The following is a 115,343-nucleotide window of genomic DNA, read 5'->3' as shown; positions in this document are numbered from 1 at the left end:
CAGGCGCTCGAAGAGGGGACCGAGATCTCCACCCGCTCCCTCGCCCAGGCGCTGCAGAAACGGCGCTCCGTCACCACCTCCCGCCCCAGTCCCCAGGTGTTCGCCCAGACCTACCGCGAAGTCGCCGAGACCGGCGTGAGCGGCATCGTCTCCCTGCACCTTTCCGCCGAGCTGTCCGGCACCTACGACGCGGCGGTCCTCGCGGCGCGCGAGGCCCCGGTGCCCGTGCGGGTGGTGGACACCGGCATGGTCGCCATGGCGCTCGGTTTCTGCGCGCTCACCGCGGCCCGGACCGCGGAGGCGGGCGGCACGATGGACGAGGCCGTCACGGCCGCCGAGAAACGGGCCGCCGACACCTCCGCCGTCTTCTACGTCGACACCCTCGACTATCTGCGCCGCGGCGGCCGCATCGGCGCCGCGCAGAAGCTGCTGGGGTCCGCGCTCGCCGTCAAGCCCCTCCTCCAGCTGGGTAACGGCCGTATCGAGCCGCTGGAGAAGGTGCGTACGGCGTCCAGGGCGATCGCGCGCCTGGAGGAACTCACCGCGGAACGGGCGGGCAACGCGGAGGTCGACATCGCCGTCCACCATCTCGCCGCCGCCGACCGCGCCGCCGCACTCGCCGACCGGCTACGGGCCCGCATCCCGGGCCTGGCCGACCTGCACGTCAGCGAGGTGGGAGCGGTGATCGGGGCGCATACCGGGCCGGGGCTGCTCGGGGCGGTCGTTTCGCCCCGCTGAGGCCGGGGGCGGGACCGTCGGCCTGTCGGTTTCACTCGTGTGGGTGGCGGAGTTATCCACAACCGGGCGGTAGCGCACGGGAATTCACCAAGATCATCGTGTTGCGGCGAAGTCCTCCATCCTCGTCGCATGGCACTTCGATCTCGTTCCCGCATCGCGACCCCGACCAGCGGCCCCGGCCGTGGCCCGGCCTCCGACGGCCGCGTCCGGCACCGCCGGACCACCGGGCACCGTCACCTCACCGAGCACCGCCCTCCCGCCGAGGGCCACCGGGCCCGTCGTCGCCCGTCCGCGCCGGGGGAGGAGCTGCGCCGCCGGGCGGAACTCCTCTTCGGCGAACGAGCGGTGCAGTGGCGGGAGTCCGGGAACGCGCCGCCGGATCCGGACGGATCCGCGAGCACGCCCGTCGCGCCGGGGCGGGGGACGCGGAGGGCGGGGGTGGCACCGGGGGCGGTGACGACGCTCACCACGGCCGTGCCGGAGCAGGACACGGCCCCGGTGCGCTCACCGGCCGGCCCGGTCCCGCAGCCTTGGCCGTCGGACGCTTTGCCGGGGGCCGGAAGGGACGCTGTCGAGCAGCCGCGGACCGCTGTCGAGCAGCCGCGGACCGATGCCGTGCGGCCGCGGACCGGTGCCGCGCAGTCGGCGGAACCGGAGGTGCCGAGAGGGCCGCGGGCGCCGGCGGCCGCGGGCTGGCGGGAGCGTGCCGGGCTGGTGCTGCGGGAGCGGATGCCGGTGTGGCTCCAGGCGCGGTACGGCGTGGAGCGGCGGGCCGTCGTGGCGCTGACCGTGGTGCTCGTCGTCGCGGCCGGCTTCGCGGTGCAGCACTTCTGGTCGGGCCGGACCCGGTCCGTGAGCGCGCCGCAAGTGGTCCGCTCCCAGGCGTCGTTCGCCAAGAAGGACGAGCAGGCGGCGACCGCGGTGGCCGCGGTCCCGTCGGCGACTCCCCGCGCGGAGATCGTCGTGGACGTCAGCGGCAAGGTTCGCGCACCCGGCATCCTGCGGCTGCCGGCCGGTGCCCGGGTGGCCGACGCGCTGCGCGCCGCGGGCGGGGTCCGGCCGGGCGTGAGCACGGAGGGGCTCAACCGTGCCCGCTTCCTGGTCGACGGCGAGCAGGTCGTGGTCGGAGCCCCCGCCGGAGCCGTCGCGCCGGCCGGGCCCGCGGCCGGACGGCTCTCCGGCGCCACCGGCACGGGCCCGGCCGCGCCGGTCTCCCTCAACACCGCCACCGCGGAACAGCTCGACACCCTCCCCGGGGTCGGTCCGGTGCTGGCCCAGCACATCATCGACTACCGCACCCGGCAGGGCGGGTTCCGCTCGGTGGACGAACTGCGCGAGGTCAACGGCATCGGGGACAGCCGGTTCACCGACCTGCGCGACTTGGTACGGCCGTGAACCGCGCGCTCACCGTGGCCGGCCCGCACCCCGGGGCCGAGCGGAGCACGGCCGCGCAGGCCGACCGGGACGGCCCCCCGGACCTGCGCCTGGTGCCGCCCGCGCTCGCGGCCTGGGGCACGGCGGCCCTGACCCTGGACGCACCGGCGCCCTGGACCGCCGCAACCGCCGTCGTCTGTCTGCTCGGCGGTGTCCTGCTGCTGTCGGTGCGGCGACCGGAACGGACCGGTCGGGCCGGGGGGACCAGAGGGACCGGGCAGGCTGGGCCGGCCGGTCGGGCGCGGGGCCGGTTTCGCTGGGCGCGGGCCACCGTCGCCGCGGTGCTGCTCTGTTCCGCCGCGGCGGCCGCCTCCGCCGGACTGCACGGAGCCGATGTCCGGCGGGGACCGGTGCCCGAGCTGGCCCGGCGGTTCGCGACCGTCACCGCCGAGGTCGAGGTGACCGGTGACCCCTGGCTGAGCCGGCCACGGGTGCGCGGCGACCGCGTGGCACCGGTGGCGGTGCTGGCGCGGGCGGAAGTGCGGGGCGTGGAGGCGTCCGACGGACAGCGGGCGCGGACCCGTACGCCCGTGCTGCTGATCGTCGACGCGGACGTCCCGGCACCGCGGGAAGCACGGGAGGGAGCGGACGACCCGGCACCGGAAGGGGAAGTGAGGGACGGCGGAAGCCGGCGCCCCGGGCCACCGACCGGAGCCGAAGGGCGCGGGCCGGGCGGGCGAGCGGCCTGGCTGGAGCTGCTGCCCTCCACGCGGCTCCGGGTCGGTGGACGGCTGGCACCCGCGCTCACGGGCGGCGACCGGACGGCGGCCGTGCTCCGGGTGCGCGGCCGGCCGGCGCCCCGGCTCGTGGCGGGACCGAGCGGACCGCAACGACTCGCCGGGCGGCTCAGGGCCGGCCTGCGGGAGGCGACCGCGGACCTTTCGGGGGACGCGCGGGCACTGCTCCCCGGCCTCGTCGTCGGGGACACCTCACGGATCACACCCGAGCTGGACCACGCCTTCCAGGAGACGGACCTGGCGCACGTCCTCGCCGTCTCCGGCAGCAACCTCACCGTCCTGCTCGCGCTGCTCATCGGACCACCGGGCCTGGCCCAACGCGCCGAACGCCGTGGCCTGGCCCCCCGCCTGGGGCTCCCGCTGCGGGCGACGGCCCTGCTCGCGGGGGCGCTGACACTGGGTTTCGTGGTCGTCTGCCGGCCCGACCCCAGCGTTCTGCGGGCCGCGGCCTGCGGCGGGATCGCACTGCTCGCCCTGGCCACCGGGCGCCGCAGATCCCTGATCCCGGCGCTGGCCACGGCCGTGCTCCTGCTCGTGCTGTACGACCCGTGGCTGGCCCGCGGTTACGGCTTCCTGCTGTCGGTGCTGGCCACGGGCGCGCTGCTGGTGCTGGCGCCGGGCTGGAGCGAGGGGCTGCGGCGGCGCGGGGTGCCTGCGCGGCTCGCCGAGGCGCTGGCGGCGGCCGCCGCGGCGCAGGCCGTGTGCGCGCCGGTCGTGGCGGTGCTGTCGGCCCGGGTGAGCCTCGTGGCGGTGCCGTGCAATCTGCTGGCCGAAGTGGCGGTGGCACCGGCCACCGTGCTGGGGTTCGCGGCGCTGGCGGCGGCGCCGGTGGTGATGCCGGTGGCCAAGGCGCTGGCCTGGTGCGCGAGTTGGCCGACCGGGTGGATCGCCGGGATCGCCCGGGCGGGGGCGGCGCTGCCCGGCGCGGGCGTGGACTGGCCGGGGAGCTGGCCGGGGGCGCTGGCGCTCGCCGCGGTCACCGTGGCCGTCGTCCTGGCCGGCCGGCGGCTGCTGCGGCGTCCCGTGTGGTGCGGTCTGCTCGGTGTGCTGCTCGTGCTGGTCGTGACCCGGCCGGCGCCGCTGACCCGGGTGATCACGGGCTGGCCGCCGCCGGGCTGGCGGTTCGCGATGTGCGACGTCGGGCAGGGTGACGCGACGGTGCTGGCGGCGGGCGGGGGAGCCGGGGTGGTCGTGGACGCCGGACCCGATCCGGCGCTGGTCGACCACTGCCTGCGGCGGCTGGGCATCACCCGCGTCCCCCTCCTGATCCTCACCCACTTCCACGCCGACCACGTGGCGGGCCTGCCCGGCGTCCTGCGGCACCGCTCGGTGGCCGCGATCCAGACCACCGGCCTCGCGGAGCCGGCGGACCAGGCCGAGTCGGTGCGCGGGGAGGCGGCCCGACGGCACATCCCGGTGCTGACGGCCGCCGCGGGAGAGGAACGGCGCGTCGGGCCGCTCACCTGGCGTGTCCTGTGGCCCCCGCCCGACGCCCCGATGCCCTCGGGAACGCGAACGCCCGCCTCCGTGCCCGGTCCGGCCTTCCTGCCACAAGGGCCGAACGACGCCAGCGTCGCGCTGCTCGTGCGCACGGGCGGGCTGCGGCTGCTGCTGCTCGGCGACCTCGAACCCCCGGCCCAGCAGGCCCTGCTGCGGTCCCCGGCGGTGGCCGATCTGGCCGGGGTGGACGTGCTGAAGGTGGCCCACCACGGCTCGGCCTACCAGGACCCCGGATTGTTGCGCCTCGCCGCGCCCCGGGTGGCGCTCGTCTCCGCGGGCGCCGACAACCCCTACGGCCACCCGGCACCGGCGACCGTGGCCGCGCTGCGGACCGGTGGAGCGACGGTCGTGCGCACCGACCGGGACGGGGCGCTCGCGCTCACCGGGAGCGCGGGCAGGCACGGGGAGGTGCGGGTGACGAGCGAGCGCTGAGGAGCCGCCCCGCAGGGTGAGCCGGGTGAGGGCTGTGTGAAACCCCGACCTGAACGTCCAATTCCCCCCAGTCCCGGCGCATGCAGCGGATTCCTGTGATGTGGGCTCGTGTTGCCTCGAAAGCCGCATCGGTGATCGAATGAACCTTCGGCAATGGATCATGTCGGGGGGTACAGGGGTGTCGTGGATGTTCGGCCGTTGGTGGGGTAACCGCAGGAACCGCGTGCACCGGACGAGTCCCCTGGCGGGGGTGCGCACGCCGCCGCATGCCGGAGTGCTCAGCTGCCGGGTGGTCGACCCGGTCAACGAGCCGGTAGCGGGCGCGGAGCTGACGGTCAGCGATTCCGTGGGCCGCCGGGTGGTGACCGGGGGCACCGACCCCTATGGCCTGTTCCTCACCATGGTGCCGGCGGGGGAGTACCGGCTCGCGGTGGCGGCCGAGGGCTACGCGCCGTACCGGGCCACCGCGCTGGTCGCGGAGAACTCCCTGGCCTCGCTGGGTGATGTGACGCTTCAGGTGGCCCAGCCGCCGGAGCCGCCGGCGCCGGGCGACTGGAACATCGAGCCCGCGCACTCCTCCATCGGCTTCACCGCACGGCACATCGGACTGGCCCGCATCCACGGGCGGTTCGACTCCTTCGCCGGGGTGGTGAGGGTCGCCGAGCGGATGGAGCAGTCGATGATGCACGTCGTGATCGACGCGTCCTCCATCAACACCGGGGTCCGGATGCGCGACGACCACCTGCGGTCGGGGGACTTCCTGGACGTGCAGCGGTTCCCGACGCTGGAGTTCTACAGCGACCGGTTCGTGCACAAGGGCGGCAGCCGCTGGGCGGTCACCGGCGCGCTGTCGCTGCACGGCGTGACCCGGACGGTCACGCTCGACACCGAGTACCTCGGGCTCGGCAACGGCATGGAAGGGGAGGTCCGGGCGGCCTGCCGGGCCACCACCGAGCTGCACCGGGACGACTTCACGGTCAGCTGGCAGTCGATGCTGGCCCGGGGCATCGCGGCGATCGGCCCGAGCATCCGCGTCGACCTCGACGTGCAGATCGTCCCGAAGGGCTGAGCCGCGCGGATCACATCCCCTGGAGCGGGCCGGGTGGACCGGGGGCGATGCCCGCGGCGCCCGGGCCGCCGACGGTGGCGGACGTGTCCGAGCGGCCGGGGCGCGCTCCGTCCGAGGGGCCGCCGTGCCCGCCACGGCAAGGGCCGGGCCGGTCCCCGGCCTGTGCTCCCGGCCCACGGGTACCGGCCGGCCTCGGCCCGCGTGCACCGGCCGGCCCCCGGTCCGCGACCCGGCCCGCGTGCACCTGCCGACCGCACCCGGCGTACACCCGCCGGCCTCGGCTCCGCCGTGCCGCCCGCCGCCCTCCCGGCGCGTGTGAGGCACGCTAGGCCCAGGCCCGGGGCCCCGCCGGGTGCCGGAGAATGGGTCCGTGAGCGATGTGAGACACGTGCTGGTGCTGCCCGACCGTGACGCCGCCGAGGAGGCGGCCGAGGCCCTCGGGGAGCGGTTCGGGATCGACGAGGAGCCGCGGCTCGTGCGGGACGCGCTGGCCGGCGAGGACGACGCCGAGGACGCCCAGTGGCTGGTGGTCCTGCGGGACGCGCACGACCGGCTCGACCCCGCCGAGCTGGACGCGTTCGCGGGGGAGTGGGACGGCTGGCGCGAGGAGCCGTGACCCGGAGCCGCCCTCAGGGTCCGCTCCGGGACCGGTCGGGGTGGCGGGGCCGGTCGGCTGTCGGTGCCGCGTGGGATGCTGTAGGCGATGGCCAGGAAGACTGCGAATGACGACCCTCTCGCCCCGGTGACCCTTGCCGTGGGCCAGGAGGACCTCCTGCTCGACCGTGCCGTGCGGGAGGTGGTGGCCGCCGCCAGGGCCGCCGACGCCGACACGGACGTACGTGACCTGACCCCGGACCAGCTGCAGCCCGGCACGCTCGCCGAGCTGACCAGCCCGTCGCTCTTCGCGGAGCGCAAGGTCGTGGTCGTACGCAACGCGCAGGACCTGTCCGCCGACACGGTCAAGGACGTGAAGGCGTATCTCGGTTCGCCCGCCGAGGAGATCACGCTCGTGCTGCTGCACGCTGGCGGCGCCAAGGGCAAGGGACTGCTGGACGCGGCGCGCAAGGCGGGCGCGCGGGAGGTGGCCTGCCCGAAGATGACCAAGCCGGCGGACCGGCTGGCCTTCGTGCGGGGCGAGTTCCGCTCCCTCGGGCGGTCGGCCACACCCGAGGCGTGCCAGGCGCTCTGCGACGCCATCGGGAGCGATCTGCGGGAGCTGGCCTCGGCTGTCTCGCAGTTGGTCGCCGACGTGGAGGGGACGATCGACGAGGCGATCGTCGGGCGGTACTACACCGGGCGCGCCGAGGCCTCAAGCTTCACGGTCGCCGACCGGGCCGTGGAGGGGCGTACGGCGGAGGCGCTGGAGGCCCTCAGATGGTCGCTGTCGACCGGTGTGGCGCCGGTGATGATCACCAGTGCGCTGGCGCAGGGCGTGCGGGCGATCGGCAAGCTGTCCTCGGCCCGGGGCGGCCGGCCGGCCGACCTGGCGCGTGAGCTGGGCATGCCGCCGTGGAAGATCGACCGGGTGCGCCAGCAGATGCGGGGCTGGACGCCGGACGGGGTCGCGGTGGCGCTCAGAGCGGTCGCGGAGGCCGACGCGGGGGTGAAGGGCGGCGGCGACGATCCCGAGTACGCCCTGGAGAAGGCGGTCGTGACGATCGCCCGGGCCGCCCGCTCCCGAGGCCGGGCCTGACCGGACGACGACCCCCGCCCACCGAAGAGCCACGCGAGAGAAGAGCCGCACGAGGGGGAGGCCCGGCTCCGCTCACCGAAGAGCCGGGGACCGGATACCCGGATACCGGCCCCTGTCCGCCCTGCCCTCTCCTGCCCGGCCGTGGCCGGCGGCGCGCCGGCGCAGTGACCGCTTCCCCCGGTGCGCCGTCCCTGCGCACGCATGCCAAAAACCCCGGCACCCGCCTTGGGGAAGGCGGAGCACCGGGGTCCTCGGATCACACTCTTGGATCCACGCCCGCGTGGCGAACGCAGGCCGCGCGTGGATCCGGGGGTGCCAGTCGGGAGCGGATGAGAGAGGGCCCGCCCTGGGTCCTTCCGGCGATCAGATCAAAAAGGAGGTTCAGCCCTTGAGGGTCGCGACCTTGGAAGCAAGCGCCGACTTCTTGTTGGCGGCCTGGTTCTTGTGGATGACGCCCTTGGAGACGGCCTTGTCGAGGGCACGCGCGGCAGCGCGCTGCAGCTCGGTGGCCTTCTCGGTGTCACCCGCGGCAGCGGCCTCACGGGCCTTGCGGATCGCGGTCTTCAGAGAGGACTTGACGGCCTTGTTGCGCAGCCGGGCCTTCTCGTTGGTCTTGTTCCGCTTGATCTGGGACTTGATGTTCGCCACGAAGGAGCCTTTTCAGGTTCAGGCGCGGGCCCGCGAGGGTCCCGTGCCGGTGATCCAAACTTTTCGGTCGTGCCTCGCGCTGAGAGGGCATGAGGCACAGCCATCTACAGTACCAGTGGCCCTCCGGACGGCCCAAAACGGCCCCCGGTCCCTGCCCGTGGGACCATGGAGACTACGTAACGATCCGACCCGAGGCATAAGGCGCCTCAAGAGACAGGACCCTGCGTGCCCGCGACCCCTAACCATGTGCCCGAGCCGAGCCGTACCGCCCCGGCTCTGATCCGCAACTTCTGCATCATCGCGCACATCGACCACGGCAAGTCCACGCTCGCCGACCGGATGCTCCAGCTGACCGGTGTGGTCGAGCAGCGGCAGATGCGTGCTCAGTACCTCGACCGGATGGACATCGAGCGCGAGCGCGGCATCACGATCAAGTCCCAGGCGGTGCGTCTGCCCTGGGCCCCGACCGAGGGCCCCGACCAGGGCACGACCCACATCCTCAACATGATCGACACCCCGGGGCACGTCGACTTCACCTACGAGGTCTCGCGGTCGCTGGCCGCCTGCGAGGGGACCATCCTCCTGGTCGACGCCGCCCAGGGCATCGAGGCGCAGACCCTCGCCAACCTCTACCTGGCGATGGAGAACGACCTCACGATCATCCCGGTGCTGAACAAGATCGACCTTCCGGCGGCGCAGCCGGAGAAGTTCGCCGAGGAGCTGGCGAACCTGGTCGGCTGCGAACCGGACGACGTCCTCAAGGTGTCGGCGAAGACCGGTCTCGGCGTGGACGCGCTGCTGAACAAGGTCGTCAAGGAGATCCCGGCGCCGGTCGGTGTCGCCGACGCGCCCGCCCGCGCGATGATCTTCGACTCGGTCTACGACTCCTACCGCGGTGTCGTGACGTACGTCCGTGTCATCGACGGCCAGCTCAACAAGCGCGAGCGCATCAAGATGATGTCGACCGGCGCCACCCACGAGCTGCTGGAGATCGGCGTCAGCTCGCCGGAGATGCTGCCGGCCGACGGCCTCGGCGTCGGTGAGGTGGGATACCTCATCACCGGTGTGAAGGACGTCCGGCAGTCCAAGGTCGGTGACACCGTCACCCGCCAGAACAAGGGCGCCACCGAGGCGCTCGGCGGTTACAAGGACCCGAAGCCGATGGTCTTCTCCGGTCTGTACCCGCTGGACGGCTCCGACTACCCGGAGCTGCGCGAGGCCCTGGACAAGCTCCAGCTCAACGACGCCGCGCTGGTCTACGAACCGGAGACCTCCGCCGCGCTCGGCTTCGGCTTCCGCGTCGGCTTCCTCGGCCTGCTGCACCTGGACGTGATCCGGGAGCGGCTGGAGCGCGAGTTCGGTCTCGACCTGATCGCCACCGCCCCCAACGTGGTCTACCGCGTGATCCTGGAGGACGGCAGCGAGGTCACCGTCACCAACCCGAGCGAGTTCCCCGAGGGCAAGATCGACGAGGTGTTCGAGCCGGTCGTGCGGGCGACGATCCTCGCGCCCACCGAGTTCATCGGCGCGATCATGGAGCTGTGCCAGACCCGGCGCGGCACGCTGCTGGGCATGGACTACCTCTCCGAGGACCGCGTAGAGATCCGCTACACGCTGCCGCTCGCGGAGATCGTCTTCGACTTCTTCGACCAGCTGAAGTCGAAGACGCGCGGCTACGCCTCGCTGGACTACGAACCCACGGGCGAGCAGAGCAGCTCCCTGGTCAAGGTCGACATCCTGCTGCACGGCGACAAGGTGGACGCCTTCTCGGCGATCACCCACAAGGACCAGGCGTACGCGTACGGCGTGCGGCTCGTCGCCAAGCTCAAGGAGCTGATCCCGCGGCAGAACTTCGAGGTGCCGGTGCAGGCCGCCATCGGTTCCCGGGTCATCGCCCGCGAGACCATCCGCGCCATCCGCAAGGACGTCCTCGCCAAGTGCTACGGCGGTGACATCTCCCGCAAGCGGAAGCTGCTGGAGAAGCAGAAGGAAGGCAAGAAGCGGATGAAGATGGTGGGTTCCGTGGAGGTTCCGCAGGAAGCCTTCATCGCCGTCCTGTCCAGCGATGACGGCGCGGGGTCGGCCAAGGGCAAGAAGTGACCGGCGGTTACGGCCGGTGACGTCCGCAAAGCGGGCATGTGGGGGCCCGTCGTGCGAAAGCGCGGCGGGCCCCCGCGTGCGTGGGGCGCGGCCCCGTGTCGAAAAGTGTCGGGCCGATGCCCCTTACGCGGCGGGCGGTCGCGCCTTACCCTGATCCCTGCTCGCTAGTTACTGGTGAGTTAAACAACGTCCGCACCCCCACCGTGAGTCAAGCCAGCCGCACCTAGTCAGCCGCACCGTCGCGGGCCCCGGAGGATGTCGTGAGCGACACACAGACCCTGATCGAGAACCGTCCGCCGTCCGTGGCGGCCCTCTTCCTGGAGCGCGTGGCGGCCACACCGGACGCCGAGGCCTACCGCCACCCCGTCCCGCCGGCCGCGGGCGAGGGCCCCGACGACTGGGCGTCGCTGAGCTGGGCGCAGGCGGCCGAGCGGGTGTACGCGATCGCGGCCGGGCTCATCGAGCTGGGCATCGAGCCCGAGCAGCGGGTGGCGCTCGCCTCCTCCACCCGGGTGGAGTGGATCCTCGCCGACCTCGGCATCATGTGCGCCGGCGGCGCCACCACGACCGTCTATCCGCAGACCAACGCCGACGAGTCGGCGTTCATCCTCTCCGACTCCGAGAGCCGCGTGCTGGTCGCCGAGGACGCGGCGCAGCTCGCCAAGGCCGTGGAGAAGCGCCCCGAGCTGCCCGCGCTGACCAAGGTCGTGGTGATCGACCCGGCCGGCGTGCAGACCGGCGACTGGGTGATCAGCCTCGCCGAGCTGGAGGAGCGCGGCGCCGCCTACCTGGAGCAGCACCCGCAGCTGATCAAGGAGCGGGTCGGCGCGATCACCAAGGACCAGCTCGCCACCCTGATCTACACCTCGGGCACCACCGGCCGCCCCAAGGGCGTGCGCCTGCCGCACGACAACTGGGCGTACATGGCCAAGGCGATCGCGGCGACCGGCCTGGTCACCGTCGACGACGTGCAGTACCTGTGGCTGCCGCTCGCGCACGTCTTCGGCAAGGTGCTCACCTCCGGCCAGATCGAGGTCGGGCACGTCACCGCCGTGGACGGCCGCGTCGACAAGATCATCGAGAACCTCCCGGTGGTGCGGCCGACGTACATGGCGGCCGTGCCCCGCATCTTCGAGAAGGTCTACAACGGCGTGGCGGCCAAGGCCCGCGAGGGCGGCGCGGCCAAGTACAGGATCTTCCAGTGGGCCGCCGAGGTCGCCCGCGAGTACGCCAAGGCCACCCAGGACAACTTCCGCCGCACCGGCGTCGCCTCGGCCCCCTTCGGGCTCGCCGCCAGGCACAAGGTCGCCGACACCCTCGTCTACGCCAAGCTCCGCGAGGCCTTCGGCGGCCGGCTGCGCGCCTGCGTCTCCGGCGCCTCCGCGCTCGCGCCCGAGATCGGCTACTTCTTCGCCGGCGCCGGCATCCACATCCTGGAGGGGTACGGCCTCACCGAGACCTCCGCCGCCTCCTTCGTCAATCCCGGCGAGGCCTACCGCACCGGCACCGTCGGCAAGCCGCTGCCCGGCACCGAGGTCCGCATCGCCGACGACGGCGAGATCCTGCTGCGCGGCCCCGGCATCATGCAGGGCTACCACCGGCAGCCCGAGAAGACCGCCGAGGTGCTGGAGTCCGACGGCTGGTTCCACACCGGCGACATCGGCGAGCTGTCGCCCGACGGCTACCTGCGCATCACCGACCGCAAGAAGGACCTCATCAAGACCTCCGGCGGCAAGTACGTCGCCCCGGCCGAGGTGGAGGGCCGGTTCAAGGCGCTGTGCCCGTACGTGTCCAACATCCTCGTGCACGGCGCCGACCGGAACTACTGCACCGCCCTCATCGCCCTGGACGAGCCCGCGGTCCTGGAGTGGGCGAAGGACAACGGCCTGGAGGGCAGGTCGTACGCGGAGGTCGTCGCCGCGCCGCAGACGGTGGAGATGGTCGACGGGTACGTGCGGCAGCTCAACGCCGGGCTCCAGCGCTGGCAGACCGTCAAGAAGTTCCGGCTGCTGCCGCGCGACCTCGACGTGGAGCACGGCGAGATCACGCCGAGCCTGAAGCTGAAGCGGCCGGTGGTGGAGCGGACGTACAAGAACCTGATCGACGAGATGTACGCCGGCGCGCGGGAGGCGTGACCGGCGCCCGGTTCGTACGGCCGTCCGCGCAGGCGGTACGGCGGGATTCGGACAGTGCCCCGCACGCCTCTTTTCCGCTCACCGGCGCTCGAAAGGTTCCGTCTTCCGGTCAGTTCCGTGACTTAGCGCATCTGGGTGGGGCCGGTCTGTCACCCTGACCGCATGGACATGGCGGCCATACCCACACAGCGGGACAGCGAGTCCCGGCCAGGTGCGGCACGGGGGCGGGCCACACTGGCCGGCAGTCCCCTTGCCCCCGGGTCGGCCCGCGCGCTGGTGCGGGCCGCGCTCGCCGAGGTGCCCGGGGCCCCGGCGCGGCTCGCCGACGACGCCATGGCCGTCGTCAGCGAACTGGTCACCAACGCCGTCGTGCACGCCGGCACCGACGTGCACGTCGAGTGGCGGCTGGAGGAGACCGGCGCGTTCGTGATCGAGGTGCGCGACCAGCACCCCTCCCGCGCCCCCCGGGACGCCCTGAGCGGCGAGGCGCCGTACGACACCCCCGAGTACGGGCGCGGTCTGCGCCTCGTCGCCACGCTCGCGGAGTCCTGGGGCGTCACCTACCGCACCGGCGCCAAGACCGTCTGGGCCCGGCTGCCCCCGGGCGGCAGCGACGCCCTGGACGCTCCCGCCGCCGGCCCAGCCCTGGAGGTCGCCGAGGACCTCGCCCCGCAGCCGCCCCGGGCCGACGGCGACCGGGACTGGCTCGGCCGCGGCGCCCTGTCCTTCCTCGCCGAGGCATCCGACCTGCTCGCCGGACAGCTCGACGAGAACCTGGTCGCCGCGCTCACCGGGCAGCTGATCGTGCCCCGGCTCGCCGACTGGTGCGCCGTCTGGCTGGAGGACGAGGCGACCGTCCGCGGCGGCGCCTGCGACGGCCCCGCCCGGGTCTGGCACGCCAGCGAGGCCCGCATCGAGGAACTGCGCGCCGCCCTGGAGAAGGAACCGCCGCGCCCGCCGGACGCGGCGCGCTGCGGCCCCGAGCCCTACCCCTGGCCCGGCCACGCGCTCGGCCCGCACGGCGGCGACGGCACCGCGCTGGCCTACCGGCTGATCGCGGGCGGCCGGCCGCTCGGCACGCTGGTCCTCGGCCGCTGCGGGCCGGCCGGCTTCCCCGACGAGATCACCGGCCTGGTGGAGGACCTGAGCCGGCGGGTCGCCCTGGCCATCGGCGCGGCCCGCCAGTACGCCCGCCAGGCCACCATCAGCGCCGTCCTCCAGCGTGGTCTGCTGCCCGGCGCGGTCGCCGAGATCCCCGGCGTGCGCAGCGCGCTGGTCTACGAACCCTGCGACCAGGGCGGCCCCAGCGGCGACTTCTACGACCTGTTCCCGGCGGGCGACGGACGCTGGTGCTTCGCCGTCGGCGACGTCCAGGGCAAGGGCCCCGAGGCGGCCGTGGTCATCGGCCTCGCCCGGCCCTGGCTGCGGCTGCTCGCCCGCGAGGGGTACGGCGTCGCCGACGTCCTGGACCGCCTCAACCAGCTCCTGCTGGACGACGCCACGGAGGCCGCCGACGCCGCGGCGCGCGCCCTGGTCGCCGCCGGCGGCCGGCCACCGGGCCTGGGCGACGGCCCGCAGACCCGCTTCCTCTCCCTCCTCTACGGCGAGCTGACCCCGCACGCCGACGGGGTCCGCTGCACCCTCGCCGCCGCCGGCCACCCACTGCCGCTCGTCCTCGCCCCCGACGGGACCGTGCGCACCGCCGCCGGCCCGCAGACGCTGCTCGGCGTGGTCGAGGACGAGACGTACACCAGCGAGACCGTGGAGCTGCGTCCCGGCGACAGCCTGCTGTGCGTCACCGACGGGGTGACCGAGCGGCGCCGTGGCACCCGCCAGTTCGACGACGGGGACGGCCTCGCCCGCGCCCTGTCCGGCTGTGCCGGCCTCGGCGCCGAGCGGATCGCGGAGCGCATCCGCCGCCTGGTCCACGACTTCGGCAGCGACCTGCCCACGGACGACCTGGCCCTGCTGGTGCTCCAGGCCGAGTGACGCCCCCGGTTCCCGGGGGCGGCGGGGCGGTGTCCGCGGTGCTGGACAATGGGAGACATGCCTTCCGCACTCCCCGACGGCGAGCCCGTCCCCGCCGACGGCGCGCTGCCCGCGTCCGCGCTCGCCGGGGCCGCCGCCCGCCCGCTCGGTTTCTACCTGCACGTCCCGTACTGCGCGACCCGCTGCGGCTACTGCGACTTCAACACCTACACCGCGACCGAGCTGCGCGGCACCGGCGGAGTGCTCGCCTCCCGGGACAACTACGCGGACACCCTCGTCGAGGAGGTCCGGCTGGCGCGCAAGGTGCTGGGCGACGATCCCCGCCGGGTCCGTACGGTCTTCGTCGGCGGCGGTACGCCGACGCTGCTGGCCGCCGAGGACCTCGTGCGGATGCTGGAGGCGATCCGCGAGGAGTTCGGTCTCGCGCCGGACGCGGAGATCACCACGGAGGCGAACCCGGAGTCCGTCGACCCCGCCTACCTCGCCACCCTGCGCGAGGGCGGCTTCAACCGGATCTCCTTCGGCATGCAGAGCGCCCGGCGGCACGTGCTGAGGGTCCTGGACCGCACGCACACCCCCGGCCGGCCCGAGGAGTGCGTGGCCGAGGCGCGGGCGGCCGGCTTCGACCACGTGAACCTGGACCTGATCTACGGCACGCCGGGGGAGAGCGACGACGACTGGCGGGCCTCCCTGGAAGCGGCCCTCGGCGCCGGGCCGGACCACGTCAGCGCCTACGCGCTCATCGTGGAGGAGGGCACCCGACTGGCCCACCGGATCCGCCGCGGCGAGGTCCCGATGACCGACGACGACGTGCACGCCGACCGGTACCTGATCGCGGAGGAGACGCTGGGCCGGGCGGGCTTCGAGTGGTACGAGGTCTCCAACTGGGCCACCTCCGAGGCGGGCCGCTGCCTGCACAACGAGCTGTACTGGCGCGGCGCCGACTGGTGGGGCGCCGGACCGGGGGCGCACTCGCACGTGGGCGGCGTGCGCTGGTGGAACGTGAAGCACCCCGGGGCGTACGCGGCGGCGCTCGCCGAGGGGCGCTCTCCGGGCGCCGGCCGCGAGATCCTCTCGGACGAGGACCGCCGGGTGGAACGGATCCTCCTGGAGCTGCGCCTGCGCGAGGGCGTCCCCCTGTCGCTGCTGAGGGCGGAGGGCCTCGCGGCCTCCCGCCGCGCCCTGGCGGACGGACTGCTCCGGCGGGAGCCGTACGAGGAGGGACGCGCCGTGCTCACCCTGCGCGGCCGCCTCCTGGCGGACGCGGTGGTACGGGACCTGGTGGACTGACCACTCGGGCGGGTGGACCGGCCGCCCGCCCGCCCGGGCGGCGGGTTCGCGGCCTTCCCGGCGTCAGGCCCCGCCGCCCGTGACGAAGTCGATCAGTTCCTCCACGCGTCCCAGCAGCTCCGGCTCCAGGTCCTTGTAGGACCCCACCCGCTTCAGGATGGCCTGCCACACCGCGCCCGTGTTCTCCGGCGGCCAGCCGAGGGCGCGGCAGACCCCCGTCTTCCAGTCCTGGCCCCTCGGTACCGCCGGCCATGCCTCGATGCCGAGCGAGGCCGGCTTCACCGCCTGCCAGATGTCGATGTACGGGTGGCCGACGACCAGGGTGTGCTCGCTGGTGACCGACCGCGCGATCCGCCATTCCTTCGTGCCCGGCACCAGGTGGTCCACGAGGACGCCGAGGCGGGCGTCGGGGCCCGGGGCGAAGGAGTCCACGACGGCCGGGAGGTCGTCCACGCCCTCCAGGTACTCCACGACCACGCCCTCGACGCGCAGGTCGTCGCCCCACACCTTCTCGACCAGTTCGGCGTCGTGCCGGCCCTCGACGTAGATCCGGCCCGCGCGGGCGACGCGTGCGCGCGCCTGCGGCACGGCGACCGAGCCGGACGCGGTACGCGCGGGACGTACCGGGGAGGCGGCCGGCCGGACCAGCGTCACGGCCCTGCCCTCCAGCAGGAAGCCGCGCGGTTCGAGGGGGAAGACGCGGTGCTTGCCGAAGCGGTCCTCCAGGGTCACCGTGCCCGCCTCACAGCGGATCACCGCCCCGCAGAAGCCGGTGCCGGCCTCCTCCACCACCAGGCCCGGTTCGGCGGCGACCTCCGGTACCGGCTGCGGCTTCTTCTTCCAGGGAGGGGTCAGGTCGGGCGAGTACTGGCGCATTCGGATGACGATAGGAGAAGCCGCGCGGCGGCAAGCGCGACACGCCGGAATCCGGGCGGGGACGCCGTTCAGATCACGCCGAACCGCGCCGCCAGCCCGTCCCGTTGGCGTCGTACGAACGCCGCGTCCACCACCGCCCCGTGGCCGGGCACGTACACCGCGTCCTCGCCGCCGAGCGCCAGCAGCCGGTCGAGGGCGTCCGGCCAGCGGGCGGGGACCGCGTCCGGGCCGGCCTGGGGCTCGCCGGACTCCTCGACCAGGTCGCCGCAGAAGACGACCTCCGGGGAGCCCGGGACCAGGACCGCGAGGTCGTGGGCGGTGTGGCCCGGACCCACGTTGGCCAGCAGCGCCTGGCGGCCGTCGCCGAGGTCGAGCGTCCACTCGCCGGACACCAGGTGCCGGGGCGCGACCAGCGCGTCCACCGCCTCGTCGGCGTCGGCCACCGGCAGCCCGTTGCGCACCGCGTCCAGCCGCAGTTCCGCCCGCCCGGACGCGAACACGGCGTCCAGCCCGACCGCCCCGTACACCTCCGCGCCGGCGAACACCGCGGCGCCGAACACGTGGTCGAAATGGGGGTGGGTGAGCGCGAGATGGGTCACACGGCCGCCCGCCAGTTCCTCCGCCCCCGCCCGCAGCCGGGCCCCCTCCGCCAGGCTCGAACCGGCGTCCACGAGCAGCGCCGTCCCCTCGCCCACGACCAGCCCCGCCGTGCAGTCCCAGCCCGGCAGCCGGCACCGCCCCACCCCGGCCGCCAGCCGTTGCCACCCCAGCTCTTCCCAAGTCACGGTCATACCGGCGACGCTAGCGGTAGGACCCGGTACGGCGGACCGACCTTGCCCGGTGCGTACCGGACGGCCGTACACTGGGCCGGGGAATGCTGGCACTCGTGTGGGAAGAGTGCCAGGGGGACGACCCGATGGGACGACGGACGACGTGCTGGAGGTGCGCGCATGCTGAGTGAACGCAGGCTTCAGGTACTGCGCGCCATCGTCCAGGACTACGTGGGCACCGAGGAGCCGGTCGGTTCCAAGGCGCTCACCGAGCGGCACAACCTCGGCGTCTCCCCGGCCACCGTCCGCAACGACATGGCGGCCCTGGAGGACGAGGGGTACATCGCGCAGCCGCACACCAGCGCGGGGCGCATCCCCACCGACAAGGGCTACCGCCTGTTCGTCGACAAGCTCGCGGGCGTCAAGCCGATGACCGCGCCCGAGCGACGGGCGATCCAGAACTTCCTGGAGGGCGCCGTCGACCTCGACGACGTCGTGGCCCGCACGGTGCGGCTGCTCGCGCAGCTGACCCGGCAGGTCGCCGTGGTGCAGTACCCGTCGCTGACCCGGTCCACGGTCCGGCACGTCGAGCTGCTCTCGCTCGCCCCGGCGCGCGTGATGCTCGTGCTGATCACCGACACCGGCCGGGTCGAGCAGCGTATGGTCGACTGCCCGGCCCCGTTCGGCGAGGCGTCGCTGGCGGATCTGCGGGCCCGGCTGAACAGCAGGGTCGCGGGCCGCCGGTTCACGGACGTGCCGAGGCTGGTCGAGGACCTGCCGGACGCCTTCGAGCCGGAGGACCGCGGTACGGTCTCCACGGTGCTCTCCACCCTGCTGGAGACACTGGTCGAGGAGAACGAGGAGCGGCTGATGATCGGCGGCACCGCCAATCTCACCCGCTTCGGGCACGATTTCCCCCTCACGATCCGCCCCGTCCTGGAGGCGCTGGAGGAGCAGGTCGTGCTCCTCAAGCTCCTCGGCGAGGCGAAGGAACCGGGCGTGACCGTGCGTATCGGGCACGAGAACGCCCACGAGGGACTCAACTCCACGTCCGTCGTGTCGGTCGGCTACGGTTCGGGCGGCGAGGCGGTTGCCAAGCTCGGCGTGGTCGGACCGACCCGCATGGACTACCCGGGAACGATGGGAGCGGTACGCGCAGTGGCACGGTACGTCGGACAGATCCTGGCGGAGTCGTAAGTGGCCACGGACTACTACGCCGTTCTCGGCGTGCGCCGCGACGCGTCGCAGGATGAGATCAAGAAGGCGTTCCGCCGGCTCGCGCGCGAGCTGCACCCGGACGTCAACCCGGATCCGAAGACCCAGGAGCGGTTCAAGGAGATCAACGCCGCTTACGAGGTGCTGTCGGACCCGCAGAAGAAGCAGGTCTACGACCTCGGCGGCGACCCGCTCTCGCAGTCCGGCGGCGCCGGCGCGGGCGGCTTCGGGGCCGGCGGCTTCGGCAACTTCTCCGACATCATGGACGCGTTCTTCGGCACGGCGTCGCAGCGCGGGCCGCGCTCGCGCACCCGGCGCGGCCAGGACGCGATGATCCGGATCGAGGTGGAGCTGGACGAGGCGGCCTTCGGGACCACCAAGGACATCCAGGTCGACACCGCCGTCGTCTGCACCACCTGCAACGGCGAGGGCGCGGCCCCGGGCACGTCCCCCCAGACGTGTGACATGTGCCGCGGCCGGGGCGAGGTCTCGCAGGTCACCCGGTCCTTCCTGGGCCAGGTCATGACCTCCCGGCCGTGCCCGCAGTGCCAGGGCTTCGGCACGGTCGTGCCGACCCCGTGCCCGGAGTGCGCGGGCGACGGGCGCGTCCGCTCCCGCCGCACGCTCACCGTGAAGATCCCGGCCGGTGTCGACAACGGCACCCGGATCCAGCTCGCGGGCGAGGGCGAGGTCGGCCCCGGCGGCGGCCCGGCCGGCGACCTGTACGTGGAGATCCACGAGCTGCCGCACCCGACCTTCCAGCGGCGCGGCGACGACCTGCACTGCACGGTCACCATCCCGATGACCGCCGCGGCGCTCGGCACCAAGGTGCCGCTGGAGACCCTGGACGGCATGGAGGAGGTCGACATCCGGCCCGGCACCCAGTCCGGCCAGTCGATCCCGCTGCACGACCGCGGTGTCACCCATCTGCGCGGCGGCGGCCGGGGCGACCTGATCGTGCACGTCGAGGTGCAGACCCCGACCAAGCTGGACCCCGAGCAGGAACGCCTGCTCCGCGAGCTGGCCAAGCTCCGCGGCGAGGAACGCCCCCAGGGCCAGTTCCAGCCGGGGCAGCAGGGACTGTTCTCGCGGCTGAAGGACGCCTTCAACGGGCGCTGAACCACGGGGGCGCCCCCGGTGCGTGCCGGGGGGCGCCCGGATGCGGGGCGGGCCGGGGGACGTGACACCATGCCGTCATGTCCTCCGCACTGACCGATCTCTTCCCCCTCCCGATCGTGCAGGCCCCCATGGCGGGCGGAGTCTCCGTCCCGCAGCTCGCCGCCGCCGTCTCCGGGGCCGGCGGCCTCGGGTTCCTCGCCGCCGGTTACAAGACCGCCGACGGGATGTACCAGGAGATCAAGCAGCTGCGCGGGCTCACGAGCCGCCCCTTCGGCGTCAACGTGTTCATGCCGCAGCCCGAGCACGCGGAGTCCGGCGTGGTCGAGGTCTACGCCCACCAGCTGGCCGGCGAGGCCGCCTGGTACGAGACCGAGCTGGGCGACCCGGACAACGGCCGGGACGACGGCTACGACGCCAAGCTCGCCGTCCTCCTCGACGATCCCGTCCCGGTGGTCTCCTTCCACTTCGGCGTGCCGGACCGCGAGGTCGTCGCGCGGCTGCGGCGGGCCGGGACCCTCACCCTGGTCACCGCCACCACCGCGGAGGAGGCCCGCGCCGTCGAGGCGGCCGGGGCGGACGCGGTGATCGCGCAGGGCGTGGAGGCCGGCGGCCACCAGGGCACCCACCGCGACTCGCCCGAGAACGACGGCGCCGGCATCGGGCTGCTGTCGCTCCTCGCGCAGGTCCGCGAGGCCGTGGCCATCCCGGTCGTCGCCGCCGGCGGCCTCATGCGCGGCGGCCAGATCGCCGCCGTCCTCGCGGCCGGCGCCGACGCGGCCCAGCTCGGCACCGCCTTCCTCGCCACCCCCGAGTCCGGCGCGCCCGACCCGCACAAACGGGCGCTGACCGACCCCCTGTTCACGCGCACCGGGTTGACCCGCGCCTTCACCGGCCGCCCGGCCCGCTCCCTGGTCAACCGCTTCCTGCGCGAGCACGGCCCCTACGCGCCCGCCGCCTACCCGGAGGTCCACCACCTCACCTCGCCGCTGCGCAAGGCCGCCGCCAGGGCCGGGGACGCCCAGGGCATGGCGTTGTGGGCGGGCCAGGGCCACCGGATGGCCCGGGAACTGCCGGCCGGACGGCTGGTGGAGGTGCTGGCGGACGAACTCGCCGAGGCCCGCGCCGCGGTGTCGCGGTCCGCGCTTCAGGGGGGTGAGGGCGCGTGACCGCCCCCGTCTTCGTCGTGGAGCGCTTCGGGCCGGACGGCGACCGGTACGTCCTCGAGGGCGCCGAGGGCCGCCACGCGGTCTCCGTGAAGCGGCTGCGCCCCGGCGAGGAGGTCGTCCTCACTGACGGCGCCGGGCGCTACGCGGCGGGCGAGGTGACCGGCACCGAGGGCAAGGACCGGCTGATCGTCCGGCTGGCCCCGGTGACCGAGGAGGCGCCGCCCAGCCCCCGGATCACCGTCGTCCAGGCCCTGCCCAAGGGCGACCGCGGCGAGGTCGCCGTGGAGACCATGACGGAGGTCGGCGTCGACGCGATCGTGCCCTGGCAGGCGTCCCGCTGCATCACCCAGTGGAAGGGCGACCGCGGGCTGAAGGCCCTCGGCAAGTGGCGGGCCACCGCCCGCGAGGCCGGCAAGCAGTCCCGCCGGGTCCGCTTCCCCGAGGTCGCGGACGCGGCGACGACCAGGCAGGTGGCCGCGCTGCTGGCCCGCGCCGACTTCGCCGCCGTGCTCCACGAGAGCGGCACCCGGCGCCTGGCCACCGCCGAACTGCCCGCCGAGGGCGAGATCGTGCTCGTCGTCGGCCCCGAGGGGGGCGTCTCCCCGGAGGAGCTGGCCCTCTTCGCCGAGGCCGGCGCCACGCCGTACGTCCTCGGTCCGACCGTCCTGCGCACCTCCACCGCCGGCACCGCCGCCGCGGCCCTGCTGCTGGGGCGCACCGGCCGCTGGTCCTAGCCCACCCTCCCGGAGGCATCGTGGAACTCGCCCAGGTCCGGCTGCTGGTCGGCGACTTCGCCGCCTGCTACCGCTTCTACGCCGACGTCCTCGGCCTCAAGCCGCAGTCCGGCGCGACCGGGGGGCCGTACGAGAAGTTCAGCCCGCACACCGGCTCCGCCGGGATCGCGCTCCAGGACCGGTCGGTGATGGCCGAGGTCCTGGCCGAGCTGGGCGGCACCGCCACCGGCCACCGGTCCCTGGTCGTGCTGCGCGTCGACGACCTCGACGCCTACTGCGCCGAGATCACCGCCCGGGGCGCGGTCCTGCTGCACGGCCCGGCCCCCCTGACGGACCGCATGCGCGTGGCCCACCTGAAGGACCCGGAGGGCAACCTGGTGGAGCTCCAGGAGTGGCTGCTGCTGCGCGGCTGACCCCGAGTGACCCGAAACCGGGGGCGGGGGACGCCGGTCGCTGCGTACAGTGACGGAGTGACTCAGGGTGCTTCGACGGGAACCACGGGAACCTCCGGCTATCTCCGATTCCCTCATCTGCGCGGCGACTTGGTGACCTTCGTCGCCGAGGACGACGTCTGGCTCGCCCCGCTGGACGGCGGCCGGGCCTGGCGGGTGAGCGCCGACAACAGGCCGGTGACCCAGCCCCGGCTGTCGCCGGACGGCCGGCACCTCGCCTGGACCTCCACCCGGGACGGCGCCCCCGAGGTGCACGTCGCCCCGGTCGACGGCGGCCCCGCGAAGCGGCTGACGTACTGGGGCAACCCCCGTACGGAGGTGCGAGGCTGGACCCCGGACGGGCGGGTGCTCGCGCTCGGCGCGCACGGCCGGCACAGCCTCCGGCACACCTGGGCGCACGCCGTCCCGCTGGACGGCGGACCGGCCGAGACCCTGCCGTACGGCCCGGTCGGCGGCCTCGCCCTCGGCCCGGCCACCGTGCTGCTGTCCGCGCCGATGGGCCGCGAGGCCGCCTACTGGAAGCGTTACCGGGGCGGCACGGCGGGCAAGCTGTGGATCGACCGGTCCGGCCAAGGCGGGGAGGGAGCCGGGGAGTTCGTCCGGCTGCACGAGGACCTCGACGGGAACATCGAGTGCCCGGTGTGGGCGGGGGACCGCATCGCGTTCCTCTCCGACCACGAGGGCACCGGCGCGCTCTACTCCTCCCTCGCCGACGGCTCCGACCTGCGCCGCCACACTCCCCTCGGGGCCGCCTCCGGCGCGGGCGAGGCCGAGCGTGGGGGAGGTTTCTACGCCCGGCACGCGGCCGGCGACGGCACCCGTATCGTCTACAGCTCGGCCGGTGAACTCTGGCTGCTGGACGACCTGGAGGGCGCCGAGCCGCGCCGGCTGGAGGTACGGCTCGGCGGGCCCCGCGTCGACCTGCGGCCGTACCCGGTCAACGCCTCCCGCTGGTTCGGCGAGGCGTCCCCCGGCCACACCGCGCGCGGCAGCGCCGTGTGCGTGCGGGGCGGTGTCCACTGGGTCACCCACCGCTCCGGTCCCGCCCGCGCCCTGGCCGCCACCCCCGGCGTCCGCGCCCGGATGCCGCGCGCCTTCCGCGCCGAGGGCGAGGAGTGGGTGGTGTGGGTGACGGACGCCGAGGGCGAGGACGCCCTGGAGTTCGCCCCCGCGACCGGCACCGTGCCCGGCGCCCCGCCGCGCCGGCTCGCCGCCGGACAGCTCGGCCGGGTCCTCGAACTGGCCGTGGCCCCCGACGGCGGCCGGGCCGCCGTCGCCGCGCACGACGGCAGGCTGCTGCTGGTCGAGCGGGAGAGCGGCGAGGTCCGCGAGGTCGACCGCTGCGACGACGGCGAGGTCTCCGGCCTCGCCTTCTCCCCGGACTCCGCCTGGCTGGCCTGGTCCCACCCCGGGCCGCGCCCGCTGTCCCAGCTGCGCCTCGCCCACACCACCGACCTGTCGGTCACCGAGGCGACCCCCTTGCGCTTCCAGGACTACGCGCCCGCCTTCACCCTCGACGGCAAGCACCTCGCGTTCCTCTCCAACCGCGCCTTCGACCCGGTCTACGACGAGCACGTCTTCGACCTCGCCTTCGTGGTCGGCGCCCGCCCGCACCTGATCACCCTGGCCGCCACCACCCCCTCGCCGTTCGGGCCGCAGCGCCACGGCCGCCCCTTCGAGGCCCCCGACAAGGACGAGACCCCCGACAGCGAGGGCACCCCGGCCACCCGGATCGACCTCGAAGGGCTCGCCGACCGCATAGTGCCCTTCCCGGTGGAGGCCGGCCGCTACTCGACGCTGCGCGCCGCCAAGGACGGCGTCCTGTGGCTGCGCCACCCCGTGCAGGGCGTCCTCGGCGCCTCCCGCGCCCACCCCGAGGACCCCGACCCGCACACCGAGCTGGAGCGCTACGACCTCGTCCAGCGCCGCCTGGAGCACCTCGCCGCCGACGCGGACCACTTCGAGGCCAGCGGCGACGGCAAACGCCTGCTGCTGTGGAGCGACGGCCGGCTGCGGGTCGTGCCCAGCGACCGCCGCACCGGCGGGGACGACGACGGCGACACCAGCGTCACCGTCGACCTCGCCCGGATCCGGGGGACCGTCGACCCGGCCGCCGAGTGGCGGCAGATGTACGACGAGACGGGCCGCCTGATGCGCGACCACTTCTGGCGCCCCGACCTCGGCGGCGTCGACTGGCCCGCGGTCCTCGACCGCTACCGCCCGCTGCTGTCCCGCCTCGCCACCCACAACGACCTGGTCGACCTGTTGTGGGAGGTGCACGGCGAACTCGGCACCTCGCACGCCTACGTCACCCCGCGCGGCGGCTCCGGCCGGGCCCGGCACGGCCTGCTCGGCGCCGACATCTCCCGCCACGAGGACGGCAGCTGGCGCATCGACCGGATCCTGCCGGCCGAGACCTCCGACCCGGACGCCCGCTCCCCGCTCGCCGCGCCCGGCGTCGCCATCCGCCCCGGCGACGCCGTCATCGCGGTGGCCGGCCACCCGGTCGACCCGGTGACGGGCCCGGGCCCGCTGCTGGTCGGCACCGCCGGCCACCCGGTGGAGCTGACGGTCTCCCCGGCCGGCGGCGGCGAACCCCGGCACACCGTCGTCGTCCCCATCGCCGACGAGGAGCCGCTGCGCTACCACGCCTGGGTCGCCGACCGCCGCGCCCACGTCCACGAGGCCTCCGGCGGCCGCCTCGGCTACCTCCACGTCCCCGACATGCAGGCCCCCGGCTGGGCCCAGATCCACCGTGACCTGCGCGTGGAGGTCACCCGCGAAGGACTCGTGGTCGACGTCCGGGAGAACCGCGGCGGCCACACCTCCCAGCTCGTGATCGAGAAGCTGGCCCGCCGGATCATCGGCTGGGACCTGCCGCGCGGCATGCGCCCCACCAGCTACCCGCTGGACGCGCCGCGCGGCCCGGTCGTCGCCGTGGCCAACGAGTTCTCCGGCTCCGACGGCGACATCGTCAACGCCGCGATCAAGGCCCTGGGCATCGGCCCCGTCGTGGGCACCCGCACCTGGGGCGGCGTCATCGGCATCGACAGCCGCTTCCGCCTGGTCGACGGCACCCTGGTCACCCAGCCGAAGTACGCGATGTGGCTGGAGGGCGTCGGCTGGGACGTGGAGAACCACGGCGTGGACCCGGACGTGGAGGTCGTCCAGCGCCCCCAGGACTGGGCCGAGGGCCGCGACGCCCAGCTCGACGCGGCGATCCGGCTCGCGCTGGAGGCACTGGAGGAGCGGCCCGCGAAGACCCCGCCGGGACTGCCCGCCTGAGGGGCGGGCGGGGAACGGCCCGAGGCGGCCCGCCCCCGACCGACTACGATGCGAACGGTATCGATCACCGCCGAAAGCGAGCGCAGCGCATGGCCGGAGAGCCGCAGAACGACTGCCTGTTCTGCAAGATCGTCGCGGGTGAGATCCCGGCGACGATCGTCCGCGAGACAGAGACGACCGTGGCCTTCCGGGACATAAAGCCCCAGGCCCCCACCCACGTCCTGGTCATCCCCAAGGCGCACTACGAGAACGCGGCCGAACTGGCCGCGGGCGCCCCGCGGGTCGCCGCCGACGTGCTCGCCGAGACCAAGGCCGTCGCCGACGAGGAGGGGCTCGACAGCTACCGCCTCGTCTTCAACACCGGCAGCGGCGCCGGCCAGACCGTCTGGCACGCCCACGCCCACGTCCTCGGCGGCCGCGGCCTCCAGTGGCCCCCCGGATAGGCACCCGTGTCCGTACGCGAACTGGTGGTCCTCGGCACCGCGAGCCAGGTCCCGACCCGGCACCGCAACCACAACGGCTATCTGCTGAGGTGGGACGGCGAGGGCCTCCTCTTCGACCCCGGCGAGGGCACACAGCGGCAGATGCTGCGCGCCGGGGTCGCCGCCCACGACCTGAACCGGATCTGCGTCACGCACTTCCACGGCGACCACTGCCTCGGCCTCGCCGGGGTCGTCCAGCGGATCAACCTGGACCAGGTGCCGCACGAGGTCACCGCGCACTACCCGCGCTCCGGGCAGCGCTTCTTCGACCGCCTGCGCTACGCGACCGCCTACCGCGAGACCGTCGGCCTGACCGAGGCACCGGTCGACACCGACGGCGTCCTCGCGGTCACCCGGTCGTACACCCTGGAGGCCCGCCGGCTCTCCCACCCCGTGGAGTCCTACGGCTACCGCCTCACCGAGCCCGACGGCCGCCGCATGCTGCCCGACCGGCTCGCCGCGCACGGCGTCCGGGGCCCGGACGTGGGCCTGCTCCAGCGCGCGGGGCGGCTCGGGGACGTGCGGCTGGAGGACGTCAGCGAGGTCCGGCGCGGGCAGCGGTTCGCGTTCGTCATGGACACCCGGCTCTGCGACGGCGTGCACGCCCTCGCGGAGGGCTGCGACCTGCTCGTCATCGAGTCCACCTTCCTGGACGAGGACGTGGACCTCGCCGTCGAGCACGGGCACCTGACGGCCGGGCAGGCCGCCGCGGTCGCCCGGGACGCCGGCGTCCGGCACCTCGTGCTGACCCACTTCAGCCAGCGCTACACCGACCCCGGGGAGTTCGAGCGGCAGGCACGCGCGGCCGGGTTCACGGGAGAGCTGACCGTGGCCCACGACCTGCTGCGGGTGCCGGTTCCGAAACGCCGGTAAAACACCCGTACGATGCTTTGATGCCTCTCCCGAAAGCAGAACTGCACCTCCATATCGAAGGCACCCTGGAGCCGGAGCTGGCGTTCGAGCTGGCCGCCCGCAACGGCGTGACCCTGCCGTACGCGGACACCGAAGCCCTCCGCGAGGCGTACCGCTTCCAGGACCTCCAGTCCTTCCTCAACCTGTACTACGCACTGATGGCCGTCCTGCGGACCGAGGACGACTTCGCCGATCTGGCGGACGCCTACCTCGTCCGGGCCGCCGCGCAGGGCGTGCGGCACGCGGAGATCTTCTTCGACCCGCAGGCCCATGTGTCCCGGGGGGTCCCGATCGGCACGGTCGTGGAGGGGCTGTGGCGGGCGCTGGGGGAGAGCGAGGCGAACCACGGCGTCTCCACCAGGCTGATCATGTGCTTCCTGCGGGACGAGTCCGCCGAGTCGGCGCTGCTCACGCTGGAGGCCGCGCGGCCGTACCTGGACCGGATCACCGGTGTCGGCCTGGACTCCGCCGAGGTCGGGCATCCCCCGGCGAAGTTCCGGGAGGTGTACGAGGCCGCCGCCGCGCTCGGGCTGCGCCGGGTCGCGCACGCCGGCGAGGAGGGGCCGCCGGAGTACATCAGCGAGGCGCTGGACGTGCTGGGCGTGGAGCGCGTCGACCACGGTCTGCGCTGCGTGGAGGACCCGGCGCTGGTGGAGCGGCTGGTCCGGGAGCGGATCCCGCTCACCCTGTGCCCGCTGTCCAACGTGCGCCTGCGGACCGTCGACACCCTCGCCGACCATCCCCTGCCCGCCCTGCTCGACGCCGGGCTGCTGTGCACGGTCAACTCCGACGACCCGGCGTACTTCGGCGGGTACGCGGGCGACAACTTCGCGGCCGTGCGCGAGAGCCTGGGCCTGTCCCGGGACCGGCTGCGCGAGCTGGCCCGCAACTCCTTCCTCGCCTCCTTCCTGGAGGACGACGAGGAGCGCAGGGCCCGGTACCTCGCCGAGGTCGACGCGTACGAGTTCGGGGACGACGACGTGTCGTAGCCCTGGACGTCGTCGGGTGGGAAGTGTGCCGTGGCCGGGATCTGTGATCCCGGCCACGGTGTCGTCCGGGGGTGGCGCCGAAGGGAAGAACCCTCTAACCTGCGTTCTCATATGTAGACGTGATTCATAAGGGGAGATGGTCAGGGTGGGTGGCGACCCGGCTCCGCAGGACGTGGCGCGACGGCTGCGGGAGGGCATGACGCGGGGCGTGCTCTCCTTCCCGCTCACGGCCTTCCACGACGACGGCACCCTCGACGCCGACGGCTTCCGCACCCATGTCGCCGCCCGGCTCGCCGCCGGCCCCGGCGCCCTCTTCCCGGCCTGCGGCACCGGCGAGTTCTTCTCGCTGGACGAGGACGAGTACCGCACGGTCGTCACCCTCGCCGTCCGGGAGGCGGCCGGCCGGGTACCCGTCGTGGCCGGCACCGGATACGGCTGGGCGCAGGCCGCCCGGTTCGCCCGGATCGCCGAGGAGGCCGGCGCCGACGCCCTGCTCGTGCTGCCGCACTACCTCACCGAGGCGCCGCAGGACGGCCTCGCCGCCCAGCTGGAACACCTCGCCGCCCGCACCCGGCTGCCGCTCGTCGCCTACCAGCGCGGCCGGGTCGCCTACAGCGCCGGCACGCTGCGGCGCCTCGCCCGGAACCCGCGGGTCATCGGCCTCAAGGACGGCCACAGCGACCTGGACCGGCTCCAGCGCCTCACCCTGGCCGCCCCCGACGGCTTCCTCTTCTTCAACGGCGCCGCCACCGCCGAGATCCAGGCCCGGGCCTACGCCGCCGTCGGCGTCCCCGCCTACTCCTCCGCCGTGCACGCCTTCGCCCCCGAGATCGCCGGCGCCTTCTTCGCCGCGCTGCGCGCCGGCGACCACGGCACCGTCGACGCGCTGCTGCGCGGCTTCTACGTCCCGTTCGTCGAACTCCGCGACCGCGCGCCCGGATACGCCGTGTCCCTGGTCAAGGCGGCGGCCCGGCTGCGCGGTCAGCCCGTCGGACCCGTGCGCGCCCCGCTCGCCGACCCGGCGCCCGCCGACCTCGCCGACCTCAAGGCCCTCCTGACCGCAGGACTCGACCTCGTAGGAGCCCGACCGTGACCCGTGACCTGACCATCGCCGAGGTGCGGCTGACACCGATCCTGGTCGCCGACCCGCCGCTGCTCAACACCCAGGGCGTGCACCAGCCGTACACCCCCCGGCTGATCGTGGAGGTCGTCACCGCCGACGGCATCACCGGGCTCGGCGAGACCTACGGCGACACGAAGTACCTGGAGCTGGCCCGGCCGCTCGCCGACCGGATCACCGGACGCCCGGTCACGGACGTGAACGCCCTGTTCGGGATCGACCTCGCCGTGGACGCCTCCCGGGTCGACGGCGGGACGGACGCGGGCGGGCTGCGCGGGGTGCAGACCGCCGGCAAACTGCGGCTGTCGGTGCTGTCCGCCTTCGAGGTCGCCTGCCTCGACACCCAGGGCAAGGCCCTCGGCCTGCCCGTGCACGCGCTGCTCGGCGGCAGGGTCCGCGACGCCGTCGAGTACAGCGCCTACCTCTTCTACAAGTGGGACGGCCACCCGGCGGGCGTCCCCGCCGAGCCCGACGAGTGGGGCGCCGCGCTCGACCCGGCCGGCGTGGTCGAACAGGCCCGCCTGCTGCGCGAGCGGCACGGTTTCGGCTCGTTCAAGCTCAAGGGCGGGGTCTTCCCGCCCGAACGGGAGATCGCCGCCGTCCGCGCCCTCGCCGACGCCTTCCCCGGCCACCCGCTGCGGCTCGATCCCAACGGCGCCTGGTCGGTCGCCACGTCGCTGACGGTCGCGGAGGAACTGGGGGACGTCCTGGAGTACCTGGAGGACCCGACGCTCGGCACGCCCGCCATGGCCGAGGTGGCCGCCGGCACCGACGTGCCGCTGGCCACCAACATGTGCGTGACCACCTTCGGCGAGATCAAGGAGGCGTTCACCAAGGACGCCGTCCAGGTCGTCCTGTCCGACCACCACTACTGGGGCGGGCTGCGCAACACCCAGCGGCTCGCCGCGATCTGCGCCGCCTTCGGCGTCGGGGTGTCCATGCACTCCAACACCCACCTCGGCATCAGCCTCGCCGCGATGACCCAGGTGGCGGCCACGGTCCCGGACCTCCACCACGCCTGCGACTCGCACTACCCCTGGCAGTCCGAGGACGTCCTCACCGAGCGGATCGCCTTCGCGGGCGGCCGGGTCGCGGTGTCCGACGCGCCCGGCCTCGGCGTCGAGCTGGACCGGGACGAACTGGCCCGGCTGCACCGGCGCTGGGCCGAGGACGACGGAGGGCTGCGGGACCGCGACGACGCGGCGGCGATGCGCGTCGCCGACCCCGGCTGGCGCGTCCCGGCGATGCCCCGCTGGTGACCGGCGGGCGCCGGGCGGCGACCGGCCCCCGGCCTCCCGGCGCGTGAGCTGGTGCACACTGGCCAGAACCGCACCACGCCAGGGAGCGCACCGTGACGCCGTCGCACACCCTCACCGGAGAGGAACCGGAACACCTCACCCAGGCAGCGCGCCGCCGGGTCCACGTCGACCCGCTCGCCGCGCTGCGCGCCCCCGGCGACCCGCCCTGGGACGTCTACCTCACCGGCACGGTCTTCCTCGACATCATCTTCACCGGCCTGGACTCGGCGCCGGTGCGCGGCACCGAGTCCTGGGCCCGGGGCATGGGCTCCAGCCCCGGCGGGGTCGCCAACATGGCCGCCGCCCTGGCCCGGCTCGGCCTGCGCACCGCGCTCGCCGCCGCGTTCGGCGACGACCACTACGGCGAGTACTGCTGGGACGCCCTGGAACAGGGCGAGGGCATCGACCTCTCGGCCTCCCGGACCGTCCCCGGCTGGCACTCCCCGGTGACCGTCTCCATGGCCTACGAGGGCGAGCGGACCATGGTCTCGCACGGGCACGAGCCGCCGCCCGAGGCCGTTTTCGGCCAGGACGGGCTCCCCGCCCGGCCGCCCCGCGCCCGGGCCGCCGTCGCCTCCCTCACCCCGGGCCGCGGCGCCCCGTGGATCGCCGAGGCCGCCCGCGCGGGCACCCGGATCTTCGCCGACGTCGGCTGGGACGAGACGGGCGCGTGGGACCTGTCCGGCCTGCCCGACCTCGAGCACTGCGAGGCCTTCCTGCCCAACGCCGAGGAGGCCCGGCGCTACACCGGCGCCGACTGCCCCCGGGCCGCCGCGCACGCGCTCACCGCGTACGTGCCGGTGGCCGTGGTGACCCTCGGCGAGGAGGGCGCCTACGCGGTGGACCGGCGCACCGGGGAGGCCGCCGAGGTCCCCGCGATCGCCGTGGAGGCGCTGGACCCGACCGGGGCCGGGGACGTGTTCGTCGCCGGGTTCGTGACCGGCTCCCTGGCCGGCTGGCCGCTGGCCGACCGGCTGGCCTTCGCCGGGCTCACGGCCGCGCTGTCGGTGCAGGAGTTCGGCGGCTCGCTGTCCGCGCCCGGCTGGTCGGAGATCGGGGCGTGGTGGCGCAAGGTGCAGTCCCTGCCCGGACAGGATCCGATGGCGCTCGCCCGGTACGCCTTCCTGGAGGACCTCGTCCCCCGGCGGCTGGACCGGCCCTGGCCGCTGCGCCGGGCCGTGCCGACCATCGGGTTCGGCCGCTCGGCCTGAGGACGGCGCCGGGGCGGCGGGGGCGGCCGGGCCACTGCGGGGCGGGCCGCAAAAACGGTCGTAGGAAAAGCCCTACGGCGATGTCAGTCCCCCGTCGTACCCTGGACAGTGCGAGGCCGCCCTCAGCCGCGGCCGTGACGAGGAGGAAGCGCAGGCCTTCAGCGCCGGCCCATGACAGAGACACCCACAGCTCACACCCCCGCGCAGGAGCAGGCGAGAGCACAGCTCACCGTCCCCGCCCAGCACCCCATGGTGACCGTACTGGGTTCCGGCGACTCCCTCCTGCGCGTGATCGAGAGGGCCTTCCCGGCGGCCGACATCCACGTCCGGGGCAATGAGATCAGCGCGGTCGGCGACCCCGTCGACGTCGCCCTGATCTCCCGCGTGTTCGACGAGATGATGCTGGTGCTCCGCACCGGGCAGCCGATGACGGAGGACGCAGTGGAACGCTCGATCGCCATGCTCAAGGCGAGCGACGACGGCACGAGCGACGGGCCCGAGACCCCGGCGCAGGTGCTCACGCAGAACATCCTGTCCTCGCGTGGCCGCACCATCCGCCCCAAGACCCTCAACCAGAAGCGGTACGTCGACGCGATCGACAAGCACACGATCGTCTTCGGCATCGGCCCCGCCGGCACCGGCAAGACCTACCTGGCCATGGCCAAGGCCGTGCAGGCCCTGCAGTCCAAGCAGGTCAACCGGATCATCCTGACCCGGCCGGCCGTGGAGGCGGGCGAGCGCCTCGGCTTCCTGCCCGGCACGCTCTACGAGAAGATCGACCCCTATCTGCGCCCGCTGTACGACGCGCTGCACGACATGATCGACCCGGACTCCATCCCCCGGCTGATGGCCGCCGGGACGATCGAGGTCGCGCCGCTCGCGTACATGCGCGGCCGCACGCTCAATGACGCCTTCATCATCCTGGACGAGGCCCAGAACACGAGCCCCGAGCAGATGAAGATGTTCCTCACCCGCCTCGGCTTCGACTCGAAGATCGTGATCACGGGTGACGTGACGCAGGTCGACCTGCCCGGCGGGCAGAAGTCCGGTCTGCGGCAGGTGCAGGAGATCCTGGAAGGCGTCGAGGACGTCCACTTCTCCCGGCTGTCGTCCCACGATGTCGTACGGCACAAGCTGGTGGGCCGTATCGTCGACGCGTACGAGCAGTACGACAGCAAGCACGGCACCGAGAACGGCGGCTCCCCCAAGGGCGGCCGCGGCAGGACCGGCGCCAAGGGCTCCCAGGGGAAGTAGACCAGCACGACCATGTCGATCGACGTCAACAACGAGTCCGGCACCGAGGTAGACGAGCAGGCGATCCTGGACATCGCCCGCTACGCGCTCGCGCGGATGCGCATCCACCCGCTCTCCGAGCTCTCGGTGATCGTCGTGGACGCCGACGCCATGGAGCAGCTGCACATCCAGTGGATGGACCTGCCGGGCCCCACCGATGTCATGTCGTTCCCGATGGACGAGCTGCGGCCGCCGTCCAAGGACGACGACGAGCCGCCGCAGGGGCTGCTCGGGGACATCGTGCTGTGCCCGGAGGTCGCCGCCAGGCAGGGCGCCGAGGCGCCCACGCGGCACTCCATGGACGAGGAGCTCCAGCTGCTCACCGTCCACGGCGTGCTGCACCTGCTCGGTTACGACCACGAGGAGCCCGACGAGAAGGCGGAGATGTTCGGGCTCCAGGCCGCCATCGTGGACGGCTGGCGGGCCGAGCGCGGCCTGACCGGCCCGTCCCCGGCACCGACCGTCTCGTAAGCGGGCCGCATGTCCGCTCAGCTCGTGCTCGGCGCGATCGCGCTGACCGTCGTGGCCTGGCTCGCCGCCTGCGCGGAGGCGGGCCTCGCCCGCGTCTCCAGCTTCCGCGCCGAGGAGGCCGTGAAGTCCGGCCGGCGGGGCAGTGCCCGGCTGGCGCAGATCGCCGCCGACCCCACCCGCTACCTGAACGTGGCCCTGCTGGTCCGCGTGGCCTGCGAGATGGCCGCCGCGGCCCTGGTCACCTACGCCTGCCTCCAGGAGTTCTCCGCCACCTGGGAGGCCCTGCTGGTCGCCATCGGCGTGATGGTCCTGGTGTCGTACGTCGCCGTCGGCGTCTCGCCGCGCACCATCGGCCGCCAGCACCCGCTGCACACCGCGACCGCGGCGGCCTACGTCCTGCTGCCGCTGGCCCGGATCATGGGCCCGGTGCCCTCCCTGCTGATCCTCATCGGCAACGCCCTCACGCCCGGCAAGGGCTTCCGGCACGGCCCCTTCGCCTCCGAGGCGGAGCTGCGCGCGCTGGTCGACCTCGCCGAGAAGGAGTCGCTGATCGAGGACGAGGAGCGCCGGATGGTGCACTCGGTCTTCGAACTGGGCGACACCCTGGTGCGCGAGGTCATGGTCCCGCGCACCGACCTGGTCACCATCGAGCGCTTCAAGACCATCCGCCAGGCCCTCACCCTGGCCCTGAGGTCGGGTTTCTCGCGGATACCGGTCACCGGTGAGAGCGAGGACGACGTCATCGGGATCGTGTATCTGAAGGACCTGGTCCGCAAGACGCACATCAGCCGGGAGGCGGAGGGCGACCTGGTGTCCACGGCGATGCGCCCGGCCGTGTTCGTGCCCGACACCAAGAACGCCGGGGACCTGCTGCGCGAGATGCAGAAGGAACGCAACCACGTCGCCGTCGTCATCGACGAGTACGGCGGCACCGCCGGCATCGTCACCATCGAGGACATCCTGGAGGAGATCGTCGGCGAGATCACCGACGAGTACGACCGGGAGCTGCCGCCCGTGGAGGACCTCGGCGACGACCGGTTCCGGGTCACCGCCCGCCTGGACATCACCGACCTCGGCGAGCTGTACGGCCTGGAGGAGTACGACGACGAGGACGTGGAGACCGTCGGCGGGCTGCTCGCCAAGGCGCTCGGCCGGGTGCCCATCGCCGGTGCGTCCGCGGAGGTGGCCCTGCCCGACGAGCGCGTGCTGCGGCTGACCGCGGAGGCCGCGGCGGGGCGCCGGAACAAGATCGTCACGGTGCTGGTGGAGCCGGTCCCGGTGCCGGCCGCCGAGGAGGAGAAGGCCGAGTGACGCCCCGGGAACTGCGCGCCCTCTGCCTCTCCTGCAACGCGGCGGTGGAGGACTTCCCGTTCGGCCCGGAGATCTCGGTGTTCAAGGTGCTGGGCAAGATGTTCGCCCTGACGACCCTGGACGCGCGGCCCCTGACGGTCAACCTCAAGTGCGAGCCGGAGGACGCGGTCCGGCTGCGCGCCGAGCACGAGGGGCTGATCGTCCCCGGCTGGCACATGAACAAGCGGCACTGGAACACGGTGACGGCCGACGGCGCGCTCCCGGACCGGCTGGTCCGCGAACTGGTCGAGGACTCCTACGACCTGGTCGTGGCGGGGCTGCCGAGGGCGGAGCGGCTGCGGCTCGACCGGCCCTGACGGCACCCGTGCCGGGGCGGACCCGCGGCGCCTTCGTATGCTCGGGGCATGACCGAGAGCACCGGGCTTGACCCCGAGGACCGCAAGATCGTCACCCTGGCCCGTTCCGCGCGGGCCCGCAACGTCGTGCCCGAGGGAGCGGCCGTACGGGACGAGACCGGGCGCACCTATGTCGCCGGGACGGTGGAGCTGCCCTCGCTGAAGCTGAGCGCGCTGCGGACGGCCGTCGCGATGGCCGCGGCCTCGGGGGCGCGGTCCCTGGAGGCGGCGGCCGTGGTGAGCGACGCGGAGTCGGTGCCGCCCGAGGACCTCTCCGCCGTCGCCGACCTCGGCGGCTCCGGAACCCCGGTCCTGCTCGCGTCCCCCGACGGCACGGTCCGCGTCACGATCCCCGCGACCTGACCCGCCCCGGGCCGGGCCCCGTGCTCTGCCCGGGCGGGAGCGTACGAGGGACCCGGGCCGGTCCGGGTCCCGCGCTGACCGGCCGCGGCCGCCGCCGGTCAGAGCGCGTCGGGCCCGCGCTCGCCGGTCCGCACCCGGACGACCGTCTCGACGGGAACGGCCCAGACCTTTCCGTCGCCGATCTTCCCGGTCCGCGCGGCCCTGACCACCGCGTCGATCACGTCCTCGGCGACCGCGTCCTCCACGACCACCTCGATCCGCGCCTTCGGCACCAGGTCCACCCGGTACTCGGCCCCCCGGTACACCTCGGTGTGGCCGCGCTGCCGGCCGAAGCCGCTGGCCTCGGTCACGGTCAGCCCGTGCACCCCCAGCTCCCGCAGGGCGGCCTTGACCTCGTCCAGTCGGTACGGCTTGACGATCGCGGTGATGAGCTTCATGCCTGGGTCTTGACCTTCTGGGCGGAGGGCACGGAGTGGGAGACCGGGGCACCGTGGCCCAGGACGCCGTGATCGTATGCGGTCTCGGCGTGCACCGTAAGGTCCAGCCCGGTGTACTCCTGCTCCTCGCCGGCCCGGAAGCCCAGCACCTTGTCGAGCAGCCTGCCCAGCCCGTACGTCACCGAGAACGCGTACGCCCCCACGGCCGCCACCGCCAGCGACTGCCGTCCCAGCGGGGCGAGTCCGCCGCCGTGGAACAGGCCCTCCGCGCCGCCGGTCATCGCCTTCTCGGCGAACAGGCCGATCATCAGGGTGCCGATGATCCCGCCGACCAGGTGGACGCCGACGACGTCCAGGGAGTCGTCGTAGCCCAGCTTGAACTTCCAGCCCACCGCGTAGGAGCAGACGACACCGGCGGCCAGGCCCACGACCAGCGCGCCGAGCAGGGAGACCGTGCCGCAGGACGGGGTGATCGCGACCAGGCCGGCCACCGCGCCGGAGGCGGCGCCCAGGGTGGTCGGGTGGCCGTCGCGCCGCTGCTCGACGAAGAGCCAGCCGAGCAGGCCGGTGCAGCCGGCGGCGAGCGTGTTGAGGAACGCGGCGGCGGCGAGGCCGTTCGCGCCGAGCGCGGAACCGGCGTTGAAGCCGAACCAGCCGAACCACAGCAGACCGGCGCCCAGGACGACCATGGGCAGGTTGTGCGGCCGCATGGCTTCCTTCCGGAAGCCCAGCCGGGGCCCGAGGACCAGGCACAGGGCGAGACCGGAGGCACCGGAGGTGATCTCCACGGGCAGCCCCCCGGCGAAGTCGAGGGCGCCCAGCCGGTGCGCGATCCAGCCGCCCGGGCCCCACACCCAGTGGGTGACCGGAACGTATACCAGCAGCGTCCACACCGGGACGAAGGCCAGCCACGCCGAGAATTTCGTGCGGTCCGCGACCGCGCCGCTGATCAGCGCGGCCGTGATGATCGCGAAGGTGAGCTGGAAGGTGGCGAACAGCACGGTGGGGACCGTGCCGTGGACGCTGTCCGGGCCGAGGCCGCGCATCCCGGCGTGCGCCAGGCCGCCGAGCAGCCCGCCGCCGAGGTCGTCGCCGAAGGCGAGGGAGTAGCCGGCCGCGAGCCAGACCACCGTGACCAGGGCGATCGACACGAAGCTCATCATCAGCATGTTGAGGACGCTCTTCGTGCGGACCATGCCGCCGTAGAACAGGGCCAGGCCCGGGGTCATCAGCAGGACGAGGGCGGTCGCGGCGAGCAGCCAGGCGGTGTCGCCGGTGTCGACGTGAGCTGCGGCGAGGGTCACGGACGTCTCCAACGGGTGGGGGCTGCGTCAGAGGGTCACCGGTATGCGTTTCCGGTCGCGTACGGGTGTGTTTCCGTCACGTTTCGTTGCCGGTGGGTTTCCGGAGGCTCGCCCGTGGGGACGGTCGGCGGCGGTGGTGCGGCGCGGCTCCGTGGATCAGGGACAATGGGCGGCATGAGCGTTCGTACCGAGACTTCCGAGCAGCCGGCCGAGACCGTCCACCGCGCCGGCTTCGCCTGCTTCGTGGGCCGCCCCAACGCGGGCAAGTCCACCCTGACGAACGCTCTGGTCGGGCAGAAGGTGGCGATCACCTCCAACCGCCCGCAGACGACCCGGCACACGGTCCGGGGCATCGTGCACCGGCCGGACGCGCAGCTGATCCTCGTCGACACCCCCGGGCTGCACAAGCCGCGCACGCTGCTCGGCGAGCGGCTGAACGACGTGGTCCGCACGACCTGGGCCGAGGTCGACGTGATCGGCTTCTGCCTGCCGGCGGACCAGAAGCTCGGCCCCGGTGACCGGTTCATCGCGAAGGAACTGGCCGGCATCAAGAAGACGCCGAAGGTCGCGATCGTCACCAAGACCGACCTGGTCGACCCCAAGACCCTCGCCGAGCAGCTGATCGCCGTCGACCAGCTCGGCAAGGAGCTGGGCATCGAGTGGGCGCAGATCGTGCCGGTGTCGGCGGTCGGCGACAAGCAGGTGGACCTGCTGGCCGACCTGCTGATCCCGCTGCTGCCCGAGGGGCCGGCGCTCTACCCCGAGGGCGATCTGACGGACGAGCCCGAGCAGGTGATGGTCGCCGAGCTGATCCGGGAGGCCGCCCTGGAGGGCGTGCGGGACGAGCTGCCGCACTCCATCGCGGTGGTCGTGGAGGAGATGCTCCCGCGGGAGGACCGCCCCGCGGACCGGCCGCTGCTGGACATCCACGCCAACGTCTACATCGAGCGGCCCAGCCAGAAGGGCATCATCATCGGGCCCAAGGGCAAGCGGCTGAAGGAGGTCGGCATCAAGTCCCGCAAGCACATCGAGGCGCTGCTGGGCACGCCGGTCTTCCTGGACCTGCACGTCAAGGTGGCCAAGGACTGGCAGCGCGACCCCAGGCAGCTGCGCAAGCTGGGCTTCTGACCCTCACCCGTGCTGCGCCCGCAGCACCTTTCGGTACCAGTGGTACGACGCCTTCGGCGTGCGCGTGAGCGTCGTGTAGTCGACGTGCACCAGGCCGAAGCGGCGGGTGTAGCCCTCGGCCCACTCGAAGTTGTCCATGAGGGACCAGACGAAGTAGCCGCGGACGTCGACGCCGGCCGTCAGCGCGGTGTGGACGGCGCGTATGTGGGCGTCCAGGAAGGCGATGCGGTCCTGGTCGTCGACGCCCTCGTAGGAGCAGCCGTTCTCGGTGATGACGACGGGCGGGAGCCGGTCGCCGTAGCGGTCGTGGAAGCCGGTGAGGAGTTCGGTCAGCCCCTCGGGGACCACCGGCCAGCCGAAGTCGGTCACCGGGCGCCCCTCGATCTCGCGTACCGAGAAGGGCAGTTCGGCGGGGAGTTCCAGCCCCCCGTAGGTGCCGTTGCCGCTCTCCGGGGCGCCCACCAGGGACGGGGCGTAGTAGTTGACGCCGTACCAGTCGACGGGCTCGGCGATGACCGCCAGGTCCTCCGCCGCGCCGTCGGGCATCAGCCCGGCCATGCCCTCCGGGTACGCGCCGAGGAGCACCGGCTCGGCGAACAGCCGGTTCAGCAGCGTGTCGTAGAGGTCCGCCGCCGCCACGTCCGCCGGATCCGGTGAGGCGGGCCGGACCGGGCCGTGGGAGTTGGCGATGCCGATGTCCGCCGCCCCGGCCGCGCGCAGCGCCCGCACCGCGAGACCGTGGGCGAGGAGCTGGTGGTGGGCGGCGGGGAGGGCGTCGAAGAGCAGCCGCCGGCCGGGGGCGTGGGTGCCGATCGCGTGGCCCAGCAGGGTGTGTTCCGCCGGCTCGTTGAGGGTGATCCACTTGTGCACCCGGTCGCCGAGGCGGTCCGCCACCAGCGCGGCGTAGTCGGCGAACCTGGGCGCCGTGTCCCGGTCCAGCCAGTCGAGCGCGGCGGGCAGGTCCCAGTGGAAGAGGGTGGGCACGGGCCGTACGCCCGCGGCGCACAGCTCGTCCACCAGGCGGTCGTAGAAGTCCAGGCCGCCGGGGGAGTTCACCCGCGGCCAGGAGACGGAGAAGCGGTACGCGTCCACGCCGAGGCCGGCGAGCAGGGCCACGTCCTCGGGATAGCGGTGGTAGTGGTCGCAGGCCACCGCCGCCGTCGAACCGTCCCTCACCCGCCCCGGCCCGGCCGTGAACACGTCCCACACGGACGGCTCCCGCTGCTCGGCCGCGCCCTCGATCTGGTGGGCCGAGGTCGACACGCCCCAGAGGAAGCCGGCCGGGAACCGGGGGAGCTCGGTGCCTGCGTCAGTCGCCATGGGCGGATCATCCGCAGGCCCGGTGACGGAAGTCAACGCCCCGTCACGCGCCCTCCTTCAGCACCCGTGTCACCAACTCCCTCTCGTCGCAGGTCAGTTCGGGATCGGCCGTGTACACCGTGCGGCCGTCGACCGTGATCTCGTAGCTGAAGCCGTCCGGGACGCCCACCGGAGGCGCGGCCCGGCCGGACGCGAGGACGCGCCCGGCCAGGGACTGCCACTCCCCGGCATCGGGCCGGTCCGAGGTGTCCACCTCGGCCCCGCGCTCGATGCCCGCGAAACCGCCCGTACGCCGTACTCGAATCTGCATGGTCCGTGTCTAGTACGGAACTAGAGCGTGCGCACCCCCACCTGTTCCCATGCCTTCTGCACGGCCCGCAGTTCGTCCCCGGCGCCGTACCGTTCCCGGGTCGCCTTCACCGTCAGCGTGGCGAAGTCGGTGAACAGGGCGTCCTCCTTCAGGTCGCCGCCGGTCAGCACGTCGTACCAGATCTGCCCGGCCTTCTCCCAGGCGTAGCCGCCGAGGGCGGTGGCGGCCAGGTAGAAGGCGTGGTTGGGGATGCCGGAGTTGATGTGCACGCCGCCGTTGTCGCGGCCGGTGCGGACGTAGTCCTCCATCCGCGCCGGCTGCGGGTCCTTGCCGAGGACGTCGTCGTCGTACGCCGTGCCCGGGGCCTTCATGGAGCGCAGGGCCACCCCGGTGACGCGCGGGGCGAGCAGCCCGGCGCCGATCAGCCAGTCGGCCTCGGCGGCGGTCTGGCCGAGGGTGTACTGCTTGATCAGCGAGCCGAAGACGTCGGAGAGCGATTCGTTGAGCGCGCCGGACTGGCCGTGGTAGTCCAGGTTGGCGGTGTGCTGGGTGACGCCGTGGGTCAGCTCGTGGCCGATGACGTCGACCGGGATGGTGAAGTCGAGGAAGACCTCGTTGTCCCCGTCGCCGAAGACCATCTGCTCGCCGTTCCAGAAGGCGTTGTCGTAGCCCTCGCCGAAGTGCACGGTGGCGTCCAGCGGCAGGCCGTTGCCGTCGATGGAGTGCCGGCCGTACGCCTTCAGGTACAGGTCGAAGGTGGCGCCGAGGCCCGCGTACGCCCGGTTGACGGAGGCGTCGGGGCCGGGGTCGGAGCCCTCCTCGCGGACCTTGGTGCCGGGCAGGTCCTGGGTGTGCTCGGCGTCGTAGACGGTGCGGTGCGGCTGGTCGGCGGCGGCGCCCTGCGGCGCGGCGACGGTGCTCGCGCCGATCACCGTGGTCAGGCGCCGCTTGGTGCGCTGGTAGGCGTCGTGCTCCAGCGACCGGCGGGCCGGGCCGGAGAGCGCGGGGTCGTCGTTGCGGGCGAGTTTGTCGAGGACGTGGGGCGGCACGATCGTGCAGAAGACGGGCTCGAAGCCCCCGTGGGTCGTCATATCCGGAACCATCGCATTGTGTGACTCCACTGTCACTACCTGCCACCATGATTGGTGAAATACCAGGACAACGAGCGCCACGCTCCGTGACAGTGTGGTAGGGCGATGTGATGCCGTGCACTTTTTGTCCGGTTCCGCCGTGTGGTCCCGCATACTGGGACAGGCCCGCGCGTCCGGAACGGCTCGGCTAGGCTGCGGAGCATCATGCGTTCCTGGCTGCTTCTTCTTAGCTGCCGCGGCGAGGGTCTGTAGTCGAGGCCGACTCCCTCCCCGCGGAGCTCTGGCGTTGCGTCGTCGGCCGTCCACTCGGATATCCGGGACACCCTGAGGAGCCCACGCGTCATGGCCAACCGCCAGCAGCCCAGCCCCATGCCGATCCACAAGTACGGTCGCTACGAGCAGGTCGACATCCCGGACCGCACCTGGCCCGGCAAGCGCGTCACCGCCGCCCCCCGCTGGCTCTCCACCGACCTGCGCGACGGCAACCAGGCCCTGATCGACCCGATGTCGCCCGAGCGCAAGCGCCGGATGTTCGACCAGCTGGTGAAGATGGGCTACAAGGAGATCGAGGTCGGCTTCCCCGCCTCCGGCCAGACCGACTTCGACTTCGTGCGCTCGATCATCGAGGAAGAGGGCGCGATCCCGGACGACGTCACCATCTCGGTGCTGACCCAGGCCCGCGAGGACCTGATCGAGCGGACGGTGGAGTCCCTGAAGGGCGCCCGCCGCGCCACCGTCCACCTGTACAACGCCACCGCGCCGGTCTTCCGCCGGGTCGTCTTCCGCGGCTCCAAGGACGACATCCGGCAGATCGCCGTGGACGGCACCCGCCTGGTGATGGAGTACGCCGACAAACTGCTCGGCCCCGAGACCGAGTTCGGCTACCAGTACAGCCCGGAGATCTTCACCGATACCGAGCTGGACTTCGCCCTGGAGGTCTGCGAGGCGGTCATGGACGTCTGGCAGCCCGGCCCGGGCCGCGAGATCATCCTGAACCTGCCCGCCACCGTGGAGCGTTCCACCCCCTCCACGCACGCGGACCGCTTCGAGTGGATGCACCGCAACCTCTCCCGCCGCGAGTACGTCTGCCTGTCCGTCCACCCGCACAACGACCGCGGCACCGCCGTGGCCGCCGCCGAACTGGCCCTGATGGCCGGCGCCGACCGCGTCGAGGGCTGCCTGTTCGGGCAGGGCGAGCGCACCGGCAACGTCGACCTGGTCACCCTGGGCATGAACCTGTTCTCCCAGGGCGTCGACCCGCAGATCGACTTCTCCGACATCGACGAGATCCGCCGTACGTGGGAGTACTGCAACCAGATGGAGGTCCACCCGCGCCACCCGTACGTGGGCGACCTGGTCTACACGTCCTTCTCCGGCTCCCACCAGGACGCCATCAAGAAGGGCTTCGACGCCATGGAGGCCGACGCGCGGGCCAGGGGCGTCACGGTCGACGACATCGAGTGGGCGGTGCCGTACCTGCCCATCGACCCCAAGGACGTCGGCCGCTCCTACGAGGCCGTCATCCGCGTCAACTCCCAGTCCGGCAAGGGCGGCATCGCCTACGTCCTGAAGAACGACCACAAGCTGGACCTGCCGCGCCGGATGCAGATCGAGTTCTCCAGGATCATCCAGGCGAAGACCGACGCCGAGGGCGGCGAGATCACCCCGAAGGACATCTGGTCCGTCTTCCAGGACGAGTACCTGCCCAACCCGGACAACCCCTGGGGCCGCATCCAGGTCAGGACCGGCCAGTCCACCACGGACACCGACGGCGTGGACACCCTCACCGTCGAGGCCACCGTCGACGGCCGGGACACCGTCCTGACCGGCTCCGGCAACGGTCCGATCTCGGCCTTCTTCGACGCCCTGCACGCCCTGGGCGTCGACGTACGCCTGCTGGACTACCAGGAGCACACGATGAGCGAGGGCGCCTCCGCGCAGGCCGCCTCGTACATCGAGTGCGCGATCGACGGCAAGGTCCTGTGGGGGATCGGCATCGACGCGAACACCACCCGCGCCTCGCTGAAGGCGGTCGTCTCCGCCGTCAACCGCGCCACCCGCTGACGGGTCCCCGCCCGCCGCACGGCGGCGGGCGGGGTGCCGGTTTCGGCCATCGCGCCCCCCAGGTCACGGAAAGGTCTCGTACGGGGTACTGACTCCGCCTCCCGGATGTGGCTAACATCACGCCAGCGCGGCGATGTTGCCGCGCCGTTACGGAGGTGCGACGTGCTGCCAGTACGGGGACGAGACGGCCGTGCCACCGGGGCCCTGCGCATCATGGGCACCCGCACCGCGTGGACGCCCGTCGGCGACGGAGAGTTCTTCTGTCCCGGCTGCGGCGGCGACCGCAACTACCAGCGGCTCACCGGCCGCCGCCGGCTCACCCTGTTCGGCGTGCCCCTGCTGCCGCGCGGCGAGACCGGACCGGTGGTGGAGTGCGCCGCCTGCCGGCACCACTTCGGCACCGACGTCCTGGGCCACCCCACCACCCGCCGCTTCTCCGCGATGCTCCGCGACGCCGTGCACACGGTCGCCCTCGCGGTCCTCGCCGCGGGCGGCACCTCCTCCCGCACGGTCCTGGAGACGGCCGCCGTCACCGTGCGCGCGGCCGGCTTCGCCGACTGCACCGAGGAGCAGCTCGCCGCCCTGGTCGACGCCCTCGCCGCCGACACCGGCCGGTACTTCGAGCAGCCGTGCGGAGCCGGGCTGACCATAGAGCTGCACGAGGCCCTGGACCCGCTCGCCGCGCACCTCGCCCCGGCCGGCCGCGAGGCCCTGCTGCTCCAGGGCGCCCGCATCGCCCTCGCCGACGGCCCCTACACCCCCGCCGAACGCGACGCCCTCGCCACCGTCGGCGCGGCCCTCACCCTCCGCGCCGACGACGTGGACCGGCTGCTGGCCGCCGCCCGCACGCCCTCCTGATCACTCCGGTGGAGTAAGAGCGCCGCCGCCGTGGCGGGCAGCATCAGGGCGTGACCCCGCGCAGCCGCACCCTCCCGACCGTCCTCGCCCTCCTCACCGCACTCACGGCACTCACCGCGTTCACCGCCCGGCACCCCGCCCACGCGGCGCCCGGCGCCTGCGACTCCTCCGTCCCGTACACCTCCGGGCAGGGCGGCTACGCCGTCTACCGCATCCCCGCCGTGGTGGAGACCCGGACCGGCACCCTCCTCGCCTTCGCCGAGGGCCGCCGCGACGGGGCCGCCGACAGCGGGGACATCGACGTCGTGCTGCGCCGCTCCGCCGACGGCGGCTGCACCTGGGGCCCGCTGACCGTGGTCGCCGCCGGCCACGGCGACACCCGGGGCAACCCGGCGCCCGTCGTCGACCCGCGCACCGGCACCATCGTCCTGGTGACCTGCGGAAACAGCGGCGGCGTGACCGAGGACCGGATCATGCGCGGCGAGGCCGGCCCGCAGGAGGGCCGCCGGGTCTACGTCCAGCGCAGCGCGGACGACGGCCGGCACTTCACCGCGCCCCGGGACATCACCGACACGGTGAAGCGGCCCGACTGGCGCTGGTACGCCACCGGCCCCGGCCACGCCCTCGCCCTCACCCGCGGCCCGCGCGCCGGCCGCCTGCTGATCCCCGCCAACCACTCCGCCGCCCCGCCCGCCGGCTCCTCGGACACCGGCCGGGAGGCCCGCTACTACGGCGGCCACGCCCTCTACAGCGACGACACCGGGCACACCTGGCACCTGGGCTTCGTGGACGCGGTCTACGACGGCGTGACCAACGCCAACGAGACCGGCGCCGCCCAGCTCCCCGACGGCCGCGTCTACCTCGGCGCCCGCGACCAGAACGGCACCGCGCCCGGCAACCGGCTCGACACCTACTCCAGCGACGGCGGCCACACCCTGGACCGCCCCTACGCCGTCCAGCACTCCCTGGACGCCGTCCCCGTGGTCCAGGGCAGCGTCCTGCAGCCCGACACCCCGGGCGCGCCCCTGCTGTTCTCCGCGCCCTCCGTGCCCACCGCCCGCCGCGCCCTCGCCCTGTGGGCCAGCGCGGACGCCGGACGCGCCTTCGTCCGGCTGCTGACCCTCGGCGACCGCCGGGCCGCCTACTCCGACCTCGTCCCGGTCGGCCGCCACCACATCGGCGTCCTCTACGAGACCGGCACCGACAGCCCCTACGAGACGCTGGAGTTCCGCCGGATCCCGCTGCCCTGACGGTCACGGGGCGGGCGTTTTCCGGCGCGGGAGGGGATGATGTGGGGCGTCGATCGACTACGGCGGGGGACGTCCGGCATGAGCACGAGCACGAACACGAGCAGAACCGAGGAGTTCGAGGAGCTGCGGCCCCTGCTGTTCTCCATCGCCTACCGGATCCTCGGCAGCGTCGGCGAGGCCGAGGACGCCGTCCAGGAGACCTGGCTGCGCTTCACCGCCTCCCCGGTCCGGCCCCGGTCGGCCAAGGCGTACCTGTCGGCCACGGTGACCCGGCTGTCCATCGACGTCCTGCGCTCGGCCCGGGTCCGCCGGGAGGCCTACGTCGGCCCCTGGTTCCCCGAGCCGCTGCTCGCCGACCCCTACCAGGACCCGGAGCGCTCGGCGGAACTGGCCGACTCCGTGTCGATGGCCGCCCTGCTCCTCCTGGAGCGGCTCAGCCCGCTGGAGCGCGCGGTCTTCGTGCTGCGGGAGGTGTTCGACTTCGGCTTCCCCGAGATCGCCCGGGCGGTCGACCGCTCGGAGGCGGCCTGCCGCCAGCTCCTGGTGCGCGCCCGGCGCCACATGACCGAGGGCCGGCCCCGCTTCGAGGCGGACCGCGCCGAGCGGGACGAACTGGCCGCGCGGTTCTTCGACGCCCTGCGCGAGGGCGACGTCATCGGGCTGAGGGACCTGCTCGCCGCCGACGTGTCGCTGGCCGGCGACGGCGGCGGCAAGGCGCCCCAGCTGGCCCGGAGCGTCCTGGGCGCCGAGAACGTGGCCCGCCTGCTCACCACCGTCTTCCCCCAGCTCGCCCGGCTCGGCGTGGCCTGCGAGCCGCACCAGGTCAACGGGCAGCCCGGCGCGGTCTTCCGGGACCCGGAGGGCCGCGTGCTCAACGCCGTGGCGCTCGACGTCCTCGACGGGCGGATCCAGGACATCCGCATCGTGGTCAACCCCGACAAGCTCGGCCACCTGGGCCCGGTGGCGGACGCCTGGTCGGTGCACCACGCGCTGCGGGAGGTGCGCCGGGGAGCGCGGTGAGCGTCGTGCGCGGTGGCCGTGGCGCGCCGGCACGTGCCGCGGCCTTCCCCGCACCGGGCGCGTGCGGCGGGGGCGTACGGGCCCGCCGGTGCCCGTCGCGGCCGTCGCGCGCCGCTGTCAGCGCCCGTGCGCGTCCTGGCCGAGGAGGCCCGCCGCCGCCAGGAACTTGCCGACCCGCTCGACCTCCTCGCCGGACAGCGGGACCTGCGGCTCGGCGGTGACCGGGCAGTCGATGACACCGCGCAGGTGCAGCGCCGCCTTGAACGCGCCCAGCGCCGCCGAACCGCCGCCCATCCGCGCCGGGTCGCCCACGCCGACCATCCCGAACAGGGCGCACAGCCGCTCCTGCTCGGCCCGCGCCCCCTCCGGGTCCTGTGCCCGGCACTGCCGGTACAGCCGCACGTACCCGTGCGGATCGACGTTGGCCAGGCCCGGCACCGCCCCGTCCGCGCCCAGCGCCAGCGCCGCGTCGGTGATCTGCTCCGAGCCGGTGAGCACCCCGAACCCGGGGTGGGCGCGGGAGCCCGTGACCAGCTCCCGGAAGGCCGCCAGATCCCCGCTGGAGTCCTTGATCCCGGCCAGGACGCCGTCCCCCGCGAGCCCCAGCACCACCTCGGTGGGCAGCTTGGTGTGCACGGCGACGGGGATGTCGTAGGCGATCACCGGGACCGGGCTGGCGGCGGCGATCCGGCGGTAGTGGTGGACGATCTCCGCGGGGTGGGTGCGGGTGTAGAACGGGGCGGTGACGACGACGGCCTCCGCCCCGGCGCCGGTGACCGCCGCGACGTGCTCCAGGACGCGCGGGGTGGTCATGTCGATCGCGCCGGCGATGACCGGCAGCTGCCCGCCCAGGTGCGCGGTCACGGCCGCCACCACGCGCCGGCGCTGCGCGTCCGTCAGGAACGCCGCCTCCGAGGTCGAGCCCAGCAGGAACAGCCCGTGCACCCCCGCCTCCACCAGGAAGTCCACCAGGCGCAGCAGGGACGGCACATCCACCTCGCGGTCCGGTGTCAGGGGCGTGCAGACGGGCGGGACGACACCGGTGAGCGGGGCGGGAAGGGTCATTCAGGGCTCCTGGCGCGCTAGGTCTTCCGTCGACGTGTCCTCCTCCACAGGATGGTGGCACCGGTAGCGGTGAGCGGGGTGCGACGCGGCCGAGAAGTCCGGCATCTCCCGGGCGCACGCCTCGTCGGCCTTCCAGCACCGGGTGCGGAACGGGCAGCCGCTCGGCGGGCGGGTCGCCGAGGGCACCGGGCCGGTCAGCGGGATCGGGTCGACGGGGTCCAGCAGGCCGGGCGTGGCCGAGAACAGGGCCCGGGTGTACGGGTGCCGGGCCGCGTCGGTGACCCGGCCGGCCGGGGTCTCCTCCACGATCCGGCCCAGGTACATCGTGATCACCCGGTCGCTCATCCGCCGGACCGTCTGGATGTCGTGCGAGACGAACACCAGCGCCAGGCCGAGGCGTTCCTTCAGGTCCAGCAGCAGGTTCAGGATCTGCGCCCGGACCGAGACGTCCAGGGCGCTGGTCGGCTCGTCGGCGACCACCAGCGCCGGGTCCAGGGCGAGGGCGCGGGCGATGGCCACCCGCTGCCGCTGCCCGCCCGACAACTGTCCGGGCAGCGCGTCGGCGAGCGCCCCGGGCAGCCCCACCAGCGCCATCAGCTCCCGCACCCGCTCCTCGCGCTCGGCCCGGGTGCCGCGCCGGTGCACGTCCAGCGGGTCGCGCAGGATGCGGCGGACGGTCAGCCGGCGGTTCAGCGCGGTCGACGGGTCCTGGAAGACCAGCCCGGTGCCCGCCCCCACGGTCGCCCGGCGCTCGGCGGCCGGCATCGTCCACAGGTCCCGGCCGCCGAACGCCACCGTCCCCGCGGCCGGCCGCTGGATGCCCACCAGCACCCTCGCCAGCGTCGACTTCCCGCACCCCGACTCGCCGACCACGCCCACCGTCTCCCCGGCCGCCACGGACAGCCCGGCGCCGGTCAGGGCGTACACCCGGTCGCGCCGGAAGAGCCCGCCGCTGCGCGCCCTGTGCACCACATGGACGTCCCGTACCTCCACCACCGCCGTCATTGCAGGGCCTCCTCGCTCTCCGCGGACGTCGGCTCCACCGCCGGGTGGTGGCAGGCGGCCGTGTGGGCGGCGGTGCCGGTGAGCACCGGGGCGGTGGTGTGGCACAGCTCGGTGGCCAGCGGGCAGCGGTCGGCGAACCGGCAGCCCGCCGGGAAGTCGGCCGGGGCCGGGACGACGCCCTTGATCTGCGTCATCCGCTCCTCGGCCGACTCCAGCGACAGCACACTGCCCAGCAGGCCGCGCGTGTAGTGGTGGGCCGGAGCCGCCACCAGGTCGGCGGTCACCCCGGTCTCCACGATCTGCCCGCCGTACATCACCGCCACCCGGTCGGTGACGTCCGCGACCAGCGCCAGGTCGTGCGAGACCAGGACCAGCGCGAAGCCCAGCTCCTCGCGCAGCCGCAGCAGCAGCCGCATGACCTGGGCCTGCACGGTGACGTCCAGGGCGGTGGTCGGTTCGTCGGCGATGATCAGCCCCGGCTCGCGGGACAGCGCCATCGCGATCAGCACGCGCTGGCGCTGCCCGCCGGACAGCTCGTGCGGATAGCTGCGCAGGGTCCGCTCCGGGTCCAGCCCCACCAGCGACAGCAGCTCCGCGGGGCTGCGGCGGCCACCGCGCCGGACGAGCTGCCGCAACTGGGCGCGGATGGTCATGGCCGGGTTCAGCGAGGACAGGGCGTCCTGGTAGATCATGGCCATCTCGTGGCCGAGCAGCCGCCGCCGGGCCCGGGCCGGCTCGGCGAGCAGGTCCCGCTGCCGGAACCGCACCTGCCCGCCGATCCGGGCGCCCTTCGGCTGGAGGCCCATCACGGTGAGCGCGGTCAGCGACTTGCCGCAGCCCGACTCGCCCACCAGCCCCAGCACCTCCCCGGGATACACCTCGAAGCCGACCCCGGCCACGATGTCCACGCCCCGGTGCCGGTCCGGGAAGCCGATGGCGAGGTTCTCCACGGCGAGCACCGGCTGCCCGCTCCGGTCGGGCAGCGGCCGGGCCCGCGCCCGCAGCCGCCGGGCGGCCTCGGCCAGCCCGGGCAGCGGCAGCACCCCGCCGGTGCCCGGCTCGGGCGTCTGGAGCCGGTCCCCGGGCGCGCGCACCTCCCTTGGGGCGGGCGCGGCCCACGCGTCCGACACGCCCTCGGAGAGGACGTTCAGCGCCAGCACGGTGAGCAGGATCAGCAGCCCGGGGAAGACGGTCGCCCACCAGCCGCCGGTCAGCACCATGTTCTTGCCGTCGGCGATGACGCTGCCCCAGGACGGGTCCGGGGGGCGCACGCCCGCGCCGATGAAGGAGAGGGACGCCTCGAAGACGATGGCCTCGGCGACCTGGACCGTGCAGAACACCAGCACCGGGGCGGCGCAGTTGACGGCCACGTGCCGCAGCACGATGTGCGGGGTGCGGGCGCCGACGACCCGCTCGGCGGTGACGTAGTCCTCCCCGTACTGGTCCAGCACGTTCGCCCGGACCACCCGCGCCACCGGCGGCGTGAACAGGAACGCGATGGCGCAGATCAGCACGCCGATCCCACCGCCGAACACGGCCACCAGCACGGCGGCGAGCGCGATGCCGGGGAACGCCATCACCACGTCCAGGCAGCGCATCAGCGTCTCGTCCACGGCCTTGCGGGAGGTGGCGGCGACGGCCCCGAGCACGGCGCCTGCGACGAGCGCCAGCGCGGTCGCGCCCAGTCCGATGGCCAGCGACCAGCGGGCGCCGTACATCAGCCGGCTCAGGATGTCCCGGCCCAGGCTGTCCTGCCCCATCCAGTGCGCGGCGGACGGCGCCCCCGTCCCGCCGGCCGGGTCCCGCTGGTCCAGCGGATCGTCCGGCGCCAGGACCGGCGCGAGGACGGCGACCAGGACGACCACGGTCAGCAGGCAGAGGGCGGCCTTCGACGGCAGCGGCAGCCGGCGCCATCCGCGCAGCCGCAGGCCGGGCCGGGACAGCCGCTCGGTGAGCGTCGCACGCGTGACCATCAGCCCGCCCTCAGTCGTGGGTTGACCAGCAGATACAGGATGTCGATGACGAGGTTGACGACGACGAACCCGGTCGCGGTGGTCAGCACGACCCCCTGCACCACCGCCGGGTCGCCGTTCTGCACGGCGTCGATCATCAGCTTGCCCATGCCGGGCAGCGCGAAGATCGTCTCGATGACGACGGCGCCGCCGAGCAGGTAGCCGACCCGCAGCCCGAGCACGGTGAGCGGGTTGACCAGCGCGTTGCGCAGCACGTTCCGGCCGACGACCACGCGCGGCGGCAGCCCGCTGCCGATCGCCGTCCGCACGTAGTCCTTGTCCAGTTCCTCCACCATCGAGGTCCGCACGATCCGGGTGAGCTGGGCGGCCACCGGCAGGGACAGGGCGACGGCGGGCAGCGCCATGGTCCGCAGCCAGCCGGTGACCGAGTCGCCCGGGTTGACGTAGCCGCCGGTGGGGAACCAGCCCCGGTCCACGGCGAGGTACTGGATCATCAGCAGCGCCAGCCAGAAGCCGGGCGCGGCGACCCCGACCAGCGAGACCACCCGGATGAGCTGGTCCGGCAGCCGGTCGCGGTAGACCGCCGCCGTCACCCCGCCCGCCAGCGCCAGGACGACGGCCAGGGCGAGGCCGAGGAAGGTCAGCTGGAGGGTGAGCGGCAGGGCGGTGGCGACCTGGTCGAGCACGGGGGAGCGGGTGAGGGCGCTGGTGCCGAGGTCGCCGTGGAGCAGATCGCCGACGAAGTGGACGTAGCGCACGGGCAGCGGGTCCAGCAGCCCGTTGCGTTCCCGGAAGTCGTGCAGTTGCCGCGGGCTGGGGTTGGCGCCCTGGAAGAACGCGGACGCCGGGTCGGTGTCCGAGAACCGCATCACCAGGAACACGAACAGCACGATGCCCAGCAGCAGCGGTACCAGCAGGAGGACCCGGCGGAGCAGGATGCGCACGACCGTGGTCATGCGTCAGACCCACCGGGCCTGGAGGAGGTTGACGCCCGGGTAGGGCTGGGGCCGTATCCCGGACAGCTCGCGCGGGTCCCAGGCGGTCATCAGCTCGTTGTGGACGACCGGGTACAGCACGGCCTGTTCGGCGACGACGTCGATGTAGTCCTGCACCATCGCCCTCTTCTTCGCGGGGTCCGGCTCCCGGGTCGCCCGGTCCATGTCCTTGAAGAGCCGCCGGGCGACCGGGTCGTCGGCCCACCGCGTGTACCGCATCCACAGGTTCCCGGGGCCGTAGTTGTAGTGCATGATCAGGTCGGCGTCGAGCCCGAACTGGTTGGGGTTGGAGGCCGCCGCGACCACCTGGTAGTCCCGCCTCTGGTCCATCTTGGTGAACACGGCCGTGGTCTCCTGCGGCGCCAGCGTGGTGCGCACGCCCACGGCGTCCCAGCAGGACTTGACGGTCGGCAGGCAGTCCACGATCCAGCTGACGTTGACGGCCATGATCTCGACGTCCAGACCGCTCACCCCGGCGGCCGCCAGCAGCGCCTTCGCCTTGCCGGGGTCGTAGTCGTAGACGGTCCCCGCCCGCCGGTGGCTCGGGTTGCCCTCGTTCAGGAACGAGGACGCGGGCCTGCCGTGCCCCTTCAGGGCGACCCGCACCATCTTCTCGCTGTCGATGGCGTAGTGCAGGGCCTGGCGCACCCGGACGTCGTCGAAGGGCTTGTGCCGGGTGTTGAACATCAGGAACAGGTTGTTCATCCCGGCCCCGCCGGCCACCTTCAGCCCGCCCTGTTCCAGGCGGGGGATGTTGGCGTACGGGATGTTGTCGGCGATCTGCGCGCCGGCCCCGGTGCCGGAGATCCGCGCGACGCGGGAGGACGCGTCCACGATGGTCAGCCAGTTCATCTTCCGGAAGACCGGCCGGCGCGGGCCGTTGTACGCGGCGAACGCCTCGAAGGTGGTGTTCGACTTCGGGTGGTGCGCGGTCTGCCGGTACGGCCCCGAGCCCACGGCCAGCCCCTTGACCGCGTCGTCCCAGGCGCCGGGCCGGGAGTAGACGTGCTCCGGCATGATCTTGGCGAGGGTGAGCCGGGAGAGCCCGTCCGGGAACGGGAACCTGAGCCTCAGCTCGACGGTCCGGTCGCCGGTCTTGCGCACGGAGTCCAGCCAGGGGGCGAAGAACCCCTTGGCGAGGGTCTGGGTCTTCGGGTCCAGGATCCGGTCGAAGACGAACACCACGTCGTCGGCGGTGACGGGCTTGCCGTCGTGGAAGGTGGCACCGTCGCGGAGCGTGAACCGCCAGGTCGTGGCGTTCGGGTCGGCGGGGAGCGCGGTGGCGAGGGCGGGGTACGGCGCCCGGGTGATCGGGTCGGTGTCCAGCAGTCCCTCGTAGATGTGATGGTTGGCGGCCATGGCGAACGCGGAGGCGGTCTGGGTCGGGTCCCAGCTGCCGTCGTTGCCGTAGCCGATGACGGTGGTCAGCGTCCGGTCCTTGCCGCCGCCCCCGCCGCCGGTGTCGTTGGTCGACTCCGGTCCGGCGGAACACCCCGCCAGCAGCGCCCCCGCGCCCGCCGCTGCGGCACCCAGGAGGAACGCCCGGCGGCGCGGTGCCGGTACGTCGGGAAACACGTCGTCGCGCACGGGTCCTCCAGCGGGTCGGTGAACCGATGGTTCGTTGGGGGGGAGTGGAGGGGGAGGGGGAGGGGGGAGGGGGAGGGGTGGGAGGAGTGAGGTACGACGTCCTACGTCCTACGTCCGCTCGGTAGCGCGACGATAGGAGGGGCCGTGGGGGCGGTCAAGACAGCGCACACGAATGGGGGTAGCGCCGGCACGGGCGCCGCCCTCCGCTAAGTCGCCGGGCCCCGCCGCGTGTTGGCGCGGGGGCGCGGACCCGGGCGACCCGGCTCCACCTGGGTGAATCACGGGTTTTCCGCGTGGCGCCCGCGGGCCCGGCCTCGGGGCCGCCGCACCGGCCGCGGTGGAGCGGTGGCCGTGGTCAAACCCCTTCGGCGGCCGTGCGTCCGCGGGTGTGGACGCCTTCCGAGTGGAAATGCGGAGCGTCACGCTTGATGTACAAAGCGTAAACTCGGAACAGGAAGGGGAGCTAAGTGAGCGGCATCGAAGAGGCGGAGGAGGCGTTGAGGGAATTGCGGTCGGCTCTCGAGAAGGCCGGGGTCGTTCTCCCGTCGCTGGGGCTCGATCCGGTGAGTCTCGTGCGGGAGGTGCCCTGTCCGCTGGTGGACCTCGGGCGGTGTTCGGTCGGGACCGCGCGCCGGCTGGCGGCGGCGCTGGCGGGGGAGGAGCGGTGAAACCCGTCATCGGCAGTCATGTGATGGACACCCGCACCGGCAAGGTCGGCGTCGTGATGGGGCACGAGGGCCCGTACGTGCAGGTGAGACCGTACGGCGGTGGGCGCGAGTGGGACGCCGAGCCGGGGGCGCTGCGCTGCGCCACCCCGGCCGAGCGGCTCAGCGCGGCGACCGCCTACGCCAATGCCCGCAGTCGCGGGGAGGTGCTCTAGCCGGTCCCGCGCATGGGCGAGAATGGGGGGCATGAGTCTGTTCCGCGACGACGGCATCGTGCTGCGCACCCAGAAGCTGGGTGAGGCGGACCGGATCATCACGTTGCTCACGCGCGGGCACGGACGGGTGCGCGCCGTGGCCCGGGGGGTACGGCGCACGAAGTCGAAGTTCGGGGCCCGGCTGGAGCCGTTCTCCCATGTGGACGTGCAGTTCTTCGCCCGGGGGAGCGAGCTGGTCGGGCGCGGCCTGCCGCTGTGCACGCAGAGCGAGACGATCGCCCCGTACGGCGGCGGGATCGTCACGGACTACGCCCGGTACACCGCCGGGACGGCCATGCTGGAGACCGCCGAGCGGTTCACCGACCACGAGGGCGAGCCGGCTGTCCAGCAGTACCTGCTGCTCGTCGGGGCGCTGCGGACGCTCGCCCGGGGCGAGCACGCCCCGCACCTCGTCCTCGACGCCTTCCTGCTGCGGTCCCTGGCCGTGAACGGCTACGCGCCCACCTTCGGCGACTGCGCGAAGTGCGGGATGCCGGGGCCGAACCGGTTCTTCTCCGTGGCCTCCGGCGGCTCGGTGTGCGTCGACTGCCGGGTGCCCGGCAGCGTGGTGCCGTCCCCGCAGACCCTCGTCCTGCTGGGCGCGCTGCTTACGGGAGACTGGGAGACGGCGGACGCGTGCGAGCCGCGGTACGTCCGCGAGGGCAGCGGGCTGGTGTCCGCCTACCTGCACTGGCACCTGGAGCGCGGGCTGCGCTCCCTGCGCTACGTAGAGAAGTAAGCACGGCTACGGGTCGAGGAGACGAGAAGCACATGGTCGTACGCGGGATCCTGGGGCGCCAGCGGCGCGAGTACGAGGCGCCGAGGCCGCACCCGTCCGGTGCGCGCGCGCCCAAGCTCCCCGGTGAGCTGGTGCCGAACCACGTCGCGATCGTCATGGACGGCAACGGCCGGTGGGCCAAGGAGCGGGGGCTGCCGCGCACGGAGGGGCACAAGGTCGGTGCCGAACGCGTGCTGGACGTCCTCCAGGGCTCGATCGAGGTCGGCGTGCGCAACATCTCCCTGTACGCCTTCTCCACCGAGAACTGGAAGCGCTCGCCCGACGAGGTCCGCTTCCTGATGAACTTCAACCGCGACTTCATCCGCAGGACCCGCGACCAGCTCGACGCCCTCGGCATCCGGGTGCGCTGGGTGGGCCGGATGCCCAAGCTGTGGAAGTCGGTCGCCAAGGAGTTGCAGGTCGCCCAGGAGCAGACCAAGGGAAACGACCTGCTCACCCTGTACTTCTGCATGAACTACGGCGGCCGGGCCGAGATCGCGGACGCGGCGCAGGCGATCGCCGAGGACGTGCGGGCGGGGCGGCTCGACCCGTCGAAGGTGACCGAGAAGACCGTCCAGAAGTACCTGTACTACCCGGACATGCCGGACGTGGACCTGTTCCTGCGGCCGAGCGGTGAGCAGCGCACCTCCAACTACCTGCTCTGGCAGAGCGCGTACGCCGAGATGGTCTTCCAGGACGTGCTGTGGCCCGACTTCGACCGCCGTGACCTGTGGCGGGCCTGCATGGAGTTCGCCTCCCGCGACCGCCGCTTCGGCGGGGCCGTCCCGAACGAGGAACTGCTGGCGATGGAGGCCGCGATGAAGGGCGATTCCACCTCCTAGACACCGGTGGTTCACCAGGGCCGCCGAGGATGCGGACCATGAGACGTCTCGCTCCTGTACTCGCCCTCGGGGCCCTGCTGTGCACCGCCGTGCCCGCGCACGCGGCCGAGGCGCCCGCGCACCGCGAGAGCTACGGCACGAAGGCGCCGTACTCCCCCGGGCAGGGCCCGCGCGCCTACCAGCGGCCCCCCGCCGGTTTCGTTCCCGTCTTCACCGAGAACGTCTCCCGGCACGGCTCCCGGGCCGCGAGCGACGGCGCGGACGGCGACCTGGTCCTCGCGCTGTGGGAGCAGGCCGAGGCGGAAGGGCAACTCACCGGCAAGGGGCGGGAGTTCGGGCCGGTCGTCCGCGCCCTCCAGGCCGCCATGGCCAAGACCGGCTACGGCAACCTCAGCGGGCGCGGCCGGCAGGAGATGGCGGACACGGCCGTCCGGCTGCAGCGGCGGCTGCCGGGCCTGTTCCGGAAGATCGCCGACGACGGGGAGAAGATCGACGTCGTCAGCTCCGGGCAGGGGCGGGCCGTGGCCAGCGGCACCGCGTTCACCGACGCCCTCGCCGCCGCCGAGCCCGCGCTGAAGCCGCTGATCGGACCGGTGCGCACCGACAAGGACCTGCTGTACTTCCACAAGGCGGCGGGCGGTGCCGCCTACCGCGACTACGTCGAGAACGACCAGCGCCTGAAGGACACCCTGCACGGCGTCACCGACCAGCCGAGGACCCGGAAGGCCGCGCACGGCATCCTGCGCCGGGTGTTCAAGGAGCCCTTCGTCGCACGGATCGGCGACCAGGTCGGTGCCGCCCGGGCCGTCTACGACCTGTACGCCATCGCGCCCGCGATGAGCGAGGAGAGCCCGGACGGCGAGGGCTGGGGCATGGAGCGCTTCGTGTCCCGCTCGGACGCGGCCTGGTTCGGCTACCTGTCCGACGCCGAGGACTTCTACGAGAAGGGACCCGGCTTCGCCGGCAGCGACATCACCTACGGGATGGCGGACGTCCTGCTGGACGACTTCTTCCGGCAGGCCGAGGCCAAGCGGGCCGGCACCAGCGACCTCGGGGCCGAGCTGCGGTTCAGCCACGCCGAGGAGATCATTCCGCTGGCCGCGCTGATGGGGCTGCCGGGCAGCACGGAGCAGGCGGTGCCGGGGGAGGCGTACACGTACGCGGACAATCCCTGGCGGGGCGCGGACGTGTCGCCGCTGGGGGCGAACATCCAGTGGGACGTCTTCGCCAAGGGCGACCGGTACCTGGTCCGGATGCTCTACAACGAGAAGGAGACGCCCTTCAGGGCGGGGTGCCGTCCGGTCGCCGAGGGCAGTGCGTTCTACGACCTGGACGAGCTGGAGCGCTGCTTCGGGCGGGACTGAGCGGGGCCGTCCGCGCCCCGCCGGGGCGCGGACGGCTCAGACCGCCGCCGCGCACTCCGCGCACGTGCCGAAGATCTCCACCGTGTGGGCCACGTTGACGTAGCCGTGCTCCGCGGCGATCGCCTCCGCCCACTTCTCGACGGCCGGGCCCTCCACCTCCACCGCCTTGCCGCAGGCGCGGCAGACCAGGTGGTGGTGGTGTTCGCCGCTGGAGCAGCGGCGGTAGACGGACTCGCCGTCGGACGTGCGCAGGACGTCGACCTCGCCGGCCTCGGCGAGGGACTGGAGGGTGCGGTAGACCGTGGTCAGGCCGACGGAGTCGCCCTTGTGCTTGAGCATGTCGTGCAGTTCCTGAGCGCTGCGGAACTCGTCGACCTCGTCCAGGGCCGCCGCCACGGCTGCACGCTGGCGGGTCGCGCGACCCTTCACGGGCGGTCCAGCGGTCGTCACCGTTGCCTCCTTCGATGGCTCGCTTCTGCCCGGGCCATTGTGCCAGCCCGGGCGGACGGCGGTCAGACGCCGATCTCGTCCGCGGCCCCGCGCGCGGCCGGAATCGTGCACTCCGCGGGGTCCGGGGCGGGCCCCGCCGCGGCCGCCGCGCGGGCGCGCCGCCGGGCCAGCGGGGTGGCGAGCGCGGTGAGCGCGATGAAGGCGGCGATGGTCAGCAGGACGATCGTGGCACCGGGCGGCACGTCCTGGTAGTAGGACGTGACCGTGCCGCTGACGGTCACGGCGACGCCGATGGCCACCGCGACCACGAAGGTGACGGTGAAGCTGCGGGTGAGCTGCTGGGCCGCCGCCACGGGCACGACCATCAGCGCGGACACCAGCAGCAGTCCGACGACCCGCATGGCGACGGTCACGGTGACGGCCGCGGTGACGGCCGTCAGCAGGTTCAGCGCGCGCACCGGCAGGCCCGTGACCCGCGCGAACTCCTCGTCCTGGCTGACCGCGAACAGCTGGCGGCGCAGGCCGAGGGTGACCAGCAGCACGAAGGCGGCGAGCACGCAGATCGCGCTCACGTCGGACGGCGAGACCGTGGAGAGGGAGCCGAACAGGTACGAGGTCAGGTTGGCGTTGGAGCCGCCCGGCGCGAGGTTGATCAGCATCACGCCGCCGGCCATGCCGCCGTAGAAGAGCATGGCCAGGGCGATGTCGCCGCGGGTCCGGCCGTACCAGCGGATCAGCTCCATCAGGACCGCGCCGAGGACGGAGACGGCCGTCGCCATCCACACCGGGGAGGTGGAGAGCAGGAAGCCGAGGCCGACGCCGGTCATGGCCACGTGTCCGATGCCGTCGCCCATCAGGGCCTGACGGCGCTGGACCAGGTAGATGCCGACCGCGGGCGCGGTGATGCCGACCAGCACGGCGGCCAGCAGCGCCCGCTGCATGAAGGCGTAGTTCAGGAATTCCATCAGCTCAGCAGTCCCGTGCGGATCGGTTCGGTGTCCGCCGGCGCGTGCGGGTGGACGTGGTCGTGGCCGGGCAGGGCGTGCTGGCCGACCGCGCGCGGCGGCGGGCCGTCGTGCAGGACGCAGCCGTCGCGCAGGACGACCGCGCGGTCGATCAGCGGCTCCAGCGGGCCCAGCTCGTGCAGCACGAGGAGGACCGTCGTGCCGGCCTCGACCTGCCGGCGCAGGGTGCGGGCCAGGACCTCCTGGCTGGCCAGGTCGACGCCGGCCATCGGCTCGTCCATGATCAGCAGTTCCGGCTCGGCGACCAGCGCGCGGGCGATCAGCACCCGCTGGTGCTGGCCGCCGGACAGGGCGGTCACCGAGTCCTTGGCGCGGTCGGCCATGCCGACCAGCTCCAGGGCGCGCTGGACGGCCTCCCGGTCGGCCTTGCGGAAGAGCCCGAAGCGGGTGCGGGCGAGGCGGCCGGAGGAGACGATCTCGGCGACCGTCGCCGGGACGCCGCCCGCGGCCGTGGTGCGCTGGGGCACGTAACCCACGCGCGCCCAGTCGCGGAAGGACCGGCGGGGGGTGCCGAACAGCTCGACCGTGCCGCCGCTGACCGGCACCTGGCCGATGGTCGCGCGGACGGCCGTGGACTTGCCCGAGCCGTTGGCGCCGAGCAGCGCGACGACCTCGCCGCGGCCGACGGTCAGATCGATGCCCCGCAGCACGGGGCGGCCGCCGAGTTCGGCGGTCACCCGGCGCAGGGCTATGACGGGTTCGCTGGTGGTCATGGTGTCTCCCGTGCCGCTCACCGGGCGCCCAGGGCCCGCTGGAGCGCCTTGAGGTTGGCCCGCTGGACCGCGAGGTAGTCCCGGCCGCGGGAGCGGTCGGTGATGCCCTCGACGGGGTCCAGGACGTCGGTCTTCAGTCCCGTGTCGCTCGCGATGGTCCTGGCGGTCTTGTCGCTGACGAGCGTCTCGTAGAAGACCGTGGAGACGCCGTCGGCCCCGGCCGTCTTCTCCAGGTCCCTGACCCGGGCGGCGCTCGGCTCGGACTCGGGGTCGAGGCCGTTGATGGCCTCCTCGGTGAGGCCGTAGCGCTCGGCGAGGTAGCCGAAGGCGGCGTGCGTGGTGATGAAGACCTTGCTCTTGGTGTGCGCCAGGCCGGTCTCGAACTCGGTGTTCAGCCGGTCCAGCTCCTTCACCAGGGCGGCGGTGTTCTTCCTGTAGTCGGCCGCGTGCTTCGGGTCGGCCTTCTCGAAGGCCTTGCCGACGCCCTCGGCGACCTGGGCGTAGCGCACCGGGTCGAGCCAGATGTGCGGGTCCTTGCCCGCCTCCTCGCCGTGTTCGTGGTCGTCGTGCCCGGCCGCGTGGCCGCCGACCTCGTTGCCGTGGTGCTCCAGCGTGGTCAGGGAGGCCGCGTCGATCTTCGTGTCCACCGGGGACTGGTCGACGGCCTTGTCGACGGAGGGCTGGAGGTTCTTCAGGTACAGGACCGCGTCGGACTCCTCCAGGGAGGCGATCTGCCGGGTGCTGAGCTCCAGGTCGTGCGGTTCCTGGCCGGGGGAGGTGAGGGTGGTGACGTGGACGTGCTGCCCGCCGATCCGCTCGGCGAGGAAGGTCATCGGGTAGAACGACGCGACGACGTCGAACTTGGCGGTGTTGCCGGCTCCCGCCGCGTCGCCGGAGCAGCCGGCGAGGGCGGCGGCCCCGAGGGAGGTGACCGCGGCCAGCGCGGCGGTGGGTATGAGGCGTCGTCGTACGTTCATGACAGTCATTTTCAACAAACATGGAAACCGTTGTCAACAACGCTCGCCATACGGTCTGTACCGGGGCCGATTTGGTCGTGGGGGAGCCTGCGCCGGTAACCTGAATCATTCGCTGGAAGCATCTCGCTTCAACGCCCGTCGTCGTAATGAAGAGAGCACCGTGGCCGCCGACAAGATCGACACCATCGTCAGCCTGAGCAAGCGCCGTGGCTTCGTTTTCCCCTGCAGTGAGATCTACGGCGGCCAGCGTGCCGCCTGGGACTACGGACCGCTGGGTGTCGAGCTCAAGGAGAACATCAAGCGCCAGTGGTGGCGCTACATGGTGACGTCGCGCGAGGACGTGGTCGGCATCGACTCGTCCGTCATCCTGGCTTCCGAGGTCTGGGTGGCCTCCGGCCACGTCGCCACCTTCACGGACCCGCTGACCGAGTGCACCTCGTGTCACAAGCGGTTCCGCGCCGACCACCTGGAGGAGGCGTACGAGGAGAAGAAGGGCCACGCCCCGGCGAACGGCCTCGCGGACGTCAACTGCCCGAACTGCGGCAACAAGGGCCAGTTCACCGAGCCCAAGCAGTTCTCCGGCCTGCTGTCCACCCACCTCGGCCCGACCCAGGACTCCGGCTCCGTCGCCTACCTGCGCCCCGAGACCGCCCAGGGCATCTTCACCAACTTCGCCCAGGTGCAGACCACCTCGCGCCGCAAGCCGCCGTTCGGCATCGCCCAGATGGGCAAGTCGTTCCGCAACGAGATCACGCCGGGCAACTTCATCTTCCGCACCCGCGAGTTCGAGCAGATGGAGATGGAGTTCTTCGTCAAGCCGGGCGAGGACGAGCAGTGGCAGGAATACTGGATGGAGCAGCGCTGGAACTGGTACACCGGCCTGGGTCTCCGTGAGGAGAACATGCGCTGGTACGAGCACCCGAAGGAGAAGCTCTCCCACTACTCCAAGCGCACCGCCGACATCGAGTACCGCTTCCGGTTCGGCGGCAGCGAGTGGGGCGAGCTGGAGGGCGTCGCCAACCGCACCGACTACGACCTCTCCGCGCACGCCCAGGCCTCCGGCCAGGACCTCTCCTACTTCGACCAGGAGGCCGGCGAGCGCTGGACGCCGTACGTCATCGAGCCGGCGGCGGGTGTCGGCCGCACCATGCTGGCCTTCCTGCTCGACGCCTACGTCGAGGACGAGGCGCCGAACGCCAAGGGCAAGATGGAGAAGCGCACCGTGCTGCGGCTCGACCACCGCCTCGCCCCGGTGAAGGTGGCCGTGCTCCCGCTGTCCCGCAACCCGGAGCTGTCGCCGAAGGCCAAGGGTCTCGCCCAGGCGCTGCGGCAGAACTGGAACATCGAGTTCGACGACGCCGGCGCCATCGGCCGCCGCTACCGCCGTCAGGACGAGATCGGTACGCCGTACTGCGTGACCGTCGACTTCGACACCCTCGAGGACAACGCCGTCACCGTGCGCGAGCGTGACTCGATGAAGCAGGAGCGCGTGTCGCTCGACCAGATCGAGGGCTACCTGGCGCAGCGTCTGCTGGGCGCCTAGTCACACCGCCGAATGCCGGGCGGGCCGATGTCGGCCCGCCCGGCATTCGCGTGTCCGCACCCGCTCAACGGCCCTGGAGGGCCTTGACGTTGTCGCCGAACGTCCAGTTCTTCGAGCCGTCCCAGTTCAGGGACCAGGTCATCAGGCCCTTGAGCGAGGTGCCGTAGTTCCGCCAGGCCTGGGAGACCAGGGACGGGGACATGTAGCCGCCGCCCGCGCCGGGCTGGGCGGGCAGGCCCGGGACCTGCTTGTCGTAGGGCACCTTGATCGTCGTGCCCTGCACCACCAGGCCCTTGTTCAGGCAGTCGGTCTGCGCGGTGAAGCCCTGCACGGTGCCCGCCGAGTAGGAGTCGCCGGAGCAGCCGTACATGCTGCCGTTGTAGTACTGCATGTTCAGCCACCACAGGCGGCCGTTGTCCGCGTACTTCTTGATGACGGGCAGGTACGCGCCCCAGATCGAGCCGTAGGTGACGCTGCCGCCGGTGACGTACGCCGTCTCCGGGGCCATCGTCAGGCCGAAGTTCGAGGGCATCTGGGCGAGGATCCCGTCGATGATGCGGATCAGGTTGGTCTGGGACGCGGACAGCTGGTTGATGTTGCCGCTGCCGACCAGGCCCGTCTCGATGTCGATGTCGATGCCGTCGAAGTTGTACTTCTTCAGGATCGGCACGATGGTCGCCACGAACCGGTCGGCGACCGTCTGGGACGACAGGTCGATGCCGGCCGCCGCGCCGCCGATGGACAGCAGGATCGTCTGGCCGGACGCCTTGGCCTGGCACATCTCGGCGGGCGTGGCCACCTTGACGCCGGCGTCCATGCCGTCCTCCCACAGCGCGGTGCCGTCGGAGCGGATCACCGGGAACGCCGCGTTGATCACGTTGTAGCCGTGGGCGGCGATGCGGGAGTCGGTGATCGGGGTCCAGCCGAAGGGCGGGTGGACGCCGTTGGCGGAGCCGTCCCAGTTCTCCCAGTAGCCCTGGAGCACCTTGCCCGCCGGCCTGGACTTCACCGCGCAGGTGTCGGCGGCGGCGGAGGCGGACGCGGCGGGCGCGCTGGCGATCGCGAGCGGGGCGAGGACGGCGCCGGTCAAGGCGGCGGTGAGCAGGCGCAGGGTGCGGCGGAGCATCGGGCCTCCCGGTGGGGGTTCGGGTCGATGGGGATGTCGCAGACATGACACTGCGCTGGTCCAGACCATTCGTCAAGAGGTCTGGACCATGACGTCGGCGAACACTGTTGGAATGACAGATATTGAAATCTGTCAGCTGTCATGTCACAGTGGGGGCATGACGATGCGAACCCGAAACCTCGGCACCACCGGCCCCCGGGTCTCCGCCCTCGGCCTCGGCTGCATGGGCATGTCCGGCATGTACGGCGAGGCGGACCGCGCCGAGTCGATCGCCACCCTGCACGCGGCCCTGGAGGCCGGCGTGACCCTGCTCGACACCGGCGACTTCTACGGCATGGGCCACAACGAACTGCTGATCAACGAGGCGCTGCGCACGGCCCCGGCCGAACTCCGTGAGAACGCGCTGGTCAGCGTGAAGTTCGGCGCCCTGCGCGGCCCGGACGGCGACTGGTACGGCTTCGACGGCCGCCCGGCCGCCGTGAAGAACTTCGCCGCCTACTCCCTCCAGCGCCTCGGCGTCGACCACATCGACGTCTACCGCCCGTCCCGGCTCGACCCGGACGTGCCGATCGAGGAGACCGTCGGCGCCATCGCCGAACTGGTCGAGAAGGGCTGGGTGCGGCACATCGGGCTCAGCGAGGTCGGCGTGGACACCATCCGCCGGGCCGCCGCCACCGCCCCCATCGCCGACCTCCAGATCGAGTACGCGCTCATCTCCCGGGGCCCCGAGCGGCAGATCCTGCCCACCCTGCGGGAGCTGGGCATCGCCGTCACCGCGTACGGCGTGCTCTCGCGCGGGCTCCTCTCCGGCCATGTCTCGGCCGGCCAGGGCTTCGCCGCGAACGACTTCCGGGCCCACTCGCCCCGCTTCCAGGGCGACAACCTCCGGCACAACCTCACCCTGGTCGAGTCCCTGCGCAAGATCGCGGAGGAGAAGGGTGTCTCCGTCGCGCAGATCGCCATCGCCTGGGTGCTCTCCCGGGGCGAGGACATCGTGCCGCTGGTCGGCGCCCGCACCCGGGAGCGGCTCGGCGAGGCCCTCGGCGCGCCGGACGTGACCCTGGAGGAGGCCGACCTCGCCGCCATCGAGGCCGCGGTGCCGGCGGACGCGGCGGCCGGCGACCGGTACGCGGCGGAGCAGATGGCCATGCTCGACAGCGAACGCTGACCGGCGTGCCGGGTACCGTCTAGGCATGCCATCGACCAGCGAGACCCTGACCGCCGAGCGCATCCTCGAAGCCACCGAGGAGGTGCTGCGCCGCCACGGCCCGGCCAAGGCCACCGTGGTCGACGTGGCCCGCGCGCTCGGCGTCAGCCATGGCAGCGTCTACCGGCACTTCCGCACCAAGGCGGCGCTGCGCGAGGCGGTCACCAAGCGCTGGCTGGACCGCACCTCCGAGCGGCTCGCCGGCATCGCCGCAGCCGGGGACCGCGCGCCCGAGCAGCGGCTGCGGGACTGGCTCGCGGCCCTCTTCGAGGCCAAGCGGCACAAGGCGGGCGACGATCCCGAGCTGTTCGCCACGTACACGGTGCTGGTCGACGAACTGGGGGGCGTGGTCCACGACCACATCGCCGACCTCACCGGCCAGCTCACCCGGATCATCACGGCGGGCACGGAGTCGGGCGACTTCACCGTCCCCGACCCGGCCACGGCGGCCCGCGCCGTCTTCCAGGCAACGGGCCGCTTCCACGACCCGGCCTACGCCCGCGAGTGGACGGCCCCCGGGATCGAGGGCGAGTTCGACGCGGTGGTGGGGTTGCTGGTGCGGGGGTTGAGGGCGGCGGGGTAGGAACCTCCCGGGACAGCCGCCCGCCACCGCCCGGCCGCCGGGCCGGCACGGGGTCGCCCGGCGGGCCGGGCCGTATCCGCTCGCCGGGAACGCCTCCCACCTCGTCGTCCCGGTCAGGGCCGGTGCCCCCTGGAGCGGGGCATACTCGGCGGATGTCCCGACCAGGAGGCGGCGTGATCATCCTTGAGCCCGAGACCATCCATACCGACCGGCTGGCCCTGCTTCCCTTGCGGGTCGAGCACGCCGGGGAGATGGCCGTGGTGATGTCCGATCCCGGCCTGCACGCCTTCATCGGCGGCACACCGGACACCGCCCGGGAACTGCGCGCCCGCTACGAACGCCTGGTGGCCGGCTCGCCCCGCCCCGGCGAAGCCTGGTGCAACTGGGTCATCCGGCTCCGGGACGCGGACTGTCTGACCGGCTACGTCCAGGCGACGGTCACCGCCGACGACCGCGGGGCCGCCGCGGAGATCGCCTGGGTGGTGGGGACGCCCTGGCAGCGGCGCGGCATCGCCACCGAAGCCGCCCGGGGTCTCGTCGCCTGGCTCCGGAAGCACCCGGTGCACACGGTCACCGCCCACATCCACCCGGACCACGAGGCATCCGCCGCCGTCGCCACCGCGGCCGGCCTCACCCCCACCGGTCAGTGGCACGACGGCGAGATCGGATGGCAGCTGACGACCGGCTGACCACACACCTCCACGATCTCGGCGAACCTTCCGCGCACAGGGGCGCACGGGGTGGGCATCGTCGTGCCCCCTTCGCACCCGTGTGCGCCTTACGCCCGCGGCAGCGGCAGGGCGATCCTGGCCGGCAGGAGCGGCACCCCAAGGGGAGTGTTCTCATGACTGCGGCCGACCCCGGTGACAACTCCATGACGCCGGCCGACCCCGGTGACACCTCGGCTACGCCGGCCCACCCCGGTGGCGACTCCGCGGGCCCGGCCCGCCCCCCGGACCCGCCACCGCACCCCCCGTGGTGGAGGAAATGGCTCAGCGGCCCGGCGGCGCTGGCGTACGCGGTCGCCATCGTCGGTGCGGGGGCCGCCGCCGTGATGACCCCGCTCGGGGAGCACGTGCTGGGCTCGCTGTTCGACGGGCCGGCCTGCCCGGGGGACGGAGACGCCTGCGAGGGCAAGAACCCGCAGAACCAGGGGTGCGGCGAGGACGCGCGCACCTTCAAGCCCGCCGTGGACAATCCCGCGCTGCTCCAGATCCGCTACAGCGAGGACTGCGAGGCGGTCTGGGCGAAGATCGAGCAGGGCAACCCCGGCGACCAGGTGACGGTCCGCGTCACGGGCGGCACGACGCGCAGCGCCGAGATCGAGTACGACAACGACCAGTTCACCCACATGGTGTCGGTCCCCGACGGCGAGTTCCAGGTCACCGCGTGCGCGCTGCCGAAGGCCGGTGGCGCCAGTCACTTCGAGCGGTACTGCATCCACGCGACCGAGGCCACCGCCTGGCGGTGACCGCCCGGGTCAGGCCCCCTCCGACGCCGTCCGCGCGACCGGGCGCATCTCCGCCGTCTCCAGGCTCGCCGCCGTCCGCTCGGCCGTGCGGCGGGCCCAGCGGCCGCTGGTCAGCAGGCCGAGGACCAGGACCGCCAGGCCGCAGCCGGTGAGGATCCACCAGCCGGGGCGGGCGGCCGTGACGAACGCCTCGCGGTACGGCGACGAGCCGATGCCGGAGGCGAGGGCCGCGCCGACCACCGCGACGCCGAGCGTCGAGCCCAGCTGCCGGCTGGTGGAGGCGACGGCGGCGGCGACCCCGGCCTGCGCGCGCGGCATGCCCGACACGGCCGTGTTGGTGATCGGCGCGTTCACGAAGCCGAAGCCGATGCCGAACAGGACGTAGCCGAGCAGCAGGGTCGCGTCCGCCGTCTCCGCCTCGAACGCGGCGAACAGGACCCCGCTCGCGGTCATCGCCACACCCGCCACCAGCAGGGAGATCCGGGGACCGCGGCTGCCGACCAGACGGCCGGACAGCGGGGCGCACAGGAACGTCGGCACGGCCATCGGCAGCATCCACAGGCCCGCGTGCAGGGCGTCGAGGCCGCGCACGTTCTGCAGGTACAGGGTGGACAGGAACAGGAAGCCGCCCAGCGACGCGAACGCGCTGATCGCGATCACGGTGGCGCCGCTGAACGGGGCCGAGCGGAAGAAGCGCACGTCGATCAGGGGTTCGGCGCGCCGGGGCTCGTACCAGAGGAGCGCCAGCAGGGCGGCCGCGGCGATCGCGGCGAAGGGCAGGACCCGGCCGGCGCCGGACTCCGGTGCCTCGATGATCGCGTACGTCAGCGCGCCGAAGAGGGCGATCACCAGCAGCTGGCCGACCGGGTCGGGGCGGCGGGCGCGGGGCGCGCGGGACTCGGGGACGAGGCGCAGGGTGAGCAGGAGGGCCGCCAGGCCGACCGGGAGGTTGACCCAGAAGATGGCGCGCCAGCTCACCGACTGCACCAGTAGCCCGCCCACCAGCGGGCCCGCCGCCATGGCGATGCCGACGACCGCGCCCCACACGCCGATCGCGCGGGCGCGTTCGCGGGGGTCGGTGAAGGTGTTGGTGATGATGGACATGGCGACCGGGTTGAGCATCGAGCCGCCCACCGCCTGCACCATGCGGAACACGACGAGCAGTTCCAGGTTCGGGGCGAGGGAGCAGAGCACCGAGCCCGCGGTGAACACCGCCAGGCCCGCCATGAAGACGCGCTTGCGGCCGATCCGGTCGGCCGTGGAGCCGGCGAGCATCAGCAGCGAGGCCAGGACGAGCGTGTAGGCGTCGATCGTCCACTGCAGTCCGGAGGTGGTGGCGTCCAGGTCGCGCTGCATCGCGGGCAGCGCCACGTTCAGCGCGGTGGTGTCCAGGCTCACGATCAGCAGGCTCATGCAGCAGATCGCGAGCACGAGCATGCGTCGGCGATGGCTCAACTCGGGCATGACCGTCATCGTACGCCGATTTCGATAGTGCGTCTAACTAATGACCCATGCACGGGGTGCCGCACGGATCTCCCGGCCGCCGGACCGGCGCCCCGCCGGGTGAGGGACAATGGAGCCTTGCCCCTGTCGCCGTAGATCCGTCCCGGAGCCCTGACGATGACCCAGCCTCTGTCCATCGGACCGCACGCCGTGACGCCGCCCGTCGTGCTCGCACCCATGGCGGGGATCACCAACGCGCCCTTCCGCACGCTGTGCCGGGAGTTCTCGGGCGGCAAGGGACTCTTCGTCAGCGAGATGATCACCACCCGGGCGCTGGTCGAGCGCAACGAGAAGACCATGCAGCTGATCAGGTTCGACGCGAGCGAGCGGCCGCGCTCGATCCAGCTGTACGGCGTCGACCCCGCGACCGTCGGCAAGGCCGTCCGCATGATCGCGGAGGAGGACCTCGCCGACCACATCGACCTGAACTTCGGCTGCCCGGTGCCGAAGGTGACGCGCAAGGGCGGCGGCTCCGCGCTGCCGTTCAAGCGGAACCTGCTGCGGGCCATCCTGCGCGAGGCGGTCTCCGGCGCCGGCGACCTGCCGGTGACCATGAAGATGCGCAAGGGCATCGACGACGACCACATCACCTACCTCGACGCCGGCCGCATCGCCGTCGAGGAGGGGGTGACCGCCATCGCGCTGCACGGCCGTACCGCCGCCCAGCACTACGGCGGCACCGCCGACTGGGAGGCCATCGCCCGGCTGAAGGAGCACGTGCCGGAGATCCCGGTGCTCGGCAACGGCGACATCTGGTCGGCCGAGGACGCGCTGCGGATGGTGCGGGAGACCGGCTGCGACGGGGTCGTCGTCGGCCGGGGGTGCCTGGGCCGGCCGTGGCTGTTCGCCGACCTGGTGGCCGGGTTCGAGGGCCGCACGGAGGACTTCGTGCGGCCCACCCTGCGGGAGGTCGCCGACGTCATGGTCCGGCACGCCACGCTGCTCGGGGAGTGGAGCGGCGACGAGTCCAAGGGCGTGGTGGACTTCCGCAAGCACGTCGCCTGGTACCTGAAGGGCTTCGCGGTCGGCTCCGAGATGCGCAAGCGGCTCGCGATCACCTCGTCGCTCGCGGAGCTGCGGGCCGGGCTGGACGAGCTGGACCTCGGCCAGCCGTGGCCGGCCGGGGCGGAGGGGCCGCGCGGGCGTACGTCCGGCAACAACCGGGTGGTGCTGCCCGACGGGTGGCTGAAGGACCCGTACGACTGCTCGGGTGTCGGCGAGGACGCGGAGCTGGACACGTCCGGGGGCTGACCGGGCTCGGGCCGGCCGCCCCCGGCCCGGTCGGCGGGGGAGCGGGGCGCCGTCACTTCTTCCCCGGCGCCGGTGTCGAGCCGTACGCCCTCAGGAAGCGGTCGCGGAAGGCGCTCATCCTCCAGACCGGGGCGTCGTGGGCGGGGCGCAGGCCCTCGGTCCAGTGCCACCCGGCGATCCTGTCCAGCAGCTTGGGGTCCTTGGCGACGAGCGACACCGGCACGTCCCGGCTCGCGTGGCGGCCGCTGACCCGGGCGATGGGCTGGTGGTCGCCGAGGAAGACCAGCACGGTGTCCTTCGTGCCGTAGCGCGCCAGCCACTCGGTGAGCGCGGTCACCGAGTAGCGGATCGACCTGCCGTACTCCTCACGGGACCTGGTGGTGTCGGCGATGACGTCCGCCGCCCTGCTGCCCGCCGCCTCGATGTCCCCGAAGACCGAGCCGTCCCCGAGCCGGTCCCAGTCCACCATCGTCGGCAGCGGTGCCCAGGGCTGATGGCTGGAGGTCAGGACGAGCAGCGACATCCGCCCCTTCCCGGTCGCCGGCCGCCTGCCGTGCACCCGGTCCTGGTACTGCTGGAGCGCGTACTGGTCGGGCATGGTCGACCAGCTGAACCTCGGCCCCCGGTAGCCCAGTCCGAAGGCGTCGTAGACCTTGTCCAGGCCGTACCACCTCTGCTCCGGCCAGTCCTTGCGGACACCCGGCATCACCCCGACCGTCTCGAACGCGCCGGTCTTCCGGAACGCCCCCGTCAGGCTGAGGCGGTCACTCGCCATGACCGTGCGGTAGCGCTGCTGGTTGCCGATCCACAGGCCCGACATGGCGGTGGAGTGGCCCAGCCAGCTGTTGCCGCCGTACGTCGCCGAGGTCAGCCAGCCGCTGCGGGCGTGGAAACCGGCGTCGGCCAGGGCCTTGGTGCGGGCGGCGAGCATCCGGTCCACGGCGGGCGCCGTGACCGGGTCCTCGATCGCGCTGCGGCCGTAGCTCTCGACGAACGTGAAGATCACGTCCTTGCCGCGCAGATCGGGCACGAGCCGGTCGCCCGGGGTGTTCCCGAACGCGTCGGCCCGGGCCTCCTTCTGGAACCCGGCCTCGTCCCGCAGGGTGCGGGAGACCCGGTGGACCTGGTCGCGCAGCGCGGTCACGGTGCGGTGGGAGGCGAGCGGCACGGCCGCCGGCTGGAGGCCGAGCGAGGCGCAGGCGACCCACGCGAGGGCGGCGGCCAGGGTGCCGCGGCGGGCGGTGCCCCGGTGGCGGGCGAGCAGCCCGGCCAGCCGGACCGCGGACAGGGCCAGCAGCACGAAGAGCAGCATGACCAGGGCGACCGCCCCGGCCGCGGCGGCGAGGGCGGCTCCCCGGCCGAGGGAGTCCTCCAGGTAGGACCGCGCGTCCCCGAGCAGGCTCCAGTCCAGCACCACGTCGAACGTCCGGCCGAGGTACTGCTCGAACCCCATGTCCAGCGCGTTCAGCACGGTCAGCGCCGCGAGCAGCACCCCGCAGACCGCCGCCACCGCCGCCCGGGGCCGGCGCGGCAGCGCCGGCAGCACCGCCGCCCCGACGACGGCCTCCGCCGGTATCCGCACGAAGGCGGCGGGCCCGAGCCGGTCCAGGGAGTCCGGCAGCACGAGCGCCCCGAGCACGAGCAGGGCGGCGAACCCGGTCAGGACGCCGGACAGCGCCCGCGCCCCGCCCGGCCACCGCCACCGCGCACCGCGTACGGCGGACTCCTGCGGCCCGGCTGTCCCGGCTTCGACCACGACTGACTGACGCATGCCCCTCGGTACGGCTCGCGGCGGACCGCCGTTCACCGGGGGGCGCGGGACATCGTGCGCTCAGGCGCCCCCCACCGCCGTCAACAGGGCCAGCGGTGCCGCGGCGGAACGGGACTCGCGGCCGCAGGCGTGCGGGTACGGGACCGGCTCGCCGTGGGTGTCGCGTCCGTATCCGGCCCAGGCCTCCGGCAGCCGGTACCCCGTCGCCGCCGCCGCGTCGACCAGCGCGTGGGCCACCGTGCGGGCCTCGTCGTGCAGGCCGTAGCGCGCGAGGCCGAGCGTGATCAGCGCGTTGTCGTGCGGCCAGACCGAGCCGCGGTGGTAGGACAGCGGGTGGTAGGCCGCCTGCCCGGAGGCCACCGTGCGCACGCCCCAGCCGGAGAAGAAGTCCGGCTCCAGCAGCCGCCGGCCCACCACCTCGCCGTACTCCTTGTCCAGCAGCCCCGACCACAGCAGGTGCCCGGCGTCGGAGGCGAGCGCGTCTATGCGGCGGCCCTGCCCGTCCAGCGCCAGCGCGGGGAACGACTGCTCCCGCATCCAGAAGTCCCGCTGGAACCGGTCCCGCAGATCGGCCGCCGCCTGCTCCAGCAGCGCCGCGTACGTCTCGTCGCCCCACACCCCGCGCGCCACCGACGCCGTGCGGCGCAGCGCGTCGTACGCGTAGCCCTGCGCGCCCGCCGCCATCACCGCGCCGGTGGGCCGGGTGCCGTCGGCGCAGCAGATCGCGCCGGGGGAGTCCTTCCAGTTCTGGTTGGCGAGGCCGCCCTTGTCGGCGCGGTAGACGAGATAGCCGCGCGAGGTGAGCCCGCCGTGGTCGAGCATCCAGCCGACGGCGGCCCGGGCGTGCGGCTCCAGCCGGCGGGCCAGGGCCGTGTCGCCGGTCTGGTCGACGTACGCGCCGAGCAGGACCAGGAACAGCGGGGTGGCGTCCACCGAGCCGTAGTAGCGGCCGAACGGCACCTGCCCGAAGTGGGCCAGCTCCCCGTGCCGCACCTCGTGCACGATCTTGCCGGGCTGGGCCACCGGGGAGTCGCCGGCCCCGGTCGCCTGAGTGGCGGCCAGGGCGAGCAGGGTGGCGGCGGCCGGCCCCGGGCGGTAGGGCAGGGTGAACAGGGAGGTCAGCAGCGCGTCCCGGCCCAGCAGGGTGAGGAACCAGGGCGCGCCGGCCGCCGGGACGCGCAGTTCCTCGCCGTCCGGTCCGCCGGCCGGCACCTGGAGCGCGGCGAGGTCGGCGAGGCCCCGGACGCAGGCCGCGGCCAGCTCCGGCCAGCCGGCCGGGAAGGCCACGCCCTGGGTGAACTCCTCCTCCTTCGCGCGTAACTGGCGGTGGACGGCGGCGGGGTCGCGGGGCACGCGCAGGGCGCGCCGCTCGCCGTGCGGACGGGCGATCACCCGCAGCACCAGCTCGGTCGTGCCGTGCGGCGCGAGGTCGAGGACCCACACCAGGCGGCGGGCGCCGGTGCCGGTCTCCTCCACGGCGTCCGGGGCGGGGTCGGCCGTGATCGTCGTGCAGGACCGCCAGTCGCCCCGGCGGTAGGCGAACTCGATGCCGTCGGACAGGACGTGACGGGAGCGCACGGCGCCGGACTTGACGTAGGTGCGGTGGTCGGAGCGGAGTTCGAACTGGTCGGTGAAGTCGGCGTCGACGGTGAGCGCGAGCCGGACGGTGGTGGGCACCGGGCGGTTGCTGGTGATCCGCAGCGACTCCACGAACGAGCTGTCGCCGACGGCCTGTTCGCGGAAGACGGTGTGGGCCGGCGGTTCCTGCCGGCCGCCGCGCGGGACCAGCACGCAGCGGATCTCGTCCCCGTCCGTCACCGGGCTGAGCACCTCGGGCACCGCCCCGTCGACGGTGAGCTGCCAGCGGCTGAGGTGCCGGGCGTCCCGGACGAACAACCCGTCCGGGGAGCCGTTGCCGCGTACCCCGCTGATGTCGCCGCGGTCGCCCACGGCGGCGAAGGTGGCGCCGTGCACGAGCAGATGATGCCGGTCCGTCATCCCCGGTCCCCTCCCTTGTCCTTGCTGTCGAACGTGCCGGTGCCGAGCCTGGACACGCCCCTTGGAGGGCTCTTGTCCGGCCCTTGACTCTCGTGCGGTACGCGCTCGCGGTGGTACAGGTCCAGCGCGAGCGACGCCGTCCAGCTGAAGCCGGTCGCCCCGCAGGGCTCGCCGGTGTACGGGTCGACGTACTCGGCGAAGCCGGTGGCGCCGGCCAGCTCCAGGAACGCCGCGCGCAGGGCGTCGGCCGCCACCGTCTCGCCGTGCGTCCGCAGCCCGCGCTCCAGCAGCCAGCCGGTGTTGAACCAGGCCGGGCCGCGCCAGTACCGGTGCGGGTCGAAGGCCTCCCCGAGCAGGTCGTAGCTCGGCACCAGCAGGGTGCGGTCGCCGAGCGAGAAGTGCGGTCCGCGCAGGGTGTCCACCAGTGCGGCGGCCACGGCGCGGGGCAGGCCGGGCACGAGCAGCGGGACGAGCCCGGAGACCGAGCGCTCGGGCCGCGGTCCGCCGCCGCCCCGCAGGTCCCGGCACAGGAACATCCCGGCGGACGGTTCCCACAGCCGCTCCACCAGGGCCGCCGTCAGCCGCTCGGCGCGCTCCCGGCGGGCGGCGCCGGTCGCGCCCAGCTCCTCGGCGATCCTCGCGAGGGCGTGCTCGGAGACGATCAGCAGGGCGTTGAACGACGGGTCCTCCACGGCGAACTCCCCGCCCCCGTCGGCGTATCCACCGTCCCGGTAGTCGGCGGCCAGCCGTACGTACCTGCCGTAGTCCAGGTCCGTCGGCCGGTCCTCCGCCGCGCCGTGGTCGAGGTCGGCGCGGCGGAAGGAGCGGGCCGGGGCCGGGGTGATCCGGGCCAGCGGGGCGTCCCAGCAGGGGCTGTTGTCCATGCCCTGCTCCCACGGGTGCACCACGGACACCAGCCCGGCGCCGCCGAGGTCCCGCCGGTGCAGCAGGTACCGGTGCCAGGCGGCCAGCCTCGGATAGACCCGGGCCAGGAAGCCGCGGGCGCGGGACAGGGCGGGATCGGCGCGGTGCACCAGCCAGGCGGCGAGCGCGTGCACCGGTGGCTGCACGATGCCGGAGGTCTGTACGGTGCGCGGAGCGCCCGCGGTGCGCCCGGCGGTGGAGGAGCGCCAGAAGTCGGGGCTCGGGAAGTAGGCGTCGAGCGGGACGGAGGGGTTGAAGACGATGTGCGGGACGCGCCCGTCGGCCCACTGCGCTGCCAGCAGCGTCTCCAGCTCCGTCTGGGCCCGCGCCGGCGAGACGTGCCGCAACCCGATGGCGATGAACGCCGAGTCCCAGGACCACTGGTGCGGGTACAGCTTCCGGGACGGGACCGTCGAGGCGCCCGTCCAGTTGGCCTCCAGCACCCGGGCGGCCCTGACGTGCGGAAACGCCGAAGCGGTCGGTGGATCGTATGCGATCTCGTACGGGAAGGGACGGCTGCTGACCTGGGCGGTGCGATCCACTCGGGGCTCCCCGATGACGTTCGGCCGGCCCGGTTCGGCTGCGGCCACCGTAGGGTTACGTCTATTTAACACGCAAAACTCAATATGTAATGCAAGCTGGAGAAACACAAGGGGGTGCGCATGACCGGACGTCCGGGAAGGGCCGGCAGGAGCGGAGGCCAGGCGGGAGCCGGCGATCTGCTCGCCCTCGTGCGCAACGGCCGGGCCGTGACGCGCGGGGCGCTCCAGCAGGCGACCGGGCTGTCCCGGGCCACCGTGGGCCAGCGCCTGGACCGGCTGTTCCGGGCGGGCTGGCTGCGCGAGGGCGCGGGCGGCCCGGTCGACTCGCCGCTCGGCGGACGCCCTTCCATCACCCTGGAGTTCGACGACTCCCACGCCGTGGTCCTCGCCGCCGACCTGGACACCCGGCACGCCCGCGCGGCCGTGCTCTCGCTGACCGGCGAGATCCTGGCGGAGCACGCCGGCACGCTGGTGGTGGAGGAGGGGCCGGAGGCGGTCCTCGGCGAACTGGGCGGCTGGTTCGGGGAGTTGCTGGTCAAGGCCGGGCACCCGGCCGAGGAGGTGTGCGGGATCGGGATCGCGGTGCCGGGCCCGGTGGACAGCGAGACCGGCCGGGTGGTGCAGCCGCCGATCATGCCGGGCTGGGACGGGTACGACATCCGCAGCCGGATGTCCCGCGTCTTCACCGAGCGCACCGGGGCGCCCGCGGTGCCGGTGCTGGTCGACAACGACGCGAACCTCATGGCCTACGGCGAGCAGCGCACCGGCTATCCCGGCTGCACGGCCTTCGTGCTGGTCAAGGTGTCCACCGGCATCGGCGCCGGGGTGGTGGTGGACGGCTCGATCTACCGGGGCGTGGACGGCGGCGCGGGCGACATCGGGCACATCCGGGTCGGCGCCGACGCCCTGTGCCGGTGCGGTTCGCGGGGCTGCCTCGCGGCGGTCGCCAGCGGCGGCGCGGTGGCCCGGCGGCTGGCGGCGGCCGGGGTGCCGGCCGCCTCCGGCTCGGATGTGCGGGACCTGCTCGCGGCGGGGCACCCGGAGGCCGCGGCGCTGGCGCGGGAGGCCGGGCGCCGGGTCGGGGACGTGCTGGCGACGGTGGTGACCCTGCTGAACCCGGGCGTACTGATGATCGCGGGCGACCTGGCCGGGACGCCCTTCCTGACCGGTGTGCGCGAGCTGCTCTACCAGCGGGCGCTGCCCCGCTCCACGGCCCACCTGGACGTGGTCACCTCCCGGCTCGGCGACCGGGCGGGGCTGGTCGGGGCCGGGGCCCTGGTGGTGGAGCACCTGTACGCGCCGGAGCGGGTGGAGGAGCGGCTCGCGGCGATGGGGATGTGAGGGGGAGGGCGTGACGGGGGTCTGCGCGATGGGGGTCTTTCCGCTTCCGACTGGTGTCCGAGGCGTCGTCCGCATGGTGGAATCCGGCGGCCTGTGGCAGCGTGATTCTCGCCACCCTTGATACGGGTAGCGCTCAGATGAGCGGATCTTGCGCGACTGCACTTCTCCAAGGGGTGGCACTGGGTGCCACCCCTTGATCGTTCAGCGATCGAAATCAGTCGTGTCAGTGGATGCTCATGTGAGCGGAAAACCGCGCCTATGGGCACTGTTGCGTTCAAGAAGTGAAAACATAAACCCGGCCAGGCTTGCCAAGCTTTGACTTTCGATCCGCTGGCGGACGGGTGGTTACAGGCGCATGACGGGCAAGTAGACGTACCCAACCACCTTCGATCTGGGTATGTTCCTCGCCGTCAGGGCAGCCACCGTGGCCTCAAGGAGTCGAGACCCGTGTCGGAAAACAAAGAACCCCACGCGCCGAAGTTCGTTTACGACTTCACCGAGGGCAACAAGGACCTCAAGGACCTTCTCGGTGGCAAGGGTGCCAATCTCGCCGAGATGACCAACCTCGGTCTGCCGGTCCCTCCCGGCTTCACCATCACCACGGAGGCCTGCAAGGTCTACCTGGACAGTGGCGAGGAACCGGCGGCACTGCGTGACGAGGTCAGCGCGCACCTGGACGCCCTGGAACAGAAGATGGGCAAGAAGCTGGGCCAGGCGGACGACCCGCTGCTGGTCTCGGTCCGCTCCGGCGCCAAGTTCTCCATGCCCGGCATGATGGACACCGTCCTGAACATCGGCCTGTCGGACGCGTCCGTGCAGGGCCTGGCCGCCCAGGCCGGCGACGAGCGGTTCGCCTGGGACTCCTACCGCCGCCTCATCCAGATGTTCGGCAAGACCGTCCTCGGCGTCGACGGCGACCTCTTCGAGGAGGCCCTCGACAAGGCCAAGGCCGCCAAGAAGGTCACGGTCGACACCGACCTGGAGGCCGCGGACCTGAAGAAGCTGGTCACCACCTTCAAGAAGATCGTCAAGAAGGAGGCCGGCCGGGAGTTCCCGCAGGACCCGCGCGAGCAGATGGACCTCGCGATCAAGGCGGTCTTCGACTCCTGGAACGGCGACCGCGCCAAGCTGTACCGCCGCCAGGAGCGCATCCCGCACGACCTGGGCACCGCCGTCAACGTCTGCTCGATGGTCTTCGGCAACCTCGGCCCCGACTCCGGCACGGGCGTCGCCTTCACCCGCGACCCCGCCTCCGGCCACCAGGGCGTCTACGGCGACTACCTGCAGAACGCGCAGGGCGAGGACGTGGTCGCGGGCATCCGCAACACCGTCCCGCTCGCCGAGCTGGAGCGGATCGACAAGAAGTCGTACGACCGGCTCATGCGGATCATGGAGACCCTGGAGAACCACTACAAGGATCTCTGCGACATCGAGTTCACCATCGAGCGCGGCCAGCTCTGGATGCTCCAGACCCGCGTCGGCAAGCGCACGGCGGGTGCGGCCTTCCGGATCGCCACCCAGCTGGTGGACCAGGGGCTGATCGACGAGACGGAGGCGCTCCAGCGCGTCACCGGCGCCCAGCTCGCCCAGCTGATGTTCCCGCGCTTCGACGAGGACGCCAAGGTCGAGCAGGTCGCCCGGGGCATCGCGGCCTCGCCGGGCGCGGCGGTCGGCAAGGCGGTCTTCGACTCGTACACCGCCGTCAAGTGGTCCCGCTCGGGCGAGAAGGTCATCCTGGTCCGCCGCGAGACCAACCCGGACGACCTGGACGGCATGATCGCGGCCGAGGGCATCCTGACCAGCCGCGGCGGCAAGACCTCCCACGCGGCCGTGGTCGCCCGCGGCATGGGCAAGACCTGTGTGTGCGGCGCGGAGGAGCTGGAGGTCGACACCAAGCGGCGCCGGATGACGGTCCCCGGCGGGCACATCGTCGAAGAGGGCGACGTGATCTCCATCGACGGCTCCACGGGCAAGGTCTACCTGGGCGAGGTCCCGGTCGTCCCGTCCCCGGTCGTGGAGTACTTCGAGGGCCGGATGCACCCGGGCGCCGACGACGCCGACGAGCTGGTGGAGGCCGTGCACCGCATGATGGCCTTCGCCGACCGCAAGCGCCGGCTGCGGGTACGGGCCAACGCCGACAACGCCGAGGACGCGCTGCGCGCCCGACGCTTCGGCGCCCAGGGCATCGGCCTGTGCCGCACCGAGCACATGTTCCTCGGCGACCGCCGCGAGCTGGTCGAACGCCTCATCCTCGCCGACACCGAGGAGGAGCGCGAGGCGTCCCTGAAGGGCCTGCTGCCGCTCCAGAAGCAGGACTTCGTGGAACTCTTCGAGGCGATGGACGGCCTGCCGGTGACGATCCGGCTGCTGGACCCCCCGCTGCACGAGTTCCTCCCCGACATCACGGAGCTGTCGGTCCGGGTGGCCCTCGCCGAGGCCCGGCAGGAGCCGCACGAGAACGAGCTGCGCCTGCTCCAGGCGGTGCACCGGCTGCACGAGCAGAACCCGATGCTGGGTCTGCGCGGCGTACGCCTCGGCCTGGCCATCCCCGGCCTGTTCACCATGCAGGTCCGCGCGATCGCGGAGGCGGCGGCCGAGCGCAAGGCGGCCAAGGGCGACCCGCGCGCGGAGATCATGATCCCGCTCGTCGGCACGGTCCAGGAGCTGGAGATCGTCCGCGAGGAGGCGGACCAGGTCATCGCCGAGGTCGAGGCGGCGACGGGGACGAGGCTCAAGCTCGCCATCGGCACGATGATCGAACTCCCGCGCGCCGCCCTGACGGCGGGCCAGATCGCCGAGGCGGCGGAGTTCTTCTCCTTCGGCACGAACGACCTGACGCAGACGGTGTGGGGCTTCAGCCGCGACGACGTGGAGGCCTCCTTCTTCACGGCGTACCTGGAGAAGGGCATCTTCGGCGTCAGCCCGTTCGAGACGATCGACAAGGACGGCGTGGGCTCCCTGGTGAAGGCGGCGGCGGAAGCCGGCCGGCGCACCCGCCCCGACCTCAAGCTGGGCGTCTGCGGCGAGCACGGCGGTGACCCGGAGTCGGTCCACTTCTTCCACGAGGCGGGCCTGGACTACGTCTCCTGCTCCCCGTTCCGCATCCCGGTCGCCCGCCTGGAGGCGGGCCGCGCGGCCACCCAGTCGGCGGGCAGCGACCACCGCTGACCCACCCCAGGCCCCGGAGCCGTCGCCGGTCCCCGACCCTCACCGATCGACGACGGCCCCGGCGCACGAAAGAGAGGGGGCGGCACCCCAGTGCGGGGGGTGCCGCCCCCTCGCGTGTTCCTCCGGCCCGGTCGCTCAGCCGGTCAGAACCCGCCGTCCGTGTTCACCGGCCCCGTCTGGAAGACCCCCGAGCAGGTCTTCCACGGTGCCGGGACCAGGGTCGCGGTGCGGGACGCCGGCGGGTAGACCCGGAGGTAGGCGCCGGTGCGTTCGCAGGGGCCGCCGACCGGGCCGTTGGTCGTGCGCAGGACCGCCGAGGCGGAGTGGCCGGGGGCGAGGGTGACGGTGCCGTAGCTCCGGCCGCTGTGCTTCGCCGCCGGGCCGACGCGGTGGTGGGCGCCGTCCACGGCGCTCACGCCCGGGTAGCCGCGCAGGGCGCACTTGGTGGTGCTCGTGTTGGTGAACCGGACCGGCCAGTACAGGGATCCGGCCGCGCCCTCCTTGGCGCCCATGGACAGGTACAGGTCGCTCACCGCGCAGGTCCGTATGGCGGTCGTGGTCCGGGCCGCCGCCGGTGTCGCGCTCCAGGCGGCCCCGGCGGCCGTGACGCCCAGCAGCGCGGCGGCCAGCGCGGTCACCGGGCCGCGCCCGCCGAGGGCCCGGGGGAGTCCCGCACGGCGCGGACGGGGGTCCGGGGTCGTCGGATTCGGCTTCTGATACATGGCACATCCTCCTTCTTCGGGGCGAAGGGGTGCATGAAGGTCACTGTGTTGGATGCGCCCCGGAGCGGAAAAGTTGTGCACCGGCACCGGGACACGGAATACGGGTGCCCACGGGACGGCGAACGCCGACACACGGCCGCAACGCGTCTTTCGTAATCGCCGCGCATGGTTGATCGTTGGGCCGTGCATCGATGACGGATGTCAGGGGGCACACGATGACGATCAGCCGCAGGACACTGCTGGCCGCGGGCGCGGGAGCGGGACTGCTCACGGCGTGCGGATCGAACACCGGGCGCGGGGGCGGCGGCTCCGGGCCCCGGCTTTCCCAGTGGTACCACCAGTACGGCGAGACGGGCACCGAACAGGCCGTCCAGCGCTACGCCGCCGCCTTCAAGAAGGCCGAGGTCTCGGTGCAGTGGCGGCCGGGCGACTACGACCAGCAGACCGCCGCCGCCCTGCTCACCGACTCCGGGCCCGACGTCTTCGAGGTCAACGGGCCCACCCTCGACCAGATCCGGGGCGGCCAGGTCCTCGATCTCACCGACCTGCTGGCGGGGGTGAGGGACGACTTCAACCCGGCCGTCCTCGCCCCGAAGACCCACGAGGGGAGGATCTACGGCATCCCCCAGGTCGTCGACACGCAACTGCTCTACTACCGCAAGAGCCTGCTGCGCGACGCCGGCGTGGAGCCGCCCACCACCCTGGACGCCCTGGTCGAGGCCGCCCGGAAACTCACCGACCGCAGGACCAAGGGCCTCTTCCTCGGCAACGACGGAGGCGCCGGGGTACTGGGCGGGACGCCCTTGTACGCGGCCGGATTCCCCCTCGTCACCGACGACGGACGGGTCGGCTTCGACGACCCCGCGGCCGCCCGCACCCTCGGCAAGCTGCACCGGCTCTACGCCGACGGGTCCCTGCTCCTCGGCGCGCCCGCCGACTGGTCCGACCCGTCCGCCTTCCTCCAGGGGCTCACCGCGATGCAGTGGTCCGGGCTGTGGGCGCTGCCCCGGGTGCGCGAGGAACTCGGGGACGACTTCGGGGTGCTGCCCTTCCCGGCGGACGGCACCCGCGGCCGGCCCGCCGTGCCCGTGGGGGCCTACGGCGCCGCCGTCAGCGCCCGCAGCCGGCACAAGGAACTGGCCAAGGAGTACGTGCGGTGGCTCTGGGTCCGGCGGACGGACTACCAGAAGGACTTCGCGCTCTCCTACGGCTTCCACATCCCCGCCCGGCGCTCCCTCGCCGCCGAGGCCGCGGCGCTGCGCGAGGGCCCGGCCGCCGACGCCGTACGGTTCACCACCGACCACGGCTACGCCCAGCCGCTGCTGTGGACCCCGGCCGGGCGGACCGCCTACCAGGACGCGCTCAGCCGGATCGTCAAGGGCGGGGCGGACCCGGAGCGTGAACTGCGGGCGGTCGTGCGGAAGGTGACGGAGGAGATCAGCAGGGTGCGCACGTGAGGCGCAACAGAACCCTGTGGTTCTGGGTGTTCGTCGGGCCGTTCGCGCTCGGGCTCGCGCTGTTCACCTACGTGCCGCTGCTGTGGAGCGTGGCCCTGAGCTTCTTCGACGCGCACAACACCGTCACGCCCACGCGCTTCACCGGGCTCGACAACTACACGGCCATGCTGCGGGACGCGGCGTTCCGCGACAGCCTGAGGACCTTCCTCCTCTTCACCGCCTTCATCGTGCCCGTCACCTACGCGTTCTCCCTGGCCCTCGCCCTGATGGTCAACCGGGTGCGCCGGGCGCGGGCGTTCTTCCGGTCCGTGTTCTTCCTGCCGGCCGCGTGCAGCTATGTGGTGGCCGCGCTGGTCTGGAAGATGTCGATCTTCAGCGGGGTGCGGTTCGGGCTGGCGAACACCGTGCTGGGCTGGTTCGGCGGCGACTCCGTCGCCTGGCTGTCCACCACCGACCCGCCCTGGTACTGGCTGGTCATCGTGACCGTACGGCTGTGGCTGCAGGCCGGGTTCTACATGATCCTGTTCCTCGCCGGGCTCCAGCGGATCGACCCGGCGCTGTACGAGGCGGCGGCCGTGGACGGGGCCCGGCCCGGCTGGACGGTGCTGCGGCACATCACCCTGCCCCAGCTGCGGGGCACCTCGGTCGCGGTGGTGCTGCTGCTCGTGGTGGGCGCCTTCCAGGCCTTCGACGAGTTCTACAACCTGCTGTCCGACGCCCGGGGCTACCCGCCGTACGCCCGGCCGCCCCTGGTCTACCTCTACTACACCGCGCTCGGCCAGGGGCAGGACCTGGGCCTCGGCAGCGCGGGGGCGGTGATCCTCGCGCTGGTCATCGCGGTCGTCACGGTGGCACAGGGGCGCTGGCTGCGACTGGGAAGGACGGACGGCGATGGATGACGCCCTGGTGCGGGCCGGGCGGGCGCTGCGGCTGGCGCTGCTGATCGCGCTCGCGCTGCTCTTCCTGGTCCCCTTCTACCTGCTGGTGCGCAACGGGCTGGCCGACGAGCGGGACATCACCTCCCCGGAGTGGACCTTCTTCCCCGCCGAGGTGAGATGGGGCAACGTCCGGGAGCTGTTCGAGGACCCGTCGGTGCCGTTCGCCCGGTCGCTGCTCAACTCCGCGCTGATCGCGGTCGCCACCACCCTCGGCACCCTGCTGCTCGCCTCCCTGGCCGGCTACGGCCTGGCCCGCATCCCCTACCGGCACGCGAACAAGGTGTTCTACGGCATCCTGGGCACCCTGCTGGTCCCGGCGGCCGTCACCTTCGTGCCCGGCTTCGTGCTGGTGTCGTCGCTGGGCTGGATCTCCACGCTGCGCGGGCTGATCGTGCCGACCCTGTTCTCCGCGTTCGCCTGCTTCGTCTTCCGGCAGTACTTCCTCGGCTTCCCCCGGGAGCTGGAGGACGCGGCCCAGGTGGACGGGCTCGGGTACTGGCGGACGTACTGGCGGGTCGTCGTGCCCAACAGCCGGCCGGTGTTCGCGGCCGTGGGGACGATCGTGTTCCTCGGCGCGTGGAACTCCTTCCTGTGGCCGCTGGTGATCGGGCAGGACCGCGACGCCTGGACGGTGCAGGTGGCGCTGTCCTCGTTCACCACCGCGCAGGTCGTCCGGCTGCACGAGCTGTTCGTCGCGGCGGCCGTGTCGATCCTGCCGCTGCTGCTGGTGTTCCTGTGCTTCCAGCGGTGGATCGTGGCCGGGGTGGAGCGCTCCGGGATCGACTGACCGGCGGGGCGGGCCCGCTCGGGCCGGGGCCGACGGCGTCGACGCGCACGCCGTCGGCGGCCCGGGCGTCAGGACGGCCGGCGGGTGCGCACCCCGTACACCGGGATCCGCACCGCCTCGTCGTCCAGGCAGGCGCCGGTGACCAGGTCGAAGCGCTGCTTGAGCAGGGGGGAGGCGACGAAGGGGCGGCCCTGGTGGGTGCCGGTCAGGCCGCGGGAGAGGACGGCCGCCCCGGTGAACGGGTCGCGGTTGTCCACGGCGTACAGCCGGCCGGCGCGGTCCCGGAAGAGCGCCGCCTGGCGGCCGTCGGGCAGCAGGGCGGCCACCCCGCGGCCGGGGACCAGCGTGCTCAGGTCGCAGACCGTGAACCAGTCGTCCGCAAGATGGAGCTGCACCTTCAGGTCGGTCGTCTCAACTGCCAGGGTCATCGCTGGGCGCTTCCTTCCAGGACGTCGTCGGCGGGCCGCAGCCCGATGTTCAGCAGCGGCAGGTCGGGCTTGATCTGGTCGCGCTCGGGGACGAAGGAGACCACCGGGTCGGGGGTGTCCGGCGCGTTCACGAAGGACACGAACCGGGCCAGCTTCTCGGGGTCGCCCACGGTCTCGGCCCACTCGTCCCGGTAGTGCGCCACGTGCTCGCGCATCAGCCGCTCCAGCTCGTCGCAGATGCCGAGCGAGTCGTGCACCACCACGTCCCGTACGTGGTCCAGGCCGCCGGGGATGCGCTCCAGCCAGGTGGAGGTGCGCTCCAGCCGGTCGGCGGTGCGGATGTAGAACATCAGGAACCGGTCGATCAGCCGGACCAGTTCGGCGTCCGACAGGTCCTGGGCGAGCAGGTCGGCGTGGCGCGGGGTGGCGCCGCCGTTGCCGCCGACGTACAGGTTCCAGCCGTTCGCGGTGGCGATCACCCCGAAGTCCTTCGACTGGGCCTCCGCGCACTCGCGCTGGCAGCCGGAGACCGCCGACTTCAGCTTGTGCGGGGACCTCAGGCCCCGGTAGCGCAGCTCCAGGTCGATCGCCATCCGGACCGAGTCCTGCACGCCGTAGCGGCACCAGGTGGAGCCCACGCAGGACTTCACCGTGCGCAGCGCCTTGCCGTAGGCGTGCCCCGACTCGAAGCCGGCGTCCACCAGCCGGGCCCAGATCAGCGGCAGCTGCTCCACCCGGGCGCCGAACATGTCGATCCGCTGACCACCGGTGATCTTCGTGTAGAGGCCGAAGTCCCGGGCGATCTCGCCGATCACGATCAGCTTCTCGGGCGCGATCTCCCCGCCGGGGATGCGCGGCACCACCGAGTACGAGCCGTTCTTCTGGAGGTTGGCGAGGAAGTGGTCGTTGGTGTCCTGGAGCGCGGCCTGCTCGCCGTCCAGGACGTAGCCGCTCGCGCCGATGGCGGGGGCGAGGGAGGCGATGATCGAGCCGACCGCCGGCTTGCACACCTCGCAGCCCTCCCCGCCCCGGGCCTCCTCACGGCCGTGGCGGTCCAGCAGCTCCTGGTACGACGCGATGCGCAGCGCGAGGACGATCTCGTACAGCTCCTCCCGGGTCTGGGAGAAGCAGCCGCACAGCCCCTTGTCGACCTCGACGCCGGACGCCTCCAGCTCGGCGGTGACCAGCTGGTCCAGCACCTTCACGCAACTGCCGCAGCCGGTCCCCGCCTTGGTGCACTTCTTCACCTCGGGCACGGTCGCGCAGCGGTGCTCGGTGACGGCGCCGCGGATCGTGCCCTTGCTGACGTTGTGGCAGGAGCAGACGATCGCGTCGTCCGGCAGGGCGGAGGGGCCCAGCCGTGGTCCCGAGCCGGCTCCGGCGGGCAGGACGAGCGACTCGGGGGAGACGGGCGGCACCGAGCCGGTGAGCGCGCGCAGAGTGCCGTACGCCTCCGCGTCACCGACCAGGATGCCGCCGAGCAGGGTGCCGTCCGCGCCGATGACCAGCTTCTTGTACAGGCCGGCGCGCGAGTCGGAGTAGACGACGTCCAGGCAGTCCTCGGTGGTGCCGTGCGCGTCGCCGAAGGAGGCGACGTCCACGCCGAGCAGCTTCAGCTTGGTGGACAGGTCGGCGCCGGTGAAGGACGCCTCGTCGTCGGCGATGGTCGCGGCGGCCGTCTCGGCCTGCTCGTAGCCCGGCGCCACCAGGCCGTACACCCGGCCGTCGGCGGCCAGCGCGCACTCGCCGATGGCGAAGACGTGCGGGTCGGACACGGTCCGGCACCGCTCGTCCACCGCGATGCCGCCGCGCTCGCCGACCGTCAGGCCCGCGTCCCGGGCCAGCTGGTCGCGGGGGCGGACGCCGGCGCTGAACACCACCATGTCGGCGGCGAGTTCGGAGCCGTCGGACAGCTTCATGCCGGTGACGGCCCCCGCGGAGTCGGTCACGATCTCCTGGGTGCCCACGCCGGTGTGGACCGTCAGGCCCATCCGCTCGATGGTCCGCAGCAGGGCCGCGCCGCCGCCCTCGTCCACCTGCACCGGCATCAGGCGCGGCGCGAACTCCACGATGTGCGCGTCCAGTCCGAGCCCCTTGAGCGCGCCGGCGGCCTCCAGGCCGAGCAGCCCGCCGCCGACCACGGCACCGGTCCTCGCCCGGGACTTCGCGTACTCCTCGATGGCGAGCAGGTCCTCGATGGTCCGGTAGACGAAGCAGCCGGTGGCGTCCTTGTTCGGCACCGGCGGCACGAACGGGTAGGAACCGGTGGCCAGGACGAGGACGTCGTAGTCCACGACCAGGCCCGAGCGGGCGGTCACCCTCCGCGCCGCGCGGTCGACCGCCCGGGCCGGATCGCCGAGGTGCAGCTCGATGCCGTGGTCCTTGATGAACTCCATGTCGGTGAGGGAGAGGTCCTCGGGGGTCTTCCCCGAGAAGTACGAGGTGAGCTGCACGCGGTCGTACGCCGGACGCGGCTCCTCGCACAGCACGACCACGCGGTGCGTGGCGGTCAGGCCGCGCTCGGCCAGCGCCTCCAGGAAGCGCTGGCCGACCATGCCGTGGCCGACGAGCACGATCGTGGGGGTGGCCCCCGGGGTGGCGGTCATCAGGAGCCTCCATCGTTGGTGAGCAGGTGCAGCAGGGGCCCGTCGCCGGGGAGCGGCTCCGCTCCCTCCCAGGCGCGGGCGAGCGCGCCCACGGTCCCGAGTTCGCCGACGAGAACCCCGCCGACCAGGCGGTCGTCGCGGACGACGACCTTGCGGTAGGTGCCCCGGGTGGCGTCGGCGAGCCGCACGACGTCGTCGCCGGGGCGCGCCTCGGTCTCGCCGAACGCGGCGAGGTCCAGGGGGGAGCCGGGACCGGTCAGGGTCAGCCGGGTCAGGGAACGGGTCCCGCGATAGCGGGCGGCGGTGTCGCCCGCGAGCAGTCCGGCGAGCGCGTCGGCCTGTTCGAGGGCCGGCTCGGCGAGGCCGTAGACCGTGCCGTCGTGCTGGGCGCAGTCGCCGATGGCGTGGATGAGCGGGTCGGAGGTGCGCAGCTCGTCGTCCACGAGGACGCCCTTGCCGACGGCGAGACCGGCCCGCTCGGCGAGCGTGGTACGGGGCCGGACCCCGCAGGCGAGGACCACGAGGTCGGCGTCGAGGTCGTAGCCGTCGGCCAGCTCCACCGAGCGGATGGCGCCGGCCACGCAGCGCACGTCCCGCACCCGGCACTCGGTGTGCACCTCCACCCCCAGGCCGGTGAGGTGGCGCAGCACCAGCCGGGAGGCGTCCGGGTCGAGCTGGCGCTCCATCAGCCGCTCGGCCTGCTGGGCGAGGACCACCTGGGCGCCGCGCACGGCCAGCGCGCGGGCCGCGGAGACGCCGAGCAGGCCGCCGCCGATGACGACCGCGCGCACCCCCGGCCGGACCCCCTCGGCCAGGCCCAGGCAGTCGTCGAGGGTGCGGAAGGCGTGGACGCCCTCGGGGAGCCGGCGCTCGGGCGGGAACAGGCCGCGCAGCGGGGGCAGCACCGGGTTGGAGCCGGTGGCCAGGACCAGCGTGTCGTAGGCGATCGACATGCCGTCGGCGCAGGAGACGGTGCGGGCGGTCCGGTCGATGCCGGTGACGCGGGTGCGCAGCAGGCCGGCGGGCGGCGGGAGGGTGATCACCTCCGGGCCGTACCGGCCGGCCAGCACCTCGGCGAGGAGCACCCGGTTGTACGGCGCGTGCTCCTCGTCGCCGACGAGCAGCACGGGCGTGCCGAGCTCACCGAGCCGCCGGGCGAGCCGTACGCCCGCGAGGCCGGCGCCGATCACCACCACACGCGTATTCGAGGTCATGTCCCCGAGCGTGCGGTCCGGACGTTACCCGGTGGCATCACCTCTGTTTCCCGGGAGGAACGCTGCCCTCAGCGGGACGGGGTGGGGGGTGTGAGGGGGCGGGGGCGGTTCGGGGGTCAGCGGGTGCCCAGCAGCTCCACCAGGCCCGTGGTGTCCTCGGTGCCGTGCCCGCCGGCCAGGCGGCGGTGCATGAGGTCGAAGAAGGGGGTGATCAGTTCCGGGCTCACCCCCTGTTCCTCCGCCGTGCGCAGCAGGGTGCCGGTGCCCGCGACCTGCATCGCGAGGTTGGAGACGACCTCGGACGTGTAGTCGCCGGACGCCAGCCGTTCGGCCATGCCGTGGGTCTGGCCGGCCATCGCGGTCAGCCAGGACACGAGCAGCGGGGCGAACTCCCCGGGCGCCACGTCCGTGCCCCGCAGCAGCGCGAAGGCGTGCGTGATCCCCGCGAACATGCCGTACATGCCGCTCAGCAGCGCCACGTCGTGCAGCGCGGCGAGCCCGGGGTCGGCGCCGACGTACTCGGTGCCGGCCGGGACGGCGAGGGTGCCCCGGTGCTCCTCGAACAGCTCCCGGTCACCGCTGTAGAACACGAAGGCGCCGGGCGCGCCGATCATCGGCGGTACGGCCATGATGCCGCCGTCCAGCAGCCGGGCGCCGCGCTCGGCGGCCCAGGCCGCGCGGGCGCGGGCGTCGGCGGGGGTGCCGGTGGTGAGGTTCACCAGGTCCCGGCCGGTCAGGTCGGCATCCTCCAGGGCGGCGCCCACCGAGGCGTCGTCGAGCAGACAGGCCACGACGAGCCGGTTCGCGGCCACCGCCTCCGCCGCGCTGCCGGCGGCCACCGCGCCCTCGGCGGTCAGCGCGGCCGTCCGCCGCGGTGTGCGGTTCCAGACGGTCAGGGGGTGCCCGGCGGCGAGCCAGGCCCGGCCGAGCGCGGTGCCCATGGCGCCGGTGCCGAGCAGGGTGAGGGAGGTACGGGGGCCGGAGGAAGGGGAGTTGTCGTGCATGGCGACTAGGCTTCCCGGGGGAGCCGCCGCGCAGAAGTACGTACTTCCAAGTGGGTGGTTACCGGCGGGGAAGCGTGCGGGTCGGAAGGGGGAGGACCATGCCGGTGGGACGGCGGCCGGGGGCGTACGTCTGCGGCACGGACGCGGCGATGGACATCATCGACGGCAAGTGGAAGGTGTCGATCCTGTGGGCGCTGGGGGAGGGCACCCGCCGGTTCGGCGAGCTGCGGCGGCTGCTGCCGGGTGTCACGGAGAAGGTGCTCGCCGCGCAGCTGCGCGAGCTGGAGGCCGACGGCATCGTGTTCCGCGAGGACTACGCCGAGGTGCCGCCGCGCGTCGAGTACTCGCTGACCGAGATCGGCGACCAGCTGAACGAGGCGCTGGCGCCGCTCGGGGTGTGGGGGAAGAAGCACGTGCTGGGCGGGGAACGGGCGGCGGGCTGACGGCCCGCGGCGCGGTCAGCGGCTCCCCGTCAGGTGCGCGAACACCACGACGTTGCCCTGGTAGCCGGTGGTCTTCGAGTAGCCGCCGCCGCAGGTGATGACGCGGAGTTCGGGGCGCGGGGCGGCGCCGTACACCTTGTCGTCGGGGAAGTCGCGGGCCGCGTACACCTCCACCGCGTCCACGGTGAACAGCGCCGCGGTGCCGTCCCGGCGGTCCACCTCGATCCGGGCGCCGCGCCTGAGCGCGCCGAGGCGGTAGAAGACGGCGGGGCCGTCGGCGTTGTCCACGTGGCCGGCGACGATCGCGGTGCCCGTCTCCCCGGGCGTGGTCCCGGCCTCGTACCAGCCGGCCAGGTTCCGTTGCTCCGGGGGCGGGGCGTCCAGGCTGCCGGAGGGGGTGAGGGCGAGGCCGGTCAGGGGCGCGTCGACGCCGATCGCGGGGACGCGGATGCGCAGCGGCGGGGAGGGGGCGAGGGCGGGGGCAGCGCGCCGCGCGCCGCCGGTCTCGGCCCGGCCCTCGGCGGCCGCCGGCTGCGGCGGCGTCCCGGGGCCGGTGCCGCCCAGCAGCCACACGCCCGAGCCGAGGGCCACGAGCGTGACGGCGGCTATGACGGCGTCCCCGGCCCGGGCCCGCCGGCCGCGCCGGACCCGTGGGCCGCCGGGGTGCCCGGCGCTTGCCCCGCCGTTTCGGCGCATGTGAAACCCCTCTCCCGGGGGCGGGCCCCCGTCAGGTGCCCCGAGGTGCCCTCCCCCTCCGGGCCGCGAGGGGCGTCGGACCCGGAGGGGGCGGGTTGTGCGGTACCGGTGGACGGACAGCGGAGGGTGTCCGTCAGATCCCGTCGCCTCTCGCCCGGCGATGCAGGAGCCAAGTACCGCCCGCGGCGGCGACGGCCAGTGCCGCCACACCCGCCGTGGTCTGCACGGGGTCGGGGCCCAGTCCGCCGCCGACCCCCGTCTTCACGCTTCCCCGCGGCCGCATCTGCGCGTGCGCCGCGCCGAGGGCCACCACCAGGTCGCCCGCCGCCTGCCGGTCCCCCTCGGCGCACCGGGCGACGATCTCGTACGTCCCCGGCTGCGCGCTCGGCGGCACCCGGAACCGGCCGGTCGCCTGGCTGTCCTCGGTGCCGGGCGCCAGCGGGAAGGTGCCGGCGCCGAGCGCCCCCGCGTCCCCGGTCCCGGCGCCCGGGGAGCCGCACGCGGCCGTGTGCACGGTGACCTGGTCGCCGGGCGTCACGGTGGCCGGCCGGACGTCCAGCCGGCCGGCCGGCACCTCCGCCGCCGGTTCCGTGGCCGCCACGGCGTGGACGGGTGCCGTGGCGGCCACGGCGAGCGCGGTACCGGCCAGGAGACGGGCAGTGCGTCGCATGGTGCTCCCCAGAGCGTTGTCCGACTCGTCCAGGGGTGCGCCCCTGCCCTACCGAGATAAATGGCTCGGCGGCCGGACCGCTTCCTGAGGGAGCGTCAGGAATGCGGCGAACGGGTGGCGGCCCGTCACCCGCACGGGCCGGCCCGTGGGACGTTCGGGCAGGTCGCGGGCGGGTCCGGGGCGGCCGTGAGGGAGAAGTATGAAAAGCACACGAATGGAGCGGTGGGACCGGCGAACGGGTGACGGGACGTCAGCGCGGCCTCCGGTGGGCACACCGGGGCCGGTGCCCGGCCGGGCACCGGCCCCGGGGCGTGCGGCGGGGGTCAGCCGACGTTGACCGCGCTCCAGGCCGCCGCCACGGCGTTGTACTCCGCGCCGCCGGCGCCGTAGAGGTCCTTCGCCGCGTTCAGGGTCGCCGTGCGGGCGCCCTTGTAGTTCGTCGAGGACGTCATGTAGACCGTCAGCGCCCGGTACCAGATCTTGCCGACCTTGTCCCGGCCGATGCCGGTGACCGTGGAGCCGTTGGAGGTCGGCGAGTCGTAGTCGACGCCGTTGACGGTCTTCGCGCCGCTGCCCTCGGCGAGCAGGTAGGCGAAGTGGTTGGCGACACCGGAGGAGTAGTGGACGTCGAGGTTGCCGACCGACGAGCTCCAGTAGTCCGCCGAACTGCCGTCCCGGGAGGGCCTGTCCATGAAGCGCAGGGCCGCCTTGCCGAAGCCGGGCTTCACGATCTTCTCGCCGATGAGGTAGTCGCCGGCGTCGGAGGGGTTGCCCGCGTACCACTCCACCATCGTGCCGAGGATGTCGGAGGTGGCCTCGTTCAGCCCGCCCGACTCGCCCGAGTAGGTCAGCGCGGCCGTCTTCGAGGTCACGCCGTGGGACATCTCGTGCCCGGCCACGTCGAGGGCGACCAGCGGCCCGAAGGTGGTCCCGTCACCGTCGCCGTACGTCATGCAGAAGCAACTGTCGTCCCAGAAGGCGTTGTTGTAGTTGCTGCCGTAGTGGACGCGGTTGTACGAGCCCTTGCCGTCCCCGGCGATGCCGTTGCGGCCGTGGACGTTCTTGTAGTAGTCCCAGGTCTCGTCGGTGCCGTACTGGGCGTCGACGGCGGCCGAGGCGCGGTCCGCCGCGGCGCCCGTCCCCCAGTGGTTGTCCGCGTCCGAGAACAGGGTGGCGGGCGCCCGGCTGAGGCAGATGCCGAAGATGCACAGGTCGGTCTTGTTCTCCGCGTCCCCGGTGTAGGTGTTGCCCCGGGTCGGGTCCTTGAGCTGGTACGACGACCCGGACGGGGTGGTCTCCAGCGGCACGGTCCCGCTGTAGAGGGAGGCGCCGTCGCCGGTCGCGGTCTCCAGGCTGTCCCAGGCGTCGATCCGCGCGCCGCTGCGGGCGTCGGTCAGCACGGTGCGGGCGGCGGGGTTGCCGCGCGGGTCCAGGCCGACGGCGGTGGTGCGCCAGGCCAGTCTGGGGGTGCCGTGCAGGGCGTCGACCACCAGCTCCGGCCTGGCCTTGGCCCGCTTCAGCGGCGTGCCGCGGTGGGCCGCGCGCAGGGCGTCCACCGCGAGTCCGGCGGCCTCGGGGGCGGGGAGCGCCGGTGTGACGGTGGGCACGGAGACGGTCCGCCGGGTGGCGCGGTCGGCGCCCCGGTAGGCGCCGTCCGGGGCCAGGTGGACGACGAAGTCGCCGCCGAGGACCGGGAGGTGGCGGTAGGTGCGGTCGTAGCGGACGTGCTGCGTGCCGTCCCGGTCCACGATCACGTCCCGGACGCTGGTGTCCTGGGGCGCGGCGAGGCCCAGGGCGGAGGCGTGGGCCAGGAGCGCGGAGGCCGCGTTCTCGATCGCGGTGGCCCGGGTCGGTCCGCCGCCGGCGTGGGCGGCGGGGGAGAGGCCGACGGCCAGCAGGGTCGCGGTGGCGGCGGCGACACCGGCGGTGAGCGTGCGGCGGGTTCCTCGGACGTGCTGCCGTGTCCGGCTCATCTGTCTCCTCGGGAAGGCGCCCGTCAGGCGTGGGGGTGGCGCTGATGTCCCAGAGATTTAAGTGGGCATGACATGTCATGTCCATAGAGCTGCCGAGGAGTCTTGTGGATCTTCGAGGAGAGGTGTGGCGGGCGGAGGGGGGTACGGAGCCGTTTCCGTGGGGCCGCGCCCGCCACCGCCTCAGCCGAGCAGGACGGCCCCCTCGGGCACGTCGATGCCGAACTCCTCCACCGCCACCCGTCGCGCCTCGGCCTCCCCGGTCAGCGCGCGCTCGGTGACCGTGCCGTCGGCGCCGGTCTCGGTGAACAGGGCGCCGTCCAGGGAGAGGTGGCGTCCGTCGGGCAGGGTCCGCTGGAGGTAGGGGCGGTGGGTGAACGGGGAGCGCGGGTGGGTGCCGACGAACCAGTTGAACACCTCCAGGTCCGGTGCGGTGAACGGCTCCTGGGTGAACGCGTACTGGCCGGTCCACCGCCCGGTCCGCCGGTCCCGCGCCTGCAACTCCCACAGCTCCAGCGGCCCCTCGTGGGGCAGCGGGACCAGCCGGTGCCGGCGTCCGGCGCCCTCGTACTCGGTGCCGGCCTCCAGCGGCACCGGCAGCAGCAGCGCGCCGACCGCGCCGAAGCCGACGTCCGCCAGGTACGGCCGCGGCTCGTCCGCCACCTCCACCCGGAGCATCGTGTGCGTACGCGGCCGGCTCTCCGGGTTCTGCGCGCCCACCGTCACCCGGCCGGCCAGCGGGGTCACCCGGAACCCGAGCGCCTCCAGCGCCAGCCGGAGCAGGGTGTTGTGCTCGTAGCAGTAGCCGCCGCGCCGGCCGCGCACCAGCTTGGCCATGAGGGCGGCGGGGTCCAGGGAGGGGGCCGAACCCCGCACCGGGTCCAGGTTCTCGAAGGGCAGCGCCAGCGAATGCGCCAGGTGCACGCCCCGCAAGGTGGCCGGATCTGCCCGCCGTTCGCCCTTGAAGCCGATGCGGTCCAGATAGGCGTCGAGGTCGTACTGCTCCATGTCGGACATACCCCGAACCTACGCGAGCCCGCCCGCCCCCGCCGCGTCCCCGGGACCGAACCGCGCTCCGTCCACGGCCCTACGACCGCCGTACGACCTCCACCCGCACCGCGCACGACTTGAACTCCGGCATCCGGGACGTGGGGTCCAGGGCCGGGTTGGTGAGGGTGTTGGCGCGGCCCTCGCCCGGCCAGTGGAACGGCATGAAGACGGTGTCCGGGCGGATCGTGTCGGTGATCCGGGCCGGCGCCACGGCCCGGCCGCGCCGCGAGACCACGGCGAGCGGGTCGCCGTCGGCCGCGCCCAGCCGGGCCGCGAGCCGGGGGTGCAGCTCCACGAACGGCCCCGGGGCCGCCGCGTTCAGCTCCGCCACGCGCCGGGTCTGCGCCCCCGACTGGTACTGGGACACCACCCGGCCGGTGGTCAGCAGCAGCGGGTACTCGGCGTCCGGCTCCTCGGCGGTCGCCCGGTGCGCCACGGCCACGAACCGGGCCCGGCCGTCCGGGGTGGCGAACCGGTCGAGGAAGAGGCGGGGGGTACCGGGGTGCTGCCCGGCGCGACGCGGGTGCCGCGCCCCGCCCCCGGAACGGACGCCCCCCACCGGACCACCGGCCGGGACGCCCGGTGCGGGGCCGTCGGACGGTGCGTCCGGCGCCGGGTCGCTGGGCGGGGTGTTCGGGGCCGGGGCGTTGGACGGTGCGTCCGGTGCCGGGTCGCGGGGCAGGGTGTTCGCCGTCGGGTCGTCGGGCAGGGCGTTCGATGCGGGGTCGTCGGACGGTGCGTCCGGTGTCGGGTCGCTGGGCGGGGTGTTCGGGGCCGGGGCGTTGGACGGTGCGTCCGGTGCCGGGTCGCGGGGCAGGGTGTTCGCCGTCGGGTCGCCGGGCAGGGTGTTCGAGGCGGGGTCGTCGGACGGTGCGTCCGGTGTCGGGCCGCAGGGCGGGGTGTTCGGGGCCGGGGTGTTGGACGGTGCGTCCGATGCCGGGTCGCGGGGCAGGGCGTTCGCCGCCGGGTCGCCGGGCAGGGTGTTCGCCGTCGGGTCGTCGGGCAGGGTGTTCGAGGCGGGGTCGTCGGACGGTGCGTCCGGTGCCGGGTCGCCGGGCAGGGTGTTCGGGGCCGGGTCGCCGGGCAGGGCCTCTGCCGTCGGGTCGCCGGGCAGGGGGGACGGGGGCGTGTCCGCACCGGCTGGCCGGGTGGGCCGAGCCGTGGCCGCCTCGTCGGGAAGGGCCGCCGGGGCCGGGTCCCCGCCCCCGGCCCGCGCGCCCTCGCCCGGTTCCTCCGGGCACGGCCAGAAGACGCCGTTCTCCTCGGTCAGGCGGCGGTAGGTGATGCCCGAGTAGTCCGCCGGGCCGCCCGCGCTGGCGCGGCGCAGTTCGCCGAAGACCTCCTCCGGGTCGGTCGGGAAGCCCTTCTCCACGCCGAGCCGGCCGGCCAGCTCGTGCAGGACGTACAGGTCGCTGTGGACGCCCGGCGGCGGGGCGACCGCCCGGCGGCGCAGCAGCACCCGGCCCTCCAGGCTGGTCGTCGTGCCCGTCTCCTCCGCCCACTGCGTCACCGGCAGCACCACGTCCGCCAGCTCCGCCGTCTCCGACAGCACCACGTCGGCCACCGCCAGGAAGTCCAGCGAGCGCAGCCGCTCCTCGACGTGCGCCGCGCGCGGGGCCGACACCACCGGGTTGGAGCCCATCAGCAGCAGCGCCCGTACGTCCGTGCCGAGCGCGTCCAGCAGCTCGTACGCGCTGCGCCCGGGGCCCGGCAGGCTGTCCGGGTCCACGCCCCACACCCCGGCCACGTGCCGCCGCGCCGCCGGGTCGTCCAGCTTGCGGTAGCCGGGCAACTGGTCGGCCTTCTGGCCGTGTTCGCGCCCGCCCTGCCCGTTGCCCTGCCCGGTCAGGCAGCCGTACCCGGACAGCGGGCGCCCCGCCCGGCCGGTCGCCAGGCACAGGTTGATCCACGCGCCCACCGTGTCCGTGCCCTTGGACTGCTGCTCCGGCCCGCGCGCGGTGAGCACCATCGCCGCCTCGGGCTCGCAGAACATCCGCACCGCCTCCCGCAGCCGCGGCACCGGCACCCCGGTGATCCGCTCCACGTTCTCGGGCCAGTGCGCCATCGCCGCGGCCCGGGCCTCCTCCCAGCCCGTGGTCCGCTCCCGGACGTACTCCTCGTCCGTCCGTCCCTCGGCCACCACCAGGTGCAGCAGGCCGAGCGCCAGCGCGAGATCGGTGCCGGGCCGGGGCGCCAGGTGCAGGTCGGCCTGTTCGGCGGTCTTCGTCCGGCGCGGGTCCACGACGATCAGCGTGCCGCCGTTCTCCCGCAGCTCGGAGAAGAACCGCAGCGACGGCGGCATCGTCTCGGCCAGGTTGGAGCCGACGAGGATCACGCACCCCGTGCGCGGGATGTCCTCCAGCGGGAACGGCAGCCCCCGGTCCAGGCCGAACGCCCTCGTGCCCGCCGCCGCGGCCGACGACATGCAGAACCGGCCGTTGTAGTCGATCTGCGAGGTGCCGAGCACCACCCGCGCGAACTTGCCCAGCGCGTACGCCTTCTCGTTGGTCAGCCCGCCCCCGCCGAACACCCCGACCGCGTCCGCGCCGTACCGCTCCCGGGTCGCCGCGAGCCGCCCGGCGATCCGGTCCAGCGCCTCGGGCCAGTCCGCCGCCACCAGCCGGCCGCCCTCCCGCACCAGCGGGGTGGTCAGCCGTACCGCCGGGGACAGCACCTCGGCCGCCGTACGGCCCTTGCCGCACAGCGCGCCCCGGTTGACCGGGAAGTCCGGGCGTTCGGTGACCTCGACGCCCCCCCGGGGCAGGGGCGTGATGTTCATCCCGCACTGCAAGGCGCAGTACGGGCAGTGGGTGGGCGTCGAGGTGTTCTCCATGCCGCCAGCGTGCGACCGGCGTGTTACGCCCCCGGGCCGTCTCCGGTTACACCCCCGGCACGGCGACCTCCCCGCGCCGCCCGGCCCGCCGTGAGGGAGGACGCCACCGCCCGGCCCGCCGTGGGGAAGGACGCCACCGCCCGGCCCGCCGTGGGGAAGGGCGTCACCGCCCGGTGGCCAGCGCCCGCGCCACCCCCGGCTCACGGGGCCCGAGGAACCGCGGATCCGGCCGGAACACCGCGTCCAGCGCCGCCTTGCCCGCCGCGAACAGCTCCCGCGTCCCGCCGTAGTACCAGGTCACGTCGTGCGCGGCGGGCACCCCGACGCCGTACGAGTCCACCCCCGCCGCCTCGCACAGCGCCACCGCGCGCCGGATGTGGAAGTCCTGGCTGATCAGCACCGCCCGCTCCACCCCGAAGATCCGCCTGGCCCGCACGCAGGAGTCCCACGTGTCGAACCCGGCGTAGTCGCCGACGATCCGCCCGTCCGGCACCCCGTGCCGTACGAGGTAGGCGCGCATGGCGTCGGGCTCGTCGTAGTCCTCGCGGCTGTTGTCCCCGGTGACCAGGACGACCTCGACGCGCCCCGCCCGGTACAGCGCCGCCGCCGCGTCCAGCCGGTGCGCGAGGTACGGCGACGGCCTGCCCTGCCACAGCCCCGCCCCGAACACCACCGCGACCTCGGCGCGCGGCACGTCCGCCGTGGTGCGCAGCCGGTCCGCCGTGGACAGGCGCAGCCAGGTCGCCGGCAGCAGCGCCAGCACACACCCGGCCGTCACGGCCCACAGCAGCCGCCGCTGCCCGGCCCGGGTACGCGGCCATCGCGGCCGGCGGATCCTCATACGGCCTCCCCCTGATCGTCCCGACCATGGAGGACGCCGGCGGCGCCGTTCCGGTTCGCCTCACGCCCCGCCGCCGGCCGTGGTGAGGGCATCGAAAACGCCCGTGACGGCCCGGCAACGGGGGCGCAACCTCCGGGGGCCAGGATCCTGCCATGACGGCGTCGATCCCCTCCCGCACCCGGCCGGCCGCCCCGCTCGGCCACCGCCGCCCGGCACCGCCCGCCCTGGTCCTGGTCGCCCACGGCAGCCGCGACCCGCGGGCGCTCACCACCGTGCGGTCCCTCATGGCACGGGTCCGCGCGCTGCGCCCCGGCCTGCCGGTCCACCTGGGCCACATCGAGCTGAACGAGCCGCTGCTGCCCGACACCCTCGCGGCGCTCGGCGACACCCGCGCCGTCCTCGTCCCGCTGCTCCTCGGCCGGGGCCACCACGTCAAGCGAGACATCCCGGAGATGGCCGCGACGGCCCGCGGCGACGTCCGCACGGCCGGGCCGCTCGGCCCGCACCCGCTGCTCGCCGAGGCCCTGCACGCCCGCCTGACCGAGGCCGGCTGGCCGGCCGCCCCGGACGGGACCGAGCGCCGCACGACCGCGGTCGTCCTCGCGGCGGCGGGCTCCCGCGACCCGGACTCGGCCGGCGACACCCGCCGCACGGCCCGCCTCCTGGCCGCCCGCCTCGGCGTCCCGGTGATCCCCGCGTACGCCTCGGCGGCGAGCCCGGCGGTCCCGACGGCACTGCGCGCCCTGGCGGCCCGCGGCCGGCACCGGGTGGCGGTCGCCTCCTGCTTCACGGCCCCGGGCCGCTTCGCGACCCAGTGCGCCGCCCGGGCCCCGTGGATCGCCTCGGCCCCCCTGGGCGCACACGAGGCGATGGCCCGCCTGGTCCTGCACCGCTACGACCAGGGCGTCGCCGTGCCGTGGGCGTCGGCGGCCTGAGGGACCCGCGACCGCCCGGTACGAGGACCGGACGGGCGATCAGGCTTACTGTCGACCCATGGAAGGCACCGCACCCCTCACCGCGTACGACCCCTCGTCAGCCGAACGCTGGGTCCCCGAACCCGACAAGCGCCCGGGCCGCACCGCCTTCCAGCGCGACCGCGCCCGCATCCTCCACTCGGCCGCCCTGCGCCGCCTGGCCGGCAAGACGCAGGTGGTGACCCCGGGCACCACGAACCGGATGTGGGACGCCAGCCCGCGCACCCGCCTCACCCACTCCCTCGAATGCGCCCAGGTGGGCCGGGAACTGGGCGCGGCCCTCGGCTGCGACCCGGACCTGGTGGAGGCGGCCTGCCTCGCCCACGACCTCGGTCATCCGCCCTTCGGCCACAACGGCGAGACCGCCCTGAACGAGTTCGCCGACGACTGCGGCGGTTTCGAGGGCAACGCGCAGTCCCTCAGGCTCCTCACCCGCATCGAGCCGAAACGGTTCACCGAGGACCGTTCCGTCGGGCTCAACCTCACCCGCGCCACCCTGGACGCCGCCACCAAGTACCCCTGGCCGCGCGGCGGGCACCCCACCGCGCCCGACTCGCCCAAGTTCGGCGTGTACGACGACGACCGCGCGGTGTTCGACTGGGTCCGGGCCCACGCCCCCGGCACCCGCACCTGCTTCGAGGCGCAGGTCATGGACTGGTCGGACGACGTGGCCTACTCGGTGCACGACGTCGAGGACGGACTGCACGCCGGTCACATCGACCCCAACTGCCTGCAGGCGGAGCCGGAACGGCAGGAGGTGTTCGAGGTGGCCGTCGGCCGCTACGTCCCCGCCGGCACCGACCCGGCCGAACTCGCCGCCGCGCTGGACCGCCTCCAGGACGAGGAGTGGTGGCCGCACGGCTACGACGGCACGGCCACCGCCCAGGCCCGGCTGAAGGACGCCACCAGCCAGCTCATCGGCCGGTTCTGCCTGGCCGCCGAGACCGCCACGCGCGCCGCCCACGGCGGGGGACCGCTCACCCGGTACGCCGCCCGGCTCGTCGTGCCCCGCGCGACCCGGATGGAGTGCGCGGTGCTCAAGGCGGTCGCGGACCGGTACGTGATGCAGCGCGCCGAGCAGGAGCGGCTGCGCGCCGACCAGCGGGTGATCGTCGCCGAGCTGGCCGGGGCGCTGACCGCCCGCGCCCCCGACGGACTGGACCCCCAGTTCCGCGCGCTGTTCGACGCCGCGGACGACGACCGGGCGCGCAAGCGGGTGATCGTCGACCAGATCGCCTCCCTCACCGACGGCTCCGCGCTGTCGCTGCACGCGAGACTGACGGGACGCGCGTGACGGGAACGTGACCCTCCGTGGCCTGATCGGGTCACACCCTCTTCCCGCATCACGCTCCGTGCGGGAGGCTCCCCTGTGGCGGCACCCTAAAGAGGAGGCAACAAGTGGTCGACGCGGATCAGACATTCGTCATCGTCGGAGGCGGTCTCGCCGGTGCGAAGGCGGCCGAGACGCTCCGGGCGGAGGGTTTCAGCGGACGGGTGATACTGATCTGCGACGAACGCGACCACCCGTACGAGCGGCCGCCGCTGTCCAAGGGCCTCCTGCTCGGCAAGGAGGAGCGCGACAGCGTCTTCGTGCACGAGCCCGCCTGGTACGCGCGGCACGACGTCGAGCTGCACCTCGGCCAGACCGTGGACCGCGTCGACCGCACGGCGAAGACGGTCCGCTTCGGTGACGACGGCACCCTCGTCCGCTACGACAAGCTGCTGCTGGTCACCGGCGCCGAACCGCGCCGCCTGGACGTCCCCGGCACCGACCTGGCGGGCGTCCACCACCTGCGCCGCCTCGCGCACGCCGAGCGGCTCAAGGGGGTGCTCCAGCACCTCGGCCGGAACAACGGGCACCTGGTGATCGCGGGCGCCGGCTGGATCGGGCTGGAGGTCGCGGCGGCGGCCCGGGAGTACGGCGCCGAGGTGACGGTGATCGAACCGGAGCCGACCCCGCTGCACGGCGTCCTCGGGCCGGAGCTGGGCAACGTCTTCGCCGAGCTGCACCGCGAGCACGGCGTCCGCTTCCACTTCGGGGTCCGGCTCACCGAGATCGTCGGCCAGGACGGCGTGGTCCTCGCGGCCCGCACCGACGACGGCGAGGAGCACCCGGCGCACGACGTCCTCGCGGCGATCGGCGCGGCGCCCCGGGTGGCGCTCGCCGAGGCGGCCGGACTGGAGATCGCCGACCGGGCGCACGGCGGCGGCATCGTGGTGGACGAGCGGCTGCGCACCTCCGACCCCGACATCTACGCGGCCGGCGACGTGGCGTCCTTCCCGCTCGGGCTGTTCGGCACCCGGCTGCGGGTGGAGCACTGGGCGAACGCCCTGAACGGCGGCCCGGCCGCGGCCCGGGCGATGCTCGGCCTGGACGTCGCCTACGACCGCGTGCCCTACTTCTTCACCGACCAGTACGACCTGGGGATGGAGTACAGCGGGTGGGCGCCGCCCGGGTCGTACGACGAGGTGGTGATCCGGGGCGACGCGGGCAAGCGGGAGTTCATCGCGTTCTGGGTGCGCGAGGGGCGCGTGCTGGCCGGGATGAACGTCAACGTGTGGGATGTCACAGAGCCGATCCAGAACCTGATCCGTTCCCGGGCCCAGGTGAACAGCGAGGCCCTGTCGGACCCGCACGTGCCGCTCGCCGGGCTCCTCCCCTGACCCGCGGACGCGCCGGGAACCCCGCCGCGCCCCCGTAGAATTCACCCGTGGCAGGACGGATCAACGACGAGGACGTGAAGGCGGTACGGGACGCGGTCCCGATCGACGCCGTGGTCTCCGAGTACCTCCAGCTGCGGAACGCGGGCGGCGGCAACCTCAAGGGCCTGTGCCCGTTCCACGACGAGAAGTCGCCGTCCTTCCAGGTCAGCCCCAGCAAGGGACTCTTCCACTGCTTCGGCTGCCAGGAGGGCGGCGACACCATCACCTTCGTGATGAAGGTGGACCACCTCTCCTTCTCGGAGGCGGTCGAGCGGCTGGCCGCGCAGGCCGGCATCACGCTGCGGTACGAGGAGGGCGGGTACAACCCGGCCCACCAGCGCGGCGAGCGCATCCGCCTGGTCGAGGCGCACAAGATCGCCGCGCAGTGGTACGCGGAGCAGCTCGCCACCGGTGCCGAGGCCGAGGCCGGCCGGGTCTTCCTCGCCGAGCGCGGTTTCGACCAGGCCGCCGCCGTGCACTTCGGTGTCGGCTACAGCCCGCAGGGCTGGGACCACCTCACCCGCTATCTGCGCGGCAAGGGCTTCACCGACAAGGAACTGATCCTCTCCGGACTGGCCCAGGAGGGCCGCCGGGGGCCCATCGACCGCTTCCGCGGCCGCCTCATGTGGCCGATCCGGGACATCGGCGGCGAGGTCGTCGGCTTCGGCGCCCGCAAGCTGTACGAGGCGGACAACGGACCGAAGTACCTGAACACGCCCGAGACGCCGATCTACAAGAAGAGCCAGGTGCTGTACGGCATCGACCTGGCGAAGAAGGACATCGCCAAGACCAGCCGCGCGGTGGTGGTCGAGGGCTACACCGACGTCATGGCCTGCCACCTCGCCGGGGTGACGACGGCCATCGCCACCTGCGGCACGGCCTTCGGCGGGGAGCACATCAAGATCCTGCGGCGGCTGCTGATGGACAACGGCAGCGCCCGGGTCATCTTCACCTTCGACGGCGACGCGGCCGGGCAGAAGGCGGCGCTGCGGGCCTTCGAGGACGACCAGAAGTTCGCCGCCGAGACGTACATCGCGATCGCGCCCGACGGCATGGACCCCTGCGACCTGCGCCTCGCCAAGGGCGACGAGGCGGTGGCCGACCTGGCCGAACCGCGCACCCCGCTCTTCGAGTTCGCGCTCCGGCAGATCGTGGGCCGGTACGACCTGGACACCCCGGCCGGCCGGGCCGCCGCGCTGGACGAGGCCGCGCCGATCGTCGCGAAGATCAAGAACAGCGGGGCGCAGCACGAGGTCGCCGTGGAGCTGGCGGGCATGCTCGGCATCCTCGACACCCAGTTCGTGGTCCGCCGGGTCGCCCAGCTCGCCCGCTGGGCCCGCGAGGGCGGCAAGGCACCGCAGCAGCGGCCCCGGCAGGCACAGGCGCAGGCGCAGTGGGAGTCCACCCCCCGTCCCGCCTACAGCGGCCCGTCCCTCACCCTGCGCAACCCGGTGTACGCCACCGAACGCGAACTGCTCAAACTCGCCCTGCAACGCCCGGAGCTGGTGTCGCCCGCGTTCGACGCGTACGGCGTGGACGAGTTCACCGCCGCCCCCTACGCCGCGGTGCGCCAGGCCATCGCGGAGGCGGGAGGCGCCGAGTACGGCGTCCAGGACCCGCAGGAGTACCTGGTCCGGGTCCGGGAGGCGGCCCCCGACGACACGGTCCGGGCGATGGTGACCGAGCTGGCGGTGGAGGCGATCATGCGCCGCACGGTCGACGAGACCTACGCGGGCGAACAACTGGTCACCGTCCGGCGCCGCGCCGTCGCCCGCCGGCTCACCGATCTCCAGAGCACCCTGACCCGGCTCGGCCACGCGGACCCGGCCCAGTCGGCCGCCGTCCAGAACGAGATGATGATCCTCACCCGGTACGACCGCGCGCTGCAGGACGAGGGCCCGTCCGCCCTCTAGCCACCCGGATCACCACCCCGTCACCGGACGGATGCAAAAAGTCACCGCACGCCCCTCGTGGCGGTGTTGTGTCGTACCCCACACTGGGGGCGGTGCCCGAGCCTCGGAGCGCACGCTGCCGCTCGGCTTCGCAGCGATCATCCTGGAGGTCGCCCCCCGTGCAGACCCGGACCCTCGCCCAGACCGACAGCAGTACCCGCGCCACCCGCACCGACGCGGACGATCCGGAAGCGGAGACCGGCGTCCTCGTGGCCGTGCCCCCGCAGGGCCGGGCCGGCCTGGAGCCCGAGCCGGCCGCCGGGGAGGCGGAGCGGCCCGGGGAGCCGGACGAGGCGGACGGGCCCGCGGAGGCCGAGGTCCCGGTCGTCGCCCGCGCGGAGTCCGGCGGGCCCTCGGCCGACCTGTTCCGGCAGTACCTGCGCGAGATCGGCCGTATCCCGCTGCTCACCGCCGCCGAGGAGGTGGAACTCGCCCGCCGGGTCGAGGCCGGCCTCTTCGCGGAGGAGAAGCTGGGCAGCACCCCCGACCTGGACAGCGAGCTGGCGCTCGACCTGGACCGGCTCGTCGTCCTGGGCCGGATGGCCAAGCGGCGGCTCATCGAGGCGAACCTGCGGCTGGTCGTCTCCGTCGCCAAGCGGTACGTCGGCCGGGGACTGACCATGCTGGACCTCGTCCAGGAGGGCAACCTCGGGCTCATCCGGGCCGTGGAGAAGTTCGACTACGCCCGCGGCTACAAGTTCTCCACCTACGCCACCTGGTGGATCCGCCAGGCCATGTCCCGGGCGCTGGCCGACCAGGCCCGCACCATACGCGTCCCCGTGCACGTCGTGGAGCTGATCAACCGGGTCGTCCGGGTGCAGCGGCGGCTGCTCCAGGAACGCGGCCAGGAGCCCACCGCGGAAGAGGTCGGCGCCCATCTCGACCTGTCGCCCGAGCGGGTCCGCGAGGTGCTGCGCCTCGCCCAGGAACCGGTGTCGCTGCACGCCCCGGTCGGCGAGGAGGACGACGTCGCCCTCGGCGACCTCATCGAGGACGGCGACGCGGCCAGCCCGGTGGAGTCGGCGGCCTTCCTGCTGCTGCGCGAGCACCTGGACGCGGTGCTGTCCACGCTGGGCGAGCGCGAGCGGAAGGTCGTGCAGCTGCGCTACGGCCTGGCCGACGGGCGCCCGCGCACGCTGGAGGAGATCGGCCGGCTGTTCGGCGTGACCCGGGAGCGGATCCGGCAGATCGAGTCCAAGACCCTGAGCAAGCTCCGCGACCACGCCTTCGCCGACCAGCTCAGGGGCTACCTGGACTGAGGGGCCGCCGCACCCCGGCGGCCCCCTTCGGCTAGTCCACCTCGGCCACGGCCTGCGCGAACTGGGCCTGGTACAGCCGGGCGTACGCGCCGTCGGCCGCCAACAGCTCGGCGTGCGCGCCCTGTTCCACGATGGAGCCGTTCTCCATCACCAGGATGGTGTCCGCGTCCCGGATCGTCGACAGCCGGTGCGCGATCACGAACGACGTACGGCCCGTCGCCAGTTTGGCCATCGCCTTCTGGATCAGCACCTCCGTGCGCGTGTCCACGGAACTCGTCGCCTCGTCCAGCACCAGGATCACCGGGTCGGACAGGAACGCCCGCGCGATGGTGATCAGCTGCTTCTCACCGGCGCTGACGCCCGTGCCCTCGTCGTCGATCACGGTGTCGTAGCCGTCGGGCAGCGTCCGGATGAACCGGTCCGCGTGCGCGGCCCGCGCCGCCTCCTCGATCTCGCCGCGGGTGACCTCGCGCGCGGCGCCGTAGGCGATGTTCTCCGCGATGGTGCCGCCGAACAGCCAGGTGTCCTGGAGCACCATGCCGATGCCGGACCGCAGTTCGTCCCGGGTCATCCCGCGGATGTCCACCCCGTCCAGGGTGATCCGGCCGCCCGAGACGTCGTAGAACCGCATCAGCAGGTTGACCAGCGTGGTCTTGCCCGCGCCGGTGGGGCCGACGATCGCCACCGTGTGCCCCGGCTCCACCGTCAGCGACAGGTCCTCGATGAGCGGCTTCTCGGGGTCGTAGCGGAACGACACGTGTTCCAGGCACACCCGTCCGCGCAGCTCGGCCGGCCGCTCGCCCGGCACCGGGTCCGCCTCCTGCTCCTCCGCGTCCAGGAGTTCGAAGATCCGCTCGGCCGAGGCCACCCCGGACTGCACCAGGTTCGCCATCGACGCGACCTGGGTCAGCGGCATGGAGAACTGCCGCGAGTACTGGATGAACGCCTGCACGTCACCGATGGACAGCGAACCGGAGGCGACCCGCAGACCGCCGACGACCGCCACCAGCACGTAGTTCAGGTTCGACACGAACATCATCAGCGGCTGCATGACGCCGCTGTTGAACTGCGCCTTGAACCCGGCCTCGTACAGCGCCTCGTTCTGCTCGGCGAACTGCCGCGCCGACTCCTCCTGCCGCCCGAACACCTTCACCAGCGTGTGCCCGGTGTACATCTCCTCGATGTGGGCGTTGAGCTTGCCGGTGGAGCGCCACTGCTGCACGAAGTGCGGCTGCGACCGCTTGCCGACCCGGGTGGCGACCACGAACGACAGCGGGACGGTGACGAGGGCCACCAGCGCCAGGATCCAGGACACCCAGAACATCATCGCCAGCACGCCGACGATGGTCAGCACCGAGTTGATCAGCTGGCCCATCGACTGCTGGAGGGTCTGGCCGATGTTGTCGATGTCGTTGGTCGCCCGGGACAGCACCTCGCCGCGCTGGCGCTTGTCGAAGTACGACAGCGGCAGCCGCGACAGCTTGGTCTGCACGTCCTCCCGCATCCGGTACATCGTGCGGTTCACGGCCCGGTTGACCAGCCGGGTCGCGACCGCCATCAGCAGGCCCGCGACCAGGAAGGTGCCGAGGGCGAGCAGCAGCACATGCCCCACGGCGGTGAAGTCGATGCCCTCGCCGGGGGTGAAGTCGGTGCCCTTCAGCATGTCCGCGACCCGGCCCTGGCCGCGCTCGCGCATGGAGTCGAGCACCTGCTCCTTGGTGGCGCCGTGCGGCATCTCCCGGCCGATGAGGCCGGCGAAGACGAGGTCGGTGGCGCGGCCGAGGATCTTCGGGCCGACCACGCTCAGGGCCACGCTGACGACCACGCACAGCAGCAGGGCGTAGATCGTGAGCCGCTCCGGCCGGAACCGGGCGACGAGCCGTTTGCCCGACCCCTTGAAGTCCATCGAGCGCTGGTCGGGGCCGCCCCCGGCCATCATGCGTCCCATGGGACCGGCCATCAGGCGGCCTCCGCTTCCGTCAGCTGGGAGAGCACGATCTCCCGGTAGGTCTCGTTGGATGCCATCAGCTCGGCGTGCCGGCCGGAGCCGACCACCCGGCCCTCGTCCAGCACGATGATCCGGTCCGCGTCCCGGATGGTCGACACCCGCTGGGCGACGATCACCACGGTGGCCTCGGCGGTCTCCCGCGCCAGCGCGGCGCGCAGGGCGGCGTCGGTGGCGTAGTCGAGCGCGGAGAAGGAGTCGTCGAAGAGGTAGATCTCCGGGCGCTGCACCAGCGTGCGGGCGATGGCGAGCCGCTGCCGCTGACCGCCGGAGACATTGGTGCCGCCCTGCGCGATCGGGGCCTCCAGGCCGCCCTCCAGCCCGGTGACGAAGTCCTTGGCCTGCGCGACCTCCAGCGCGTGCCAGAGCTCCTCGTCGGTGGCGTCCGGATTGCCGTAGCGCAGGTTGCCGGCGACGGTGCCGGCGAACAGGTAGGGCTTCTGCGGGACGAGCCCGACGGTCCTGGCGAGCAGCGCCGGGTCGATCTCGCGCACGTCCACGCCGTCGACCAGCACCTCGCCGTCGGTGGCGTCGAACAGCCGGGGGACGAGCCCGAGCAGCGTCGACTTGCCGCTGCCGGTGGAGCCGATGACGGCGGTGGTCTCGCCGGGCCGGGCCGTCAGGTCGATGGACTTCAGCACCGGCTCCTCGGCACCCGGGTAGCGGAAGCCCGCGCCCCGGATCTCCAGGTGCCCGTGCGCGCGCAGCGCGGTGACGCCGGCCGCCGGCGGCACGACGCTGGAGGAGGTGTCCAGGACCTCCTGGATGCGCTCGGCGCAGACCTCGGCCCGCGGCACCATCATGAACATGAAGGTGGCCATCATCACGGACATGACGATCTGCATCAGATAGGCGAGGAACGCCGTGAGGTCGCCGATGGCCATGCCGCCGCTGTCGATGCGGTGCGCGCCGAACCACACCACCGCGATGGACGACACGTTCACCACCGTCATCACGATCGGGAACATCAGGGCCAGCAGCCGGCCGGTGGCGAGCTGCATCTCGGTCAGCTCGCCGTTGGCCCGGCCGAACCGCTCCTGCTCGTAGGCGTCCCGGACGAAGGCGCGGATCACCCGGTTGCCGGTGATCTGCTCGCGCAGCACCCGGTTGACCTTGTCCAGCCGGTCCTGCATCGACCGGAACAGCGGGCGCAGCCGGCGCACGATCAGGGTCACCGAGACGCCGAGCACCGGCACGACCGCGATCAGCACGGCGGACAGCGGCACGTCCAGGCCGAGCGCCAGCACGATGCCGCCCACGCACATGATGGGCGCCGACACCATCAGGGTGAACGTCATCAGGGCCAGCATCTGGACCTGCTGCACGTCGTTCGTGGTACGGGTGATGAGGGAGGGCGCCCCGAAGTGACCCACCTCACGCGCGGAGAAGGACTGCACCCGGTCGAAGACGGCACCGCGCACGTCCCGGCCGAGCGCGGAGGCGGTCCGGGCGCCGTAGTACACGGCGCCGATGTTGCACACGACCTGCGCCAGCGAGATGCCGATCATCAGGGCGCCGAAGGACAGGATGTAGTCCGTGTCGCCCTTCACGACGCCGTTGTCGATGATGTCGGCGTTCAGGGTGGGCAGGTAGAGGGTCGCGCAGGTCTGGAGGAACTGGAGCACCACCAGGAGGGCGATGGGTTTCTTGTAGGGCCTGAGATAGGTCCGTAGAAGTCGTATGAGCACGCTACGTCTCTCGGAGTCGGCGACAGGGGCTGGTCGGTTGCCCTTGGCCCCTATCGTCGGACACTCCACCCGCGTTACCTCAACCGATTAACCCGAAGGTCTCTCCTCTACTGGACCGGTGTTTCGGGGAGTTACGGCCTGCTGTGCCCCTTATGGGCGGAACGCCCCCGGGTGGGTCTGCTCCCGCACCGCCGTGAACTGCTGCCGCACCGCCTGCCCCACGGCCAGTTCCTCGCCCGGCTCCAGCACCTGCGCCGCCGCGCCCTGCCAGGCCGGCGGGGTGCGCGGATCGAGGGCGCCCTGCGACACCCCGAGCGCCCAGGCCGCCTGCCGGGCCGCGCCGATCGCCGCGTAGTCCGCCGGCTGCGGCACGACGACCTGCGCGCCGAACAGCGACGGCGCCGAGGCCTGGACGGCGGGCAGCTCGGCGGCGGCGCCCAGCAGGAAGACCCGGCGCACCTCCACGCCCCGCCCGCGCAGCACGTCCAGCGCGTCGGCCAGCCCGCAGAGCATGCCCTCGAAGGCGGCCCGCGCCAGGTGCTCGGGCTTCATCGACTCGCGCCGCAGCCCCGCGAGGGTGCCCGCGGTGTGCGGCAGGTTCGGCGTCCGCTCGCCCTCCAGGTACGGCAGCAGCACCAGCCCGTGCGCCCCCGGCGTGGACTTCATCGCCAGGTCGGACAGGCTCTCCAGGTCCGGCAGGCCGAGCAGTTCGGCGGTGCCGCGCAGGGCGCGCACCGCGTTCAGGGTGGTGACGACCGGCAGGTGCATGCCGGTGGCGTCGGCGAGCGAGGTGATCATCCCGGACTGGTCGGCGAGCGCCTCCGGGTGCACCGCCATCACCGATCCCGAGGCCCCGAGCGACACCACCACGTCGCCGAGGCCGAGGCCGAGCCCGAACGCGGCGGCCATGGTCTCCCCGGTCCCGGCGGAGATCAGCAGCCCCTCGGGGGTGGTGCCGGCCGCCTCGGCGGGGCCGATCACCTCCGGCAGCACCGCCTGGTGGCCGAGCGCCAGCTCGACCAGGTCGGGGCGGTAGGCGCCGGTCGCCGCCGACCAGTAGCCGGTGCCGGAGGCCCCGCCGCGGTCGGTGGTGCGCCGCAGGGGCCGCCCGAGCAGCTGCCACACCAGCCAGTCGTGGGCCTGGAGCAGGACGGCGGTGCGCTGCGCGTTCTCCGGCTCGGTCTTCGCCAGCCAGCGCAGCTTGGTGACCGGCTGGGCGGCCCCCGGCACACAGCCGACCGCCTGCGCCCAGGCCTCCCGGCCGCCGAGCGCGTCCACCAGGTCGGCCGCGGCGACCTGCGCGCGCTTGTCGCCGCCGGCCAGGGCCGGGCGGACGGTGTTGCCCTGGGCGCCCAGCGGGACCACGGCGTTCTGCTGCGCCGAGACCCCGATGGCCTGCACCCCCTCCAGCAGCCCGCCGCCGGCCGCCTCGCCGAGGGAGAGCAGCCAGGCCTGCGGATCGACGTCGCTGGGCCGGCCCTCCACCGGATGCGGGGCGTACCCCTGTCGTAGTACGGCACCGGTGTCCGTGTCGCAGACCACGATGCGCGTGAACTCCGGTGAGCTGTCCAAGCCGGCGACTATCCCCATGCGGAGAATTTTGCCGTACCGCCGCACCCGGCTCGGGCCGGGGCGCCCGAGGAGCCGGGGCGCCCGTCCCGTGGCCGGTGCCGGAAGGCGGGGCTCAGGTGGTGCTGGTGCCCCAGTCGTCCTCGCGGGTGCCGTGGCCGTTGCGCTCCCGCAGCGAGCGGACCCGGTGGCTCACCGACTCCGGGATGCGGTCGCCGACCGTGTGGAATGCCTTGCCGGCGTAGACGCGGCCCTGCTGGGCCGCGGTCTCGGCCGTGTTGCGGACCGCGGGGTTCTGCGCGATCTGCCGGGCCGACTTCTTCAGCTGTTCGTAGCGCTCGCGTCCGGCCTTGGTGCCGAGTACGTAACCAAGGGCCAGTCCGGCGAGGAACGTGAGCCGGTAGCGCATGGCTGCCACCCTTCCCGTGTGTAGGCATCTGGTGCGGCGCTGGCGCCGAGGGTACCGATTGGCGGAGCACCCCCCTGCTTGCGCTAATGTATGTGTCGCAGCGAGCAACCGCCCCCTGGCGAATACCCAGGTAGGTACGTTCGATGCAACGAGGCGATCCTCCGTAGCTCAATTGGCAGAGCAGCCGGCTGTTAACCGGCAGGTTACTGGTTCGAGTCCAGTCGGGGGAGCTTCGGTCCTCCGTAGCTCAATTGGCAGAGCAGCCGGCTGTTAACCGGCAGGTTACTGGTTCGAGTCCAGTCGGGGGAGCGCTGAACGAGGACCCCTCAGGGGTCCTTTTTCATGTCCGGGGGAACCGCCGCGCCCGTGGCGCTGTCCTCAAGGTCATGAGCGGCAGCGCGGCAGCCGACCAGCCGAGGCAGGAGATCGTATGAGCGGCTATGCTGCGGCAGACGGCGCGCACACTTGTACGCGACACGCCGCTATGGGGCGGTAGCTCAGCCGGTTAGAGCAGCGGACTCATAATCCGTCGGCCGTGGGTTCGAGTCCCACCCGCCCCACCGCAGCAGGGTGGTGCAGGATCGTTTTGACCTGCACCGGCCCTGGGTCCACCGGGCGCCTCGCGGTTTTTGCCACCCCGCTGCAACCCTTCGCCCCGCCCCGGTGTTCTGTTCGGTGATGGATGAGAAGGCCGAGCGGCAGCTGACCGAGCTTCTCGCCGTGGACCTCGACGACGGCTTCACCGAGCTGGTCCGGGTTCACGGCAGAGCCGTGTACACGTTCCTGTTGCGGGTCTCCGGCTCGGCCACCGAGGCGGACGACCTGGGGCAGGACGTCTTCCTGCGCGCCTACACCGCGTTACAGGGCTACGACCCCGAGCGCAGGCGGCAGCTCAAGACGCGCGCCTGGCTGCTCACCGTCGCCGCCAACGTCTGGCGCAACCACCTGCGCACCTGCTCGCGCCGGCCGGCCCTGACCGGCGTGCCCGTGGAGGACGCCGGTGACGCCTGGACGGACCACGGTCCGGGGCCGGAGGAACTGGCCGCGCTCGCCGAGGACCGGCGGCGCCTGGTCGTGGCGTTGCTGGAACTGCCGGAGCACCACCGCACGCCGGTGGTGCTCCGCCATGTGCTGGGACTGAGCTACACGGAAGTCGCCGAGGTACAGCGGTGCGCGGTCGGGACGGCCAAGGCACAGGTGTCCCGCGGCCTGAAGGGCCTGCGCCGGCTGCTGGAGCCGGAGACGGCCCTGCTGGAGGAGGTGATGACATGAGGAGTGACCGAGAGGAACCGCGCTCCGACGCGGCCCGGTCCGGCCTGGCCGGACTCGTCACGGAACCACCGGCGGACTTCGCCGTGCGCGTGCTGCGCCGCGCGGGCGTCCCGCGTGAGCGCTACGACACCTATGTCCGCCTCGACACCGCCGCCGGCGGTCTCTTCGTGGCGGCGAGCGCGGAGGCGGTGACCGGGGCCGCGCTGGACACCGGCGGGCTGACCGCGCCGGGTTTCGAGGAACTGCACCGCTCCCGGACCCGCCGTCCGGCCCTGTGGTCGGCCAAGCCGTTCCCGGGGGTCACCACCGCGCTGCGGACGGGCCGCGCCCGGCGCCTGCCCATCGACCTGTCCCCGCTCGACCCGGTGGACCGGGCCGTGCTGGAGGCCGTGCGCACCATCCCCGCCGGGCAGCTGCGCCCGCTCGGCTGGATCGCCCGGGAGGCCGCGGTGGCGCCGGGGGACGTGCTCGGCGCGCTGGCCCACAACCCGGCCGCGGTGCTGATCCCCTGCCACCGGGTGACGTACGACAACGGCGTCCCCTGCGACGCCGGGTACCTGCCCGCGACGGGCGAGGCGCTGCGCGCCGCCGAGGGCGTCGACCCGGGGCGGGTGGCCGAGCTGCGCCGGCGCGGAGTGGTGTTCCTCGGCAGCGACACGACCCGTATCTACTGCCACCCCACCTGCGCCCACGCCCGCCGCATCACCCCGCCCCACCAGGTGCCGTTCCGTACCGCCCGGGAAGCCGGGCGGGCCGGGTACCGGGCCTGCAAGAGCTGCCGGCCCCTCACGGTATGACGGCCCCTCGGGCCGGCGGTCACGACCGGAGCGACGGCCACGGCCGCACCGGCCTTCACCACCGGACCGGCGGTCACCACCCGACCCAGGTCACGACCGGACCGATGGTCACGACGAACACGGAGTTGTCTTGCGAACCACTCTCATCCCCGGCGACACCGCGGCGGCGGTCACGGTGCACCCCACACCGCTGGGGCCGCTCGTGCTCGCCGCCACGGCGGACGCGCTCGTGCTGTGCTGCTACGGCGCGGTGGAGGACGCCGTCGCCCGCCTCGCCCGGGGCGGACTGCGCCCCGTGGCCGAGGAGGGCGCGGACCCGGCCCCGCTGAAGGTCCTGGCCGAGGCCCGGGAGCAGCTCGACGCCTATCTGGCGGGCGCCCGGCGGGACTTCACCCTCCCGGTGGACCTGCGGCTCGCCACCCCGTTCAGCCGGCAGACCGTCATGGCACTGGAGGCGTTCGTGCCCTACGGGCGCACCGCGACGTACGCGCAGCTGGCCGCCGCGCTCGACCGGCCCCGGGCCGCCCGCGCGGTCGGCACGGCCCTCGGCGCCAACCCGGTCTGCGTCGTGCTGCCCTGCCACCGGATCGTAGGTTCCGGCGGCAGCCTGAACGGGTACGCGGGCGGTCTGGACGCCAAGCGGTTCCTGCTCGGACTGGAAGCGGGACCGGCGGCCCCCTGACCGGGTGGGCGCCGGCCCGACCCCCGTCCCCGGCGCCCACCCCTCCTCCTCCGCACGTCCATCCGCCACGGAGAGCCACTCGCGTGAACAGCTACGACAGCCCGCCCCTGCCCGGTCTCGCGGAGCCGCCGGCCGCCGCACCCGCCCCGGGCGACGACGGCCCCGGCGTCCTGCCGCCCCTGAACTGGCCCGCCCTGGCCGCCGAGCTGGACGCGGAGGGCGTCGCGCTCACCCCGCCCCTGCTGTCCGCCGAACAGTGCGCCCGGCTGCGGGAGATGTACGACGAGCCGGTGCTCTTCCGCAGCACGGTGACGATGGCCAGGCACCGCTTCGGCGAGGGCGCCTACCGCTACTTCGCCCACCCGCTGCCCGAACCGGTGCAGGCCCTGCGCCGGGAGCTGTACCCGCCCCTCGCGCGCATCGCCAACACCTGGGCCGCCCGGCTCGGCGAGCCCGGCTTCCCCGAGCGGCACGAGGAGCTGGTCGCCGCCTGCGCCGCCGCGGGCCAGCACCGGCCGACCCCGCTGCTGCTCCGCTACGAACAGGGCGGCTACAACTGCCTGCACCAGGACGTGTACGGCGACCTCACCTTCCCGCTCCAGGTCGCGGTGCTGCTGGACCGGCCGGACGAGGACTTCACCGGCGGCGAGAGCGTGTTCGTGGAGCAGCGGCCGCGCGCCCAGTCCCGGCCCCTGGTGCGGCGGCCGGCGCAGGGACAGGGACTGATCTTCGCCGTCCACCACCGCCCCGTGCGCTCCGCGCGGGGCTGGAGCCGGGTGATGCTGCGCCACGGGGTGAGCGCCGTGCACAGCGGGCGGCGCCACGTGCTCGGGATCATCTTCCACGACGCCCGCTGAGCGGGCCGGCGACCGGGTTCGCCCCGTGCCGCGGCGAACCCGTGTACGACCGCCGTAGGGGCCCGGTTCTGCCGCCTCGCTCCAGTGACGCCGCGGCCTCGCCAACGGGGCTGGTCACAGCCGCCCGGCCACCCTCCGGAAACTGCCGCACCGGCTGGAGTGCCGCTGGAGATCGGCAACAAGGCCGTTACATACGGTGGCTGTGCGACGGCAGGGGGGATTCGTGACCTGCCTCGTACCACTGTCAACCCGGCGACACAGCGTTAAGGAGCAGTGGCACACATGCGGCACGTACAAGAGGCACGGGCCATGCCCGCGGAGCACGAGGCCCGACCGGTCCCGGAAACCATGCCGGCGAACGGTTCGCCGTACCGTCTGGGAGCGGCGCTGCTGCAGTCGCTCGCGCAGGAGATGAACGCGCTCGCCGAGCAGGCGTCGGCGCTGCTGAGCATGCCCCCGGAGGAGCTGTCCCTGGACGCGGACGCCTTCGCCCAGATCGCTCGCAGAAACGTTCCACGCTGGCACTTCGCCATGCTCAACGACATCGGGCGCAACACCGCGCTGATGACCGCCCTGGAGCGGGGCGTCCCGGCGGGGGCGACCGTGCTGGACATCGGCTCCGGGAGCGGCCTGCTCGCCATGGCCGCCGCCCGGGCCGGCGCGAGCCGGGTGTTCACCTGCGAGATGAACCCGCTGCTGGCGGAGATCGCCCGGAACGTCGTCAACGCGCACGGCCTGTCCGACGTCATCACCGTCATCGGCAAGCCGTCCACCGACCTGGACCCGGAGCGCGACCTCGGCGGACCGGTGGACGTCCTGGTGTCGGAGATCGTCGACTGCGGCCTGATCGGCGAGGGCCTGCTGCCCTCCGTGCGCCACGCCCGCGAGCACCTGCTGAAGCCGGACGGGATCATGCTGCCCTCGGCGGCCCGGCTGCACGGCCGGCTGGTCAGCAGCGAGGCGGTGCTGAAGCTGAACCAGGTCACCACGGCCGGCGGCTTCGACGTCTCGCTCATGAACACGCTCGCGACCCGCGGCCACTTCCCGGTCCGGCTCGACACCTGGCCGCACCGGTTCCTGTCCGAGGCGGCGCCGCTGGTCGAGTTCGACCTGGCGCGGTCCCCGCTGGAGCCCGGCGAACGCCCCCTCGCGCTGACGGCCACCGCCGACGGCGAGGCCCAGGCCCTCGCGGTCTGGTTCGAGCTGGACATGGGAAGCGGCATCACCCTGTCCAACCCGCCGGACAACCCCGCCTCGCACTGGATGCAGGGGTGGGTCCCGCTGGAGAAGCCCGTGCCGACCAAGGCGGGCGAGCCGGTCGCCCTCCGGCTCGCCTGGAGCGACTTCACCCTGCGCGCGAGCATCTGACACCGCCCCACCCCGGCACCGGCCACGAGCCGGCGGCCGCACCTGTCTGGACCAGGACTAGGGAGCAAGCGATGAGTCACGTACCCCCGCACGTCCCGTTCGAACTCAGCGGCGCGGAACTGCGCGACGCGATCGTGCAGTACGCCACCGCCCCGATCTACCACGACAACCTGGACTGGGTGAACCACGACAACCCCTACCGGCGGCAGCTCAGGCCGCAGGTGCTGCCCCACCTGGACTACGACAGGATCCCGGGCCGGGAGAACATCCTCAACTACGCGAGCCTGGCCGTGCAGCGCCTGCTGACCTCCGTCTACGAGGCCGACCTCGTGTTCTTCCCCAAGTCCGGGCTGAAGGGCAAGGAGGAGGACTTCCGGGCGTTCTACAGCCCCGCCAACCGGGCGCTCGGCGAGCGGATCCGGCCGGCGCTGGAGCGCTTCGCCTTCGGCTTCCTCGACGACGAGGTGGAGACCTCCGGCAACTGGACCGCGCAGAGCCTGGACGCCTACCTGGACTCCCTCGACACCGCGGGCGACGAGGAGCAGTCGCCGGTGGAGAAGGCCATCCTGGGCTCGGCCGACCGCGAGCGGGCGGCCCGGATGTGGCTGGTGCAGTTCGCGCCGGACTTCCTCTCCGAGGCCTCGCCGATGATGCGCAACGTCCTCGGCTACTACGGCCCGGCCCAGTCCGAGTGGTTCAAGGTCGTCATCGACGAGTACGGCTACGGCGTCCACGACACCAAGCACAGCACCCTGTTCGAGCGGACCCTGGAGTCGGTCGGCCTGGAGTCCGACCTGCACCGGTACTGGCAGTACTACCTGAACAGCAGCCTGCTGCTGAACAACTACTTCCACTACCTGGGCAAGAACCACGAGCTGTTCTTCCGTTACGTCGGTGCGCTCTACTACACGGAGAGCTCCCTGGTCGACTTCTGCCGCCGCGCCGACAAGCTGCTGCGCGAGGTCTTCGGCGACACGGTGGACACCACCTACTTCACCGAGCACGTGCACATCGACCAGCACCACGGCCGGATGGCCCGCGAGAAGATCATCAAGCCGCTGCTGGAGGCGCACGGCGAGGGCATCATCCCGGAGATCGTGCGGGGCATCGAGGAGTACCGGGTGCTGCTGGAGATCGGCGACTTCGACTTCTCCGAGCAGATCGCCTGGATGGACGCCCAGCCCGAGCTGATGAAGCTGCACGACCCGGTCTTCGAGGGGCTCAAGCAGGGCAAGGTCGACGCGCCCGTGGCCCACCTCGTCGAACCGCGCGGCGAGCTGTCCAACACCCACTGCCACGACGGCGACGAGCTGTGCCACATCGTCTCCGGCACCATGCGCTTCGAGAGCGGCCTGGGCTCCTCGCTGACCCTCCAGGCCGGCGAGGGCGTCGTCATCAAGCGCAACCGGCTGCACGGCGCGAACATCGAATCGGACGAGTGCGTCTACGAGATCCACTCGGTGGGGGACTACCGCAAGTGCCTGTCGTGACCTTCACCGCCGAGGGGCGGGACAACTGCGTGGTCGTCGAGGGGACGCCGTACGTCTACGCGACGGTCGGCGGCCGGGGCTTCGTGATGCGGGCCCGGTGCCCGCACCGCGGCGGCCCCCTGCACCTGGCCCAGGTGGCCGAGGACGGCATCCGGCTGGTGTGCCCCTGGCACGAGCGGGGGACCTCCCTGGCCCGGATGCGGGCGGAGATCCCCGCCGTCCGGGTGGGCGACCGGGTCACCGCCGTCTTCCCCGAGAACCCGCCGGCCCGCGGCTGGCCGGCCCCGCCCCGCGACTGCGCCCTCGGCCTGGAGCACCGGCCGCTGTCGCCCGCGCTGAGCCGCCCGCGCGCGGCGGCCGGCTGACCCGCCGGCCACTGCAACGCCCCGGCGCCGGCCGGTGTTCTACAGACGGCCGGTCCGGGGGGGGGGGGGGGGGGGGGGGGGGGGGGGGGGGGGGGGGGGGGAAGGGGGGGGGGGGAGGGGGGGGGGGGGGGGGGGGGGGGGGGGGGGGGGGGGGGGGGGGTTTG

The 115,343-nt window shown here is 73.3% G+C and carries 98 protein-coding genes and 3 tRNA genes (1 of these 101 running past the window's edge); 64 read left to right on the top strand and 37 right to left on the bottom strand.

The window, feature by feature from the left end:
* From ACZ63H_RS02420 to holA, 6 genes are all read left to right on the top strand, one after another.
* Positions 1–738, top strand: partial view of a DegV family protein gene (locus ACZ63H_RS02420; protein WP_469861328.1) — the 3' portion only. 108 nt of this gene lie to the left of the window's left edge; 738 of the gene's 846 nt are visible here — the last part of the coding sequence; its start codon lies beyond the left edge, outside the window; the stop codon is at positions 736–738.
* Between the two features lie 657 nt (positions 739–1,395).
* Positions 1,396–2,133, top strand: a complete 738-nt coding sequence (locus ACZ63H_RS02415) for a ComEA family DNA-binding protein (protein ID WP_469861326.1) — start codon at positions 1,396–1,398, stop codon at positions 2,131–2,133.
* Complete coding sequence (locus ACZ63H_RS02410) at positions 2,130–4,841, top strand: ComEC/Rec2 family competence protein (protein WP_469861324.1); 2,712 nt, start codon at positions 2,130–2,132, stop codon at positions 4,839–4,841. The genes ACZ63H_RS02415 and ACZ63H_RS02410 overlap by 4 nt, the downstream gene beginning before the upstream one ends.
* 187 nt (positions 4,842–5,028) lie before the next feature.
* Positions 5,029–5,910: a YceI family protein gene (locus ACZ63H_RS02405; RefSeq protein WP_469861322.1), complete on the top strand. Its 882-nt coding sequence runs from the start codon at positions 5,029–5,031 to the stop codon at positions 5,908–5,910.
* Between the two features lie 370 nt (positions 5,911–6,280).
* Positions 6,281–6,526 (top strand): hypothetical protein, encoded by a 246-nt coding sequence (locus tag ACZ63H_RS02400; RefSeq protein ID WP_358688168.1) that lies wholly within the window; start codon positions 6,281–6,283, stop codon positions 6,524–6,526.
* Between the two features lie 87 nt (positions 6,527–6,613).
* The gene (holA, locus tag ACZ63H_RS02395) at positions 6,614–7,603 is read left to right on the top strand and encodes a DNA polymerase III subunit delta (RefSeq protein ID WP_469861320.1); all 990 of its coding nucleotides are present in this window, start codon (positions 6,614–6,616) and stop codon (positions 7,601–7,603) included.
* Between the two features lie 381 nt (positions 7,604–7,984).
* Here the strand turns inward: holA and rpsT are convergent, their stop codons facing one another.
* Entirely contained in the window at positions 7,985–8,251 is a 267-nt protein-coding gene (gene rpsT, locus ACZ63H_RS02390) for a 30S ribosomal protein S20 (protein ID WP_467941223.1), read from the bottom strand.
* 225 nt (positions 8,252–8,476) lie between these two features.
* On the opposite strand from rpsT, the gene lepA reads away from it, so the two are divergent.
* The 4 genes from lepA (at position 8,477) to hemW (ending at position 15,765) form a co-directional block, all read left to right on the top strand.
* Entirely contained in the window at positions 8,477–10,351 is a 1,875-nt protein-coding gene (lepA, locus tag ACZ63H_RS02385; protein ID WP_469861319.1) for a translation elongation factor 4, read from the top strand.
* 260 nt (positions 10,352–10,611) lie between these two features.
* Complete coding sequence (locus ACZ63H_RS02380; protein WP_469861317.1) at positions 10,612–12,486, top strand: AMP-dependent synthetase/ligase; 1,875 nt, start codon at positions 10,612–10,614, stop codon at positions 12,484–12,486.
* 168 nt (positions 12,487–12,654) lie between these two features.
* Positions 12,655–14,475 (top strand): SpoIIE family protein phosphatase, encoded by a 1,821-nt coding sequence (locus tag ACZ63H_RS02375; RefSeq protein WP_469861380.1) that lies wholly within the window; start codon positions 12,655–12,657, stop codon positions 14,473–14,475.
* 57 nt (positions 14,476–14,532) lie between these two features.
* A complete protein-coding gene (hemW, locus tag ACZ63H_RS02370) occupies positions 14,533–15,765 on the top strand; it encodes a radical SAM family heme chaperone HemW (protein WP_469861315.1) in 1,233 nt (410 codons plus the stop codon).
* A 63-nt stretch (positions 15,766–15,828) separates the two neighbouring features.
* Here hemW and ACZ63H_RS02365 read toward each other — a convergent pair whose 3' ends face one another.
* Together ACZ63H_RS02365 and ACZ63H_RS02360 are read right to left on the bottom strand one after the other, a co-directional pair.
* Entirely contained in the window at positions 15,829–16,641 is an 813-nt protein-coding gene (locus ACZ63H_RS02365) for a DUF3097 domain-containing protein (RefSeq protein ID WP_469861313.1), read from the bottom strand.
* Between the two features lie 68 nt (positions 16,642–16,709).
* Positions 16,710–17,432: an MBL fold metallo-hydrolase gene (locus ACZ63H_RS02360; RefSeq protein WP_469861311.1), complete on the bottom strand. Its 723-nt coding sequence runs from the start codon at positions 17,430–17,432 to the stop codon at positions 16,710–16,712.
* A 159-nt stretch (positions 17,433–17,591) separates the two neighbouring features.
* Here ACZ63H_RS02360 and hrcA point away from each other — a divergent pair, with 159 nt between their 5' ends.
* The 17 genes from hrcA (at position 17,592) to ACZ63H_RS02275 (ending at position 35,227) form a co-directional block, all read left to right on the top strand.
* Positions 17,592–18,608, top strand: a complete 1,017-nt coding sequence (gene hrcA, locus ACZ63H_RS02355; RefSeq protein WP_318203605.1) for a heat-inducible transcriptional repressor HrcA — start codon at positions 17,592–17,594, stop codon at positions 18,606–18,608.
* The gene (gene dnaJ, locus ACZ63H_RS02350) at positions 18,609–19,745 is read left to right on the top strand and encodes a molecular chaperone DnaJ (RefSeq protein ID WP_467941213.1); all 1,137 of its coding nucleotides are present in this window, start codon (positions 18,609–18,611) and stop codon (positions 19,743–19,745) included.
* A 77-nt stretch (positions 19,746–19,822) separates the two neighbouring features.
* Entirely contained in the window at positions 19,823–20,911 is a 1,089-nt protein-coding gene (locus tag ACZ63H_RS02345; RefSeq protein WP_469861309.1) for a nitronate monooxygenase, read from the top strand.
* Positions 20,908–21,645, top strand: a complete 738-nt coding sequence (locus ACZ63H_RS02340) for a 16S rRNA (uracil(1498)-N(3))-methyltransferase (RefSeq protein WP_469861307.1) — start codon at positions 20,908–20,910, stop codon at positions 21,643–21,645. Before ACZ63H_RS02345 ends, ACZ63H_RS02340 begins: the two co-directional genes overlap by 4 nt.
* Before the next feature lie 20 nt (positions 21,646–21,665).
* Positions 21,666–22,058, top strand: a complete 393-nt coding sequence (locus ACZ63H_RS02335; protein WP_469861305.1) for a VOC family protein — start codon at positions 21,666–21,668, stop codon at positions 22,056–22,058.
* Between the two features lie 57 nt (positions 22,059–22,115).
* The gene (locus tag ACZ63H_RS02330; protein ID WP_469861303.1) at positions 22,116–25,382 is read left to right on the top strand and encodes a S41 family peptidase; all 3,267 of its coding nucleotides are present in this window, start codon (positions 22,116–22,118) and stop codon (positions 25,380–25,382) included.
* An 89-nt stretch (positions 25,383–25,471) separates the two neighbouring features.
* Positions 25,472–25,825 carry a histidine triad nucleotide-binding protein gene (locus ACZ63H_RS02325; protein ID WP_469861302.1) on the top strand — a complete coding sequence of 118 codons (354 nt, stop codon included), beginning with the start codon at positions 25,472–25,474 and terminating at the stop codon, positions 25,823–25,825.
* A 6-nt stretch (positions 25,826–25,831) separates the two neighbouring features.
* On the top strand, positions 25,832–26,737 hold the full coding sequence (locus ACZ63H_RS02320) for a ribonuclease Z (RefSeq protein WP_469861300.1): 906 nt from the start codon (positions 25,832–25,834) through the stop codon (positions 26,735–26,737).
* 20 nt (positions 26,738–26,757) lie between these two features.
* Positions 26,758–27,765 (top strand): adenosine deaminase, encoded by a 1,008-nt coding sequence (locus ACZ63H_RS02315; RefSeq protein ID WP_469861299.1) that lies wholly within the window; start codon positions 26,758–26,760, stop codon positions 27,763–27,765.
* A gap of 136 nt (positions 27,766–27,901) precedes the next feature.
* Positions 27,902–28,858, top strand: coding sequence for a 5-dehydro-4-deoxyglucarate dehydratase (locus ACZ63H_RS02310; RefSeq protein WP_469861297.1), 957 nt, complete (start codon positions 27,902–27,904; stop codon positions 28,856–28,858).
* On the top strand, positions 28,855–30,144 hold the full coding sequence (locus ACZ63H_RS02305) for a glucarate dehydratase family protein (protein WP_469861295.1): 1,290 nt from the start codon (positions 28,855–28,857) through the stop codon (positions 30,142–30,144). The genes ACZ63H_RS02310 and ACZ63H_RS02305 overlap by 4 nt, the downstream gene beginning before the upstream one ends.
* A 92-nt stretch (positions 30,145–30,236) precedes the next feature.
* The gene (locus ACZ63H_RS02300) at positions 30,237–31,394 is read left to right on the top strand and encodes a carbohydrate kinase family protein (RefSeq protein ID WP_469861293.1); all 1,158 of its coding nucleotides are present in this window, start codon (positions 30,237–30,239) and stop codon (positions 31,392–31,394) included.
* Positions 31,395–31,565: 171 nt separating this feature from the next.
* Positions 31,566–32,648 carry a PhoH family protein gene (locus tag ACZ63H_RS02295; protein ID WP_469861291.1) on the top strand — a complete coding sequence of 361 codons (1,083 nt, stop codon included), beginning with the start codon at positions 31,566–31,568 and terminating at the stop codon, positions 32,646–32,648.
* 12 nt (positions 32,649–32,660) lie between these two features.
* Positions 32,661–33,158 (top strand): rRNA maturation RNase YbeY, encoded by a 498-nt coding sequence (gene ybeY / locus ACZ63H_RS02290; RefSeq protein ID WP_030777220.1) that lies wholly within the window; start codon positions 32,661–32,663, stop codon positions 33,156–33,158.
* A 9-nt stretch (positions 33,159–33,167) separates the two neighbouring features.
* Positions 33,168–34,469, top strand: coding sequence for a hemolysin family protein (locus tag ACZ63H_RS02285; protein ID WP_469861289.1), 1,302 nt, complete (start codon positions 33,168–33,170; stop codon positions 34,467–34,469).
* Positions 34,466–34,825, top strand: coding sequence for an MmcQ/YjbR family DNA-binding protein (locus ACZ63H_RS02280; protein WP_469861287.1), 360 nt, complete (start codon positions 34,466–34,468; stop codon positions 34,823–34,825). The genes ACZ63H_RS02285 and ACZ63H_RS02280 overlap by 4 nt, the downstream gene beginning before the upstream one ends.
* Positions 34,826–34,873: 48 nt before the next feature.
* The gene (locus ACZ63H_RS02275) at positions 34,874–35,227 is read left to right on the top strand and encodes a cytidine deaminase (protein WP_467941192.1); all 354 of its coding nucleotides are present in this window, start codon (positions 34,874–34,876) and stop codon (positions 35,225–35,227) included.
* 98 nt (positions 35,228–35,325) lie between these two features.
* On the opposite strand, the gene ACZ63H_RS02270 is transcribed toward ACZ63H_RS02275, so the two are convergent.
* Together ACZ63H_RS02270 and ACZ63H_RS02265 are read right to left on the bottom strand one after the other, a co-directional pair.
* Positions 35,326–35,664 carry a P-II family nitrogen regulator gene (locus ACZ63H_RS02270; RefSeq protein ID WP_467941190.1) on the bottom strand — a complete coding sequence of 113 codons (339 nt, stop codon included), beginning with the start codon at positions 35,662–35,664 and terminating at the stop codon, positions 35,326–35,328.
* Entirely contained in the window at positions 35,661–36,968 is a 1,308-nt protein-coding gene (locus tag ACZ63H_RS02265) for an ammonium transporter (RefSeq protein WP_469861285.1), read from the bottom strand. The genes ACZ63H_RS02270 and ACZ63H_RS02265 overlap by 4 nt, the downstream gene beginning before the upstream one ends.
* Positions 36,969–37,142: 174 nt before the next feature.
* On the opposite strand from ACZ63H_RS02265, the gene era reads away from it, so the two are divergent.
* On the top strand, positions 37,143–38,096 hold the full coding sequence (era, locus tag ACZ63H_RS02260; RefSeq protein ID WP_469861283.1) for a GTPase Era: 954 nt from the start codon (positions 37,143–37,145) through the stop codon (positions 38,094–38,096).
* A 3-nt stretch (positions 38,097–38,099) separates the two neighbouring features.
* On the opposite strand, the gene ACZ63H_RS02255 is transcribed toward era, so the two are convergent.
* The 3 genes from ACZ63H_RS02255 to ACZ63H_RS02245 are packed head-to-tail and all read right to left on the bottom strand — an operon-like array spanning position 38,100 to position 40,817.
* Positions 38,100–39,416: a GH1 family beta-glucosidase gene (locus ACZ63H_RS02255; RefSeq protein ID WP_469861281.1), complete on the bottom strand. Its 1,317-nt coding sequence runs from the start codon at positions 39,414–39,416 to the stop codon at positions 38,100–38,102.
* Between the two features lie 43 nt (positions 39,417–39,459).
* The gene (locus tag ACZ63H_RS02250) at positions 39,460–39,726 is read right to left on the bottom strand and encodes a protealysin inhibitor emfourin (protein WP_469861279.1); all 267 of its coding nucleotides are present in this window, start codon (positions 39,724–39,726) and stop codon (positions 39,460–39,462) included.
* Positions 39,727–39,746: 20 nt separating this feature from the next.
* Positions 39,747–40,817 carry a M4 family metallopeptidase gene (locus ACZ63H_RS02245; protein ID WP_469861277.1) on the bottom strand — a complete coding sequence of 357 codons (1,071 nt, stop codon included), beginning with the start codon at positions 40,815–40,817 and terminating at the stop codon, positions 39,747–39,749.
* Between the two features lie 342 nt (positions 40,818–41,159).
* Between ACZ63H_RS02245 and leuA the strand changes: the two genes are divergently transcribed.
* The 4 genes from leuA to ACZ63H_RS02225 all read left to right on the top strand — a co-directional run bounded on the left by leuA (position 41,160) and on the right by ACZ63H_RS02225 (position 46,009).
* Entirely contained in the window at positions 41,160–42,881 is a 1,722-nt protein-coding gene (gene leuA / locus ACZ63H_RS02240; protein ID WP_469861275.1) for a 2-isopropylmalate synthase, read from the top strand.
* A 162-nt stretch (positions 42,882–43,043) separates the two neighbouring features.
* Entirely contained in the window at positions 43,044–43,739 is a 696-nt protein-coding gene (locus ACZ63H_RS02235) for a TerB family tellurite resistance protein (RefSeq protein WP_469861273.1), read from the top strand.
* Positions 43,740–43,789: 50 nt separating this feature from the next.
* Positions 43,790–44,989, top strand: a complete 1,200-nt coding sequence (locus ACZ63H_RS02230; protein ID WP_469861271.1) for a sialidase family protein — start codon at positions 43,790–43,792, stop codon at positions 44,987–44,989.
* Between the two features lie 78 nt (positions 44,990–45,067).
* A complete protein-coding gene (locus ACZ63H_RS02225; RefSeq protein WP_469861269.1) occupies positions 45,068–46,009 on the top strand; it encodes an RNA polymerase sigma-70 factor in 942 nt (313 codons plus the stop codon).
* Positions 46,010–46,126: 117 nt separating this feature from the next.
* Here the strand turns inward: ACZ63H_RS02225 and ACZ63H_RS02220 are convergent, their stop codons facing one another.
* Genes ACZ63H_RS02220 through ACZ63H_RS02200 form a run of 5 tightly spaced genes read right to left on the bottom strand, consistent with a single transcriptional unit; the run spans position 46,127 to position 52,634 of the window.
* The gene (locus ACZ63H_RS02220; RefSeq protein WP_469861267.1) at positions 46,127–47,074 is read right to left on the bottom strand and encodes a dihydrodipicolinate synthase family protein; all 948 of its coding nucleotides are present in this window, start codon (positions 47,072–47,074) and stop codon (positions 46,127–46,129) included.
* Positions 47,075–48,079 carry an oligopeptide/dipeptide ABC transporter ATP-binding protein gene (locus tag ACZ63H_RS02215; RefSeq protein WP_469861265.1) on the bottom strand — a complete coding sequence of 335 codons (1,005 nt, stop codon included), beginning with the start codon at positions 48,077–48,079 and terminating at the stop codon, positions 47,075–47,077.
* Positions 48,076–50,052 (bottom strand): dipeptide/oligopeptide/nickel ABC transporter permease/ATP-binding protein, encoded by a 1,977-nt coding sequence (locus tag ACZ63H_RS02210; RefSeq protein WP_469861263.1) that lies wholly within the window; start codon positions 50,050–50,052, stop codon positions 48,076–48,078. Before ACZ63H_RS02210 ends, ACZ63H_RS02215 begins: the two co-directional genes overlap by 4 nt.
* Positions 50,052–51,008, bottom strand: a complete 957-nt coding sequence (locus ACZ63H_RS02205) for an ABC transporter permease (protein WP_469861261.1) — start codon at positions 51,006–51,008, stop codon at positions 50,052–50,054. Before ACZ63H_RS02205 ends, ACZ63H_RS02210 begins: the two co-directional genes overlap by 1 nt.
* Positions 51,009–51,011: 3 nt before the next feature.
* Positions 51,012–52,634: an ABC transporter substrate-binding protein gene (locus ACZ63H_RS02200; RefSeq protein WP_469861259.1), complete on the bottom strand. Its 1,623-nt coding sequence runs from the start codon at positions 52,632–52,634 to the stop codon at positions 51,012–51,014.
* Positions 52,635–53,101: 467 nt separating this feature from the next.
* On the opposite strand from ACZ63H_RS02200, the gene ACZ63H_RS02195 reads away from it, so the two are divergent.
* From ACZ63H_RS02195 to ACZ63H_RS02175, 5 genes are read left to right on the top strand one after another with little or no spacing between them, the layout of a single operon-like run.
* Positions 53,102–53,302: a hypothetical protein gene (locus ACZ63H_RS02195; RefSeq protein WP_467941169.1), complete on the top strand. Its 201-nt coding sequence runs from the start codon at positions 53,102–53,104 to the stop codon at positions 53,300–53,302.
* Positions 53,299–53,514 carry a hypothetical protein gene (locus ACZ63H_RS02190; protein ID WP_467941168.1) on the top strand — a complete coding sequence of 72 codons (216 nt, stop codon included), beginning with the start codon at positions 53,299–53,301 and terminating at the stop codon, positions 53,512–53,514. The genes ACZ63H_RS02195 and ACZ63H_RS02190 overlap by 4 nt, the downstream gene beginning before the upstream one ends.
* 31 nt (positions 53,515–53,545) lie before the next feature.
* Complete coding sequence (gene recO, locus ACZ63H_RS02185; protein WP_469861257.1) at positions 53,546–54,292, top strand: DNA repair protein RecO; 747 nt, start codon at positions 53,546–53,548, stop codon at positions 54,290–54,292.
* Between the two features lie 32 nt (positions 54,293–54,324).
* Positions 54,325–55,173, top strand: a complete 849-nt coding sequence (locus tag ACZ63H_RS02180) for an isoprenyl transferase (protein WP_469861255.1) — start codon at positions 54,325–54,327, stop codon at positions 55,171–55,173.
* A gap of 38 nt (positions 55,174–55,211) precedes the next feature.
* A complete protein-coding gene (locus ACZ63H_RS02175) occupies positions 55,212–56,537 on the top strand; it encodes a histidine-type phosphatase (RefSeq protein ID WP_469861253.1) in 1,326 nt (441 codons plus the stop codon).
* A gap of 36 nt (positions 56,538–56,573) precedes the next feature.
* Here ACZ63H_RS02175 and ACZ63H_RS02170 read toward each other — a convergent pair whose 3' ends face one another.
* From ACZ63H_RS02170 to ACZ63H_RS02155, 4 genes are all read right to left on the bottom strand, one after another.
* On the bottom strand, positions 56,574–56,987 hold the full coding sequence (locus ACZ63H_RS02170; RefSeq protein WP_467941163.1) for a Fur family transcriptional regulator: 414 nt from the start codon (positions 56,985–56,987) through the stop codon (positions 56,574–56,576).
* A gap of 62 nt (positions 56,988–57,049) precedes the next feature.
* Positions 57,050–57,952, bottom strand: a complete 903-nt coding sequence (locus ACZ63H_RS02165; RefSeq protein WP_469861251.1) for a metal ABC transporter permease — start codon at positions 57,950–57,952, stop codon at positions 57,050–57,052.
* On the bottom strand, positions 57,952–58,725 hold the full coding sequence (locus tag ACZ63H_RS02160; protein WP_469861249.1) for a metal ABC transporter ATP-binding protein: 774 nt from the start codon (positions 58,723–58,725) through the stop codon (positions 57,952–57,954). The genes ACZ63H_RS02165 and ACZ63H_RS02160 overlap by 1 nt, the downstream gene beginning before the upstream one ends.
* Before the next feature lie 17 nt (positions 58,726–58,742).
* Positions 58,743–59,702: a metal ABC transporter substrate-binding protein gene (locus ACZ63H_RS02155; RefSeq protein WP_469861247.1), complete on the bottom strand. Its 960-nt coding sequence runs from the start codon at positions 59,700–59,702 to the stop codon at positions 58,743–58,745.
* Positions 59,703–59,862: 160 nt separating this feature from the next.
* Between ACZ63H_RS02155 and ACZ63H_RS02150 the strand changes: the two genes are divergently transcribed.
* Positions 59,863–61,245 carry a glycine--tRNA ligase gene (locus tag ACZ63H_RS02150; protein WP_469861245.1) on the top strand — a complete coding sequence of 461 codons (1,383 nt, stop codon included), beginning with the start codon at positions 59,863–59,865 and terminating at the stop codon, positions 61,243–61,245.
* 64 nt (positions 61,246–61,309) lie between these two features.
* Here ACZ63H_RS02150 and ACZ63H_RS02145 read toward each other — a convergent pair whose 3' ends face one another.
* Complete coding sequence (locus tag ACZ63H_RS02145) at positions 61,310–62,371, bottom strand: chitinase (protein WP_469861243.1); 1,062 nt, start codon at positions 62,369–62,371, stop codon at positions 61,310–61,312.
* 157 nt (positions 62,372–62,528) lie between these two features.
* On the opposite strand from ACZ63H_RS02145, the gene ACZ63H_RS02140 reads away from it, so the two are divergent.
* The 4 genes from ACZ63H_RS02140 to ACZ63H_RS02125 all read left to right on the top strand — a co-directional run bounded on the left by ACZ63H_RS02140 (position 62,529) and on the right by ACZ63H_RS02125 (position 65,632).
* Positions 62,529–63,539, top strand: coding sequence for an aldo/keto reductase (locus ACZ63H_RS02140; protein WP_469861241.1), 1,011 nt, complete (start codon positions 62,529–62,531; stop codon positions 63,537–63,539).
* 25 nt (positions 63,540–63,564) lie between these two features.
* Positions 63,565–64,161 (top strand): TetR/AcrR family transcriptional regulator, encoded by a 597-nt coding sequence (locus ACZ63H_RS02135; protein WP_469861239.1) that lies wholly within the window; start codon positions 63,565–63,567, stop codon positions 64,159–64,161.
* A gap of 152 nt (positions 64,162–64,313) precedes the next feature.
* Positions 64,314–64,850, top strand: a complete 537-nt coding sequence (locus tag ACZ63H_RS02130) for a GNAT family N-acetyltransferase (protein WP_469861238.1) — start codon at positions 64,314–64,316, stop codon at positions 64,848–64,850.
* Between the two features lie 155 nt (positions 64,851–65,005).
* Positions 65,006–65,632 (top strand): DUF2690 domain-containing protein, encoded by a 627-nt coding sequence (locus ACZ63H_RS02125; RefSeq protein ID WP_469861236.1) that lies wholly within the window; start codon positions 65,006–65,008, stop codon positions 65,630–65,632.
* A 9-nt stretch (positions 65,633–65,641) separates the two neighbouring features.
* Here the strand turns inward: ACZ63H_RS02125 and ACZ63H_RS02120 are convergent, their stop codons facing one another.
* Positions 65,642–67,096 (bottom strand): MFS transporter, encoded by a 1,455-nt coding sequence (locus tag ACZ63H_RS02120; RefSeq protein WP_469861234.1) that lies wholly within the window; start codon positions 67,094–67,096, stop codon positions 65,642–65,644.
* A 156-nt stretch (positions 67,097–67,252) separates the two neighbouring features.
* Between ACZ63H_RS02120 and dusB the strand changes: the two genes are divergently transcribed.
* The gene (gene dusB, locus ACZ63H_RS02115; RefSeq protein WP_469861232.1) at positions 67,253–68,386 is read left to right on the top strand and encodes a tRNA dihydrouridine synthase DusB; all 1,134 of its coding nucleotides are present in this window, start codon (positions 67,253–67,255) and stop codon (positions 68,384–68,386) included.
* A gap of 52 nt (positions 68,387–68,438) precedes the next feature.
* Here the strand turns inward: dusB and ACZ63H_RS02110 are convergent, their stop codons facing one another.
* From ACZ63H_RS02110 to ACZ63H_RS02100, 3 genes are read right to left on the bottom strand one after another with little or no spacing between them, the layout of a single operon-like run.
* Complete coding sequence (locus ACZ63H_RS02110) at positions 68,439–70,157, bottom strand: alkaline phosphatase family protein (RefSeq protein WP_469861230.1); 1,719 nt, start codon at positions 70,155–70,157, stop codon at positions 68,439–68,441.
* A gap of 60 nt (positions 70,158–70,217) precedes the next feature.
* On the bottom strand, positions 70,218–72,155 hold the full coding sequence (locus ACZ63H_RS02105) for an amylo-alpha-1,6-glucosidase (RefSeq protein WP_469861228.1): 1,938 nt from the start codon (positions 72,153–72,155) through the stop codon (positions 70,218–70,220).
* Positions 72,152–73,621 carry an amylo-alpha-1,6-glucosidase gene (locus ACZ63H_RS02100; RefSeq protein WP_469861227.1) on the bottom strand — a complete coding sequence of 490 codons (1,470 nt, stop codon included), beginning with the start codon at positions 73,619–73,621 and terminating at the stop codon, positions 72,152–72,154. Before ACZ63H_RS02100 ends, ACZ63H_RS02105 begins: the two co-directional genes overlap by 4 nt.
* Positions 73,622–73,741: 120 nt before the next feature.
* On the opposite strand from ACZ63H_RS02100, the gene ACZ63H_RS02095 reads away from it, so the two are divergent.
* Positions 73,742–74,962, top strand: coding sequence for an ROK family protein (locus ACZ63H_RS02095; protein ID WP_469861225.1), 1,221 nt, complete (start codon positions 73,742–73,744; stop codon positions 74,960–74,962).
* Positions 74,963–75,409: 447 nt separating this feature from the next.
* A complete protein-coding gene (gene ppdK / locus ACZ63H_RS02090; RefSeq protein WP_469861224.1) occupies positions 75,410–78,130 on the top strand; it encodes a pyruvate, phosphate dikinase in 2,721 nt (906 codons plus the stop codon).
* 143 nt (positions 78,131–78,273) lie between these two features.
* Here ppdK and ACZ63H_RS02085 read toward each other — a convergent pair whose 3' ends face one another.
* Positions 78,274–78,852, bottom strand: a complete 579-nt coding sequence (locus ACZ63H_RS02085) for a DUF4232 domain-containing protein (RefSeq protein ID WP_469861222.1) — start codon at positions 78,850–78,852, stop codon at positions 78,274–78,276.
* 215 nt (positions 78,853–79,067) lie between these two features.
* Here ACZ63H_RS02085 and ACZ63H_RS02080 point away from each other — a divergent pair, with 215 nt between their 5' ends.
* Genes ACZ63H_RS02080 through ACZ63H_RS02070 form a run of 3 tightly spaced genes read left to right on the top strand, consistent with a single transcriptional unit; the run spans position 79,068 to position 82,034 of the window.
* Positions 79,068–80,309 carry an ABC transporter substrate-binding protein gene (locus ACZ63H_RS02080; protein WP_469861378.1) on the top strand — a complete coding sequence of 414 codons (1,242 nt, stop codon included), beginning with the start codon at positions 79,068–79,070 and terminating at the stop codon, positions 80,307–80,309.
* Positions 80,306–81,208 (top strand): carbohydrate ABC transporter permease, encoded by a 903-nt coding sequence (locus ACZ63H_RS02075; RefSeq protein ID WP_469861220.1) that lies wholly within the window; start codon positions 80,306–80,308, stop codon positions 81,206–81,208. The genes ACZ63H_RS02080 and ACZ63H_RS02075 overlap by 4 nt, the downstream gene beginning before the upstream one ends.
* The gene (locus ACZ63H_RS02070; RefSeq protein WP_469861218.1) at positions 81,201–82,034 is read left to right on the top strand and encodes a carbohydrate ABC transporter permease; all 834 of its coding nucleotides are present in this window, start codon (positions 81,201–81,203) and stop codon (positions 82,032–82,034) included. Before ACZ63H_RS02075 ends, ACZ63H_RS02070 begins: the two co-directional genes overlap by 8 nt.
* A 68-nt stretch (positions 82,035–82,102) precedes the next feature.
* Here the strand turns inward: ACZ63H_RS02070 and nirD are convergent, their stop codons facing one another.
* From nirD to ACZ63H_RS02050, 4 genes are all read right to left on the bottom strand, one after another.
* The gene (gene nirD, locus ACZ63H_RS02065; protein WP_469861216.1) at positions 82,103–82,462 is read right to left on the bottom strand and encodes a nitrite reductase small subunit NirD; all 360 of its coding nucleotides are present in this window, start codon (positions 82,460–82,462) and stop codon (positions 82,103–82,105) included.
* Positions 82,459–85,068 carry a nitrite reductase large subunit NirB gene (gene nirB / locus ACZ63H_RS02060; RefSeq protein WP_469861214.1) on the bottom strand — a complete coding sequence of 870 codons (2,610 nt, stop codon included), beginning with the start codon at positions 85,066–85,068 and terminating at the stop codon, positions 82,459–82,461. Before nirB ends, nirD begins: the two co-directional genes overlap by 4 nt.
* On the bottom strand, positions 85,068–86,282 hold the full coding sequence (locus ACZ63H_RS02055; RefSeq protein WP_469861212.1) for an NAD(P)/FAD-dependent oxidoreductase: 1,215 nt from the start codon (positions 86,280–86,282) through the stop codon (positions 85,068–85,070). The genes nirB and ACZ63H_RS02055 overlap by 1 nt, the downstream gene beginning before the upstream one ends.
* Positions 86,283–86,398: 116 nt before the next feature.
* The gene (locus ACZ63H_RS02050; protein ID WP_469861210.1) at positions 86,399–87,286 is read right to left on the bottom strand and encodes an NAD(P)-dependent oxidoreductase; all 888 of its coding nucleotides are present in this window, start codon (positions 87,284–87,286) and stop codon (positions 86,399–86,401) included.
* Between the two features lie 98 nt (positions 87,287–87,384).
* On the opposite strand from ACZ63H_RS02050, the gene ACZ63H_RS02045 reads away from it, so the two are divergent.
* A complete protein-coding gene (locus ACZ63H_RS02045) occupies positions 87,385–87,729 on the top strand; it encodes a winged helix-turn-helix transcriptional regulator (protein ID WP_469861208.1) in 345 nt (114 codons plus the stop codon).
* A 15-nt stretch (positions 87,730–87,744) separates the two neighbouring features.
* On the opposite strand, the gene ACZ63H_RS02040 is transcribed toward ACZ63H_RS02045, so the two are convergent.
* The 6 genes from ACZ63H_RS02040 to ACZ63H_RS02015 all read right to left on the bottom strand — a co-directional run bounded on the left by ACZ63H_RS02040 (position 87,745) and on the right by ACZ63H_RS02015 (position 95,789).
* Complete coding sequence (locus ACZ63H_RS02040; RefSeq protein ID WP_469861206.1) at positions 87,745–88,425, bottom strand: class F sortase; 681 nt, start codon at positions 88,423–88,425, stop codon at positions 87,745–87,747.
* Between the two features lie 133 nt (positions 88,426–88,558).
* Positions 88,559–89,095, bottom strand: coding sequence for a hypothetical protein (locus tag ACZ63H_RS02035; protein WP_469861204.1), 537 nt, complete (start codon positions 89,093–89,095; stop codon positions 88,559–88,561).
* 323 nt (positions 89,096–89,418) lie between these two features.
* Complete coding sequence (locus ACZ63H_RS02030) at positions 89,419–91,068, bottom strand: M4 family metallopeptidase (protein ID WP_469861202.1); 1,650 nt, start codon at positions 91,066–91,068, stop codon at positions 89,419–89,421.
* Positions 91,069–91,248: 180 nt separating this feature from the next.
* The gene (locus tag ACZ63H_RS02025; RefSeq protein WP_469861200.1) at positions 91,249–92,082 is read right to left on the bottom strand and encodes an arylamine N-acetyltransferase family protein; all 834 of its coding nucleotides are present in this window, start codon (positions 92,080–92,082) and stop codon (positions 91,249–91,251) included.
* A gap of 70 nt (positions 92,083–92,152) precedes the next feature.
* On the bottom strand, positions 92,153–94,948 hold the full coding sequence (locus ACZ63H_RS02020; RefSeq protein WP_469861198.1) for a molybdopterin oxidoreductase family protein: 2,796 nt from the start codon (positions 94,946–94,948) through the stop codon (positions 92,153–92,155).
* Between the two features lie 163 nt (positions 94,949–95,111).
* Positions 95,112–95,789, bottom strand: a complete 678-nt coding sequence (locus tag ACZ63H_RS02015) for a SanA/YdcF family protein (RefSeq protein WP_469861196.1) — start codon at positions 95,787–95,789, stop codon at positions 95,112–95,114.
* 152 nt (positions 95,790–95,941) lie between these two features.
* On the opposite strand from ACZ63H_RS02015, the gene ACZ63H_RS02010 reads away from it, so the two are divergent.
* The 5 genes from ACZ63H_RS02010 (at position 95,942) to ACZ63H_RS01990 (ending at position 102,677) form a co-directional block, all read left to right on the top strand.
* Positions 95,942–96,724, top strand: a complete 783-nt coding sequence (locus ACZ63H_RS02010) for a sirohydrochlorin chelatase (RefSeq protein ID WP_469861194.1) — start codon at positions 95,942–95,944, stop codon at positions 96,722–96,724.
* A gap of 58 nt (positions 96,725–96,782) precedes the next feature.
* A complete protein-coding gene (locus ACZ63H_RS02005) occupies positions 96,783–98,057 on the top strand; it encodes a deoxyguanosinetriphosphate triphosphohydrolase (protein WP_469861193.1) in 1,275 nt (424 codons plus the stop codon).
* Between the two features lie 104 nt (positions 98,058–98,161).
* Positions 98,162–99,427 (top strand): NAD(P)/FAD-dependent oxidoreductase, encoded by a 1,266-nt coding sequence (locus ACZ63H_RS02000; protein ID WP_469861191.1) that lies wholly within the window; start codon positions 98,162–98,164, stop codon positions 99,425–99,427.
* A gap of 47 nt (positions 99,428–99,474) precedes the next feature.
* Positions 99,475–101,379 (top strand): DNA primase, encoded by a 1,905-nt coding sequence (gene dnaG / locus ACZ63H_RS01995; RefSeq protein ID WP_469861189.1) that lies wholly within the window; start codon positions 99,475–99,477, stop codon positions 101,377–101,379.
* Positions 101,380–101,537: 158 nt separating this feature from the next.
* A complete protein-coding gene (locus ACZ63H_RS01990; RefSeq protein WP_469861187.1) occupies positions 101,538–102,677 on the top strand; it encodes an RNA polymerase sigma factor in 1,140 nt (379 codons plus the stop codon).
* A gap of 31 nt (positions 102,678–102,708) precedes the next feature.
* Here ACZ63H_RS01990 and ACZ63H_RS01985 read toward each other — a convergent pair whose 3' ends face one another.
* The 4 genes from ACZ63H_RS01985 to ACZ63H_RS01970 form a co-directional block, all read right to left on the bottom strand.
* Complete coding sequence (locus tag ACZ63H_RS01985) at positions 102,709–104,637, bottom strand: ABC transporter ATP-binding protein (RefSeq protein ID WP_469861185.1); 1,929 nt, start codon at positions 104,635–104,637, stop codon at positions 102,709–102,711.
* Positions 104,637–106,370, bottom strand: coding sequence for an ABC transporter ATP-binding protein (locus tag ACZ63H_RS01980; protein WP_469861183.1), 1,734 nt, complete (start codon positions 106,368–106,370; stop codon positions 104,637–104,639). Before ACZ63H_RS01980 ends, ACZ63H_RS01985 begins: the two co-directional genes overlap by 1 nt.
* Before the next feature lie 150 nt (positions 106,371–106,520).
* Complete coding sequence (locus ACZ63H_RS01975) at positions 106,521–107,960, bottom strand: FGGY family carbohydrate kinase (protein WP_469861181.1); 1,440 nt, start codon at positions 107,958–107,960, stop codon at positions 106,521–106,523.
* Positions 107,961–108,054: 94 nt separating this feature from the next.
* Positions 108,055–108,348 (bottom strand): YtxH domain-containing protein, encoded by a 294-nt coding sequence (locus ACZ63H_RS01970; RefSeq protein ID WP_469861180.1) that lies wholly within the window; start codon positions 108,346–108,348, stop codon positions 108,055–108,057.
* A 157-nt stretch (positions 108,349–108,505) separates the two neighbouring features.
* Between ACZ63H_RS01970 and ACZ63H_RS01965 the strand changes: the two genes are divergently transcribed.
* The 10 genes from ACZ63H_RS01965 to ACZ63H_RS01920 all read left to right on the top strand — a co-directional run bounded on the left by ACZ63H_RS01965 (position 108,506) and on the right by ACZ63H_RS01920 (position 115,179).
* Positions 108,506–108,578 (top strand) — tRNA-Asn (locus ACZ63H_RS01965).
* 6 nt (positions 108,579–108,584) lie between these two features.
* A tRNA-Asn gene (locus ACZ63H_RS01960) sits at positions 108,585–108,657 on the top strand.
* Positions 108,658–108,834: 177 nt separating this feature from the next.
* Positions 108,835–108,908, top strand: a tRNA-Ile gene (locus tag ACZ63H_RS01955).
* 118 nt (positions 108,909–109,026) lie between these two features.
* The gene (locus tag ACZ63H_RS01950) at positions 109,027–109,620 is read left to right on the top strand and encodes an RNA polymerase sigma factor (RefSeq protein WP_469861178.1); all 594 of its coding nucleotides are present in this window, start codon (positions 109,027–109,029) and stop codon (positions 109,618–109,620) included.
* Positions 109,617–110,417, top strand: a complete 801-nt coding sequence (locus tag ACZ63H_RS01945; RefSeq protein ID WP_469861176.1) for an MGMT family protein — start codon at positions 109,617–109,619, stop codon at positions 110,415–110,417. Before ACZ63H_RS01950 ends, ACZ63H_RS01945 begins: the two co-directional genes overlap by 4 nt.
* A 130-nt stretch (positions 110,418–110,547) precedes the next feature.
* The gene (locus ACZ63H_RS01940) at positions 110,548–111,099 is read left to right on the top strand and encodes a methylated-DNA--[protein]-cysteine S-methyltransferase (protein ID WP_469861174.1); all 552 of its coding nucleotides are present in this window, start codon (positions 110,548–110,550) and stop codon (positions 111,097–111,099) included.
* An 83-nt stretch (positions 111,100–111,182) separates the two neighbouring features.
* Positions 111,183–111,956 (top strand): 2OG-Fe(II) oxygenase, encoded by a 774-nt coding sequence (locus tag ACZ63H_RS01935; RefSeq protein ID WP_469861172.1) that lies wholly within the window; start codon positions 111,183–111,185, stop codon positions 111,954–111,956.
* A gap of 282 nt (positions 111,957–112,238) precedes the next feature.
* Positions 112,239–113,324: a 50S ribosomal protein L11 methyltransferase gene (locus tag ACZ63H_RS01930; protein ID WP_469861170.1), complete on the top strand. Its 1,086-nt coding sequence runs from the start codon at positions 112,239–112,241 to the stop codon at positions 113,322–113,324.
* Between the two features lie 71 nt (positions 113,325–113,395).
* The gene (locus ACZ63H_RS01925) at positions 113,396–114,814 is read left to right on the top strand and encodes an iron-containing redox enzyme family protein (protein WP_469861168.1); all 1,419 of its coding nucleotides are present in this window, start codon (positions 113,396–113,398) and stop codon (positions 114,812–114,814) included.
* A complete protein-coding gene (locus tag ACZ63H_RS01920) occupies positions 114,802–115,179 on the top strand; it encodes a Rieske (2Fe-2S) protein (protein ID WP_469861166.1) in 378 nt (125 codons plus the stop codon). Before ACZ63H_RS01925 ends, ACZ63H_RS01920 begins: the two co-directional genes overlap by 13 nt.
* Positions 115,180–115,343 lie beyond the last annotated feature (164 nt).

The sequence above is a fragment of the Streptomyces sp. NPDC104831 genome (assembly GCF_055583025.1).
The sequence above is the reverse complement of the archived record's forward strand: the minus strand, read 5'-3'. Positions and strand labels throughout refer to the sequence as shown.

Coding starts and splice junctions, on each gene's coding strand:
- dusB (WP_469861232.1), top strand. CDS start 67,253: ATGACCCAGCCTCTGTCCATCGGACCGCACGCCGTGACGCCGCCCGTC.
- ACZ63H_RS02275 (WP_467941192.1), top strand. CDS start 34,874: ATGACCGAGAGCACCGGGCTTGACCCCGAGGACCGCAAGATCGTCACC.
- ACZ63H_RS01925 (WP_469861168.1), top strand. CDS start 113,396: ATGAGTCACGTACCCCCGCACGTCCCGTTCGAACTCAGCGGCGCGGAA.
- ACZ63H_RS02015 (WP_469861196.1), bottom strand. CDS start 95,789: ATGAGGATCCGCCGGCCGCGATGGCCGCGTACCCGGGCCGGGCAGCGG.
- ACZ63H_RS02315 (WP_469861299.1), top strand. CDS start 26,758: ATGCCTCTCCCGAAAGCAGAACTGCACCTCCATATCGAAGGCACCCTG.
- ACZ63H_RS02050 (WP_469861210.1), bottom strand. CDS start 87,286: ATGCACGACAACTCCCCTTCCTCCGGCCCCCGTACCTCCCTCACCCTG.
- ACZ63H_RS02030 (WP_469861202.1), bottom strand. CDS start 91,068: ATGAGCCGGACACGGCAGCACGTCCGAGGAACCCGCCGCACGCTCACC.
- ACZ63H_RS02125 (WP_469861236.1), top strand. CDS start 65,006: ATGACTGCGGCCGACCCCGGTGACAACTCCATGACGCCGGCCGACCCC.
- ACZ63H_RS02310 (WP_469861297.1), top strand. CDS start 27,902: ATGGTCAGGGTGGGTGGCGACCCGGCTCCGCAGGACGTGGCGCGACGG.
- hrcA (WP_318203605.1), top strand. CDS start 17,592: ATGCTGAGTGAACGCAGGCTTCAGGTACTGCGCGCCATCGTCCAGGAC.
- ACZ63H_RS02010 (WP_469861194.1), top strand. CDS start 95,942: ATGACGGCGTCGATCCCCTCCCGCACCCGGCCGGCCGCCCCGCTCGGC.
- ACZ63H_RS01985 (WP_469861185.1), bottom strand. CDS start 104,637: ATGGCCGGTCCCATGGGACGCATGATGGCCGGGGGCGGCCCCGACCAG.
- holA (WP_469861320.1), top strand. CDS start 6,614: ATGGCCAGGAAGACTGCGAATGACGACCCTCTCGCCCCGGTGACCCTT.
- ACZ63H_RS02360 (WP_469861311.1), bottom strand. CDS start 17,432: ATGACCGTGACTTGGGAAGAGCTGGGGTGGCAACGGCTGGCGGCCGGG.
- ACZ63H_RS01945 (WP_469861176.1), top strand. CDS start 109,617: ATGAGGAGTGACCGAGAGGAACCGCGCTCCGACGCGGCCCGGTCCGGC.
- ACZ63H_RS02135 (WP_469861239.1), top strand. CDS start 63,565: ATGCCATCGACCAGCGAGACCCTGACCGCCGAGCGCATCCTCGAAGCC.
- ACZ63H_RS02160 (WP_469861249.1), bottom strand. CDS start 58,725: ATGACCACCAGCGAACCCGTCATAGCCCTGCGCCGGGTGACCGCCGAA.
- ACZ63H_RS02045 (WP_469861208.1), top strand. CDS start 87,385: ATGCCGGTGGGACGGCGGCCGGGGGCGTACGTCTGCGGCACGGACGCG.
- ACZ63H_RS01930 (WP_469861170.1), top strand. CDS start 112,239: ATGCGGCACGTACAAGAGGCACGGGCCATGCCCGCGGAGCACGAGGCC.
- ACZ63H_RS02105 (WP_469861228.1), bottom strand. CDS start 72,155: ATGACGGACCGGCATCATCTGCTCGTGCACGGCGCCACCTTCGCCGCC.
- ACZ63H_RS02225 (WP_469861269.1), top strand. CDS start 45,068: ATGAGCACGAGCACGAACACGAGCAGAACCGAGGAGTTCGAGGAGCTG.
- hemW (WP_469861315.1), top strand. CDS start 14,533: ATGCCTTCCGCACTCCCCGACGGCGAGCCCGTCCCCGCCGACGGCGCG.
- nirB (WP_469861214.1), bottom strand. CDS start 85,068: ATGACCGCCACCCCGGGGGCCACCCCCACGATCGTGCTCGTCGGCCAC.
- ACZ63H_RS02080 (WP_469861378.1), top strand. CDS start 79,068: ATGACGATCAGCCGCAGGACACTGCTGGCCGCGGGCGCGGGAGCGGGA.
- ACZ63H_RS02035 (WP_469861204.1), bottom strand. CDS start 89,095: ATGCGACGCACTGCCCGTCTCCTGGCCGGTACCGCGCTCGCCGTGGCC.
- ACZ63H_RS02365 (WP_469861313.1), bottom strand. CDS start 16,641: ATGCGCCAGTACTCGCCCGACCTGACCCCTCCCTGGAAGAAGAAGCCG.
- ACZ63H_RS02055 (WP_469861212.1), bottom strand. CDS start 86,282: ATGACCTCGAATACGCGTGTGGTGGTGATCGGCGCCGGCCTCGCGGGC.
- ACZ63H_RS02005 (WP_469861193.1), top strand. CDS start 96,783: ATGGAAGGCACCGCACCCCTCACCGCGTACGACCCCTCGTCAGCCGAA.
- ACZ63H_RS02405 (WP_469861322.1), top strand. CDS start 5,029: ATGTTCGGCCGTTGGTGGGGTAACCGCAGGAACCGCGTGCACCGGACG.
- ACZ63H_RS02085 (WP_469861222.1), bottom strand. CDS start 78,852: ATGTATCAGAAGCCGAATCCGACGACCCCGGACCCCCGTCCGCGCCGT.
- ACZ63H_RS02025 (WP_469861200.1), bottom strand. CDS start 92,082: ATGTCCGACATGGAGCAGTACGACCTCGACGCCTATCTGGACCGCATC.
- ACZ63H_RS02295 (WP_469861291.1), top strand. CDS start 31,566: ATGACAGAGACACCCACAGCTCACACCCCCGCGCAGGAGCAGGCGAGA.
- ACZ63H_RS02375 (WP_469861380.1), top strand. CDS start 12,655: ATGGCGGCCATACCCACACAGCGGGACAGCGAGTCCCGGCCAGGTGCG.
- ACZ63H_RS02245 (WP_469861277.1), bottom strand. CDS start 40,817: ATGACGACCCACGGGGGCTTCGAGCCCGTCTTCTGCACGATCGTGCCG.
- recO (WP_469861257.1), top strand. CDS start 53,546: ATGAGTCTGTTCCGCGACGACGGCATCGTGCTGCGCACCCAGAAGCTG.
- ACZ63H_RS02120 (WP_469861234.1), bottom strand. CDS start 67,096: ATGCCCGAGTTGAGCCATCGCCGACGCATGCTCGTGCTCGCGATCTGC.
- ACZ63H_RS02250 (WP_469861279.1), bottom strand. CDS start 39,726: ATGCAGATTCGAGTACGGCGTACGGGCGGTTTCGCGGGCATCGAGCGC.
- leuA (WP_469861275.1), top strand. CDS start 41,160: ATGGCCAACCGCCAGCAGCCCAGCCCCATGCCGATCCACAAGTACGGT.
- ACZ63H_RS02155 (WP_469861247.1), bottom strand. CDS start 59,702: ATGAACGTACGACGACGCCTCATACCCACCGCCGCGCTGGCCGCGGTC.
- ACZ63H_RS02040 (WP_469861206.1), bottom strand. CDS start 88,425: ATGCGCCGAAACGGCGGGGCAAGCGCCGGGCACCCCGGCGGCCCACGG.
- ACZ63H_RS02070 (WP_469861218.1), top strand. CDS start 81,201: ATGGATGACGCCCTGGTGCGGGCCGGGCGGGCGCTGCGGCTGGCGCTG.
- ACZ63H_RS02140 (WP_469861241.1), top strand. CDS start 62,529: ATGACGATGCGAACCCGAAACCTCGGCACCACCGGCCCCCGGGTCTCC.
- ACZ63H_RS01970 (WP_469861180.1), bottom strand. CDS start 108,348: ATGCGCTACCGGCTCACGTTCCTCGCCGGACTGGCCCTTGGTTACGTA.
- ACZ63H_RS02325 (WP_469861302.1), top strand. CDS start 25,472: ATGGCCGGAGAGCCGCAGAACGACTGCCTGTTCTGCAAGATCGTCGCG.
- ACZ63H_RS01950 (WP_469861178.1), top strand. CDS start 109,027: ATGGATGAGAAGGCCGAGCGGCAGCTGACCGAGCTTCTCGCCGTGGAC.
- ACZ63H_RS02020 (WP_469861198.1), bottom strand. CDS start 94,948: ATGGAGAACACCTCGACGCCCACCCACTGCCCGTACTGCGCCTTGCAG.
- ACZ63H_RS02175 (WP_469861253.1), top strand. CDS start 55,212: ATGAGACGTCTCGCTCCTGTACTCGCCCTCGGGGCCCTGCTGTGCACC.
- ACZ63H_RS02210 (WP_469861263.1), bottom strand. CDS start 50,052: ATGGTCACGCGTGCGACGCTCACCGAGCGGCTGTCCCGGCCCGGCCTG.
- ACZ63H_RS02110 (WP_469861230.1), bottom strand. CDS start 70,157: ATGCGTCAGTCAGTCGTGGTCGAAGCCGGGACAGCCGGGCCGCAGGAG.
- ybeY (WP_030777220.1), top strand. CDS start 32,661: ATGTCGATCGACGTCAACAACGAGTCCGGCACCGAGGTAGACGAGCAG.
- ACZ63H_RS02345 (WP_469861309.1), top strand. CDS start 19,823: ATGTCCTCCGCACTGACCGATCTCTTCCCCCTCCCGATCGTGCAGGCC.
- ACZ63H_RS02270 (WP_467941190.1), bottom strand. CDS start 35,664: ATGAAGCTCATCACCGCGATCGTCAAGCCGTACCGACTGGACGAGGTC.
- ACZ63H_RS02285 (WP_469861289.1), top strand. CDS start 33,168: ATGTCCGCTCAGCTCGTGCTCGGCGCGATCGCGCTGACCGTCGTGGCC.
- ACZ63H_RS02130 (WP_469861238.1), top strand. CDS start 64,314: ATGTCCCGACCAGGAGGCGGCGTGATCATCCTTGAGCCCGAGACCATC.
- nirD (WP_469861216.1), bottom strand. CDS start 82,462: ATGACCCTGGCAGTTGAGACGACCGACCTGAAGGTGCAGCTCCATCTT.
- ACZ63H_RS02095 (WP_469861225.1), top strand. CDS start 73,742: ATGACCGGACGTCCGGGAAGGGCCGGCAGGAGCGGAGGCCAGGCGGGA.
- ACZ63H_RS02255 (WP_469861281.1), bottom strand. CDS start 39,416: ATGGCGACTGACGCAGGCACCGAGCTCCCCCGGTTCCCGGCCGGCTTC.
- era (WP_469861283.1), top strand. CDS start 37,143: ATGAGCGTTCGTACCGAGACTTCCGAGCAGCCGGCCGAGACCGTCCAC.
- ACZ63H_RS02220 (WP_469861267.1), bottom strand. CDS start 47,074: ATGACCCTTCCCGCCCCGCTCACCGGTGTCGTCCCGCCCGTCTGCACG.
- ACZ63H_RS01975 (WP_469861181.1), bottom strand. CDS start 107,960: ATGGGGATAGTCGCCGGCTTGGACAGCTCACCGGAGTTCACGCGCATC.
- ACZ63H_RS02205 (WP_469861261.1), bottom strand. CDS start 51,008: ATGACCACGGTCGTGCGCATCCTGCTCCGCCGGGTCCTCCTGCTGGTA.
- ACZ63H_RS02215 (WP_469861265.1), bottom strand. CDS start 48,079: ATGACGGCGGTGGTGGAGGTACGGGACGTCCATGTGGTGCACAGGGCG.
- ACZ63H_RS02180 (WP_469861255.1), top strand. CDS start 54,325: ATGGTCGTACGCGGGATCCTGGGGCGCCAGCGGCGCGAGTACGAGGCG.
- ACZ63H_RS02165 (WP_469861251.1), bottom strand. CDS start 57,952: ATGGAATTCCTGAACTACGCCTTCATGCAGCGGGCGCTGCTGGCCGCC.
- ACZ63H_RS02145 (WP_469861243.1), bottom strand. CDS start 62,371: ATGCTCCGCCGCACCCTGCGCCTGCTCACCGCCGCCTTGACCGGCGCC.